The following is a 109,239-nucleotide window of genomic DNA, read 5'->3' on the forward strand; positions in this document are numbered from 1 at the left end:
CGATCTGCGCCTCGAGGTGGGTCTTCAGCCACGGGAACGCGGTGAACTGCAGCTGGTGGGTGACCTCGTGCAGGCACACCCAGAGCCGGAAGTCGCTCGGGTCGACGCCCAGCTTGCGCTCCGCGTCGACGATGTTCGGCGCCACGAGCAGCAGCCGGCCGCCGGTGCCGAAGACCTCGTACTGGCCGAGCACCCGCGAGGACAGGAACGCGAGGATGCCGCCGGCCTGCACGCCGGTGGCGCGCGAGCCGATGGCGGTGGCCAGCGGGCCCGGGCGGGTGCCCTGCTTCTCGGCCAGGGCGTCGACCAGCGGGTTCAGCAGCGCCGCCATGCCGCCGGCGTTGGCGTCGATCCAGCCGGGCCGGTCGACGACGGCCACCTCCGGCGCCGGGCCGCCCTCGGCCGGCTTCAGGCCGGTCAGCCCTTCGACGTGGGCGACCGCCCGCGCCGCGGCGTCGTGCAGCTCGCGGACGACGCTCTCTGCTTCTTCCCGGGTGGTCTCCGGGCCGGGACCGACCAGCTTGCGCGCGGTGCGACCGGCGAGGTCCCAGTCGACCATCGAGGACGGGCTGCTCATCGCCTCACCGTACGCGGACAGCCTGTCGAAGGGCTGTCGAAGGACCCCCCTGCCCCCCACCCCTCGCAGGCTCGCGGCGGGCCCCTGCAGGAGGGCCTACCGGCAGCCGCACTCCGCGAGGGCGGTCGCGACGTCGTCGAGGGCGGCCTCGGCGCTGTCGACGCTGCCGGCCGCCGCGTCGGCGAGGACGGCGAACACGAGCAGCCGGCCGTCCTCGGTGACGACGGTGCCGGCGAGGCCGTTGACGTTGAGCAGCGTGCCGGTCTTGGCCCGGACGGCGCCCGGCGCGGTGGCCGGGTCGTCGTCCCCGCGGTCGGCGAGCGTGCCGTCGTAGCCGGCGACGGCCAGCCCCGACAGGATCGGCGCGGCCTCGGGCAGCGAGCCGTCGGCGGCGTCGGTAAGCAGCCCGGTCAGCAGGTCCACCGGCACGCGGTCGTCGCGGGAGAGCCCGCTGCCGTCGGAGAGCTGCACGCCGCTGACGTCGACCCCGGCGTCCTCCAGGGCGCCGACGACCGCCTCAGCCGACCCCTCGAAGGAGGCGGGCAGGTCACGGGCGAGCGCGACCTGGCGGGCGAGGGCCTCGGCGAGCATGTTGTCCGACTGCGACAGGGCCTGCTCGACCAGCCGGGCGATCGAGGCGGAGTGCACGGTGCCGAGGGTCTGCGCGCCCTCCGGCGCCTCCCCGAGCGAGATGGCGGCGCCGGGCGCGCCGAGGGCGTCGGCCAGCGCGGTGCCGGCGTCGAGGCCGGGCTGGCCGCTGCGGGCGTCCGCGCCCGGGGCGACCCGCGCGCCGTCGACGGCCGTCGCGGTCACCGGAGCGGCGTAGCTGGACGGGGCGTCGCCGGGCGCCCAGCCCTCCGCCGTCAGCGGGCCGCTGTAGAGGGAGCTGTCGACGACGACGCTGGTGATCGGCGTCCCGGCGGGCACCGCGGCGAGAACCTGGGTGGCGAGGTCGGCCATCGTCGGGGCGCCCGGGTAGCTCTGCGACGGCGCGGTGCGCGAGAGGGTCGGGTCGCCCCCGCCGACGAGGACCACCTCGCCGGGCGAGGAGCCGGCGACGACCGTGGTCTCGAGGGTGTCGTCGGGGTCGAGGGTGGTCAGCGCGGCGACGCTGGTGAGCAGCTTCGCCGTCGAGGCCGGGGTGGACGGGGTGCTGCCCTCCTGGTCGAAGAGGGTCTCGCCGGTGGCCACGTCGACCACCTGGGCGGAGACGCCGGTGCCCAGCGCGACGGCGGACAACAGCGGGGTCAGCTCGCCCTCCAGCGCCGTGGGGTCCGGCGCGGGGGCGTCGGACGACAGCGCGGCCAGGACCGGGGTGGCGTCCCCCAGGTCGGGCAGCCGCGCCTCGGCGGCGGCCGCGGCCACGGGCGAGGTGGCGTCGTCGTCCCCCGCCGCGACCAGGACCGTCGCCACGATCGCGACGACCAGGACGAGCACGCCCAGACCCGCGACGATCAACCGGCGACGGAACCTCGAGTAGTTCGCTGTGACGACGGTCGAACCGCTCGACGTGATGGTGCCCACCCCCCAGAAGGCGACCTCCGCCGATTGCGCGGGGTCGCCGTGGGCCACACTACGTGCGTGCAGTTCGACGTGACGATCGAAATCCCGAAGGGCCAGCGAAACAAGTACGAGCTGGACCATGCCACCGGACGCATCCGGCTCGACCGGATGCTGTTCACCTCGACCCGCTACCCGGCCGACTACGGGTACATCGAGCACACCCTCGGCCAGGACGGCGACCCGCTCGACGCGCTGGTGATCCTCGACGAGCCGACGTTCCCCGGGTGCCTGATCACCTGCCGGGCCATCGGCATGTTCCGGATGACCGACGAGAAGGGCGGCGACGACAAGGTCCTCTGCGTGCCGGCGACCGACCCGCGGATGGCCCACCTCACCGAGATCACCGACGTCCCCGAGTTCGACCGGCTGGAGATCCAGCACTTCTTCGAGACCTACAAGGACCTCGAGCCCGGCAAGTCGGTCGAGGGCGCCGAGTGGGTCGACCAGAAGTCCGCCGAGGAGGAGATCCGCGCGTCCCTGGAGCGCGCGAAGGAGCAGAACTACCACACCTGACCGGCGCTCCCCCGGCCCTCGCCGACCGCGCCGAGCGCACGTACGCGACGGCGGCGCCCCTCTCCAGGGATGGCGCCGCCGTCGCGTGCGTTCAGGGCGCGGCGATCGGGTGCCCACCGTCCGGTGCGGGACCGGCCCCGGTGTCGCGGGGCACGCGGACGGGTACGCCGCGGCCCCGGTCCCGCGATACTCCGGGGACCGGTCGGGACGGCGCCCGGCACCGGTGGCGGACGGAGCCGCCACCCTTCGGGCGCGAGGTGGCCGAGGGTGGTCGGGAGGTGGCGGCCCGTGCCTGATGCGAGGCCTGCGTGGCAGCGCGAGCGCAAGGAGATCGGCGACGACGTGCTCGCCCTCCTGGAGGCGTTCACCCGCCTGCGCGAGTCGCCGTCGGGCAACGGCCCGCCGCGGACGACGCTGAACAAGGCCGCCGAGGAGGTCGCCCGCCGGCCGCGCCCCGACGTGGCCGCGGAGCGCCAGCAGCTGCGCGCGCTGGGCCGGTACCTGGCCCCGGACACCGAGACCCGCGAGCCGATCGAGCTGCACGGCAAGCCCGGGCGCCGCGGCACCTTCGCCACGCCCGAGGCCATCCGCATGGCCCAGGCGGTCCGCCTCATCCGGCGCGCCCGGGAGCGGGAGCTGGCGCGCCGGCGCGAGCTCGAGGACATCCAGCTGGTCAGCGCGGTCGACCAGCGGGTGCTGCGGATCGGCGGCCGCCAGTCGCACTACGAGCGCTTCCTCGGGGTGCTCGTGGGTCGTCTGCACACCCACTTCCCCTGGATCCGGCTGGAGCTGCGGCTCGTCGCTGGCGACGGGACCGACGCCGACCTGGGCCGGCTGTTCCGCGGCGAGCCGCCGGAGATCGACTACCTGCTGGTCGAGGACGACCACCCGGAGACCTGCTACGAGTACACGCTCCGGGTCGTCGGGACGGCGCCGGAGCTGGCGCGGCTCGGCGGGCGGGAGGGGCGACCGGCGGACTGCCCCGCGCACCTGCTCGACGGCGAACCGCTGCTCGCCGCCCCGCCCGGGCACGCCTCGCGCGACCGCCTCGACCGCATCCTGCGGCGGAACGGGGTGTCCCCGGCGCGGGTGGTCGAGGAGCCCAGCCCGCTGATGCGCTACGTCCGCGCGCTGGCCGGCGAGGGCTTCGCCGTCATGTCCGACGAGTACAGCGCCATCGGCGGGACCGGCGCGACGTTCCCCTCGCTGCTCGACTCCGGCCACCGGGCCACGCAGACCGTCCGCCTGCTGGGCCGCGAGGAGCTGCGCGGCGGGGTGCACACGGCCCTGCAGTGGGAGGTCGCCCAGTTGCGCGCCGAGGAGGCCGAGCAGGGCTGGGAGGGCCGCCCGGCCGCGCTGGGCTGAGCGGCGCTCGCGCTCGCCACCGGTGGCCCGTGAGGGACCGGTCCGGTCGGCCGATTTGGCCGTCCGCCGCCGTCCTGGAGCCGTTCCGGATCTGCCGGTGCGCGTGGTCAGGTGGTCGGGTGAGACGGAACCACCGCCCGGCGGCACCCGGGAGGAGGCTGGCTCTGGGGATGGCGGGCGCCGTGGTCCCGATGCTCGCGCTGACCGCCTGCGCCGACGAGGAGGCGCCGAGGCCCGCGGCGGCCTCGCAGGACTGCCCGCGCGTGGTCACCGCCCGGCTGGACGCCGATCAGCCGGCGAAGCGGCACGACGTCTACCTGCCCGACGTGAGCGACAGCGGGGGCGCGAGCCTGGAGTCGCTGCGGCCGCAGCTCGAGGGGATCGTCACCGACGCCGTCCAGGGGCAGGCCACCCTCACCGTGAACGTGATCGGCGACTCGGCGACCGACACCACGACGATCCTCGACTGCCCGGCCCTCGCTCCCCTGGTCAACGACGAGGACGCCCGGTCGCAGGTGACGAACAACCTGATCACCGCGGTCACCGACGCGGTCCTGGACGCGTATCCGGAGCGCGACCGGCGGCACGGGTCGGACCTCTACGGTGCGCTGATCGCCGAGAGCGACCGGCTGCCCGCCGACGGCGTGCCGGTGCGGATCATCAGCACGTCGGACGGCATGCAGGTCGGCTCGACCGACATCCCGCTCGAGCTGCCCGGCGTCACGGTCGAGCTGTACGGGCTCGGCCGGCTGGCCGACCAGGGCCTGGACAGCGTCGCCGCCACCCAGCTGCGCGACACCTGGACGCGGCTGCTGGAGCAGGCCGGCGCCACCCCGGTCATCCGGTTCACCGCCTACGTGCCCGGTCAGGTGGGCCGGTGACCGGGCCGCCGCGTCCGCGGGCGCTGCCGGGCGAGGGGCGGACGGCGGCCGAGAACGCCGCCGGGTCCGCCGCCGTCGAGGGCTCGCTGCGCGCCCTGACCGCGCGGCTGGTGCCGCTGAGCCGGCGGGGCCGCCGGCAGCGGGGCCGGGTGGCCGCCTGGACGACGCCGACCGTGCAGTTCTACGCGGCCCTGGACAGCTCGGTGGAGGCCGCCCGCCGCGCCGACGCCCACCGGGACGAGCTGCCGCCGCGGCCGACGCCGTGGTCCCTGCCCACGCTGCTGCTGGTCATGGCCGTGCTGACCGCCGGCGACTACCTCGGCGTCAACGCGATCCTGCGGGCGGCGAACCTGCCGGCCCGGGCCAGCTTCACGCTGCCCCTCGTGATCAGCGTGACCATCCTGGTCACCGCCAAGGTGCTGGCGCACTGGGACCTCGGGTCCGTCGTCCCCCGGCGGCAGGACGCCGAGGACCGGCCGCAGCCCGCGGAGGACGCCGGACTGCGGGTCGTGACGGCCCGCAGCACGGCGACGGGGGTCCGCGCCGGCGCCTACGAGGAGAACGAGCGCCGGCTGCAGGCGCTGGCCGGGCCGGTGGCGCGGCGCAAGCGGACGGTGCTGTACGCGGTCCTCGTTCTGACGCTGCTGGGCGTGATCGGGCTGATCGCGGGCCTGGGCGCGCTCGGTGGTCAGCTGTCGGGCAGCCTCGGCCTCAACGACGGCGAGCACGACACCCTGCTGCTGGTGTGCACGTTCGGCCTGACCGCCGGCATCGTGCTGCTCAACGTGTCCGCCGCCTTCGCGCTGGCCTACGGGCAGTACGTGCCCGGTTCGGCCGAGTACCGCGCCGCCGTCCGCAACGCGCTGGTCAAGCGGGCGTGGGTGCGGCTGCTCTGCCTGACCGCGCGCCCCGAGCGGGGTTCGCGCCGACTGGTCGAGCGGCTGCGCGCGGAGGGCGAGCGGGCCGATGTGCGGGCCGCGCTGGGCACCTCCGCGGGCCTGCAGGACGTCTTCGACCTGCAGCCGGCCCGTGAGTCGGTGGAGGCCGGCGAGCTGCTGGAGGACATGGTCGCGCGGTCGCGGGCGCAGACGCCGGCGGAGTTCGGCAGCGGCTACGACGAACGCGTCGACGGGCTCGGCGGGCACCTGCGGCGGGCCCCGGCGCAACCGCAGGACGCGGGCGTGGCATGACCCGCCGCGGGCGGCGGCGATGGGCGGCGAGCCTGTTCCGCCGCCTGGAGATGCACAGCCGCCACGGGGTGCCGACGGTGCGCCGGGTGCCGGTCAGGCGGGCCGCCCGCGTGCGCCGCGACCGCCGGGTCCCGGGCTGGCTGTTCCCGGTGCTCGCCGCGCTGCTCGCGCTGGGCACGCTCGCGGTCGTCTGGCCCTTCGACACCTCCCCGGAGGCGGCACCGGCCCGGCTCGGCGACGCCCAGCTCGGCGGCGACCGCGCGCTGACCGGCCGCGCCTGCGTCGTCCTGGCCTCCGACCTGTCCGGGTCGATGCGGCAGTTCGCCCAGGACCGGCGGGAGGCCCTGCACGACCTCCTCGACTTCTCCCGCCGCGTGCTGCGCCCGGACGACGTCGTGCTGGTCGTCACCTACGCCGACACGATGGCCGTCGCGCTGCCGCCCACGCAGGTGGGCGACCTGCCGGCCGGGGACCTCCCGGAGCCCGATCCCGGCACCGACGGCACCGCGCTGACCCCGGTCCTCCAGGGGACGGCGGAGCTGCTGGCCGGGCAGCACTGCGCGGCCACCGGGCTGGCCGGCGTCACCGACGGCCTGCTCCAGGACCACGCCGCCACGCTCGACGCCGCCGTCCGGGAGGCGGGGGTCGCCCAGGTGCACCTGCTGGTGCCCGGTGGCTCCGGACGCCCCGGACCGCTGAGCTCGCCGCTGCTCGACGACATCCAGGTCGGGCACTTCCGGCCGGGGGACACCGAGGAGCTGGGGCTGGCGTACGGCCGCCTGCTGGCCCTGCTGACCGGCCAGGAGCTCCGCGGGCGCTGACGCCTCACGCCCGGCGCGGCGGCCCCAGGGACTCGCGCAGCCGCAGGGGCATGGGCACCCGGTGCTCGTCGCCGCCCGGCGCGTTCCCGCCCAGCAGCAGGTCGACGGCGGTGGTGGCCAGCTCGCGGTGCGGCAGCGCGACGCTGGAGAGCGCCGGCCGCAGCCACACGGCGAGGTCGGAGTCGTCGAACGAGATGACCGAGACGTCGCTGGGCACGCGCAGCCCGCGCGCGGCGAGGGCCTGGTAGACGCCCAGGGCGATCCGGTCGTTGAAGGCGATCACCGCGGAGGGCCGCTCCCCCTGGTCCAGCAGCGTGCAGACGTGCTCGAAGGCCGACTCCGGCCGCCAGGTCGACGGCACGATCCCGGCCAGCCGCACGCCGGCGCCGCCGAGCACCTCCTCGATGCCGCGCAGCCGCTCGGCGGCGGCGATGACGTGCGGCGCGGGCTCGCCCACGAGCCAGATGCGGTCCCGGTGCCCGGCGGCGAGCAGCGCGCCCGCGGCGGAGCGGCCGGCGGCCACCTCGTCGGGGACGACGGAGGCCAGGCCGCTGCCGGGTGCCCGGCAGTTGAGCAGCACCACCCGCTCGCCGCGGAGCGCCTCGGGGAGCCGGACCTCGCGGGTGAAGAAGGTGGCGTAGAGAAAGGCGTCGACGTGGCGGGCGAGCAGCTCCTCGACCAGCCGCTGCTCGAGGTCGGGGTCCTCGGCGGTCTCGCACACGAACAGCAGGTGCCCGTGGGCGACGGCCGCGGCGAGCGATCCGTACACCAGCTCGCCGGCGTAGGCCTCGGTGGCCACGGAGTCGGTGACCAGCGCGATCGTCCGCGTCACCCGGGTGCGCAGTCCGCGGGCCATGAGGTCGGGCCGGTACCGCAGCTCGCCGGCGGCCCGCAGCACGCGGCGCCGGGTGTCCTCGCCGATGCGCATCTCGCGGTCGCGGCCGGTGAGGACGTAGTGCGCCGTCGTCCGCGACGTCCCGGCCAGGTCGGCGACGTCCTGGAGCGTCACCCGTGCCGCCACGCGCGGAGTGTGGCACGCGGGTCGGCAGCCGTTCCCGGCCGTTTCCCCGTGCCGGTTGACAGGGCTGGGTTGAGACCCTTCACTGAGCGCTGAATCCATCCAGCCCTGGGTGCATCGGCTCGATCCGAACGGACAGGCGAACCGACGATGAGCGAGCGGGTCACCTGGGAGACCTGTCCCCGCTGCGGGCGCAGCGCGGCCGTCGGCTGGGTCGACGGGCGTGCCGTGGAGGTCGACTGCCCGGGCGGGTGCGCCCTGCCCTCCGCGGAGTTCGCCCGGCAGAAGGCGAAGGCGGAGGGCACGACCTCCTCCGTCGAGCGCTGGACCGCGGCGATGGACCGGTGGCTGTAGGCCGCTGCCCGTCAGTGCATGACCAGGCCGGCGGAGACGTTGACGTCCTCGCCGGTGATCGACGCGGCCCGAGGTGAGGCCAGGAAGGCGACGACGTCGGCGATGTCGCCCGGCGCCACGACCTTGCCGAGCGGGGAGCCGGAGGTGAATTCCGCGCGCGCCTGCTCGACGGAGATGCCGCGGGCGGCGGCCTGCTGCTCGAGCACCCAGGCCAGCCGGTCGCCCTCGACGCCGCCGGGCGAGACCAGGTTGACCCGCACGCCGGCCGGGCCGAGCTCCCAGGCCAGCGTGCGGACCAGGCCGATGAGCGCGGTCTTCGACGCGGCGTAGGGCGTGCGGTTGACCAGCGGGCGCTTCCCGGTCATCGAGCCGATGACCACGATCGACCCCGTGCGCCGGGAGATCATCGCCGGCGCGAACGCCTTGCAGCAGAGGTAGGTGCCGGTCACGTTGACCCGGAAGGTGTCCTCCCACTCCTCGAGGTCGATCTCCCACAGCGGCCTGCTCGGCCCGCCCACGCCGCTGTTGCAGACCAGGACGTCGACCCGGCCGAACGTGCCGAGCGCCTCGGCGGCCGCCGCCCCGACCGAGGCGGGCTCCCGGAGGTCCAGGGGGACGACGAGGCTGCGGCGGCCCGCGGCGGAGACCTGCGCGGCGACCTCCTCCATGGCCGGCACCGAGCGGCCGGCGAGCACCACGTCGGCGCCGGCGGCCGCCAGGCCGAGGGTGATCGCCCGCCCGATGCCCGTCCCCGCTCCGGTCACCACCGCGACCGCGCCGTCCAGCATCGCCGGTCCCCTCCCCCGCCCCGGTCAGGCGCCGACGTAGGCCGCGAGGTGCTCGCCGGTGAGGGTGGCGCGGGCGGCGACGAGGTCGGCCGGCGTCCCCTCGAAGACGATCCGGCCGCCGTCGTGGCCGGCGCCGGGGCCGAGGTCGATGATCCAGTCGGCGTGCGCCATGACCGCCTGGTGGTGCTCGATGACCAGCACCGACTTGCCGGAGTCGACGAGCCGGTCGAGCAGGCCCAGCAGCTGCCGGACGTCGGCGAGGTGCAGGCCGGTGGTCGGCTCGTCCAGGACGTAGACCCCGCCCTTCTCGCCCATGCGGGTGGCCAGCTTGAGCCGCTGCCGCTCGCCGCCGGACAGCGTGGTGAGCGGCTGGCCGATGGCGAGGTAGCCGAGCCCGACGTCGGCGAGCCGGCCGAGGATCGTGTGCGCCGCCGGCGTCTTCGCCTCGCCGGCGGCGAAGAACTCCTCGGCCTCGGTGACCGGCATCGCGAGCACCTCGGCGATGTTCCGGCCGCCCAGCGTGTACTCCAGCACCGCCGCCTGGAACCGCTTGCCCTCGCACTCCTCGCACGGGGACTCGACGGTGGCCATGACGCCGAGCTCGGTGTAGATGACGCCGGCACCGTTGCAGGTGGGGCACGCGCCCTCCGAGTTCGAGCTGAAGAGCGCCGGCTTCACGCCGTTGGCCTTCGCGAACGCCTTGCGGATCGGATCGAGCAGGCCGGTGTAGGTCGCCGGGTTGCTCCGCCGCGATCCCTTGATGGCGCTCTGATCGACCGTCACGACGCCCTCCCGGCCGGCCACCGAGCCCTGGATCAGGGAGCTCTTCCCCGAGCCCGCCACGCCGGTGAGCACCACCAGCACGCCGAGCGGGATTTCGACGTCGACGTCCTGCAGGTTGTGCGTGCTGGCGCCGCGCACCTCCAGGACTCCCTTCGGCGTCCGCACCGACGGCTTGAGCGAGGCCCGGTCGTCCAGGTGTCGGCCGGTCAGCGTGCCGCTGGTCCGCAGCTCTTCGACGGTGCCCTCGAAGACGACCTCGCCACCGGCGGTGCCGGCGCCCGGACCGAGGTCGACGACGTGGTCGGCGATCGCGATCGCCTCCGGCTTGTGCTCGACGACGAGCACCGTGTTGCCCTTGTCCCGCAGCTGCAGGAGCAGTTCGTTCATGCGCGCGATGTCGTGGGGGTGCAGCCCGATGGTCGGCTCGTCGAAGACGTAGGTGACGTCGGTGAGCGACGACCCGAGGTGGCGGATCATCTTCGTGCGCTGGGCCTCGCCTCCGGACAGCGTCCCCGCCGGCCGGTCGAGCGACAGGTAGCCGAGCCCGATCTCGGTGAACGAGTCGAGCAGGTGCCGCAGCCCGCTCAGCAGCGGGGCGACGGACGGCTCGTCGAGCGCGCGGACCCACACGGCGAGGTCGCTGATCTGCATCGCGCAGAGGTCGGCGATGCTCTGGCCTTGGATCGTCGACGACCTGGCCTCCCGGGTGAGCCGCGTCCCGTCGCACTCGGGGCAGGTCTGGAACGTGATCGCGCGCTCCACGAACGCGCGGATGTGAGGCTGCATCGCGTCGACGTCCTTGGAGAGCATCGATTTCTGGATCCTCGGGATGACGCCCTCGTAGGTCAGGTTGATGCCCTCGACCTTGATCTTGGTCGGCTCCTTGTAGAGGAGGTCGTGCAGCTCCTTCTTGGTGAACTTGGCGATCGGCTTGTCCATGTCGAAGCCGGCGCCGCTGAAGATCCGGCCGTACCAGCCGTCCATGCTGTAGCCGGGGACGGTCAGCGCACCCTCCGCCAGCGACTTGGTCTCGTCGTACACCGCCGTGAGGTCGAAGTCGGAGACCGAGCCCATGCCCTCGCAGCGCGGGCACATGCCGCCTAGGTAGACGACGTCGCGCACCACGGCCTTCTCGACCCGGCCGCCGGCCTTCTCCGTGCTCATCACCCCGCTCGCCTTGCGCGTCGGGACGTTGAAGGAGAACGCCGTGGGGGGGCCGATGTGCGGCGTGCCGAGCCGGCTGAACAGGATGCGCAGCATCGCGTTGGCGTCGGTGGCGGTGCCGACGGTGGAGCGGGGGTTGGCGCCCATCCGCTCCTGGTCGACGAGGATCGCCGTCGTCAGGCCCTCGAGGAGGTCGACGTCCGGCCGCGACAGCGTCGGCATGAAGCCCTGCACGAAGGCGCTGTAGGTCTCGTTGATCAGCCGCTGGGACTCCGCGGCGATCGTGTCGAACACCAGGGAGCTCTTGCCCGAGCCGGAGACGCCCGTGAACACGGTCAGCCGGCGCTTCGGGATCGCGATGCTGACGTCCTTGAGGTTGTTCTCGCGGGCGCCGTGCACGCGGATCAGGTCGTGGCTGTCGGCGACGTGCCGCGCGGGCGAGTGCGGATCGGTCCTCGTGGCCGTGCTCATCGGGTCTCCCTCTCCTCGGGCAAACGCCTGTCGCTGTCTACCTCATCGGCGGCGCCGGCGGCGAGCCCCGGGAACGACGAAGCGGCCCCGCCCGGGAGGGCGAAGCCGCTGGTCACCTGCGAGCCGCCTGTCGGAATCGAACCGACGACCTTCTCATTACGAGTGAGATGCTCTACCGACTGAGCTAAGGCGGCGGACGTGCTCGGACAGCCTACGGCACCCGCGCGGCCGACCGGTGCAGGGGCGCCGGCTCAGCCGGCGGGCAGTCGCAGCGCGACGGTGAGGGCCTCGAGCGCGATCTGCGGCTTCACGTTCTGCTCGAGCGCCTCCCGGCAGGTCAGGATCGCGTCGATGCGGCGCAGCGCGCCCTCCGGCCCGAGCCGGCGGGCGAGCTCCTCGGCGTCGGCCCGCCGGTCGGGGTGGTTGAGCGCGGGCGCCTGCTCGCCGGCCGCTGCCAGCACCAGCGCGTCGCGGTAGAGGGCGGCCAGGTCGACCAGCGCGCGGTCGAGGGAGTCGCGGCCGATCCGGGTGGCCCGCGACTTCTGCCTGCGCTCGAGTTCCTTGAGCGCGCCGGCGCCACCGCGGGTGGCCGCGGTGACCCCCGGGCCCCGGGCCCCGACGCCCAGGCTGGCCTTCATGGCCTCGGTCTCGGCGCTGTCGAGGACCGCCGTGGCCGCCTCGGTCTCCTCCTTGGCGGAGCCGACCAGTTCGTCGGCGGCGTCCAGGCAGGCCGACAGCGAGACCAGCGACAGCGGGACGTCGAGCACCGCCTTGCGGGCCAGCCGGGCGTCGTCGTCGCGGGCCAGCCGGCGGGCGCGGCCGACGTGCCCCCCGGAGGCCGCGGCGGCCCAGGCGGCCAGCGCCGGGTCGACGCCGTCGCGGCGCACGAGGACGTCGGCGATGGCGTCCACCGGCGGCGTGCGCAGGCTGACCAGGCGGCACCGGGACCGGATGGTGACCATCACGTCGTCCGGGTGCAGGCTCGGGACGCAGAGCATCATCACCGTCCGCGCCGGCGGCTCCTCGATCATCTTGAGCACCGCGTTCGCCGCGTGCTCGGTCATCCGGTCGGCGTCCTCGACCAGCACGATCTGCCACCGGCCCTGCGACGGCGCCCGGCTCGCACCAACGACCATCTCGCGGGCCTCCTTGGCCCCGATCGACAGGCCGTCCGGAACGATGATCTTCACGTCGGCGTGCGTGCCGGCCAGCGCGGTGTGGCAGGCGTGGCAGGTGCCGTCGCCGCCGTTCGGGCACTGCAGGGCGGCCGCGAACGCCCGCGCGGCGACGCTGCGGCCCGAGCCCGGCGGGCCGGTGAACAGCCACGCGTGGGTCATCGCCGCCGGGTCGGCGACCGCGGCGCGCAGCTCGGCGACGACCGCGGGCTGGCCGATGACCCGCGACCAGACGTCCTCGGCGGCCTCGACGGTCGTCACGGGTGCAGCTGCGGGGTCGGGCCGGTCTGGGCGTGCGGGCGGTGCGGGACGGCGCCGGAGGCGTCGGCGTGCCCGTTGACGTCGGCCCTGGCCCGCCGCTGCCGGCCGCCGGGCAGGGTCTGCAGCGGCAGGCCGGAGAGCAGCTCGGTGACCCGCACCCGGATGGCCGCGGCGAGCTCGTCGGGCGGGGCCTGCGCGTCCAGCACCAGGTACCGGTCCGGCTCGGCCTCGGCCAGGGCGAGGAAGGTCTGCCGCACCCGCTGGTGGAAGTCCAGCGACTCCGACTCGAGCCGGTCCGCGGCCGCGCGCCCGCGCGCCCGGGCCAGACCCACCTCCGGCGGCAGGTCGAGCAGCACCGTCAGGTCGGGCACCAGGCCCTGGGTCGCCCAGCGGGACAGGCCGCGGACGTCCTCCATCGGGATGGTCCGCCCGGCGCCCTGGTAGGCCAGCGAGCTGTCGACGAAGCGGTCGGTGATCACGACCTCGCCCGCGTCCAGCGCGGGCCGCAGCACGTCGTGCACGTGCTGGGCGCGGTCGGCGGCGTAGAGCAGCGCCTCCGAGCGCGGGGAGATCCCGGCGTGCGCGCGGTCGAGCACGATCGAGCGGATGCCGGCGCCGGAGGCCGTGGCGCCCGGCTCGAACGTGGCCCGCGCGACCAGCCCCTCGTGGGTCAGCCATTCCTGCAGCCGCTTGACCTGGGTCGACTTTCCCGCGCCCTCGCCTCCCTCGAACGCGATGAGCACCCCGCCCTTGGCCAGCCGGCGGCGGGCGGTGGTGTCGCGGCGCAGCGCGGTGACGACGTCGGCGACCAGCGGCACCGGCCGGCCGTCGTCCATCTGCCGGTAGGCGACGATCCCCACGCCGGCGGCGAGCAGACCGGCGACGAACAGCATGATCCGGTCGCCGGTGATCTCGAACGCCACCGCGCCCAGGTCGACGCCGTGCTTGCCGAACAGCCCGACGCCGAACGGCACGACCGCCAGGCTGAGGATCAGCGCCGCCCGGACCAGGGACTGCACCAGGGCGAAGGTGCGGCCGCGGACGGCGTCGTCGATCTCGGTGCCGAGCAGCGTGAAGCCGGCCAGGTAGGCGATCCCGGCGAAGAAGCCCATCAGGACGACGAGCAGCAGCGAGATCCAGAGGGTGAACGACCAGGACAGCAGCAGCAGGGCGAGGCCGGCGCCGACGATGGCCACGCCGAAGAGCCGTTCCCGGGACAGGTCGCGGGCGATGCTGGGACCGACGCCGATGCCCAGCCCCAGGCCGATGAACACCGCGCCGAAGAGCAGGCCGTAGGCGGCGTCGCCGCCGCCCAGGGACGCCGCGTACGCCTGTGCTGTCGCGATGACGACGCCCGCGGCCATGAAGGCGCCGGTGATGCCGACGACCAGCCCGCGGACCAGCCGGGTGTGCCCGGCGAAGCTCAGACCGCTCTTCAGCGAGCCGAGGAAGCTCTCCGTCTTCACCTGCGCGCCCGCCTCCCGGCGGCCGCTGATCGAGGGCAGGTTCCAGATGACGACGGCGGCCACGAGGAACGTGAGCGCGTTGAGGTAGAGCGCGAGATCGATCTCGGACAGCCACGGCAGCGCGGCGTCCATCGACCCGCCGAGCGAGGTCAGGACGGCGAAGACGATCGCCGCCGCGACCGGCGTCAGGCCGTACGTAGTGACCAGCGAGAGCTGGTTCGCCGGCTCGATCTGGTCCTTGCGCAGCATGTTCGGGACGGCGGCGTCCTTCGCCGGGATCCAGAACAGGCTGATCGCCTCGATGAGGAACTGGGCGATGAACAGCCAGATGAGGTTGTCGACCAGCGGGATCGAGGCGAACAGCCCGAACCGGAGGACGTCGCAGACCACCATCGTCTTGCGCCGGTCGAACCGGTCGGCGAACGCGCCGGCCAGCGGGCCCAGCAGGATCGCCGGCAGCAGCCGGAAGGCGAGGACCGCGCCCAGCGCGAAGTTCTGCAGGGCGAAGGTGTCCACCAGCGAGGTGGCGGTCGCGGTGATCGCCAGCAGGCCCAGCCAGTCGCCGAAGCTCGAGAGCGCCATCGACTCCCAGAGCCGGCGGAAGTCACGGACCCGGAGGACGGCGCGGACCTTCGCGACCAGGCCGACCGCGCCGACGGAGTCCCCCGGGTGCAGCCCGTCGACCGCGTCCCCGTCGTCCCCGGTGTCCGCGCCGGGCATGGCGGCACCGGGCGCCGGCTCCCGGACGGACGTCTCGAGCCCGGCCACGGGGCTCGGGGAGTCCGCGGGCACGGGCGTGCCGCCGTGCGGCAGACCGTCCGCGGGTACGACGGTCCGCGCGTCCGGCTGCGGCGGCGGCCCGTCGGAGGGCTGCTGCGCCGGCGGGGGCGGGTCGGACCTGATCGGGGGCTCCCGGGGGTCGGGGTGGTGGGCGGAGCTGGCCCTCGGCTGCCTCACGGTACCGGGCGGAGGTGACCGTTCCCCGGACTTCGTCGCGCGACGGGGCGTCGGTCGGGACACACCGGACGACGTCGGACGACGGCGGGCGACTAGGGTCGCGGCCGGTGGACGCCTGGGACGCCTCGACCTATCTGCGCTTCGCCGACGAGCGGGCGCGGCCGTTCGCCGACCTGGTCGCCCGGGTGCGCGCGACCGATCCGCGGGTGGTGGTCGATCTCGGCTGCGGCGAGGGCGCGCTGACCGCCTCCCTGGCGCAGCGGTGGCCCGGCGCGCGGATCACCGGGATCGACTCCTCCCCCGAGATGCTCGCCGCGGCGGCCGCGCACGCGGTGCCCGGGCGGGTGGAGTTCGCCGCGGGTGACGTCCGGGAGTGGACGCCGGCCGAGCCGGTCGACGTGCTGCTCAGCAACGCCGTCCTGCACTGGGTGCCGGGGCACGACCGGCTGCTCTCCCGGTGGGCCGGTGCGCTGGCCCCCGGCGGCGAGCTGGCGGTGCAGGTGCCGGGCAACTTCCGGGCGCCGACGCACGCGCTGCTTGCGGAGCTCTGCGCTGCGCCGCGCTGGGCGGACCGGGTCGGCGACGCGGCGCCGCGGCCGGACGCCGTCCTGGACCCGGCCGGCTACCTCGACGTCCTGACCGCCGCGGGGCTGGCCGCCGACGTCTGGGAGACGACGTACCTGCACGTGCTGACCGGCGAGGACCCGGTGCTCGGCTGGGTGCGCGGCACCGTGCTGCGGCCGGTGCTGGCCCGGCTCGGGGACGACGACGCCGCCGAGCTCACCGCTGCCTACGCCGCGGCGCTGCGCGCGGCCTACCCGCGGCGGGGGGACGGGACGACGCTGCTGCCCTTCCGGCGGGTCTTCGTGGTGGGGCGGCGGATCGCCTGAGCCCGCGTCAGGCCGGCCGCAGGCGGTGCGCGGTGGTCACGTACGGCAGCTCGAGCACCGCGTGGTCCCGGGTGCCGGGATGGGTGGCGAGGAGGTCGCGGATGCGGCCGAGGAAGGCCTCGCGCGCGGGATCGGCCATCGTCGCGACGTAGCTGCGGGTGGCGATGCCCGCGACCACCTGCTCCGGCGTCACGATCTGCACGATGCCGGACTCGAAGTACTCGTCCCGGGCACCCAGCTCCTGGGCGAACCCCGCGACGACGGTCTGGTCGGCCTCGTGCCCGCGGGCCTCGTGGGCGAGCAGCTCGCCGAGCGCGCCGACCCACGGCACGCGCTCGTCGCGGGCGTTCCAGATCAGCCCGACGGCGCCGCCCGGCCGCAGCACCCGCCGCATCTCCCGGGCCGCGGGGCCGATGTCGAACCAGTGCGCCGCCTGACCGGCCACCACGGCCTCTACGTCGCCGGAGGGCAGCGGGATCTCCTCGGCCGAGCCGACCCGGACCACGACCTCGGGATGCCGCGCGGAGAGCTGGGCCAGCATCTCCGCCGACGGGTCGACGGCGACGACCTCGTGACCCGCCGCGACCAGCCGCTCGGTGAGCAGACCGGTGCCCGCGCCGAGGTCGAGCACCCGGCGCGGCACGTCGCCGAGGAGGAAGCGCACCGCGTCGTCCGGGTAGCTCGGCCGCAGCGCGGCGTACTCGGCGGCGACCGAGCCGAACGAGGTGCGGCGGCTGTCCCAGCCGGCCGGGTCGAGGGACCCGGTCCCCGTCGGCCCGCCGCCGCTCATCAGCCCGCGTTCACCGGCTCGGCGGCCTTCTTCGCCGCCGCCTTCTTGGCCCCCGTCGCCTTGGCCGCGGTCTTCTTCGCGGTCTTCTTGGCGGCCTTCTTCTTGGTCGCCGGACCGCGGGCGCGCCGGTCGGCCAGCAGCTCGGCGGCGCGCTCGATCGTGATCGACTCGACGTCGTCGCCCTTGCGCAGGCTGGCGTTGGTCTCGCCGTCGGTCACGTACGGGCCGAAGCGCCCCTCACGGACGGTGACCTGCCCCTGGGTGACCGGGTCGGGCCCGAGCTCCTTGAGCGGGGCCTTGGCCGCCGCCCGGCCGCGCTGCTTGGGCTGGGCGAAGATCGCCAGCGCCTCCTCCAGCGTGGTGGTGAACAGCGCGCCCTCGCTGGGCAGCGACCGCGAGTCGGTGCCCTTCTTGAGGTAGGGCCCGTAGCGGCCGTTGAGCGCCTGGATCTCCTCGCCGTCCGGCGCGGTGCCGACGGTGCGGGGGAGGGTGAGCAGCTGCAGCGCCTCGTCGAGGGTCACCGTCTCCGGCGACATCGAGGAGAACAGGCTCGCCGTCCGTGGGCTGTCCTTGCTGCCCTCGGGGACGACCGTCGTCACGTAGGGGCCGTACCGGCCGGCCTTCACGACGACGGGGTGCCCGCTCTCCGGGTCGGTGCCCAGCTCCCGGTCACCGGACGGCGCAGCCAGCAGCTCCGCCACCTTCTCGGTGGTCAGCTCGTCCGGCGGCAGGTCCTCGGGAATGCTGACCCGCGGCCCGTCCTCGCCGCCGGCCTGCAGGTACGGCCCGTACCGGCCGACCCGGACGACGACCGGCTCCCCCTGGGGGCCGGTGGCGCGCAGCGGGATCGAGTTGATGCCGCGGGCGTCGATCTCCTCCAGCCGCTCGCTGATGACCTGCTTGAGCCCACCCGAGGCGGCGATCCCGCCGGCGTGCCGGCCCTCGCCGCCGAAGTAGAACTCGGTCAGCCAGTCGACCCGGCCCAGGCTGCCGCTGGCGATCTCGTCGAGCTCGTTCTCCAGCAGCGCGGTGAACTCGTAGTCGACCAGGTCGGCGAAGTGCTGCTCCAGCAGGTTCACCACGGCGAACGCCACGAAGGAGGGCACCAGGGCTGCGCCCTTCTTCCACACGTACCCGCGGTCCTGGATGGTCTGCAGGATCGAGACGTAGGTCGACGGCCGCCCGATGCCGAGCTCCTCCAGCCGGGCGGTCAGGCTCGGCTCGGTGTAGCGGGCCGGCGGGGTGGTCGTGTGCCCCTTGGGCTCGAGCTCGCGGGTGTCCAGCCGCTGGCCGCGCTCGACGCGGGGCAGCCGGCGCTCGGCGTCGTCCCTGCCGGGCTCGTCGTCGCCGTTGGCCGCGCCCTCGTCGCGGGACTCGACGTAGGCACGGAGGAAGCCCGGGAAGGTGATGGTGCGGCCGCTGGCGGTGAACTCGACCGCCTCGTCGGTGCTGCTGCGGCCGGCCAGCCGGATGCTGACGGTCTGCCCGACGGCGTCGGCCATCTGCGAGGCGATGGTGCGCTGCCAGATCAGCTCATAGAGGCGGAACTCGTCGCGGGCCAGCTGGCCGGCGAGCTGGCCGGGCGTGCGGAAGTGGTCACCGGCCGGGCGGATCGCCTCGTGCGCCTCCTGGGCGCCCTTCGCCTTCTTCGCGTAGCGGCGGGCCTCGGCGGGCACGTAGGCGTCGCCGTAGAGCTCCCGGGCCTGAGTGCGGGCCGCGTTGATCGCCTCGTTCGACAGGTTGGTCGAGTCGGTCCGCATGTAGGTGATGTGGCCGTTCTCGTACAGCCGCTGGGCGACCCGCATCACCTGCGCCGAGGACCAGCCGAGCTTGCGCCCGGCCTCCATCTGCAGCGTGGAGGTGGTGAACGGCGCGTACGGGCGCCGGCGGTAGGGCTTCTCGTCGACCCGGCTGACGGTGACCTGACGGCCCTCGAGCCGGGCGGCCAGGCCGCGGGCACCGGCCTCGTCGAGGTGGACGACGTCGCCGGTGACCCGGCCGGTCGCCGGGTCGAAGTCGCGGCCGGTGGCCACGCGGCTGTCGTCCACACTCACCAGCCGGGCGCGGATGGTCGTCGGCTCGCCCTCGTCGGCGCCGCTGCGCTGCTCGGCGACGGCGAAGGTGCCCTCGAGCGACCAGTAGTCGGCGGAGTGGAAGTTCATCCGCTCCCGCTCCCGCTCGACCACGATGCGGGTCGCGACCGACTGGACGCGGCCGGCCGACAGCTTCGGCAGGACCTTTTTCCACAACACCGGCGAGACCTCGTAGCCGTAGAGCCGGTCGAGGATCCGCCGGGTCTCCTGGGCATCGACCAGGGCGGTGTCGAGGTCGCGCGGGTTGGCCACGGCGCGGGCGATCGCCTCGGGGGTGATCTCGTGGAACACCATCCGGCGGACCGGGACCCGCGGCTTGAGGGTGTCCACCAGGTGCCACGCGATGGCCTCGCCCTCGCGGTCCTCGTCCGTCGCGAGGTAGACCTCACTGGCGTCCTTCACCAGCGCCCGGAGCCGGCTGACCTGCTGCTTGCGGTCGGGGCTGACGACGTAGAGCGGCTCGAAGGCGTTGTCGACGTCGACGCCCAGCCGGGCCCACGAGGCGCCCTTGTGCTCGGCCGGCACGTCGGCGGCGTTGCGCGGCAGGTCGCGGATGTGCCCGACGCTGGCCTCGACCACGTAACCGTTGCCCAGGTAGCCGGCGATCTTGCCGGCCTTGGTCGGGGACTCCACGATGACCAGCGGCTTTCCCCCGGCCACGGCGGAGCGCCGCCGGGTGGGCGTGCTCGACCCGGTGGCGGTCCCGGTCGCGGGCTTGCTGCCGTTCTTCGCGGTCCTGCTGGGCACGGTGCTCCTGTCGGTGGTGCTGGGGTGCGGGCGCCGGGCATGCCGACGTCGCGGACGCCATCGCTGTACGCCCCTCGGCGGGCCACGGTAGGCCACGTCTCCGACGAACGGCCGGGTGCGGACACATCGTGGGCGTGCCGTCACCCTCAGAAGCGATCCCTCCGGCGACCTGTTCCCGAAAGGGGTGAGCCGGCGCGGACGACGCATCCGGCGGCTCACCGCGGCCCCGTGCCCGCCACGACCTCGCCCATGGCGCCGAGCGTGGGCCGGTCGCGGTCGAAGTAGTCCCAGTGCGCCGTCCCGGGATCCACCGGCAGCTCGCTCGCCCCGAACTCCTCGGCCCACGTGTTCTGCCCGTAGTAGCCCGACCACGAGATCGGATCGGCCGGGGAGGCGGCTCCATAGACCTGCGCCACCTCCAGGCGGCCGGCGTTGCGGCTGAGCCCCGGGCTGCCGAGCAGGACGACGGCGTCGGCCGCGAGCTCCCCCTCCGCCCCGGCGGCCTCGTCGACGACCACGGTGCCGTAGCTGTGCGCGACCACCGTCGTCCGCGGGTCGGCTGCCGCCAGCGCCTGCCGGGCCGCGTCGAGCCCGTCGAGCGCCCGGTCCAGGGCCGCGCCGCCGCGCCGGGCGTCGCCCCGCGTGAGGATCGAGGGCAGGCCCTGCGGCGTCCGGTAGCCGATCCACGCCATGGCCGCGACCGCCAGCCCCGGCGCCGCCGCCTCGGCCTCGGCGGCGAGGTCGCGGGCGTGCGCCACCTGCCCGGTGAGGTCGTCCTCGGGCGTGGTGCGGATGCCGGGCACCAGCACGCTGACCGCGCCGGCGGTGTCGAGATCGCCCACGGCCAGCGCCACCAGGTCCGCGTCCGGGTCGAAGGTCCACAGCTGGACGCTCCGGCCGGCCTGCTCCTGGCGCGCGATCTCGTCGGTGACCACGGTGGCCAGCGCGCTGCCGGCGTCGAGCGCGGAGGCGAGCAGGAGCCGGTTCGCCCGGTCCCGCGCCCAGGCGGGGACGCCGTCGAGGGCGCCCACGAGATCGGGTGCGGAGGCGATCGCGGCGCGCTGGTCTGCTGCCGAGAGCGCGGCCCACCAGCGCGCGACGTTTTCCGGCGCGCGCCCGACCGGCACCACCGGGACCACGACGGCGTCGGGGACGCGGCCCGCGAGGTCGGCGAAGTCGGCCGGCGGCCGGGCGTGGACGGCGCCGGCGGGCAGCAGAGCGCGATCGGCGTCCTCCGCCGCGACGGCCACGGCCGCCGCCGCCTCCATCGCCCGTGCGGCCAGTGCGCCCACGCGGGCCACGATCACCGCGCGCTGGGCCACGGCGGCGGCCTGGTCCGGCGCCATGGCCGGGGTGAGCTGCGGCGCCACGACAGTGCCGTCGTCGTCGAGCGGCACCTGCTCGGCGGCGGCCAGGGCGAGGGCGGTGGCCGCCGCGTCCTGGGCGGCCTCGGCGGCCCCGAGCACGAGCCCGAACGCCGCGAGGGACTCGCCCAGGGCCGAGGACACGGCCGTGGTGACCGCGGACAGCTCGAGCACCGCGCCGGCCGCGGTGCGGGCGGCCGGCCCGGACCAGACCCTCGCCGTCTCCAGGTCCCGGCCCACCGTCTCGACGTGGGCCCGCCAGGCGGGCAGCCGGTCCGCGACGCCGTCGAGCGTGCTGATCGCGCTGCGCAGGAGGGCGACGTCCCAGGCCGCCAGGGCGGACAGCGACGTGGCGGTCATCGGGCGATTGCGGTCGCGCCGACCGGGCCGGGACCGACGCGCTGGGCGAGCGCGGTGTCGGCCTCCCGGTAGGCGATCACGGCCCGGGACAGCGTGGTGGCGACCGCGTCGGTCCGCTCCGCCAGGACGCCGAGCAGCCCGGCCCAGCCGTGCCCGGCGTCGCCGATCCGCTCGCCGTCCCGGCCGCCCAGGGCCGCGGACAGCGAGCGGGCGGAGGACGTGCAGAGCGGCGCCTCCTCCGACAGGGTCACGGACAGGGCGGCGAGCTCGGCGGCGAGCGCCGCCACGTGGTCGAGCTGGACGGAGATGAGCGCGGACATCCATGCCTCCCGGCGTCGGTCGGCGGTCCTCGGCGGGACCGACGGCGGCGGACGCTAGGAGCGGGCGGGGACGGCGAGAGGGCCGCCGTCCACATCGGACGACGGCGTCCACAACCGACACCGGGACCCTCGGCCGGCGCGGTGCCGGCCGGAGGATCCCGGTGTGCGGATCAGCGGGTGGCGATCAGGGAGCGGAGGCGGTCAGCGACTCCTGGTTCGAGCTCGGGGCCCCGCCGACGACCACGGACCGCCGCTTGGAGACGACGACCGCGCCGATGATGACCGCCACCGCGACGAGGGCGATGACCGTCCGCACCGCGGTGTTGGCGTCGTCGCCCACCGACAAGCCCACGACCGCGGGCGCGATGAGCAGCGCCACCAGGTTCATGACCTTGATCAGCGGGTTGATCGCGGGGCCGGCGGTGTCCTTGAACGGGTCGCCGACGGTGTCGCCGATGACCGTGGCCGCGTGGGCCTCGCTGCCCTTCCCGCCGTGCGCGCCGTCCTCGACCATCTTCTTGGCGTTGTCCCAGGCGCCGCCGGAGTTGGCGAGGAACACCGCCATGAGCGTGCCGGCCGCGATGGCACCCACGAGGTAGGCCGCCAGCGGGCCGAAGCCGAGCCCGAAGCCGACCGCGACCGGCGCCATGACGGCCAGGAGGCCGGGGGTGGCCAGCTCGCGCAGCGAGTCCTTGGTGCAGATGTCGACCACCGCGGAGTAGTCCGGCCGCTCGCTGTAGTCCATGATCCCGGGCCGGGTCCGGAACTGCTCCCTCACCTCGAAGACCACCCGGCCCGCCGCGCGCGAGACGGCATTGATCGCCAGCCCGGAGAAGAGGAACACCACCGCGGCGCCGACGATCGCGCCCACCACGTTCTTCGGTGTGACGAGGCTGAAGGCGTCGCCGATCGAGCTGCCGGCCTCGGCCAGCGCGGTGCGGATCTGCGCGTTGTAGGAGCCGAAGAGCGCGGTGGCGGCGAGCACGGCCGTCGCGATCGCGATGCCCTTGGTGATCGCCTTGGTGGTGTTGCCCACCGCGTCGAGGTCGGTGAGCGTGCGCGCACCCTCCTCGTCGAGGTCGCCCGACATCTCGGCGATGCCCTGCGCGTTGTCGCTGACCGGCCCGAAGGTGTCCATCGAGACGATGACGCCGGCCGTGGTGAGCAGGCCGCAGCCGGCCAGTGCGACCGCGTAGAGCGCGGCGCCGCCGCCGATCAGGAAGGCGACGTAGACCGCGCCGCCGATGAGCAGCGCGGCGTAGACCGCCGACTCCAGGCCCAGCGAGATGCCCGAGAGGATCACCGTGGCCGGGCCGGTGAGGGAGCTCTGCGCGACGTCGCGGACCGGCTTGCGGCTGGTCTCGGTGAAGTAGCCGGTGAGCATCTGGATCGCGACGGCCAGGACGATGCCGGTGAGCACCGCGAGGAAGCCCAGGACCTGCGGGCTGACGGCGAGGTCCTGCGCCTCGGAGACGCTGGGCAGCACCGTGAAGGCGGCGGCCGCGACCAGCAGCAGGGAGACGACGGCGGAGGTGAAGAAGCCGCGGTTGATCGGCGCCAGGCCGTTGCGGTCGGCCTTGCCGGGGTTGCTGGCGAGGATGCCGACCACGGAGGCCACCACGCCGATGGCGGCGACGGTGAGCGGGAAGACCATGCCGACGGCGCCGAAGAAGACCTGGCCGAGGATCAGCGCGGCCACCAGGGTCACCGCGTAGGACTCGAACAGGTCGGCGGCCATGCCGGCGCAGTCGCCGACGTTGTCGCCCACGTTGTCGGCGATGGTCGCGGCGTTGCGCGGGTCGTCCTCGGGGATGCCGGCCTCGACCTTGCCGACGAGGTCGGCGCCGACGTCGGCGGCCTTGGTGAAGATGCCGCCGCCCACGCGCATGAACATCGCCAGCAGCGCGCCGCCGAAGCCGAAGCCCTCGAGGACGACAGGGGCGGTCTCGTCGAACAGCAGCAGCGCGAGCGCGGCGCCGAAGAGGCCGAGGCCGACGGTGATCATGCCGACGACGCCACCCGTGCGATAGGCGATGCGGAAGGCCGGGCGGTAGCCGCCGGAACGCGCGGCGGCCGCGACACGGACGTTGCCGCGGGTGGCCAGGGTCATGCCGATGAAGCCGACCATCGCGGAGAAGAGGGCACCGACCAGGAAGAAGACGGCCCGGCCGAGGCGGGTGCCCCAGCCGCCCTCGGACACGGGCAGGGCGATGAGCAGCAGGAAGACGATGACGGCGAAGACGCCCAGCGTCCTGAACTGCCGTCGCAGGTATGCCGCGGCGCCCTCCTGCACCGCCCGGGCGATGTCGCGCATCGTCTGCGTGCCCTGGTCGGCGGCGAGGACCGCCCGTACCAGGAAGCCGGCGAAGCCGAGCGCGGCCAGGGCGACGACGAGGACGACGGCGACCAGCACCATGTCCCCGCCGGACAGTGCACTGTCGGGCATGTGGTTCCTCCCAGCGGTCGGCAGCCGCCCGGCCCGCACGCCGGGACGGCGAGGTCACGCCCGGGGCGCGCCGGAGGGCTCCGTCGACCAAGGGACGCCGCGCGATTGTAAGCGAGGTCACAGGCTGTACCGGAACCTGCGACGATCTGTTGCCTTCATCACATCTGTGTCATCTGTGGGTGCCCGGATGTCGCATACGGGTGTGACAGTGGAGGCGTGACCACGCTCCACCCGGTCCGCCCGGCTCCCCCTCCCGGCGCGGACCCGGTTCTTCCCGGGGCGGACCTGCTGGCGAGCCTCCTGGCCGGCACCTCCGAGGACGAACGACCCGTCACGTACGTGCACCGGCTCCCCATGCGGCGGAGCGACTCCCGGCCCTGGCCCGACTGGGTGGACGCGGGCCTGCGCGCCCGGCTGGCCGAGCGTGGCGTCCCGTCCCCGTGGCGCCACCAGGTCGAGGCCGCCCAGCTGGCGTGGGAGGGCACCCACGTGGTGGTCGCCACCGGGACGGCGTCCGGCAAGTCGCTGGCCTACCAGCTGCCGGCTCTGGCCCGGCTGGCCGCCGACCCTCGCGCTTGCGTGCTGTACCTGGCGCCCACCAAGGCGCTGGCCCGCGACCAGCTGGGGTCGGTGGCCGCCTTGGCCGACCCGTCGGTGCGGCCGGCGGCCTACGACGGCGACACACCCGCCGAGGAGAGGGACTGGGTCCGGCGGCACTCGCGCTGGATCGTCACCAACCCGGACATGCTGCACCGCGGGATCCTGCCGGCCCACCAGAAGTGGTCGAGCACGCTGCGGCGGCTCGCCTACGTCGTCGTCGACGAGTGCCACGCCTACCGCGGCGTGTTCGGCTCGCACGTCGGCCATGTGCTGCGCCGGCTGCGGCGGGTCTGCCGCCGCTACGGCACCGAGCCGGTGTTCGTGCTCGCGTCGGCGACCGTGGCCGACCCGGCGCAGGCGGCGACCCGGCTGGTCGGCGCACCGGTCGCGGCGGTCACCGCCGACGGCTCGCCGCGGCCGGGCGCGACCTTCGCGCTGTGGGAGCCGCCGCTCACCGAGCGGACCGGCGAGCACGGAGCTCCGCTGCGCCGGTCCGCCGCCGCCGACGCCGCGACCCTGCTGGCCGACCTGGTGGAGCAGGGCGCCCGGACGCTGGCCTTCGTCCGCTCGCGGCGCGGCGCCGAGTCGGTGGCCGACCAGGCCCGCCGGCTGCTGGCCGACCGCGGCCGGGCCGACCTGGTCCGCCGGGTCGACTCCTACCGCGGCGGCTACCTGCCCGAGGAGCGGCGTGAGCTGGAGCGGCTGCTCTCCTCCGGCGAGCTGCTGGGCGTGGCCACGACCAATGCCCTCGAGCTCGGCATCGACATCGCCGGCCTGGACGCGGTGGTGCTCGCCGGCTATCCCGGCACGCTCGCGTCGATGTGGCAGCAGGCCGGGCGGGCGGGACGCGCGCAGCGGGAGTCGCTGGTCGTCTTCGTCGCCCGCGACGACCCGCTCGACCACTACCTGGCCCACCACCCGCGCGCGGTGTTCGGCCGGCCGATCGAGGCCACGGTCACCGATCCGAGCAACCCCTACGTGCTCGGGCCCCAGCTGTGCTGCGCCGCGGCGGAGCTGCCGCTGACTCCTGCGGACCTGGCCGACTTCGGCGGCCCCGCGGCCGAGGCGCAGCTCGAGGCGCTGGTGGCTGCGGGAGCGTTGCGGCGGCGGCCGACCGGCTGGTACTGGGCCGGCCGGGGACGACCCGACGTCGACATCCGCGGCAGCGGCCTGGAACCGGTGTCGATCATCGAGGCCGGCACGGGGCGCCTGCTGGGCACCGTGGACGGCGACGCGGCCCACTCGACCGTGCACACCGGCGCGCTCTACGTGCACCGCGGCGAGACCTACGTGGTGGACGAGCTCGACGTGGAGGAGGCAATCGCCGTCGTCCACGCCGAGAGCCCCGAGTGGACGACTGTGGCGCGCGACGTCACAGACCTGTCCGTGGTGAGCACCGAGCGCACCCGTGCGCTGGGCACGGTCACCGCGCACACCGGCGTGGTCGACGTGACCAACCAGGTCGTGGCCTACCAGCGCCGGCGGCTCGGGACCGGCGAGGTGCTGGCCGAGTTCCCGCTGGACCTGCCGCCGCGCCAGCTGCGCACCCGAGCCGTCTGGTTCACCCTCGACTCCCGCGCGGTGCAGCGGGCCGAGGTGGACGAGATCGCGCTGCCCGGCTCGCTGCACGCGGCCGAGCACGCGGCGATCGGCATCCTGCCGCTGCTGGCCACCTGCGACCGCTGGGACCTCGGCGGGCTGTCGACCGCGCTGCACCCGGACACCGGGGCGGCGACGATCTTCGTCTATGACGGGCATCCGGGCGGGGCCGGCTTCTCCGAGCGCGGATACGCCGTCCTGCGCGGCTGGCTGCAGGCCACGCGGGCGACGGTGGCCACCTGCGAGTGCGAGAGCGGCTGCCCCTCCTGCGTGCAGTCGCCCAAATGCGGCAACGGCAACGACCCGCTGGACAAGACCGGGGCGGTGCGGGTGCTCGACGTCGTCCTGGACGAGCTGGCGACCGCCGAGCGGCAGCCTCCGGACGACACCGGGACCGCGCCCGGCTCCCCCGGGGCCGGCTCCGACGTCGAGGACGAGGACGAACTGGTCTTCTGAGCCCGCGCCGCTCACCGCGCGCCCACCGGCCCGGCGCGAGCCCGCCCGGTCGCGCGGAACTGCCCGAGCGGCCCGAGGCGCACCGGCACGGCGACGGTGAGCTCGACGACGGCACCGCCGCCGACGGTGCAGGAGGTCAGTTCGGCACCGTTGGCCGCGGCGGCGCGGGCGGCGGCGGCGCAGGCGACCGGCTCGCCGCCGGCCGCCACCAGCGCCGCAGCGAGGGCCGCCAGGTCGGCCGCGGTCCCGGCCCGGTGGCGGGCGGTCACCGCGGCGCCGACGAGGACCGCGGCGAGGCCCACTGCGGCGAGCACGCCCGCCAGCGCGAGCACCCACACCGTCGCCGACCCCCGTTCGCTGTCACCGCGAGCCCTCATGGCCCCGACTCCGTGCCGGGTTCGCGCTGGGCCACCGCGTCGGCGCGCACGCCGATGCGCAGCGGGACCGGCCCGAGCGGCGCGACGTCGGCCGACACGGTGACCCGGACGGCGTCCCCGGTGCCGCCCACGTCGACGAGGGCGCCGTCGGGCGCCGCCTCGGCCACCAGTGACGCCACCACGGCGGCCGGCTCACCCCGCGCCGCGGCCCGCGCGGCCTCGCGCGCGGCGTCGACGCAGCGCAGCTGGGCCCCGACGACGGTCACCGCCGCGACCGCCCCGGCGAGCACGAGCAGCAGGACCGGGAGGACGACCGCGGTCTCCGCGGTCACCATTCCCCGCTCCCTGCGCAGCCGGGCCAGTCGACCGGCCACGGTCAGGACAGCGTGGCCAGCGCCGACTCGACCAGGCGGCCGAGCGCGTCGACGATCGAGCCACCGGTGACGACGCGGTACAGCACCGCCGCGAAGGCACAGGCGGCGACGGTGCCCACGGCGTACTCGGCGGTGCTCATGCCCGCCTCCCCGGTGGCACGGACGCGCGCCCACCGCCGGGCGAGCGCACGGCCGAACCTGCGGACGGGTGCGGATCGGGTCTGTTCCACGGCTGCTCCTCGGTCGGGGCCCGCCTTCCGGGCCGTGCTCCCGACCCTGGCGATCCGGGAGCCGCCGCCCCAGCGCCCGCGGGGATCTGTGGAGGGCGCCACCGGCTGTGGACGGCCGGGTCACCGGAACACCTGCCCGGCGATCCCGAGGACCAGGGGCACCACGCCGAGGCAGACGAACGCCGGCAGGAAGCACAGGCCCAGCGGCGCCAGCACCCACACGCCCGCCCTGCGGACGTCGGCCTCGATCCGGCCGCGGGCGACGGCCCGCCCGTCGGCCGCGAGAGCCCGCAGCGCGGACCCGACCGCCGACCCGGACTCCCCCGCCCGCACCAGCACCCTGCCGAGCGGCACCACCTCGGCCGGGACGCCGGACCAGGCACGTCGCGGCTCCGCACCCAGCCGGTAGAGCCCGGTGACACCGCGCAGCACCCCGGCCAGCGGCTCCCCGACGGCCTCGGCCACGGCGCCCACCGCTGCGGACACCGGCATCCCGGCGGCGAGGCAGACCGCGAGCAGGTCCGCGGCGGCGGGCAGCTCCCGCTCGAGCGCGGGCCCGCGGTTCCGGTCCTCGGCACGGTCCCCGCGCAGCACGCGCTCGCCGGCGAGCCCGACCACGACAGCGGCCACCGCACCGGCCGTCCCGCCGACCAGCAGGCCCACGGCGCAGCCCGCGGCACCCGCGAGCAGCCGGCGCTGCCAGGGCGCACCGGCCGCCGGCACACGGCCGGGCCTTCTCCCCCGCGGCGCCACCGCCGCCAGGGCCCGCACCCGCGCGGCGGTCCGCGCTCCGGCCGGCGACCACACGGCCACCGCGGCGGCCAGCGCGAGCAGCGCCGGCCAGCTCCCGCTCATCGGCCGGCCGGCGCGGCGCCCCGCGTCGCCCGCGCCACGAGCCGGCGCGACCACGTCACGCCGGCGATCTCCAGGCCCACGCCGGCGACGAGCAGGACCTGCCCCGTCGCGGTCGCCGTCAGCACGTGCCAGGGGTCGGCGCCGACACCGCTGCCCATGGCGAGGCCGACCACCGGTAGTCCCGCCAGCAGCGCGGCGCTCGCCCGCGGGGCCGCGACCGCCGAGCGCAGCTCGAGGCGGTGCCGCTGCCGGGCACGCAGGTCGTCCTCCACCGCCGTGACGACGTCGGCCAGCGAGGCACCGGTCCGTGCGCTGAGCCGGACGGCCGCCGCCAGCCGGTCCAGCGCCTCGTCCACCGGGCCGGCGCGGGGGCGGGCGGTCGGAGGGTCGGTCGCCCGCACCGTGCGCAGCAGCGCGCGGCCCAGCTCCTCGTCCCCGCCGGAGCGGGCGGCCGCCGCCGCGGCGATCTCCGGCGGCATCCCGCTGCGCAGCTCCGCAGCGAGCACCCCGAGCAACTCCGTCACCGCGCCCGCGCGGGCGTCCTCCCGGGCACCCCGCCGGCGGCCTCCCCAGGCTCGGGCCGCCAGTCCGGCGCAGCAGGCGGCCAGGACGGCGACCAGCGGGGTGCTCGCCGCGGCCGCGAGGGCCGCTGCGGCACCGGCCGCGAGCGCCGGCCCGCCCACGGGACCGAGCGCCGGCGGCGTGGGCAGACGGCGCCGGACCGGGGACAGCCGCGCCCGGCGCAGGGCCGCGGGCTCGGGCCACGCGAGGATCCCCGCGGCCAGGCAGAGCAGGGCGGCGGTCACCGGTCGCCGTCCTCGGACAGCAGGATGCGCAGCGCCTCCCCGGCAGGGCACGCGCTGCCGTCGGCGCGCCAGCCCGGCTCGACGACCACCCGGTCGCCGGCGCGGCGGACCAGGCCGATCTCGTCCACCCGCCGGCCGGCCGGCGTCCGCCGGACGTGCACGACGACCGACAGCCCGGCCGCGGCCTGGCTGTGCACGGCCGCCCGGTCCAGCCCCGCCGCCACGCCCAGGGCCTCCAGCCGGGCCGGGACCTCGGCCGGCCGGTTGGCGTGCAGCGTGCCGCAGCCGCCGTCGTGGCCGGTGTTCAGGGCGGCCAGCAGGTCGGTCACCTCCGCGCCCCTGACCTCACCGACCACCAGCCGGTCCGGGCGCATGCGCAGCGCCTGCCGGACCAGGTCGCGCAGCGTCACCAGGCCTGCGCCCTCGACGTTGGGCGGCCGGCTGAGCAGGCGGACGACGTGCGGATGGGCCGGGCTGAGCTCGGCCGCGTCCTCGCAGAGCACCATCCGCTCCGCCGGGTCCACCAGGCCGAGCAGCGCGGAGAGCAGGGTCGTCTTCCCGGCGCCGGTGCCCCCGGTGACCAGGAAGGCATGCCGCCGGGCGACCAGCGCGCGCAGCAGCCGCTCGCTCCCGGCCGGGAACGCCCCCGCCCCGGCGAGCGCGGCGAGGTCCGGCGTCGCCCGGCGGAGCACCCGCAGCGACAGGCAGGTGCCGCTGCCCGAGACCGGGGGCAGGACGGCGTGCAACCGCGTGCCGTCGGGCAGGCCGGCGTCCACCCACGGCGCCGCGTCGTCGAGCCGGCGCCCGGCCGCGGCCGCCAGCCGGACGGCGAGCCGGCGGACGGCGGCGTCGTCCGGGAACCGCAGCGGGGCGCGCTCCAGCCCGGCGCCGCGGTCGAGCCAGACCTCGTCGGGCCCGTTGACCAGCACGTCGGTGACCCCGGGCAGCCGGAGCAGCGGCTCCAGCGGCCCGGCGCCGGCCAGCTCGTCCACCGCGTCCCGGACCGCGCGCAGCACGTCGTCCTCACCGAGCAGGCCCGCGGCCTCCTCGTGCACCAGCGCGGCGACGGCGGCCCGCGTCGGGATCCCCGCCTCGGTCGCCAAGCGGGCCCGGACCCGCTCGAGCAGCGGCAGCCCCGTCACGCCACCACCTCCCCGCGGCGGGGCAGCTGCGCCAGCAGCCGCCGGGCCAGGACACCGAGCGGCGCGCGTGCCGACACCAGCGGCGGCTCACCCCGTTCCCCCCGCGGCACGGCCGCCCGGTCGTGGCCGAGCTCGGCGAGCACCGGGCGGCCGATGGCGTCGGCGACGTCCTCGCGGGACAGGCCGCCGGGCACCGGCCGCACCACCACGACCGCCGCGGACCACGGCGCCCTGGGCGCCAGCAGCAGCCGGGCGGCCGACGCCGCGCGCAGCCGCGCGGGGACGACGAGGACCGCGAGGTCGGCCTCGGCCAGCACCGCCTCGGCGAGGGCCGGATCGCCGCGCGGCAGGTCGACGACGACGGGCGCGCCGGCCGCACGGCCGGCGAGGGCGACCGCGGTCAGCGCCTCCGACGGCAGCGGAACCACCGTGTCCCGCGAGGCGGCGAGCACGTGCACGCCGTCCGTCTCCGGCAGTGACGCGAGCAGGGCGTCGCCGGCCACCCGCCCGCGCAGCCCGGTCAGCTCGGGCCAGCGCAGCCCTTCCGCGTGCTCCGCGCCCAGCAGCAGGTCGAGGCCACCGCCGCCCGCGTCGCCGTCGACGAGCAGGGACCCGGGCGCCGCGGCCAGGGCCAGAGCGGCCGCGACCGTGCTGGCGCCCGCGCCGCCGCAGCTGCCGCCCACGGCCACCAGCCAGCCGCGCTCCACTGGCGAGCGCACCGCCGCCGCGCACCGCGACAGCACCCACGCCTCGTCGGCCGGCAGCAGCGCCACCCGCTCCGCGCCGAGCTCCACCGCCGTCGCCCAGTCGGCGGTGGGCAGCTCGGCACGGGAGACGACCACCACTCCCGGTCGCCGCGGCAGCGCCTGCACGGCGGCGGTGGGGAGGACGTCGGCGCCGACCAGGACCAGCGGGGCGACGCGGTGCGCGCGGCGCAGCGCCGGCCCGCCGGTGGCGAGCTCGGCCTCGGCGCCGGCCGCGGCGAGCAGCCGCAGGAGGTCGTCGACGAGCGCCTCGTCGGCGCTCACGACGAGCGGCCGGGCGGAGCGGGACACGGGCGGGGACGGACGGGACGTGGCGAGGGGCACGGATCCACCCCACGGCGGTGCGGGCAACATCTGCCAGCGGCCGCCGGGATCTGTGGATGACTCGTTCGGGTGTGGACGGCGCGCGACCCACGTCACAATCTGCGGATCCACTTACAGTCGTGCCTTGTGACCCGCGCTGCGGCGTTCTTCGACCTCGACAAGACGGTCATCGCCAAGTCCAGCACCCTGGCCTTCGGACGACCGTTCTTCCACGGTGGGCTGATCAACCGCCGCGCCGTCCTCAAGGCTGCCTACGCGCAGTTCGTCTTCTCCCTGCAGGGCGCCGATGCCCAGCAGATGGAGCGCCTGCGGGCGCAGATCACCGCCCTCTGCACGGGCTGGGACGTCGCGACGGTGCACGACATCGTGGGCGAGACGCTGCACGACATCGTCGACCCGCTGATCTACGCCGAGGCCGCCGACCTGATCGAGGAGCACAAGGCGGCGGGCCGGGAGATCGTGATCGTCTCGAGCAGCGGCGCGGAGGTGGTCGAGCCGATCGGCGCGCTCCTCGGTGCCGACCGCGTCGTGGCGACCCGCATGGTGACCGTGGAGGGCCGCTACACCGGCGAGATCGACTTCTACGCCTACGGCGAGAACAAGGCGGCGGCGCTGCGGGACGTCGCGGCCGAGGGCGGCTACGACCTGGCCGACTGCTACGCCTACAGCGACTCGATCACCGATCTGCCGATGCTGTCGGCCGTCGGCCACCCGACCGCGGTCAACCCCGACAAGGGCCTGCGCCGGGCGGCGCTCGAGCGCGGCTGGCCGGTGCTGGAGTTCAGCCGGCCGGTGTCGATGCGGGCCCGGTTCTCGGTGCCCCCCGCGCCGGTCGTGACCGGCGCCGCGGTGGGCGTGGGGGCGGCCGTGGTCGGGTTGGCCTGGTACGCCCGGCACCGGGCGCTGCGGCACCTGGCGCCGACCGCGGAGCCGGGTCCCCTGCCCGGCCGCTGGCGCCGCCGCGGCGCCTGACGGCAGCGTTCAGCGCCGTGGCCGGCCCTCGCGCTCGCGGCGCAGACCGGCTACACGCTCATCCCACGCTGAGGTCAGACGCCCAGCCGCTCCCGGACGCCGTCGACGAGCGAGCGGACTCTCGAGACAGGCGAGAACGACCGCGCGGCCGCGGTCAGCGCGGCCTGCTCGTCGTCGGCCAGGGCGATGTCGGCCGCGGCCGCGTTGGACTCCATCTGCTCGACGCTCGACGCGCCGGGGATCACCACGACCCGCGGCAGGCCGAGCAGCCACGCCAGCGCGATCTGCGCGGGCTTGGCCGCGTGCGCCGCGGCCACCTCGCGCAGGACGTCGAGCAGCGGCTGCGCCCGGCGGAGGTTCTCGGTGCCGAAGAGCGGGTTGGCCGCCCGGACGCCGCCCGGCCGGTTGCCCGCGGAGTACCGGCCGCCGAGCAGTCCCTGCGCCAGCGGGCTGTAGGCGATGACGACGCGGCCCTCTCGCTCGGCGAAGGGCACCAGGTCGTCGAGCGGCCGCGCGGTGGCCAGCGAGAACTGGACCTGGTTGCTGATCACCGGCCTACCGAGCGCCGCGTCGGCCGCCCGCCAGCGCGCCAGCGAGTAGTTGGAGACGCCCGCGGCGCCGATGCGGCCGGCGTCGAGCAGGTCCCGCATGCCCGGCATGGTCACCGAGTCGCGGATCAGTGGATTGGGCTGGTGCACCTGGTAGAGCGGGATGCGGTCCAGGCCCAGCCGCCGGGCGCTGCCCGCCCACCGCTGCCGGACCACCGGTGGGAACGGCGCAACCGGGAAGATCTTGCTGGCGACGACGACCTCGCCGCGATCGTCGGCGAGGGCCTCCCCGAGGATCCGCTCGCTGCGGCCGAAGGCGTAGATCTCGGCGGTGTCGAACAGCGTCACGCCGAGTTCCCGGGCGCGGCGGACGATCTCCGTGGCGCCGCGCTCGGCGTAGCTGTCGCCGTAGCCCCACTCGCGGGAACCGAACTGCCAGGTGCCCAGCCCGATCCGGCTGACCGGGCCCAGCCCGTCGACCTCGAGGTACCGCATTCCTGCAGTGTGCCGGTCCCGAGGAGTGGCGGCCGGTGGCCGCGACGGCACCTGGCCGCGGTGTCGGCCGGAGGCCGACGATGGCATCCCTCAGCCGCGCAGGATCGCCTCGGCGATGGCCAGGCCCTCGACCGCGCCGTGCTCGGTCGCCCGGCAGCAGTGCACCAGCCAGCCGGCCAGCCCGTCGGGCTCACCCGACGCGTAGCCGGCGAGGGCCGCGGTGTAGGCCTCACGGCCGAGCTCGGCGAAGCCCACCTCCGGCGCCGACACCGCCTTGGGGTCCAGGCCTCGGGTGATACCGGTCAGCCGGGCGGCGGCCCGGGCGACGACGCCGTCGGCGGAACCGAACGGCGCCATCGCCGCCAGCTCGCCGTGCACGAGGGCGGCGACCAGCACCGCCGGAACCGTCGTCTGCACGGTGACCAGCCCGAAGAGCCCGGCCAGCCGCGGGCCGGCGTGCGCGGTGGGCCGGCCCAGGGCCGCACGGTCGACGAGGTCGGCGGCGGCGAGCACGTGCAGCCGCGCCAGCACCTGCCCCGGCGCCCGCGGCCACGTCTCGACCATCGAGCCCAGCGCGACCGAGACCCGCAGCGAGCCCTGCACGACCGGGTCGTCGACCGCACCGGCCCGCAGCTCCGCCAGCGGCACGTCCACACCGTCGAGCGCGGCCGAGGCGCGGGCGCCGCGCAGCGCCGACTCGGTGCTGACCTCGGCAGAGCGGTTGCGCATGAGCCGGTGCGCGAGCAGCCGGTCGATCGCGGTCCGCGCCGAGCCGGCGGCCTGCGTCACGCCAGGGAGCTCCAGCAGGTGGGCCAGCGGGTCCCGCCCGCTCGGTCGGTCGGCGGACCGGGCGGCACCGGGCCGGACGGGGATGGTCACGGGGACGACGGTACGAAACGCGGGCGCACGCCTGCACTGCGCCCTCGCCTACGCTCCGAGCACGATGACCGGCCCGCTGACCCTGCTGCTCGTCCGCCACGGGCAGAGCGAGTGGAACGCCGCCGGCCGGATGCAGGGGCAGACGGCGCACGTGCCGCTGACCGCGCTGGGGCACCAGCAGGCGGCGGCCGCCGCACGCGAGCTGGCGGCGCTGCGCCCCGGGGCCCTGATCTCCAGCGACCTGCACCGGGCCGTGCAGACCGCCGAGCACTGCGCCCGGGCCACCGGCCTGCCGGTGACCACCACGCCGGCGCTGCGCGAGCAGGGCTACGGCGTCCTCGAGGGCCGCCCGTCGCGGGAACTGTGGGACGTCGTCGACTGGACCGATCCGCACTGGTCGGCCGAGGGCGGCGAGAGCCTCGCCGCGCTGCACGCCCGCGTGGCGGACTACCTGCGCGATCTGCGGGAGCGGCCCCCCGCGGAGGTCGTCGCCCTGGTCACGCACGGCGACACCATCCGCGCGGCCCAGGCGGTCGCGGCCGGCCTCGGGCCGGAGGCGATGCCGGCGGTCACCCCGCACAACGGCACGGTCACCAGGCTGGGGTTGTGAGCAGGGTCCTGGTCCTCGGCGGCAGCCGGTCGGGCAAGTCGGCGCACGCCGAGTCGCTGCTCACCGGCGTGCCCGACGTCACCTACCTGGCCACCTCGGTCCGCGCGGACGACGACGCCGACTGGGCCGCGCGGGTCGCCGCGCACCGCGCCCGCCGTCCGGCCGGCTGGACGACGGTCGAGACGACCGCCCCCTCCGAGTTGCTGCGCGGCGGCACGATCCTGGTCGACAGCGTGACCACCTGGGTCGCGGCGCTGATGGACGAGACCGGGGTCTGGGCCGACGAGCCCGGCGCGCTCGACCGGCTGGCCGGCCGCTGCGACGCGCTGGTCAACGCGTGGGCGATGACACCGGCGCACGTGGTGGCGGTCAGCGACGAGGTGGGACTCGGCGTCGTGCCCGAGACGCGGTCGGGCCGGCTGTTCCGCGACACGCTGGGCGAGGTCAACCAGCGGCTGGCCGGCACCGCGGACGAGGTCTGGTTCGTCGTGGCCGGCCTGCCGCAGCGGCTGCGATGAGGTGGACCGGCCCGCTGGAGTCCGCCGCGCTGCTGACCGTGCTGCGGGTGCCGGCCGGAGCAGCGGCGAGCACCCGCGGCGTGCTGCCGTGGGCGCCCCTGGTGGGGCTGGTCCTCGGGGCGGTCGCCACGGGGATCGGCGTCCTCGGCGCACGGCTGGTCTCGCCCTTCGCCGGGGCGGTCCTGACCGTCGCCGTCCTCGCCGCTCTGACGCGCGGACTGCACCTGGACGGCCTCGCCGACACCGCCGACGGGCTGGGCCCGCTGCGCGGCCGGGAGCGCGCGCTGGAGGTGATGCGCCAGAGTGACATCGGCCCGTTCGGGGTGCTCACCGTGCTGCTCACGGTGCTGCTGCAGGTCGCCTGCCTGACCGTGCTGCTGCCCGGTCAGTGGGCGGCGCCGGTCACCGCCGTCGTCACGGCGCGGCTGGCCATGGCGCGCACCGGCCTGCCGGGAACGCCGACGGCCTCCGGCTCCTCGCTCGGCCGTGCGGTCGCCGGCACGGTCTCCCCCGGCTGGCTGGCCGGGTGCATCGCGGCGGCGGTCGCGCTGGCCGGCGCCGCCCAGTGGCTGGTCAGCGGGCCGGCCGACGCCGCGATGCTGATCGCCGCCGCCGTCGCCGGGCTGCTCGCCGCGGAGCTGCTGCGGGCACGCGCGACCACCCGACTCGGCGGGGTCACCGGCGACGTCATGGGGGCGATGGGTGAGGTGGCGGCGGCGGCCACGCTGCTGGTGGCCGCCGCCGTCCTCACCTGATCGGGTTCAGGAGGCCAGTTCCTCGCAGGTCCGGCAGCGCAGCACGCCGACGGTGGGCTCGGCCCAGTCCCTCTGCGGCAGCGCGATCACGTTCGTGCCGCAGAGGGCGACGTCCTCGTCCTTGCGGAACAGGCGGGTCACGGCGTGGGCCACGCCCGCGGGCTTGTCGTCACCGCGCACGCCCACGGCGGACGAGGCGCCGACCGCCACGATGCGCTTGGCGCCGGTCATGTACTTGCTTCTCACGATTACAGGGTGCCCCGATCGGGTGACAGACCGCTATGACGAGCGCCATGTACCGCCGAATCAGCGACGGCCGGTCACCGAGGAGATCAGCCGCTGCAGTCCGGACTTCGGGGGCTGGCGCTTGCTGCGCAGTCCCCAGCCGACGGACGGCGTGGAGCGGCCGGGCGGGACCTTGCCCCTGGTCGCGCGCGTGGTGCGGCCCCGGCCGGCACCCTTCATGCGCGGATCGGCAGACGTGCGGCGCCCGGTCGCGGGGTCGGCGGAACCGAGGATCTTCTGCATGAGTCCCATGGGCGTCCGGTGCCCAAGGAACGGGTCCGGACGCCACCCCGCCGACACTCTTCGGCGTGGCGGCACGCTCCGCACTCAGGCGCGAGCACCCGCGGGAGTCTCGCCGCCCTCCAGGTCGCCCTCGGTGTCCAGGTACGCCTGCTGCAGCTGGGCCAGGAGCGCCGGGTCCGGCGCGGCCCACATGCGACGGTCCGCCGCCTCGAGCAGCCGCTCGGCGATCCCGTGCAGCGCCCAGGGGTTGGCCCGCTCCAGGAACTCCCGGTTCTCCGGGTCGAGGACGTAGGTCTGCGTGAGCTTCTCGTACATCCAGTCGTCGACCACGCCGGTCGTCGCGTCGTAGCCGAACAGGTAGTCGACCGTCGCGGCGAGCTCGAAGGCGCCCTTGTAGCCGTGCCGGCGCATCGCGGCCAGCCACTTCGGGTTCACCACCCGCGCCCGGAAGACCCGCGACGTCTCCTCGGTCAGCGAGCGCGTGCGCACCGACTCCGGGCGGGTCGAGTCGCCGATGTAGGCGGCCGGCGCCGTCCCGGTGAGCGCGCGCACGGTCGCCACCATCCCGCCGTGGTACTGGAAGTAGTCGTCGGAGTCGGCGATGTCGTGCTCACGGGTGTCGACGTTCTTCGCCGCCACCGCGATCCGCCGGTAGGCCGCCTCCATGTCCGGGCGCGCCGCGACGCCGTCGAGGTCGCGGCCGTAGGCGTAGCCGCCCCACACCGCGTACACCTCGGCGAGGTCGGCGTCCCCGCGCCAGTTCCGCGAGTCGATCAGCGGCAGGATCCCCGCCCCGTACGCCCCCGGCTTGGAGCCGAACACGCGGGTGGTCGCCCGCCGCCGGTCGCCGTGGACGGCGAGGTCGGCGTCCACGTGAGCCCTCACGAGGTTGTCCGAAGCCGGCTCGTCGAGTTCCGCGATCAGGGTGACCGCGTCGTCCAGCATGGTCACCACGTGCGGGAACGCGTCGCGGAAGAAGCCGCTGATCCGCACGGTGACGTCGATCCGCGGCCGGCCGAGTTCGTCGAGCGGGATGGGCTCGAGCCCGGTCACCCGCCGCGAGGCGTCGTCCCACAGCGGGCGGACGCCGAGCAGCGCGAGCACCTCGGCGACGTCGTCGCCGGAGGTCCGCATCGCCGACGTCCCCCACACCGACAACCCCACGGACGCCGGATAGGCACCCGTGTCCGCGCGGTAGCGGTCGACCAGCGACTCGGCCATCGCCTGCCCGGTCTCCCACGCCAGCCGCGACGGGATCGCGCGCGGGTCGACCGAGTAGAAGTTCCGGCCGGTCGGCAGCACGTTGACCAGCCCGCGCAGCGGCGAGCCGGACGGCCCGGCCGGGATGTATCCCCCGGACAGGGCGTGCAGGACGGCGGAGAGCTCGTCGGTGGTCCGCTCCAGCCGCGGCACCACCTCGTCGACGGCGAAGCGCAGGACGGCGGCCACGGCGTCGTCGTCCCGGCCCAGCGCCTCGGCCATGACGGACGGCACGGCGGACGCCGTCCAGCCGGCCGACTCCATCCCCGCCACCAGCGCGTGCGCCGCCGCCTCGACGGCGTCGGTGGTGGCGCGATCCGCCCCCTCGGGCAGGCCCAGCGCCTCGCGCAGCCCCGGCAGCGCGACCGAGCCGCCCCAGATCTGCCGCGCCCGCAGCATGGCGAGCACCAGGTCGACCCGGTCGGAGCCGGTCGGTGGCACGCCGAGCACGTGCAGGCCGTCGCGGATCTGGGAGTCCTTGATCTCGCACAACCACCCGTCGACGTGCAGGACCATCTCGTCGAAGTGGTCGTCCTCCGGCCGCTCGTTGAGCCCCAGGTCGTGGTCGAGCTTGGCCGCCTGGATCAGCGTCCAGATCTGCGCCCGCACCGCGGGCAGCTTCGCCGGGTCCATCGCCGCGACGTTGGCGTGCTCGTCGAGCAGCTGCTCCAGCCGGGCGATGTCGCCGTAGGAGTCGGCGCGCGCCATCGGCGGCACCATGTGGTCGACCAGCGTGGCGTGCGCCCGCCGCTTGGCCTGCGAGCCCTCCCCCGGGTCGTTGACCAGGAACGGGTAGACCAGCGGCAGGTCGCCGATCGCCGCGTCGGGCGCGCAGGAGGCGGAGAGGCCGACCGTCTTGCCGGGCAGCCACTCCATGTTCCCGTGCTTGCCCACGTGCACGACCGCGTGCGCGCCGAACTCCGACCGCAGCCACCAGTAGGCGGCCAGGTAGTGGTGCGACGGCGGCAGGTCGGGGTCGTGGTAGATCGCGATCGGGTTCTCGCCGAAGCCGCGCGGCGGCTGCACCATCACCACGACGTTGCCCGCCCGGAGCGCGGCGAAGACGATCTCGTCGCCGTCCACGAACAGCGAGCCCGGCGGCTCGCCCCAGTGCTGCGTCATCGCGTCGCGCAGGTCGGCCGGCAGCGTGTCGAAGAAGGCGCGGTAGGAGGCCGCCGGTATCCGCACCGGGTTCCCGGCCAGCTGCTCGGACGTGAGCCAGTCGGCGTCCTGGCCCCCGGCGGCGATCAGCGCGTGCACCAGCGCGTCGCCGTCCAGGTCGGCGACGCCGGGCAGCGCGTCCGGGCCGGAGAACGGGCCGATGTCGTAGCCCTCGCCGTGCATCGCGGCCAGCAGCCGGACGACGGACGCCGGGGTGTCCAGGCCGACTGCGTTGCCGATCCGCGCGTGCTTGGTCGGGTAGGCCGACAGCATCACGACGATCCGCCGGTCCGCGGGCGGGGTGTGCCGGAGACGGGCGTGTGCCACCGCCGTCCCGGCCACCCGCACGGCCCGCTCGGCATCGGCGACGTAGGAGGTCAGCCCGTCGGCGTCGGTCTCCTTGAAGGAGAACGGCACGCTGATCAGCCGGCCGTCGAACTCCGGGATGGCGACCTGGTTGCCGACGTCGAGCGGCGAGAGCCCGTCGTCGTCGGCCAGCCACTCCTCGCGGGAGCGGGTCAGGCACAACCCCTGGATCACCGGGACGTCGAGCGACGCCAGCTGGCCGACGTCCCAGGCGCCGTCGTCCCCGCCGGCCTGCGCCGTGGCCGGCCGCGAGCCGCCGGCGGCGAGCACGGTCACCACGAGCGCGTCGGCGGTGCGCAGCGTGTCGAGCAGGTCGTCCGGAACGGACCGCAGCGAGCTCACGAACACCGGCAGCGGCGAGCCGCCGGCCTCCTCGATCGCCGCGCACAGCGCCTCGACGAAGGCGGTGTTCCCCGCCAGGTGGTGCGCCCGGTAGTAGAGGACGGCGATCCGCGGGCCGGCGCCGGCCGAAGCCCGGTCCAGCACGCCCCAGTCCGGCGCGACCGCCGGCGGCTCGAACCCCTCGCCGGTGAGCAGCACCGTGTCGGAGAGGAAGCGGTGCAGCTGCACCAGGTTCGTCGGGCCGCCCTGCGCCAGGTAGGCGTGCGCCTCGGTAGCGACGCCCATCGGGACCGTCGACAGCTCCATCAGCTCGGCGTCCGGCAGCTGCTCGCCCCCCAGGACGACGACCGGCGCCGGGCCGGCCAGCAGCGGCGCGAGCAGCTCCTCGAACTGCCGCCGCACGCCGAGCAGCCGGACGACGACCAGCGCCGCCCCCTCGACCAGCGCCGCGATGCCGGCCTCGTCGAGCCGGACCGGGTTGCCCAGCCGCCAGTCGGCGCCGCTCGCCCGCGCGGAGAGGAGGTCGGTGTCGCTGGTGGACAGCAGGGTGAAGGCGCTCATCGGGCGCCGACGCTACCGGCCCGGGCCGCCCGCCTCGGCTGCGGCTACGAGCCGTGGACCGTGCAGCCGCATCCACCGGAGCAGGTCCTCGAACACCGCCACCGCACCGATCCGCCCGTTCGCGGCATGGTCGGCCCGCGCGCGCCGGAAGCGGGCGGTGAGCTCCTCGATGGCCTCGCGCGGCGTCATCCCGGGATAGCCGGCGCACATCAGCCGCAGCCGGCGCGCCTGGTCGGCCACGGGGACGGCGGACTCGGTCAGGTCCGCGCAGCACCACACCGCATGGGCGAAGTCGACGATCCACGGCGCGGCGTGCACGGCGCCGTCCCAGTCGATGAGCCCGACCGCCTCGTCGCCGCGGAAGACGGTGTTGTGCGGCCCGAGGTCGCCGTGGCACATCACGTCGCCGTCCGCCAGCCCGGGAAAGCTCGCCGAGGCGTCGTGGAACGCGCGGACCAGGGCGGTGACGCTGATCAGCTGGGCGTCGGTCAGCAGCGCCGGCAGGTGGTGCGGTACGTGGCCGTCGATCCAGCTGACCACCTGGCGGCCCCGCTCGTCGTAGCCGAGCGGACGCGGTGCACCGGTGAACCCCGTGTCGGCCAGGTGCCGCAGCAGCGCCTGCACGACGTCCGACCGGCCGTGCCGCGGCCGCCGGACCGTCGCCCCCACCCGGACGATGCCGGTGCTCTGCGCGCCACCGGAGAGCGGGATCTCGACGACGTCGGCCACGTCAGGCGCGGGTGGCGTCGAGCAGCTGCAGCAGGTCGTGGGCGGCCAGCTCGATCTCCTTGTGCCCCCACTCCGCCGCGCGGTAGTGGCAGGCGATGATGCCCATCCGGTGCACGCGGCGGAAGTCGCCGTAGACGAAGCCGTAGCGCGCCTTGGTCTCGTCGTTGGCGCCCTCGGTGAGCGCGAGGTGCCAGGCCCCGTACTCCTCCCACGAGTGGTTGGCGAGGTAGGCGTTCTCGTCCTCGGCGGTGGGCTGCACCCGCCCCCACTCGCTGCGCAGCACGTACCGCCGGGCGGCGATGAGTTCGCGCGCGTGGGCGACGCCGGCCTCGTTGAGCAGGTACTTCGCCATGGGCTCAGTCCAGCAGCAAGCGGTCCACCGCGTCGACCAGGAAGTCGGCGTACTCCTCGAGGCTCCAGCCCCGCACGCCCATCAGGTTCTGCACCGGCTCGTGGGAGAACAGGCCCCAGAAGATCTCGGTGGCCCGCTCGACGTCGAGCCCCGGGCGCAGCCACGGCTCGAACGACCCGATCAGCACCCGGTTGTCCTGCAGGCGGCGGCGCTCGTACTCCGCCCACGCCTCGGCGATCTCGGCGTCGCCGGCCGCCGCGTCCGCGAACACCCGGATCATCGGCACGGTCAGCGGCACATAGCGCAGGGCCAGCTCCCGCGCCGCTGCCAGCTTGCCCGCGCGGTCCGGCGCCTCGACCAGACGGACGAACAGCGCACGCTGCGCCAGGGGCGCCTCCTCGTCGTCGCCCACGACCGCCCGGTCGACGCAGGCGAGCAGCAGCGACGCCTTGCTGCCCTGACCGAAGACCGTCTGCACCGACACCCCGGCCTCCGCGGCGACGTCCTTCATCGTCGTCGCCGCGTAGCCCTTGCCGAGGAAGCAGCGCCCCGCCGCGTCGAGCACGGCCGCCCGCGTCCGCTGCGCCTGCTCGGCCCGCAGCGGCGAGTTGTAGACCCTCTTGCCCGCCGTCACGGTTTCACTCTAGCATCGCGCCATTCGTTAGAGCACCGATCCACTCAAAGGAGAGTCGTCGTGACCGCCGCCACCGCCCACCCGACCCAGCTGATGCTCGAGGGTCAGCACGCCGCACCGGAGGGCCCGGTCGACCTGGCCGGCATGTACCTGATGCACCGCGCCTTCCGGCGGGACCTGAACCTCTTCGCCGAGGCCGCCCCCGCCGTGCCGGCGTCCGACCGCGACCGGTGGCGGCGGATCGAGCGCCGCTTCGCACTCTTCGCCACCGTGCTGCACAAGCACCACCACGGTGAGGACGTCGGCCTGTGGCCGCTGCTGGCCGAGCGGGGCGCCGACCGGACCGTGCTCGACGCCCTGGAGGCCGAGCACGCCGTCATCGACCCGCTGCTGGCGTCGGTCACCGCGGACCTGCGCACGCTGGCCGGCGGCGCCGGCGACGAGGCCACCCGCGACCGCCTGGCCCGCACCGCCGCCGAGCTGCGTGACGCCCTCCTGGCGCACCTGGCCCACGAGGAGAGCGACGGGATGACCCTGGTGCAGCAGCACCTCACGCCGGAGGACTGGACGCGGCTGGACGAGGAGGTCTTCTCCAAGGACTACACCGCGCGCGAGATCCCCGCCGTGATCGGCTGGGTCGCGTCGGGCTGCCCGACCGAGGCGCTGGGCCGCATGCCCGGGGCGAACCCGGCCCTCGTGCTGCTCGCCCGCGTCATGGCCCGCCGGTTCGGCCGCCGCGAGGCGCGGATCTTCGGGGGTGCCCGATGACACGGAAGGACCGGGTCCTCACGGTCGTCACCAAGTACGCCGCGAAGCTGCACGTCGCGATGCACCGGCGCTCCGGCGGACGGCTGGTCCGGACGTTCCGCGGCGGCGACGTCGTCCTGCTGACCCACACCGGGCGCAGCTCTGGCCGGACCTTCACCACCCCGCTGCTCTACGTCCGGGACGGCGAGGACCTCGTGGTGGCCGCCTCCAACGGCGGCATCGACCACGAGCCGCAGTGGTGGCTGAACCTGCAGGCCGACCCGCGTGGCGCCACGGAGATCGGCGGGCGGCGCACCGAGGTCGTCACGACCCGGGTGGCCGAGGCCGACCGGCAGCGGCTGTGGGACGCGCTCATGGCCAAGTGCCCGACCTACGACGACTACCAGGCCGGGGTGTCCCGGCGGATCTCGCTGGTCCGGCTGTCCCCGATCGCGGCGGAACAGGCCGCCTAGCAGGGCGCCTGCTTGCGCGTGACGGTGCGGTTCCGCATGGTGTCGCCGTGCGCGCGCAGGGGACGACGTCGAGGACCAGCCTCCGCGCCGTCTTCGCCGGCCGCCGCGGACGGCTGCTGGCCGCCCTCCTGCTGGCCGAGTTCGCCGCGGCCGTCCAGGGCATCGCGTACGCGACGGTGCTGCCGCTGGCGGCGCGCGAGCTCGACGGCGGGGCGCTCTACGGGGCGACGCTGTCCGCCGGTTTCCTGACCGGCATCGTCGTCCTGGCGGCCGGGCCCGGCGTGACGGCGCGGCTGCCACCGCGGCAGAACCTGGTGCTCGCGACGGTCCTCTACGTCGCCGGCGTCGCCGTGTCCGCGACGGCGCCGGCGATGGGCTGGCTGCTCGCCGGCGGCATCCTGCGGGGCCTCGCCGGCGGCCTGCTCGCCGCGTTCGGGCTCAGCGCGATCGGGGGGCTGTTCGAGGACGACGTCCGCCCCCGGGTGCTCTCCCTGTTCGCCCTGGTGTGGCTGCTGCCCTCGCTGGCCGGCCCGGCCGCGAACGCGGCGATCGCGGTGTGGGCCGGCTGGCGCTGGGCGATGGCCTGGCCGGTCCTGGTGGTCGTGGTGGCCCGGGTGCTCATCGGCCGGGACGCCGGGCTGATCCCCGCGCCGTCCGGCCGGCGGGAGACCTCCCTCGGCACGGGTCTGCTCGTCGCGGCCGGCCTGGCGGTGGCCTCGGCGGCGACCACGCGGGGCGGCTGGGGCGTGCCGCTGCTGGCCGGGGGCCTGCTGCTGGCCGCCGTCGCCGGCGTGCGCGTGCTCACCCGGGCCACCGCCGACAGCCGGCGGCGGACGGCCGTCGTCCTCTCCTTCGCCGGGCTCATCACGGCGTTCTTCGGCGGCGACGGCCTGATCCCGGTCGCCGTCGTCGAGGGGCTGGGGCGCGGCGTGGTCGCCGGCGCCGTCGCGCTCGGCGCGGGGCTCGTGGCGTGGTCGGTCACCGGTCTGCTGCCCCCGGCGCCGGCCGGCCGCCGGCCCGACCGGAGCACCGTGGGAACGCTCCTGGTGGTCCTGGGGCTGCTCGCCGAGGCGCTGGCGCAGACCGGGCTGCTCGGGCCGACGGCGGCGCTGGTCCTCGCCGTCGCGGCCTGGGGCGTCGCCGGCTTCGGCATCGGGCTCGCCTACGCGCAGATGTCGGCGCAGGCCTTCGACGACCTCGACCCCGAGCGGGTCGCCGCGGTCGCCGGGGCCGTCGCGTTCGCCGAGACGGCGGCGGTCGTCGTGGGCTCGCTGCTCGGCGCGGGCAGCTACTCGCTGGCGACCGGCCTGGACGCCGATCCGGGGACCGGCATCACGGTCGGCTTCCTGCTGGTCGCCGCGGTCGGTGCGGCCGCCACGGCCCTGGCGACCCGGAGGGGCTGAGCTCAGTCGGCGCCGAGGGCGTCGGCCATCCGGTGGTGGACGGCGGCCTCCTCGGCGCGGCTCTGCCGCTCGAGGGTGCGGGCCAGCGCCCGGCGGGCCCAGCCGTTGGCCGGCGCCAGCTCCACCAGCCGGGTGAGGGTCTCCTCGGCGCGGCCCAGCTGGGCGGATCCGAAGTAGGCCCGCGCCAGCAGCTCGAGGGCGGCCTGGTTCGCCGGCTCGGCCTCGACCACCGCGGTCAGGATGCGGGCGGCCTCGGTCGGCTGCCCCATCGCCAGGAACAGGTCGGCGCGCAGGTACTCGGAGTGCAGGTCCAGCTCGAAGGGCGTCGTCACGACGGTGGGAACAGCTCCGGCCGGCCGCGCCTTCCCACGGTGCATCCGGGGGGCCCGCCCCGGTGGAAGGAGGGGCAGACCGTCCTCGTCCAGGGAGCCCGCCCATGTCCCTCGCCCTCCGCCGCCACCTGACGCCCGTCGCACCCCGGGAGCGCGTCCTCGCCGTCCACCGGTTGGGCGCCGTCGTCGTGGCGCTGGTGATCCTCGTGTTCGGGCTGCTCGGCTTCGCCGGGGGCCTGGAGTACTTCTCGACCGAGGGGGAGCCGGTCCTCGGGCTGTCCTCCAACGGCCTGCTCTCGACGATCTCGGTGGTCACCGCGGTCGTGCTGATCGGGGCGGCGGTGCGCGGTCCGCGGATCGCCTCGACGGTGATGATCGTGGTCGGCGTCCTCTTCCTCGTCTCGGCGCTGGCCAACCTGGCCGTGCTGGACACCGGCCTGAACGTCCTGGCCTTCCGGCTGGCCAACGTCTTCTTCTCCATCGGCGCGGGGCTGGTCCTGCTGCTGCTCGGCACCTACGGCCGGGTCAGCGGCAACCTGCCGCCGGACAGCCCCTACGCCCGCCCGCGCGGGACGGACGACGCCGTCGACGGCACGGCCGACGAGCTGCCCCGGACCGCCGAGGAGCTGGCCGCGGAGCGGGCGATGCGCTGGGCGGAGATCGCGGTGGTGCAGCGCATCGCGACGGCCGACCAGCACCGTCGGGTGGCGGCGATGGCGCGGGTGCGCGGCCGTGCCGAGCGGCGCCGGGTCTGGATGTCGTTCGACGGCCGCTGATCCGCACGCCGTCGTAGCCTCGCGGTCGTCATGACTGCCGCCCCCCGCCTCCGCGCCGACACCTGCCCCGGCGCCCTGCAGACCCACGCCGCCGCCGACGGCGCGCTCGCCCGCGTGCGCGTACCCGGCGGCCGGGTCACCGCCGCGCAGCTGCGGGTGCTCGCGGCGGCGGCGCGCGAGCTCGGCGACGGCGCCCTGGAGCTGACCAGCCGCGGCAATCTGCAGCTGCGCGGCCTGGCCACCGGCACCGAGGTCGAGCTGGGCGACCGGCTCGCCGCGGCGGGCCTGCTGCCCAGCGCGACGCACGAGCGGGTCCGCAACGTGCTGGCCAGCACCCTGTCCGGCCGGGCCGGCGGGCGGGCCGACGTCCGCCCGTGGGTGGACGCGTTCGACGGGGGGCTGCGGGCCGACCCGGCGCTGGCCGACCTGCCCGGCCGGTTCCTCGCCACCCTCGACGACGGCCGCGGCGACGTCTCGGGCCTCGGCGGGGACGTCGGTCTGCTCGCGCTGGCCGACGGCTCGGTCGCGCTGCTGCTCGGCGGCGCCGACAGCGGCCTGCGCGCGCTGTCCGACGACGCGGTCGACCTGCTGCTCGCCGCCACCCGGGCCTTCCGCGCCGAACGCGCCGCCCAGGGCGGCACCGCCTGGCGGCTGGCCGAGCTGGACGACGGCCGGACCCGGGTGGCGGCACGGCTCCAGGCGCCGGACGGCGACCGCGTCGAGGTGCCGGCCGCACCGGTGGTGGGGCCGGTCGGGGCGGAGACGCAGGTGGACGGGCGGATCGCGCTGATCGGCGTCCTCCCGCTGGGCCGGCTCGGCGCCGATCTGGCCGAGCTCCTCGCCCGGCTCGCCCCCGAGGTGCAGGTGACCCCGTGGCGCAGCGTCGTCGTGCCGGACCTCGCCGAGGACGCGGTCGACGACGCCGCGGTCGACCTGCACCGCACCGGCATGGTCTTCGACGCCGGCAGCCCGTGGCTGCAGGTGAGCGCCTGCGCCGGCCGGCCGGGCTGCGCGAAGTCGCTCGCCGACGTCCGGGCCGACGCGACCGCCGCCGTGGCCACCGGCACCCTCCCGGCCGGTGGCGCGCGGCAGCACTGGGCGGGGTGCGAGCGCCGCTGCGGCCGCCCCCGCGGCGACGTCGTCGACGTGGTCGCGACCGGCGCCGGCTACCGCATCGGTTAGTCCCGCTCGGGGTCGGGGAAGCGCGCCCCGGCCTCGACCGTGGTCCCCGGGTCCAGGCGGGCGGCGCGGCCGACCAGGGTGATGTCGCCGTCCCCGCCGACGGCGCAGCCCTTCCCCACGTCGACGCCGTCGTCCAGCACCGCCCGGCTGACCGTCGCGCCCGACCGCACCCGCACCCCGGGCAGCAGCACCGAGTCGACGACGGTCGCGCCGGCCTCCACGACCACGCCCGGCGAGAGCACCGAGCCCCGCACCGCGCCGGCCACCCGGGTGCCGCCGGAGACCAGGCTGTGCTCGACCTCCGCCCCGCGCAGGACCCGCCCAGCGCTGTGCCGCCCACCGCGGGTGTGCACCGGCCAGCCCGGGTCGTCGAGGTCCAGCGGCGGCTCCTCGGCGAGGAAGTCCTGGTGCGCCGCCCAGTACGCCGACACGGTGCCGACGTCGCGCCAGTAGCCGTCGAGCGGGTACGCGCGGGCGGCGCCGTCCTCGGTCTGCCCCGGCAGCAGATGGCTGCCGAGGTCCTCGAGGCCCTCCTCGCCGACGTCGGCGGCGATCGCCTCGAGCCGGTCCAGCGTCGCCTCCGGCGAGAAGACGAACACCTCGTTGGTGGCCGTGGTCGTCGCCGGCTCGTCGGGCTTGTAGGCGTAGTCCACGACCCGGTCGCCGTCGACCCGCACGATGCCGTAGCGCGACGCGTCGTCGGCGGCGACCTCGGTGGTCACCATCGTCACCTCGGCGCCGGAGCCCAGGTGGGCCTCGGCGACCTCCCGGTAGTCGAGCTTGTAGACGGCGTCGGCACTCACCACCACCAGCGCGTCGGCGCCGAACCCGCGGATCAGCTCCGCCTGGCGCCACAGCGAGTCCGCCGTCCCCTCGTTCCAGCCGCCACGCTCGGTGCCCTGGTACGGCGGCAGCGTCATCAGCCCGCCGTAGGTGCGGTCGAGGTCCCACGGCCGGCCGTTGGCCAGGTGGTCGGACAGCGACGTGGGGTGGAACTGCACCGACACCCACACGTCGGCGACGCGTGCGTGCTGGCAGTTGCTCAGCGGGAAGTCGATCAGCCGGTAGACCCCGGCGAAGGGGACGGCGGGCTTGGCCCGGTGGTCGGTGAGCAGCTCCAGCCGGCCACCGGCGCCGCCGGCGAGGACGAGGACGAGGATCTTGGGAAGGGCCACGGGGGTCCGCTACCCGCGTCCGGTGCCACGTAGCCTCCCGTACCGATGTACGACTACGAGAAGGACGGCGCCGCGATCTACCGGCGCTCGTTCGCGACGATCCGCGCCGAGGCGGACCTCGCCGGCCTGCCCGAGGACGTCGCGCGCGTGGCGGTCCGCATGATCCACGCCTGCGGGCAGGTCGACCTCGTCGCCGACCTCGCCTTCTCCCCCTCCGTGGTCGCCCGGGCGCGTGAGGCCCTCGACGCCGGTGCGCCGGTGCTGTGCGACGCGGAGATGGTCGCCTCCGGCATCACCCGCCGCCGGCTGCCCAAGGACAACGACGTCGTCTGCACGCTGCACGACGAGCGGACGCCGGCGCTGGCCGCCGCGCTCGGCACCACCCGGACCGCGGCCGCGCTGGAGCTGTGGCGCGACCGGCTCGGCGGCGCCGTCGTCGCGATCGGCAACGCCCCCACCGCGCTGTTCCACCTGCTGGAGATGGTCGAGGCCGGCGCCCCACGGCCGGCCGCCGTCCTCGGCATCCCGGTCGGGTTCGTCGGCGCGGTCGAGTCCAAGGAGGCGCTGGCCGCCTCCGACCTGCCGTTCCTCGTCGTGCGCGGGCGGCGCGGCGGCAGCGCCATGACCGCCGCGGCCGTGAACGCGATCGCGAGCGACGTGGAGTGAGCGGACAGGGGCGTGAGCATCGCAGCGAGGAACGAGCGAGGAGCGGAGCGCCCCGCGGGAGCGGGGGGCATCGAATGACGACCGGCCGCCTCTACGGGGTGGGGCTCGGGCCGGGTGACCCGGAACTGGTCACGGTCAAGGCCGCCCGGCTGATCGGCGCCGCCGACGTCGTCGCCTTCCACGCCGCGCGGCACGGGCGGTCGGTGGCACGAGCGCTGGCAGCGCCCTACCTGCGCGAGGGGCAGATCGAGGAGCTGCTGGTCTACCCGGTCACCACCGAGACCACCGACCACCCCGGCGGCTACCAGGGCGCGATCGAGGAGTTCTACGCCGACGCCGCGGCCCGGCTGGCGGCACACCTGGACGCCGGCCGGGACGTCGTCGTCCTGGCCGAGGGGGATCCGTTCTTCTACGGGTCCTACATGCACATGCACAAGCGGCTGGCGCACCGGTACCCGACCGAGGTCGTGCCCGGGGTGACCAGCGTGAGCGGCGCGGCGGCGGTGCTCGGTCGGCCGCTGGTGGAGCGGGACGAGGTGCTCACCGTGCTGCCCGGCACGCTGCCCGCCGACGAGCTCGCCGAGTGGCTGGCGACGACGGATTCGGCGGCCGTGCTGAAGCTGGGCCGCACCTTTCCCGCGGTGCGCGAGGCGTTCGAGGCGGCCGGCGTGCTGGACCGGGCGTTCTACGTCGAGCGGGCGACGACGGAGCAGCAGCGGGTGGCCCCGCTGGCCGACGTCGACCCGGCGACCGTGCCGTACTTCTCGCTCGCCCTGCTGCCCAGCGAGCTGACCGGGCCGCTCCCGCAGGCCGAGGAGCACGCGCCCGAGGCGCACGCCGGCGAGGTGGTGGTGGTCGGGCTCGGGCCGGGCCAGCGGTCCTGGACGACGCCGGAGGCCGCCGACGCGCTCGCGGCCGCCGACGACCTGGTCGGCTACGGCCCGTACCTGGACCGGGTGCCGGCCAACCCGCGGCAGACCCGCCATCCCAGCGACAACCGGGTGGAGGCCGAGCGGGCGGCGCACGCGCTGACCCTCGCGCGGTCCGGACGCCGGGTCGCGGTCGTCTCCAGCGGGGACCCGGGCGTGTTCGCGATGGCCGCGGCGGTGCTCGAGGTCGCCGAGCGGCCGGAGTTCGCGGGTGTCCGCGTGCGGGTCCTGCCCGGGCTGACCGCCGCGCAGGCGGTGGCCTCGCGGGTCGGGGCGCCGCTGGGCCACGACTTCGCCGTCCTGTCGCTGTCCGACGTCCGCAAGCCGTGGCGGGTCGTCGTCGAGCGGCTGCGCGCCGCCGCGTCGGCCGACCTCGTGCTCGCGCTGTACAACCCGCGCTCGAAGGCCCGGCCGCACCAGCTCGGCGAGGCGCAGAAGGTGCTGCTGGAGAACCGGTCGCCGGACACCGTGGTCGTCGTCGGCCGCGACGTCGGCGGGCCGGAGGAGAAGGTCGTCGTCACCACCCTCGGTGACCTCGACCCCGAGACCGTCGACATGCGCTGCCTGGTGCTGGTCGGCTCCTCCCGGACCCGCGTCGGCCCGTCCGGCGCCGTCTGGACCCCGCGCACCCACGAACCCTGAGGGGCGCGCCGCCGGACGGGAATGCGAGCGCGCCGAGCGGGCTTGAGGGTTGTCGTGCCGACCCGCCGACTGTCCCGACCGGCCGCGTTCTGGTCGGTCGCCGTCCTGCTGGTGCTCATGCTCGCGGCGTCGGGTGTCCCCTCCCCGCTCTACCGCGTCTACCAGCAGGAGTTCGGCTTCAGCTCCGGCGTCCTGACGACGATCTTCGCGATCTACGCGTTCGCGCTGCTGGGCTCGCTGCTCGTGGTCGGCGGGCTGTCCGACCACGTGGGACGCCGCCCCGTCATCGCCGCCGCGTTCGCGCTCGAGGCGGCCGCGATGGCGCTGTTCCTCACCGCGGACGGCGTCGGCTGGCTGCTCGCCGCCCGCGTCGTGCAGGGCCTGGCCACCGGCGCGCTGACCAGCGCCCTCGGCGCCTGGCTGCTGGACCTGCAGCGACAGGAGCGGCCGCTCGGCCCGTTCATCAACAGCGCCTCCCCCGGCATCGGCCTGTCCCTGGGCGCGGTCGGGGCCGGGCTGCTCGTGCAACTGGTCCCCTCGCCGACCGACTGGGTGTTCGGCGCGCTCACCGCCGTCTGCGCGCTCGCCGTCCCCGGGGTCCTGCTCCTGCTCCCCGAGACCTCGCCGCGGGTGCCGGGCGCGGTGGCCTCGCTGCGCCCCCGCGTCGAGGTGCCGCCGCGGCACCGGCGCCCCTTCCTCGTCGCGCTGCCGGTCGTCGTCGCCGCGTGGGCGCTCGGCGGGCTCTACGCCTCGCTCGGGCCGTCGCTGGTGGCCGAGGTCTTCGGCGTGGACAACCACATCGTCGGCAGCCTGCTCATCCTGGCGCTCAACGGCACCGGCGTCTTCGGGTCGCTGGCCATGCGGCCGGTGGCGCCGGAGAAGGCGCTGGTCGCGGGCTCGCTGACCTTCGCCGTGGGTGTGGCCGGCACGGTCATCGCCGTCCTGGTGGGTTCCCTGGCGCTGCTGTTCGTCGCCGCCGTCGTCACCGGGTTCGGCTTCGGCGCCTCGTTCCTCGGCGCGATCGCGATGATCACGCACGGCGTCGAGCCCGGGCACCGGGCGGGCCTGCTGGCGGCCACCTTCGTCGTCGGCTACCTGGCGTTCAGCCTGCCGGCCATCGCCGCGGGCCTCGCGGTCAGCGGCATCGGGCTCGGGCGGACGACGGAGATCTACGGCGGCGTCGTCATCGTCCTGGCCCTGATCGCGGCGGCCAGCGTGACGGCGCGCCTGCGCCGGGCCGGGGCGTCCGCCGAGGAGTCCGCCCCGGAGACCGAGCCGCTCGCCGCCTGATCGTCTCCCGGGGACCCGCCGCCCGTTCTTGCGCGTTCCTTGCGGATCCGTCGAGGTGGCCCTGCGGCCGGGAGGTCACGGTCGTTGCTGTCGGCGGGAGACCCCGCCGGCGAGGCCCGACCTGGAGACGATGTTGACCCTCGCCCTCGACCGGTCCGACCAGCTCGATCATCCGGCCGTCCCGGCCGCGCCGCGCGTGCTGGTCGTCGACGATCACCGGGCCTTCGCCGAACTGCTCTGCGGCGCCCTGCAGGCCGCCGGGATGGACGTGCTGGGGACGGCGCACTCTGCCGTTCAGGCCGTCGCGATGGCCGAGGACCTGCGGCCGGACGTCGTGGTCATGGACATCCAGATGCCGCGGGAGGACGGGTTGTCCGCGACCCGTCGGCTGCGTGAGGTCGCACCGGACGCCGTCGTCGCGGTGGTCTCCGCTCACCGGGATCCGGAGTGGGTGGTCCGCGCGACGCAGGCGGGCGCGTCGGCCTTCATCCCGAAGGACGGCTCGCTGGCCGAGATGCTCGACATCATCTCCCGCGTCCGCGCCGGGCAGATGCTGGTCGCTCCCTCCACGTTCTCCGCCACGCCGACCGCCGGTTCCCCCGGGGCGCCGGTCGACGAGATCCGGCCGGAGCTGACCCGCCGGGAGCAGCAGGTGCTCGACTGTCTGGGCCGCGGGATGCAGGTCAAGGGCATCGCCCGGGTCCTGGGGATCACCCAGGAGACCTGCCGGGGCTACGTGAAGTCCTTGCACGCCAAGCTCGGCGCCCGCTCCCAGCTGGAAGCGGTCGTGAAGGCCCAGCAGCTCGGACTGCTGGGCTCCGCCGGGGCGTGACCGGCTCCGGCCCGCTCACGGCGGACCCCCGCTCGCCGACGCGGCCGACCCGGACGGCAGCCGTCAGCTGTAGGGGTGGGCCTTGAGCAGCCGGGCCAGGTGCGCGGCGTTCTCGGCGAGGGTCTGCGTGGCCTGGGCGACCGGCTCGGGCGTTTCCTCCAGGTCGAGGTAGTCGACGCCCTGCATGGCCTCGCCGTTCCAGTACGTGACGCCCTGCGCCGGGATGGTGAACCCGACGTCGTCGAGCGCCTGGAAGGCATCGGCGCTGATGTGGTGCGCGCCGTCCTCGTTGCCGACGACGGCCACCACCGCGACCTTGCCCGTGATCAGCGGCCGGCCGGAGTCGTCGGTCTCCGAGAGCTCGGCGTCCAGCCGCTCGAGCACGCCCTGGGCGATGCTGGTCATGTGCCCCATCCAGGTCGGCGTGGCGAAGACCAGGATGTCGGCGGCCAGCAGCTTCTCGCGGATCGCCGGCCACTCGTCGCCGTCGCCCATGTCGACCTCGACGCCGGGCTTCACGTCGTGGTCGACCACGCGGACCAGCTCGTGCGTCACCCCCCGCTTCCCGAGCGCGTCGAGCACCTCGCGCGCGAGCTTCTCGCTGCTGGACGGCGCCGGCGACGGCTTCAGGCTGCAGACGAGGGCGAGCGCGTGCAGGCCCGGGCTGTCTCCCATGCCGGACGCTTGCCCATCCGACCTGGGGTTTCACACATTCCGCCGGGCGGCTCTTCCGCCGCGACGCCGGGGCGACGACCATGGCCGCGCGCGGCTCCCCGGGTGGTGCGAGATGGCCGAACTCCCTGACCGGCCGCGGGGACGGTTCCTCCTCGCGGTGATCGACGCCGGTGGCACCCTTCCGCCCGCACTGGGCCTGGCCGCGGAACTGGTCCGCCGGGGCCATTCCGTCGAGGTCCTCGGGGACCCGATCACCGAACGGTCCGCCCGGGCCGCGGGCTGCGGCTTCCGCCCGTGGCGGACGGCGCCGCACATCGACTCGATCGCCGAGCAGACCGCGCTGATCGCCGAGATGGAGAGCGGCAACGGCCTGCACCAGCTCAGAGCCGCCCGCGACCACTTCATCGTCGGACCGGCCGCGGGATTCGCGGCCGACGTGGTCGCCGCCGTGCGGGACCACCCGGTGGACGTGATCGTCGCCGACTCCCTCCCCGGGATGCTGATCGGCGCCCAGGCCACCGGCCGGCCCACGGCCGCGCTGATGGCCAACATCTACGTGCGCCCGACCCCCGGGATGCCCGTGATGACCTCGGGCTGGCTGCCGCCCCGCGGCCCCCTCGGGCGGGCGCGGGACGCGGTCATCCGGGCCGCGATGCGGCGGGTGCTCCACCGGTTCGTGCGGGGGCTGAACCCGGTGCTCGCGGCCAACGGCCGGCCGCCGGTCCGCGACATGTTCGAGCTGTTCGACCGCTGCGCCGAGGTGCTCGTCCTCACCAGCCCGTCGTTCGACTTCTCCTCGCCGCACATCCCGGCGAACGTCCACTTCGTCGGCCCGCAGCTCGACGACCCCGACTGGGCCGCCGGCGGCGACTGGCGGCCGGCGGGTGACCAGCCGCTCGTCCTGGTGGCGACCAGCTCGGTGTTCCAGGACCAGGTCGACCTGCTGCGCCGCGTCGCCACCGCGCTCGGCGGGCTGCCGGTCCGGGCCGTGCTCACCACCGGCCGCGCGGTCGACCCGGCCGACGTCCCGGCCCCGGCCAACGTGCGGGTGGTCCGCGCCGCGCCGCACCGCGCCGTCCTCGCCGAGGCCGCCGCCGTCGTCACGCACGCCGGCCACGGCAGCGTGCTCAAGTCGCTGGCGGCCGGCGTGCCGCTGGTCTGCATCCCGATGGGCCGCGACCAGAAGGACAACACCGTGCGCGTGCTGCGCCTGGGCGCCGGGGTCCGGGTGGACAAGAAGGCGCCGCCCGAGCGGATCGCCGCGGCCGTGCGCCAGGTGCTCGACGACCCGGCCTACGCCGAGGCGGCCCGGCGGTTCGCCGACGTCCTCGCGGCCGAGGCCAAGACCCGGCCGAGCGCCGCCGACCGCGTCGAGGCGCTGCTGCCGCGCTGAGGTTCAGGAGGCCGCCCGGCTCACCGCGGCGCAGAAGCGGCGATGGGCCTCGCCGGTCCGCGCCAGCGGCTCGAGGACCTCCTCGCGCCCCACCTCGGCGATCCGGTCGGTCAGCCGCCGCCGTGCCTGCCGGGCGCGCCGCCGGGCGCGGAGCAGCACGAACGGCCGCGCCAGCAGCGCCACGAGGGCGCCGGCGAGGAGCCCGGCGCCGAGCAGCAGCGTCGGCAGGGGCAGACCCTGCACCCGGGGCAGCGGGACGACGTCGTCCAGCTGCAGCCAGCCGAGGACGACGAGCACCAGCAACCACAGCGCCCCGGCCAGCGCGGTCAGCGCCAGCAGCCACTGCAGCCCGCCGACCGCGCGCTGCCAGAGCGGCACCCGGTCGGGCCCGAGGTCGGTGCCGGCCACCGCGCGGTCGAGCCGGTCGGCCAGCCGGGCCTCGCTGACCTCGAGGGTGCGCCGCAGGTCGTCACGCCAGGCCTGCGGCAGGCCGTCGCCGGCCGCGGTCCGCTCCCGGCGCAGCGCCGCGGTCAGCGCCGCCTGCTGGACGGCGCCGGCCGGGGGCAGCGACGTCCGGGCGCGCTCGTCGCCCAGGTGCAGCCGCCGCAGGGGGTCGGGCCGCAGCCGGGCGGCCCAGCGCACGAGCGGCCAGCCGGTGCGCGCCGTCCCCTCGCGCCGCGCCGACCGCTCCACGGCGCCGACGACGGCGGGCACCCCGGCGGCGTCGGCGAGGGCGTCGGTCAACCCCTCGCCACCGTCCCGGCGGCCGCCGTCCGGGCGGTCGGGGGCGCAGTGCGCCGCCAGCTCGGCGGCCACCCCGCGGGCGTCGGCCGCCAGCCGGTCGGAGGCCGCCCGGCGGGCCGCCACCCGGCGGGCGAGCTCCGCCCGCAGCTCCGGCAGGCCGCTGCCGGTCCGTGCCGACGTGGGCAGCACCGGCGTCGCGGCCAGCCCCTCGGCGTCCAGCAGCCGGCGCAGGTCGGCCAGGCACGCCTGCACGGCGGGCGGATCCAGCCGGTCCACCTGGTTGAGCACCACGAGCAGCACCCCCGCGTGCCCGGCGAGCGGGGCCAGGTAGCGCTCGTGGACGGCGGCGTCGGCGTACTTCTGCGGGTCGAGCACCCACACCAGGACGTCGACGAGCTCGACCAGCCGGTCGACCTCGAGGCGGTGCTCCAGCCGGACGCTGTCGTGGTCGGGCAGGTCGAGCAGCACCAGCCCGTCGAGCGCCGGATCGGGATCGGCGACGCGGTGCCGCCGCGGGACCTGCAGCCAGTCCAGGAGCCGGTCGCTGCCGTGCTCGCCCCACACCGAGGCGTGGGCCACCCCCGTCGTCGGCCGGCGCACCCCGGGGCTGCTCACCTCGGCCCCGGAGAGCGCGTTGAACAGCGTCGACTTGCCGCTGCCGGTCGCGCCGGCCAGCGCGACCACGGTGGCGTCGCCCAGCGCCTCGCGCGCGCCGGCCTTCGCCAGCAGCCGGCGGGCGGCGCCGAGCTCGGGCAGCTCCAGCCGGCCGTCGGCGACCTCGACCGCCTCCCGCAGGGCGGCCAGCCGGTCGCCGAGCGACGTCTCCCGGCGGGCGAGGAGCCGGGTCACCGCTCCTCCCGCCGGGCGTCGGCCAGCGCGCGGGCCGCGGCGCGCAGCTCCTCGGCGCTGCCGGGCGGCGGGGCGGCGTCGTCCACGAGGACGTCGAACCGGTCCTGCTCGCCGCGCAGCAGCCGGTCGGTGCGGCGGTCGAGGTCCGTGCGGGCGCGCGCGGCCAGGCTGCGCACCGCCGCGTCGCCGAAGACGGCCTCGAGGACCCGCTGCCCGACCGCCGTCGTCCCGCCGGCGACCGCGACCTCCCCGCCGGTGAGCCCGCCGGTCTGGGCGAAGATGCCGACCATCACGACCGCGCCGGCCCCGTTCACCCCCCACGACAGCGCGCGGGCCTTCGACCGCTTGCCGGCGCCCTCGTCCCGCACCAGCTCGAGCACGTGCCCCTGCCATTCCCGGACCTCGTCGGCGGCCGCGGCGGCGAACCCCGGTGAGCTGCGGTCGAGCTCGCCCTCCCGGCCGGCAAGCAGGCCGGGTCCGCCCGGCAGGGTGCGCCAGCCGAGCACGGTGCGCTCGGCCGCCTCGTCGGCCTCGGCCCGCAGCAGCACCTCCACCCCCGACTCCAGCGCGTCCCGCAGCCCCGCCGCGGGCGTCGGCCGGCCGGTGAGCGCGGCGGTCGCCCGGTCCCGCAGGCGGCTCACCTGGCCCTGGAGGCTGCGCATCCACTCGCCGGTGCCCACGAACTCCTGCCAGCGGGCCAGCACCTCCCCGCGCAGCAGGCTGCCGTTCGCCACCCCCTCGGCCACCTCGGCGCGGGCCCGGTCGTAGGTGTCGGCCGCGGTGGCCCGCAGCGCGTCGGCGGCCGCGGCCTGCTCGTCCACGGCGGCGGCCACCCCGGCGACCCGCCCGTCCAGGCTCTCCAGCGCGCCGGCGAGGGTCTGGCGGACGACGGCGGCGCGCTGCTCCTGGTCGGCGGCCAGACCGTGCAGCCAGGACCGGAGCGGCCCGACCTGGTCCTCGGGCAGCAGTCCGTCGACCAGCGGCCGCTCCTCGACCACGAACAGGGTCGCGGCGGCCAGGCCCGCGCGGCGCAGCATGCCCGCCAGGTCGTCGGCGACCTCGCGCACCGCCTCGGGCGGCACCCGGTCCAGCACGACCGCCAGCGCGGTCCCGCGTTCCTGGGCGGTGCGGAGCAGCTCCCAGGGCACCGCGTCGGCGTAGCGGGCCGCGGTGGTCACGAAGATCCACAGGTCCGCCGCGGCGAGCAGCTGACCGGCGAGGTCGCGGTTGGCCTCGACGACGGAGTCCACGTCGGGGGCGTCGACCAGCGCCAGGCCGGTCGGCAGCGCGTCACTGGCGACCAGGCGCAGCCCGCTCGTGCCGTCGCCGTCGGCTCCGGTCGTGCGCGCGAGGTGCGGCAGCACGCGGTCCCCCGCGAAGGCGGCCTGGTCGGCGGGCGCGCACACGAGCACGGGGGCGCGGGTGGTCGGCCGCAGCACCCCGGCCGGGCTCACCGCCGTCCCCAGCAGGCTGTTCACCAGCGTGGACTTGCCCGCGCCGGTGGAGCCGCCGACGACGGTCAGCAGCGGCGCGTCCAGGTCGTGCAGCCGCGGGAGCAGGTAGTCGTCGATCTGGTCGACCACCGCCCGGGCGGCCCGGACCGCCGGATCCCGGCCGGCCGTGGCCAGCCGCAGGGGCGCCGCGGCGACACGGTCCCGCAGTGCCTCGAGCGCATCGGGCAGGCGCAGGGCGGCGGACACGGGTGCCTTCCTGCCCGTTCGCGGCCCGGCTCACCCCTGGCGCACCTCGGCCAGCGCGGCGGGGACCTCCGCGGGGGTGCCGACGACGAGCGCGCCGGCCTCCGCCAGCTCGCCCGGCGGGGCGGGTCCCCAGCCGGCGCCGATGCAGGGCAGCCCGTGCGCGGCGGCGCCCAGGACGTCGTGCGCCCGGTCGCCGACCAGCACCGGATCGCGGCCGCCGGGGTGGGCGGCCAGCGCCGTCCAGGGTCGCGCCGTGCACCGAGGCGAAGAACCGCAGCAGCCCGGTGTGCTCGAGCACGCGGACGGCGAAGGTCTCGGGCTTGCTGGTGGCGACGGCCAGCGTGGCGTCCGCGGACAGCCGGCCCAGCAGCTCGGGGACGCCGTCGTACACGCGCACGTCGAGCAGGGCCCCTGCCGAGTAGTGCGCCCGGTAGGCGGCCACCGCCCGCGGGACGTCGGGCAGCGGCACGCCGAGGACCAGCGCGAACCCGTCCTGCAGCGGCGGGCCGACCATCGCGGTGAGCTGCTGCTCCGTCGGCTCGGGCAGCCCGAGCCGCGCCGCCGCCACCCGCACCGACGCCCAGATGCCCGGGGTCGAGTCGACCAGCGTGCCGTCGAGGTCGAACAGCACCAACGGGACCCCTTCCGCATCCGGCTTGGAGCTGGTTGCATGAAACGTCAACGACCTGTTCCCTCCGGGAGGACCGACGAGATGACCCGCACCTCTGCCGCGCCGGTCAGCACGGCCTCCACCGTGCGCCCCCTGCAGCTCACGGCGGTCCTGGCCCTGCTCGCCCTCCTCTGGCAGTTCGCCACGGCCGGGCGGCTCCTCGGCGGCGCCGACGTCCTCGGGGCGCACGGCGCGGGGGCGATCGCGCTGCACGTGACCACGGGCCTCCTGCTGGCCGCGACCGCGCTGCACTGGCGTCGCTCCCGGGGCCCGCTGTGGCCGGTCGCGCTGGCCGGGCTGGTCTTCCTCGCGACCTTCGTGCAGGCGGCCCTCGGCTCGGCCGCCGTCATGGCGGCGCACGTGCCGGGGGCGATGGTGCTGACGGTCGGCACGGTGTGGCTCACGGTCTGGGCGTTCCGCTCGGCCTGACCCCGGCCCGTCCCAGCCAGGCCAGCGCCTCCTCGACCGACGCCACCACCGGCGTCCCGGGCGGGAGCGGCGGCCGGCGCACCACGACCACCGGGATGCCGAGTTCGCGCGCGGCGGTCAGCTTCGCCTCGGTGAGGTGCCCGCCGGAGTCCTTGGTGACGACGACGTCCACGGCGTGCTCGCGCATCAGGGCGAGCTCCTCCTCCACCGTGAACGGCCCCCGCTCGAGGACGACGGTGGTGCGTTCGGGCACCGGCGGCTCCGGCGGGTCGACCGAGCGGACCAGCACCTCCTGGTCGAGCCCCGCGAAGGCGCCCAGGCCGGTGCGGCCCGTCGTGAGGAAGACGTGCGCGAAGCCGGCCACGGCCTCGGCCGCCGCCTCGAGCGAGTCCACCCACCGCCAGTCGTCGCCCGGCTGCTCCCGCCAGCCGGGGCGCTGCAGCCGCACGTAGGGCGTGCGCGTGTCGGCCGCCGCCCGCGCCGCGTGCTGCGTGATCGCCGTGGCGAAGGGGTGGGTGGCGTCGACCAGCGCCCGCACGGGGTGTCCGCGCAGCCAGTCCGCCAGCCCCTCGGCGCCGCCGAACCCGCCGATGCGCACCTCGCCGGGGGGCAGCAGCGGGTCCGCCGTCCGGCCGGCCAGCGAGCTGAGGACGTCGCCGCCCTCGGCGGTGAGCGCCTCGGCCAGCCGCCGGGCCTCCCCCGTGCCCCCCAGCAGCAGCACCTTCCCGGTCACCATGCCTTCCTCCCGTGCATGCTGATCACGTGACCAGCGGGCTGCGGTACGGGTGGACGACGGGCGCGTGCGCGACCGCCGCCGCCACCGCCGCCTACACCGCGCTGCTCACCGGCGAGTTCCCCGATCCGGTGCCGATCGACCTGCCGCACGACAAGCACCCGTCGTTCGCGCTGGCCCGCGAGTCGCTGGGCGAGGGCACGGCCACCGCCGGCATCGTCAAGGACGCCGGCGACGACCCCGACGTCACCCACGGCGCGCTGGTGTCCGTGACCGTGACCCACGGCGCCCCGGGCAGCGGGGTGACCTTCCGCGCCGGCCCCGGCGTGGGCACGGTGACCAAGCCCGGCCTGCCGCTGGCCGTCGGGGAGCCGGCGATCAACCCGATGCCGCGGACGTTCATCCGCGAGCACCTCGCCGCGGTCGCCGCCCGGCACGGCGGCAGCGGGGACGTCGTCGTCACCGTCTCGGTGGAGAACGGCGAGGAGCTGGCACGCCGGACCTGGAACCCGCGGCTGGGCATCCTCGGCGGCCTGTCGATCCTCGGCACCACCGGCGTCGTCGTCCCGTACTCGTGCTCGTCGTGGATCGACTCGATCCGCCGCGGCATCGACGTCGCCCGCGCGGCGGGGCACACCCATGTCGCCGGGTGCACCGGCTCGACGTCGGAGCGCGTCGTCACCGAGCTCTACGGCCTGCCCGAGGACGCCCTGCTGGACATGGGCGACTTCGCCGGGGCCGTGCTCAAGTACCTGCGCCGCCACCCGGTGCCGCGGCTGACCGTCGCGGGCGGCATCGGCAAGCTGGCCAAGCTCGCCGACGGGCACCTCGACCTGCACTCCGGCCGCTCGCAGGTGTCCTTCGACTCGCTGGCCACGCGGGTGCGCGACGCCGGGGGCTCCCCGGAGCTGGTCGAGGGCGTGCGGACGGCGAACACCGCGCTCGACGCCCTGCGGCAGTGCACGGCCGCCGGCCTGCCGCTGGGCGACCTGGTGGCCGCCGGCGCTCGTGAGACCGCGCTCGGCGTGCTGCGCGGCGCGCCCGTCGAGGTCGACGTCGTGGTCATCGACCGCGGCGGCACGATCGTCGGCCGCGCGTAGGCCCCGGTGCAGGGACCCGTCGCGAGCGTGCGAGCGGTGGGGGGCAGCGGGGTCCTTCAACACCGCGGGACCTCGTAGCGGCCGCAGAGGAAGTTGCGGTTGCGCGCGACGTCGACCAGGACCAGGTCCAACCGCCTCGGCAGCAGCGGCGCGCCCGCGCCCAGGGTGACCGGGGCGTACTGCACCCACACCTCGTCGAGCAGGCCGCGGTCGGCGAACTGCCCGACCAGCTCGCCGCCTCCCACCAGCCACACGTCCTTGTCGCCGGCCGCGGCCACCAGCTCGGGGTGGACCTCGGCGACGTCGTCGCTGGTGAACCGCACACCCGCCGGAGGCGGCGGGAACTCGCGGTGGGTGAACACCCAGGTCGGCAGCGTGTAGGGCCACTCGGCGTGGTCGAGGAGCCACCGGTAGGTCGAGGCGCCCATCGCCAGGGCGCCGATCCGCTCGATGAACGGCTCGTAGCCCATCGGTCCGGCGGGATCGACGTCCTGACTGAGCAGCCAGTCGAGCGAGTGGTCGGCGGTCGCGAGGAAACCGTCGAGACTGGACGCGGTGAAGTAGTGCGTTCGCGTCATCGGGGCCTCGTCGTCGAGTAGAGGTGGCTGTCGGGGAACTGGGCCGCGGTGAGCACCGGGCCGACGATCACCACCGCCGTCCGCTTCACCCCGGCGTCCTCGACCCGCTCGGCGATGTCGGCGAGCGTGCCGCGCAGGACCAGCTCGTCGTCCCGGCTGGCGCGGGCGACGACGGCGACCGGGCCGTCCTCCCCGTAGTGCGGCACGAGTTCCGGCACCAGCTCGCGCAGACGCTGCACCGCCAGGTGCAGCACGAGCGTCGCGCCGGTCGCGGCGTAGGCGGCCAGCGACTCCCCCGGCGGCATCGGCGTCGAGCGGGCCGACGTCCGCGTGAGGACGACGGTCTGCCCCACGCCCGGCACGGTCAGCTCCCGCTTGAGCGAGGCCGCCGCGGCCGCGAACGCGGGCACCCCCGGGACGACGTCGTAGGGCACGCCGGCGGCGTCCAGCCGGCGCATCTGCTCGGCCATCGCGCTGTAGACCGACGGGTCGCCGGAGTGCAGCCGGGCGACGTCGAGGCCGGCCTCGTGCGCGGCGACCAGCTCGGCGGTGATCTGGTCCAGGTCGAGGTCGGCGGTGTCGACGAGGCGGGCGCCGGGCGGCGCGGTGTCGAGCAGCTCCCGGGGCACCAGCGCGCCGGCGTAGAGGCAGACCGGGGCGGTGGCGATGATCCGCGCCGCGCGCACGGTGACCAGGTCCGCCGCCCCGGGTCCGGCACCGATGAAGTGCACGGTCACGACGCCGTCCTCCGGGGCTTCAGCCCGAAAAACCACGGAGCTTCAGCCCGAAAAAGCGCTCTCACCGGGTCGCCGACCAGATCGTCACGGGCATGGCGGGCTTCCAGCCGGTGAAGCCGCCGATCGGCTCGGCGCGCTGCACGGCCACCCGCACCAGCTCGCCGCCGACCCGCGCGTGCCACGAGCCGAGCACCGCCTCGCTCTCCACGGTGACCGCGTTGGCGACCAGCCGGCCACCGGCCGGCAGCGCGTCCCAGCAGGCGTCGAGCAGCAGCGGCGTGGTGAGGCCGCCGCCGATGAACACCGCGTCGGGCGCCGGCAGCCGGGGCAGCACGTCGGGGGCGTGCCCGTGCACCACCCGCAGGTACGGCACGCCCAGCCGCGAGGCGTTGCGCACGATCCGCTCCGCCCGCTCGGCCGACGCCTCGACCGCGACGGCGCGGCAGGCCGGGTGCGCCCGCATCCACTCGATGCCGATCGAGCCCGCGCCCGCGCCGATGTCCCACAGCAGCTGCCCCGGCACCGCGGCCAGCCGGGCGAGGGTGATCGCGCGGACCTCGGACTTGGTCAGCTGCCCGTCGGACTCGTAGGCGCCGTCCGGCAGCCCCGGCGTGGTCGGCAGCGGCATGGTGCCGCGCTCGGCGCGGCACTCGACCGCGGTCACCACCAGGGACGGCGCCGGCTGCGACCAGGTGGCCGCGGTGCCGGTGCGCACCTCCTCGTCCGGCCCGCCCAGCCCGCCGAGGACGGTGAGCGTGCTCGGCCCGTAGCCGCGCGCGGCCAGCAGCGCGGCCACCTGGGCCGGGGTCCCGCCGTCCGAGCCGAGGACCAGCAGCCGGCGACCGGGCTGCACGTGCGGGTGCAGCAGCTCCAGCGGCCGGCCGACCAGGCTGACCACCTCGGTGTCCTCCACCGCCCAGCCCAGCCGGGCGCAGGCCAGCGACACCGACGACGGCGCCGGCAGCACCCGCACCCGCTCGTGGCCGAGCAGCCGGGTCAGCGTCGTGCCGATCCCCGAGAGCATCGGGTCCCCGCTGGCCAGGACGACGACGGCGCGGCCGGCGTGAACCTGGAACAGCCCGGGCAGCGCCTCGGTCATCGGCGAGGGCCACGGCACCCGCTGCGCGGTCACCGACGGCGGGACCAGGTCGAGCTGGCGGGTGCTGCCCATGAGCACCTCGGCCCGCTCCACCTCGGCACGGGACGTCGGCGCCAGCCCCTCCCAGCCGTCGGCACCGATGCCCACGACGACGACGGGCGTCCGGGAGACCGGGGTCTCGAGCACGTCGCTCATGCGGGCAGCTCCCCGTCCGGCCCCGCCGCCTCGGCCAGCAGCTGGTCGCGCTGCGCCTCGGGCAGCCGGTCGACGTAGACGGTTCCCTCGAGGTGGTCCACCTCGTGCTGCAGGCAGCGCGCGGCCATCCCGGTGGCCTCGATGGTCACCGGCTGGCCCGACACGTCGACGCCGTCCACCCGGGCCCGGAAGGCGCGCGCCAGCTCGGCGTACGGGCCGGGCACCGACAGGCAGCCCTCCTCGGTGACCTCCTCCGCGGGCTCGTCGCCGACCGGCCCGGGCAGCGTGAGCACGGGGTTGACGACGTAGCCGACGACGTCCTTCCCCTCGGCGTCCGGGCAGTCGATGACGAAGATCCGCGCGTCGACGCCGATCTGGTTGGCGGCCAGCCCCACCCCGTCGGCGGCGTGCATGCTCGCGAACATGTCGAGCACCAGCCGGCGCAGGTCGCGGTCGAAGTCGGTGACGGGTGCGCACGGCCGGTGCAGGACCGGATCGCTGCCGTAGGTCACGATCGGCCGGGCGGTGCCGTCGTAACGGCCGGGCAGGCGCATGCCCGCAGATCCTAGGGACGGCGCACCGGAGGGAAGTCGGCACGATGTCGGCCGTGCGCTCCCCCACCGCCGCCGGGCTCGTCCTCGGCGCCGCCGCCGACCTGCTGCTCGCCGACCCCCGGCGCGGCCACCCGGTCGCCGGCTTCGGCACCGCGGCCGCCGCACTCGAACGCCGGGTCTGGCGCGACTCCCGCGTCGTCGGCGCGGGCTACGCGGGCGGGCTGGTCACCGGCGCCGCCGTCCTCGGGCTCGCGCTCGACCGCGCCACGCGCCGCCGGCCGGCCGCGCGCCTGCTGGTCACAGCCGCCGCCACCTGGACCGTGCTCGGCGGCACCTCCCTGGGCCGTGCGGCCGGCACCCTGCAGGGCCACCTGGCGGACGGCGACCTGGCTGCCGCGCGCGCGGCGCTGCCCACCCTGGCCGGCCGCGACCCCCGCGGGCTGGGCGAGGGGGAGCTGGCCCGCGCGACCATCGAGTCGGTCGCCGAGAACACCGCCGACGCCGCGGTCGGCCCGCTGGTCTGGGGCGCCGTCGCGGGGCTGCCGGGCCTGCTCGCCTACCGGGCGGCCAACACGCTCGACGCGATGGTCGGCCACCGCTCCCCGCGCTACGCGCGTTTCGGCTGGGCGGCGGCCCGCACCGACGACGTCCTCGGGTGGCTGCCGGCCCGGCTCACCGCCGCGCTCACGGTGCTCTGCGCACCGCTCGCCGGCGGCTCGGCCCCCGCGGCGCTGCGCACCTGGCTGCGGGACGGCGCCGCGCATCCCAGCCCGAACGCCGGACGGTGCGAGGCCGCGACGGCGGGCGCGCTCGGCGTGCGGCTGGGCGGCCGCAACGTGTACGGCAGCCGCGTCGAGGAGCGCCCGCTGCTCGGCAGCGGGCGGACACCGGTAGCCGGCGACATCGGCCGCGCCGTCCGGCTCTCCCGCGCCGTGTGGGTGGCGGCGGCGATCGCCGCCGCGGCCGGACGGGTCGCCGCAGCGCACCGGACCACTGACTGTGCGTGATCGGACGGTGACGGCTCGCTCGGACGGGCCCGGCGCGCAACGTCCCGTTCCGCCCTCTCGTGCGCAACGGCGGGGGTGGACGTACGGTCTTCCGCATCGGAGCGACCGGCCCCGCGCGGGCCGGTGGATGCGCGGTGTCGAAGCAACGGCAGCGAGCTCCCGTCGTCCAGGGCCGACGCGCCTCTGACCAGGAGTTCCCCATGGTCTCACCGGCTCCTCCCCGCTCCCGCACCGCTCGCCGCCCGCGCTCGGGCCTGACCGGCATGACCGCAGCCGCACCACCCCGGCCGGACGCCGTACCGGCTGACCGCTCTGGACTCACCGGCCGGTACCGCCTCGATCCCCGCACGACCGCCTGGTGGTGGTCGCCGGAGATGTACGAGCTGTTCGGGCTCCTGCCCGAGGGCACGCACCCGTGCACCGAACTGCTGCTGCAGTGCCAGCACCGCGACGACCGGGCGCGCATGATGGCGGCGCTCGACCGCGCAATGACCGGCCGGCCGTTCGCCCTCGAGACCCGCGTGCTGCGCTCCGACGGCACGCTGCGCGTGATGGTGCTGCTCGGGGAGCCCCGGCCGGGGCCCGACGGATCGGTGGCCGCCGTCGAGGGGGCCTGCGTCGACATCACCGGCGGACGGCTCGTGCACGACGACGACATGGTCACCGCCCTGCAGACCGAGGTGAGCCAGCTGCGCACCGCCATGGCCAGCCGGGCGACGATCGAGCAGGCCAAGGGCATCCTCATGCTGCTGACCAACTGCAGCGACCAGGTCGCCTTCGAGCTGCTCACGCACATGTCCAGCCACACGCACCGCAAGGTGCGCGACGTCGCGCAGTCGATCACCGAATCGGCCGCGGGGCGGGCGGCGCTGCCCGACGACGTCCGCGCGATCCTGCGGGACGCCTGCCCTCCGTCGCCGCGGCTGCACTGACCCTCGGCCGACCGACGGACCGCGCGCCGCCGCGTCCTCGCCCCGCACCACCGTGGGAGGGCGCCGCGGCGGTTCGGGAGAATGCGCGCGCCGGGCGTTCCGGGGAGCTGCCGCTCCCGGCCGGACACCGCCGGCCCGAGGAGGAGAAGCGCCGCGTGTTCTACATCCTGGCCCGGTTCGTCATCCGGCCCCTGTTCTGGCTGCTCTTCCGCCCGCACGTCACCGGCCGCGAGCACGTGCCGCTGACCGGCCCCGTCATCTTCGCCAGCAACCACCTGTCGTTCATCGACAGCATCGCGATCCCGACCGTGGCGCCGCGGAAGGTCCACTACCTGGCGAAGGCGGAGTACTTCACCGGCACGGGGATCTCCGGCTGGTTCTCCCGCACGCTGTTCAGCGCTCTCGGCGCCCTGCCCGTCGAGCGGGAGACGCACCGGGCCGCGCAGGCGGCCCTGGACACGGCGCTCGCCGTGCTCAAGGACGGCGAGGGGTTCGGCATCTACCCCGAGGGCACGCGGTCCCGTGACGGCCGGCTGGCGCGGGGCAAGACCGGCGTCGCCTGGCTGGCCCTGACCGCCGACTGCCCCGTCGTCCCGGTCGCCGTGGCCGGCACGGACAAGGTGCAGCCGGTGGGGGCGCGGTGGCCGCGGCCGGCGCGGATCACGGTCACCTTCGGGGAGCCGCTCACCTTCCCCGAGCAGAAGGGCCAGGCCGGCAAGGGCAAGGCCCGCCGGGTCGTGACCGACCGGATCATGCACGCGATCGCGGACCTGTCGGGGCAGGAGAAGGCCGGGTGGGGCAGCCCGTCGGAACCAGCCGCGTGACGAGCGGCGTTTCCCCCGTGACCATCGGCAGGTGGCTGCTCCCGGTCGGCGTGTCGCCCGCCATCCGCCGATGATCGACTCCCGTTCCGGCGCGGTCCTGGTCGCGGGCACGACCTCCGATGCCGGCAAGTCGGTCGTCACCGCCGGCATCTGCCGGTGGCTGGTGCGCCAGGGCGTCTCGGTGGCGCCGTTCAAGGCGCAGAACATGAGCAACAACTCGATGGTCACGCCCGACGGCGCGGAGATCGGCCGGGCACAGGTCATGCAGGCCGCGGCGGCGCGGGTCGAGCCCGAGGCGGCGATGAACCCGGTGCTGCTCAAGCCGGGCGGCGAGAACTCCAGCCAGGTCGTCGTCCTCGGCCGGCCGGTCGCCGACGTGACCGCGCTGTCCTACCGGCCGATGAAGGCCGGGCTGCTGGAGACCGTGCTCGACTGCCTGGCGGACCTGCGCTCGCGGTTCGACGTCGTGGTCTGCGAGGGCGCCGGCTCCCCCACCGAGATCAACCTGCGCGACGACGACATCGCCAACATGGGCCTGGCCACGGCCGCGCGGCTGCCGGTGCTCGTGGTCGGCGACATCGACCGCGGCGGGCTGTTCCCGGCGCTCTACGGCACGGTCGCGCTGATGCCGCCGGCCGACCAGCGGCTGGTCGCCGGGTTCCTCGTCAACAAGTTCCGCGGCGACGTCCGACTGCTCTCCCCCGGCCTCTCCGCGCTCGCCGAGCTGACCGGCCGGCCGACGTTCGGCGTCCTCCCGTGGGTGCCGGGCCTGGACCTCGACGTCGAGGACTCCCTCGGGGTGGGGGCGGCGGCGCAGCCCGCGGGGCCGCCGCACGGCGAGGAGGTGCTGCGGGTCTCGGTGGCCCGGCTGCCGCGGCTGTCCAACTTCACCGACCTCGATGCGCTGGCCGCCGAACCCGGCGTGCTGGTCCGCTACGCCACCCGCCCGGAGGAGCTCGCCGACGCCGACCTCGTCGTCCTGCCCGGCACCCGCTCGACGGTGGCCGACCTGGCGTGGCTGCGCTCGTCCGGCCTCGCCGACGCGGTGCTGCGCCGGGCCGCCGTGGGCGCCCCGGTGCTCGGCATCTGCGGCGGCCACCAGATGCTGGCGCGCACGATCACCGACGACGTGGAGTCGCGCGCCGGCACGGTGCCCGGGCTCGGGCTGCTGCCCGCCGACGTCCGCTTCGCGCCGGAGAAGACCCTCGGCCGGCCGTCCGGCACGGCCCTCGGCGAGCCGGTGCACGGCTACGAGATCCACCACGGCGTCGTCACGGTCGACTGGGACTCCGACGACCCGCCCACCCAGCCGTTCCTCGACGGCGCCCGCTCGGGGGCGGTGTTCGGGACGACGTGGCACGGGGCGCTCGAGAACGACGGCTTCCGCCGCGCCTTCCTCACCGAGGTCGCACGGATCACCGGCCGCCGCTTCGTGCCCGCGCCGGACACCGCCTTCGCCGCCGTCCGCGAGGCCCGGCTGGACGCCCTCGGCGACCTGATCGCCGAGCACGCCGACACCGCGGCGCTCTGGCGGCTGATCGAGGACGGCGCCCCCGCCGACCTCCCGCTGCTCCCGCCCGGCGCCGGCCGTTAGGCCTCGAGCCGCTGGCGGACGTCGTCCGGCCAGGGCTCCGAGCGGTCCGCCGCCACGCAGACGTACGTCGTCCGGACGACGCAGCAGACCCGCTCGCCGACGCGGACGGTGAACCGCGCCGTGGCGCTGGTGCGGCCCACCTTCTCGGTCTCCGCGTCGACGGTCACCGTGTCCCCCCACCGGGCCGGCGAGCTCCACTCCAGCGTGCTGGCCTTGACCACCGGCTCGATGCGCCGCTCGGCCAGCTCGGCCCAGGTGATGCCGTGGGTCTGCCACCAGCCGTTGGAGGCCTCGTCGGCCCAGGTGAGGTAGTGGGCGTTGAAGACGATGCCCTGCTGGTCGCACTCGACGTAGCGGACGGGGGCGCTCCAGGTGACGGTCACGTCGGGCACGGTAGCTACCGTCGTCCCCATGGACGACGTCCTCGCCGGCTACCGGCCCCCGTCGCAGCTGGTGCGGGACAAGGTGATCGACCAAATCGACGCGCACTGCCGGGCGTTCATCGAGCTCTCGCCGTTCGCCGTGCTGTCGACCGCCGACGCCGACGGCTTCCCGGAGGTCTCCCCGCGCGGTGGCGACCCGGGCTTCGTGAAGGTGCTCGACGAGCACCGGCTGGCGCTGCCGGACCGGCAGGGTAACAACCGGGTCGACAGCCTGCGCAACCTCGCGGCCAACCCGCGCGCCGCGCTGCTGTTCTTCGTGCCCGGCTTCGAGGAGACGCTGAAGGTCTTCGGGACGACCGAGCTGCTGCCCGCCGACGCGCTGGACCTCGACCTCACCGAGTTCGGCAGGGCGCCGCGGTCGGTGCTGCTGCTCACCGTGCAGCGGGCCTACCTGCAGTGCGCCAAGGCGGTCATGCGCTCGGGCCTGTGGGACCCGTCGCGGCAGGTGCCGCGGTCGGCGTGGGCACCGTTCGGCGAGGTGCTCAAGGACCACTGCCGGCTGACCACCCCGCTGCCGGACGACGCCACGATGCGCGCGGAGCTGGCCACGGAGCTGTGAGAACCGTCGCCCGGCTGCTCTACGGTCCGGCCCCATGGCGACGGATTTCCAGGTGGTCATCGACTGCGCCGCCCCGCACGAGCTCGCCGACTGGTGGGCCGAGGCGCTCGGCTGGCAGGTGGAGGCGCAGGACGCGGCGTTCATCCGCCGGATGATCGAGGCTGGGTACGCGACCGAGGACCAGACGACGACGCACAAGGGCGCGCTGGTGTGGAAGGAGGGGGCGGCGATCAACTCGCCGGACCCCGGGCGGCCGCGCGTGCTCTTCCAGCAGGTGCCGGAGGGCAAGACGGTCAAGAACCGGATGCACCTGGACCTGCGCGTGGGCGCCGAGCGCCGCGAGGCCGAGGTGGCCCGGCTGGTGGCCGCGGGCGCGACCGAGCTCTGGCGCGCCTCGCAGGGGCCGCACGAGTGGGTGACGCTCGCCGACCCGGAGGGCAACGAGTTCTGCGTCGCCTAACTGGCGAGGAGGTCCCGGGCCAGCTTGCGATAGGCGACCGTGCGTTCGGTCACGAGCCGGACCCGTTCCCGCTGGGTGCGCCGCTCGCTACCCAGGTAGCGCGCGTCCTCCACGAGCTGGAAGGCGGCGAGGACGCTCGCCTTCACCTCGCGGGCCCGCGGGGCGGCCGGTCGCACCGGTTCGGCCGAGTTCATGGAGCCCCCCTCTCCCGGGGAGCCGCGTCAAGACCACCCCGTGACTAGATGGTGCCCTTGTATCGGCAACTCCAAAACATGTCGTGACCAATTGGTACCTGAGTGTCACGTGAGTCTTCTGGGACGTCTCCGTACGGTGGGGGGCATGGCGCGCGCGGGCTTCGGGGAGCGGCTCGGCCGGCTGGTGCGCACCCTCGTGCGCCCGTCCGCCCGCGGGGCACGCCCGGTCCGCTCGGTCGAGCGTGGCCCGGCCGCCGGGGACCGGATCGGCTACACGCCGCGGGCCGACGGCGCCCCCGATCCCGGCGAGGTGGTCTGGGCGTGGGTCCCGTTCGACGAGGACGACGGCCGGGGCAAGGACCGCCCGGTCCTGGTCATCGGCCGGCGCGGCGGCGACCTGCTCGCGCTGATGCTCACCAGCAAGGACCACGACCGGGACGCCGCCGACGAGGCCCGCTTCGGCCGCTACTGGACCGACATCGGCCGCGGCCCGTGGGACTCCCGCGGCCGGCCCAGCGAGGTGCGCCTCGACCGGCTGCTCGTGCTGGACCCCGCCGGCGTCCGCCGGGAGGGCGCGGCGCTCGACCGGGTGCGGTTCGACCGCGTCGTCGCCGACGCCCGGCGCGTCCAGGGCTGGTGACCCGCCTGCTCAGGTCGCCGCGGCCGGGGCGAAACCGGCCAGCATCTCCTCCAGCGCCCGCTGGTCCGGCCCCACGAACGGGTCGGCATCCGGAGCCTGCCGCAACGTCGTCAGCAGGTCCTCGGCGTCGCCGAGCACCGGCGGCAGGTGGGTGCTGAACACCGCGGACGGCGACATGGCCCGCAGCGGCTGGAAGCTGCGCTCGTAGGCGGCACGGTCCACCTGGTGCACCCACGGGCTGTCCACGGCGGCCCACAGCAGCTGGGCGGCCTTCAGGTCCTCCGGCGGGATCGCACGGACGTCGTCCCCTGCGGCCAGCTCCTCGCTCGGCAGGGGCGCGCCGAAGCAGTCGGAGCTGAACACCGCCCCGCCGGCCGACTCCTGGAACCCGACGGTCGCCGGGCTGTCGAACAGGGGCGGCCGGAACGCCCGCAGCTCCCGGTCGCCGACGTCCAGCGACTGGCCGGGGTTCAGCAGGTACACGCGGTCGACGGGCAGCGGGCGTTCGGTGGACATGATCCCCATGCCGAGGAACGTGGTGACGACCCGCGCCTGCGGTGCGGCGACCAGCAGGTCGAACAGGCCGCCGGTGTGGTCGCGGTCGGGATGGGTCAGCCAGATCCAGCGCACGTCGGCCGGATCGACGACCGCGGCCAGGTCCTCGACGAAGTGCCGGTCGGCGAGGCTCAGGCCGGTGTCGACGACCACCGGCTCGGCGGCGTGCAGGACGAAGGCGGAGACCGGGAGGTGGCCGATGCCCGGCACCTCCAGCGGGTCGGACAGGACGGTGACCCCGGGGACGGGGCGGTGGATGTGCACGAGAACCTCCTCGGAGAATCGGCCACCCTTCAGGGCCCCGCGCCGAGCGTGCGAGGCGTGGGGGGAAGGGTGGTCCTTTCAGAAGGGGACCTGCTCGGCGAGCAGGCCGGTCCCGGAGCCGCGCCCGGAGACGACGCGGCAGAACTCGACGGCGTCGAGCTCCAGTTCGGGCCCGCCCGTCCCGGTGGACCACTCGCCACCCGCGGGCCCGGTCAGGTGCAGCCGGTACGGCCTCCCGTGCCGCGCCGCCCACTCGGCCACGACGTCGGCGACGAGCCGTCCGTCGTGCTCCGGGGTGAGCTGCAGCTCGCGGCCGGTCGCGCGGCTGATGTCCACGCGGTGCATCCAGGGATCCCTGGTCAGCACGGTGGTGAACAGGTAGTCGAAGCGCCACGTCTCGCGCCGGCCGCCGACGACCTGCTTCTCCGGCATCGGCAGGCGGCCGATGACCGCGGCCAGGCGACGGCGCCCGCGGACCGCGCGCGGCCCTGCGGCGGCGAACCGCTCGACCAGCTCGTCGGTGCGCAGCTGCGCCCGCGTGCGGACCTGGTGCGCGGTCAGGTTGTCGATGCCCCCACCGGCCCGAGCGGCGGCCGCGTTCTGCACGACGAACTGACGGAGGGAGGCGGTCATCTCCGTCATGCCGAGGGTGTGGCCGGCCATGGCGCGCACGTCCCAGCCGGGGCAGTCGGTCGGCCTCGTCCAGTCGGCCGGCTCCAGCCGCGTCAGCAGCGCGCGGAACCGGTCGTACTCCGTCGCGGCCAGGCGCATCGCCGACTCCCGGTCCATGGCTGCGGAGCGGGGCGGCGTCCGGGTGACGGTGGCGCTCATCGGAGGTTCCTCTCAGGAGGAAGGGGCGGGTGGGTGCACGAGCGGCCCGCCGTGGTGGGCGAGCCACATGGCGATCACGTCGGGCAGCGCGCGGGTGAAGGCGCCGGTCTCGAACGGCTCCCCGGGCGCGTTGGACAACTGCTGGGTGATGACGCCGGAGGTGATCGCGGTGTAGGTGCGGAAGGCCAGGTCGAGGTCGGCGTCGGCCCGGAGCACTCCCCGGTCGCGCAGGCCGGCCACCCGGGCGCGCCCCCACGCCGTCACCTCCACGGCAGGTGCGTACGCCTGTTCCGAGGGGGTGAATCCGGGCACCGGCCGCCAGAACATCAGCGGGGTGTAGGCCGGGTGCTCGACGGCCCAGCGGACGAACGCCGCGCCGTACGCGTACACCTCTGCCACCGGATCGGCCCCGTCGAAGCCCTCGCGCACGCTGCGCATGGCGTCGCCGAGCAGCCGCCAGCCGCGCTCGAAGAGCGCGTCGTAGAGGGCGTTCTTCCCGTCGAAGTAGACGTAGAGCGAGGGCGGCCGGATGCCCATCCGGCGGGCGACCTCGCCGAGCGTCAGACCGGCCACGCCCTGGTCGGCCATCACCTCGACGGCGACGTCGAGCACCTGCTCGATCGTCTCCTGCCGCCGGACGTGCCGGCGGTCGATGCGGGCCGGGTGCGCCATGGCGGCAGTGTTCTCCTAACATCATTAGGAAGTCAACAGGGTCATAGGTAATCAGTCGCGCGGGCGCCCGGTGATCCGGCACAGTGGCCGCGATGAACGGCACCGACGTCTTCTGGGCCCTGCACTCGGACCTGCCGCGCGAGGGCGTCGGTTCCGACCCGACCACCCGCGCGCTGCTCGACCTCGCCCGGCCGCTGCCGGGCCGCCGCGCCCTGGACATCGCGTGCGGTCCGGGCCGCTCGGCGCTGGTGCTCGCCATGGAGGGCCTGCAGGTCACCGCCGTCGACCTGCACGAGCCGTTCCTCGATCGGCTGCGCGCCGCGGCCGCCGAGCGGCACCTGCCGATCGCCGTCGAGCGCGCGTCGATGCGCGAGCTGCCCTACGCCGACGGCTCGTTCGACCTGCTGTGGTGCGAGGGCGCGGCCTACATCATGGGCGTCGACGCGGCGCTGGCCGGCTGGCGGCGGCTGCTCGCGCCCGGCGGGGCGCTGGTGTTCACCGAGGTCGGATGGACGACGCCGGCGCCGTCCCCCGAGGCGCGCGCGTTCTGGGCGGCCTACCCCGCGATGCGCGACGCGGCGGCCACCGTCGCCGCGGCCGAGGCCGCCGGATACGAGGTGGTGGCCACCCGGCTGCTGCCGGACTCCGACTGGGAGGACGAGTACTACGGCCCGCTGTCCGCCCGCATCGCTGCCTGGCCGGACCCCGACCCGGAGACGGCGGCGGCACTCGCGCAGTACCGGGCGGAGATCGACCTGCGCCGCGCGCATCCGGGCGACTACGGCTACACCGGCTTCGTCCTCCGGCGGGACCGCTGAACCCTCACACGGCCACCGCGGGAGCACCCGCGGTCGAGGAGAGGCGGCGCTTGGCCACCGCGATCGGCAGCTGGCCCACCACCGCAGGCAGCACCCAGAAGACCGTGCTCCCCGTCTCGGCGACCAGCAGAGCCGTGACGAGGGCGATGTAGGAGCCCCCGAGCAGGTGCGGCTGGAGCGTCGGCCAGCGACGCCACCCCCGCCGGCGGGCGAGGGCACCGGTGACGGCGAGCGCCTGGATCAGGACGGCGACGGGCAACAGCCAGGCCAGCCCCGGGGCCGTGGCGGCGAGCCCGGCGCCGGTCGAGCTCGCCGTCCCCAGGGCGAGGTGGTAACCCGCGGCCGGAACCCGACCCCGGGTCCGGGTCAGGCGGGCCAGCAGCCAGGCAGGGCCGAGGACCAGGGCCACCGTGCCCGCGAGGACGTGCGCGGTGAGGACGGCCTCACGCATCGCCGGGCCTGCTCCCGGACGGTTGGTCGGTCATGACAGCGACCCTGGCGGCGCCCAGGGGCCACCGCCAGATGCCATCTGTCATCCACCGCGGGAAGAGCTCAGTCGGCGGCCGTCTGGTCGGGCACCACGCGGCGCTCCGGCGTCCGCAGGCGGTAGACGCCGGTCTGCTCGGTCAGCGACTCGAGGTCGTACCGGTGCACCACCTTCGGCCCGCCGTGCAGGTGCACGTGGGTGATCGTCGGCAGGGGCTCGCCGTGCCGCGCCGCCCGGATCTCCACGCGCCCGTCCAGCGGACCGCCGACGAAGAGCAGGACGGCGTCGTCGACGCCGACCTCGTCGGTTCCCCCTGCGTGCTCGGACAGCGCGGCCTCCTCGTGGACGAATCCGGACCAGCCAGGGTAGGCGCGTCCCGCACCGCGGTCACGCGGCCGCCGGCTACGCGCTCCTCCCGCCACGCAGCAGCCACCTCGCCAGCAGCGGCGCGGAGAGCAGCATCACGTACAACCGCAGCACCTGGACGGCGAGCACGAAGGTGGCGTCTGCGCCGCTGTCGCTGGCCGTCGCAAGGACGGCGAACAGGCCACCCGGCGTCGTCGCCAGGTAGGCGTCGAGCTGTCCCACCCCCGCGGCGGGCGCCAGCACCGCGCCCAGCCCGGCGCACGCCGCGATCAGCCCGGCGATGATCGCCAGCGCGAGCGGCAGCGCCCGCCCGACCGTGCGCAGGCTCTCCCGGGTGAAGCTGACCCCCACCTGCAGGCCGATGACGAGGAACGCCGCGTTCGCCACCAGGTCCGGCACCACGGCGCCGCGGGAGAGGCCGGACAGGTCCGCCACGGCGGCGACCAGCATCGGGCCGAGCAGGGCGCCGACGGGGACCCGCGTGAGCCGGCCCAGGACGATGCCCACGCCGGCGCAGACGACGGTGAACAGCAGCCCGGCCGGCCAGCCGGGGCCCGCGGTGGCGGCGGGACCGTCGCCGGAGACCGGCGCAGCGCCGTAGACCGCCGCCGCGGCCACCGGCATCAGGACGGCGATGAGCAGTACCCGCAGGTACTGCAGGACGGCGACCATCCGCTGGTCGGCGCCGAGGTCGCGGGCCATCGCGGTGATCCCGGAGGCGCCGCCGGCGATCATGCTGAACGCGCCGGTCACCGGGCTGATCCCGCGCTGCAGCCGCAGCAGCTGACCGGCGGCGACGCTGAGAAGAAGGGTGCCGACGGTCACCAGCAGGACCGGCAGCCAGTGCTCGCCGATCGCGGCCAGGGTGTCCAGGCGGACGAGCGCGCCGATGGTCACGCCGATCACCGCCTGCGCCCCGGTCAGCGCCGGCCGCGGTACCTCGAGCCGGCCGGGAACGGCCAGCGCGCGCACCAGCCCGGCGAGCAGGCCGCCGAAGAGGGCGGCCGACGGCACGTGCAGCAGATCCAGCAGCAGGCCGGCGAGTGCGCCGCCGGCGACGACGGCGGCCGCGTCGAGCAGCCGCCGTCGGTCCTTCACGCCGTCACTGTCCTCCTGCGACCCGCGTCACCCGCCGGTGATCCGGCGCAGCTCGGCCACGTGCGCGGCGAACGCCGCCCGCCCGGAAGGGGTCAGCACCAGGCTGGTGCGCTGCCGCGAGGCGATCGTCGCCTTGCGGACCTCGACGTAGCCGGCCTCCTCCAGCTGCTTGACGTGCTTGGAGAGCACCGAGTCGCTCACCCCCACCGCGTCGCGGACGGCGGCGAACTCCATCGTGTCGACGGCGGCCAGCAGACCGCAGATCTGCAGCCGCGGCGGCGCGTGGACGACCGCGTCGAACCGCGGCTCGACGGTGGTGCTCACAGCCCCTCGCGCAGCTCGGCGATGTAGATCCGCGACCACCAGTGGCTGATCAGGGCGATCCCGACCCCCAGCACGGCGCCGCCCACCACCATCGCGCCGTGCCACCCGAGCCCGAACTCGGCGCCGGCGGCCAGCGCCAGGACGACGCCGTAGAACACGAACCACAGGAGGATCAGCTTCCGGGTGCGGCCCGGGCGCAGCCCGCTGACCCAGAAGCCGGTGATCCGCTCGTAGGTCCGCTTCAGCACGAACAGGCCCGCGAAGAAGACCGGCAGCACCGCGACGGTCACCCACGGGTAGCCGAAGGAGTACGAGCCGAGGAAGGCGAAGACCAGCAGACCCAGGGCCGCGTCGTACCACCAGGGCTGCATCGCCCGGTCGGCGATCGCGGCGCGGTCGGCCCGCAGCGTCTCGAGCTGGGCGACCGCGGCGGCGACGTCATCTCTTTCCATGTCGGAAAGTCTGGCGACGACTTTCCATCTCGTCAAGTGAAGGGGGGCTGTCGGCGCGTCGGGTGCGCGTGGTCGAATGACCCCCGAACTGCGACGGCAGTGGAGGAAGCCGGTGGAACTCCGGCGCGGTCCCGCCACTGTGAGCCGGCCCCGCGCCGGTCAGCCAGGAACTCCCGCCGTCGCCTCCTGCCACCTCCGGGCGTGGACACCCGGGGAGAGGACGCGTGGTCGGCTTGACCTTCCCCTTCGGCGCCGTCGTCGGCATGGACGACATGCGGCTGGCCCTCCTGCTCAACGCCGTCTCCCCCGCCGTCGGCGGCGTGCTCGTCCGCGGCGAGAAGGGGACTGCGAAGTCGACGACGGTGCGCGCGCTCGCCGCCGTCCTGCCGCCGGTGGCCGTCGTCCCCGGGTGCCGCTTCGCCTGCGACCCGGCCGCGCCGGACCCCGCCTGTCCCGACGGACCGCACGACGCCGGCGTGCCGGGACCGACCCGGCCGGCCCGGCTGGTGGAGCTGCCGGTCGGCGCGTCGGAGGACCGCGTCGTCGGCTCGCTGGACCTCGAGCGGGCGCTGACCGAGGGGGTCAAGGCGTTCGAGCCGGGGCTGCTGGCGGCGGCGCACCGCGGCGTGCTCTACGTCGACGAGGTCAACCTGCTGCACGACCACCTGGTCGACCTGCTGCTCGACGCCGCCGCGCTGGGCACCGCCTACGTGGAGCGCGAGGGCGTGTCGGTGCGGCACGCGGCGCGGTTCCTGCTGGTCGGGACCATGAACCCGGAGGAGGGCGAGCTGCGCCCGCAGCTGCTCGACCGGTTCGGGCTGACCGTCGAGGTGGCCGCGCCGCGCGACGCCGACGTCCGCGCCGAGGTGGTGCGCCGCCGGTTCGCCTACGACGCCGACCCGGCCGGGTTCGCCGCCGCCTGGGCGGCCGAGGAAGCGGCACTGGCCGCGCGGATCGCCGAGGCCCGCGCCCGCCTGCCGCACGTCGTCCTCTCCGACGCCGCGCTGCGGCAGGTGACCGCCGTGTGCGCTGCGTTCGACGTCGACGGGCTGCGCGCCGACCTGGTGACCGCCCGCGCGGCGATCGCGCACGCCGCGTGGTCCGGCCGCGACGAGGTGACCGAGGACGACGTCCGGGTGGCCGCCCGCCTGGCGCTACCGCACCGGCGCCGGCGCAACCCCTTCGACGCGCCCGGTCTCGACGAGGACACCCTCGACCAGGCGCTCGAGGACTCCCGGCCCGAGGAGCCGGAACCGCCGGACGACGACGGCGGCGCCCCTCCCCCCGACGGCCAAAATGGCCATTTTGGCCCTTCCGACGGGTCGACCGAGGACCGACCCGACGGCCAAAATGGCCATTTTGGCCCCTCGGGGCCGGCGCCGGAGCGGGCGGCGGTGGCGCCGGGCGAGCCGTTCCGCGCCCGCCGGCTGGAGGTGCCGGGCATCGGCGCGGGCGCGGCCGGCCGGCGCAGCCGCGCCCGCTCGGAGCGCGGGCGGGTCGTCGGCTCCAGCCGTCCCACCGGCACGGTCACGCGGCTGCACCTGACCGACACCGTCCGTGCCGCGGCCCCGCACCAGGTGGCCCGCGGGCGCAGCGGCCCGGGGCTGCGGATCCGGCGCGAGGACCTGCGCCAGGCCGCGCTGGAGGGCCGCGAGGGAAATCTCGTGCTGTTCGTCGTGGACGCGAGCGGGTCGATGGGGTCACGATCCCGCATGGCCGCGGTCAAGGGCGCCGTCCTGTCGCTGCTGTTGGACGCCTACCAGCGGCGGGACAAGGTCGGGCTGATCACCTTCCGCGGCGCCGGTGCGGAGCTCGCGCTGCCGCCGACCTGGTCGGTGGAGGCGGCGGCCGCCCGGCTGGCCGAGCTGCCCACCGGCGGCAGGACCCCGCTGGCCGCCGGGCTGCTGCGGGCGCACGAGACCCTGCGCGTCGAGCGGGTGCGCGACCCGCAGCGCCGTCCGCTGCTGGTGGTGGTCACCGACGGGCGGGCGACCGGCGCCCGCGGCGGCAGCCACCTCGCCGACGCGCACGCCGCCGCCGGGCTGCTGGCCGCGGCCGGTACCGCGGCTGTCGTCGTCGACTGCGAGTCCGGGCCGGTCCGGCTCGGGCTGGCCGGCACGCTCGGCGCCGCCCTCGGGGCGCAGACGCTGCGGCTCGAGGAACTGGCGGCCGACGCGCTGGCGGCCACCGTGCGCACCGCGAGGGCGGCCTGATGCCCAAGGGACAGGTGCTGACCCCCCCGGACGACGGGCTCTCCACGCGGCAGCGGCGCAACCGGCCGATCCTCGCCGTCCACACCGGCGAGATGAAGGGCAAGTCCACCGCCGCCTTCGGCATGGCGATGCGCGCGTGGAACCAGGGCTGGCCGATCGCGGTCTACCAGTTCGTCAAGAGCGCGAAGTGGCGGGTCGGCGAGGAGAACGCGCTCACCGCGCTGGGCCGGCTGCACGAGCAGACCGGCGAGGGCGGTCCGGTCGTGTGGCACAAGATGGGCTCGGGTTGGTCGTGGTCGCGCCGGCAGGGCACCGAGGTCGACCACGCCGCCGACGCCGCGGAGGGCTGGGCGCAGATCAGGCGTGACCTCGCCGCCGAGACGCACCGCTTCTACGTGCTCGACGAGTTCACCTACCCGATGAAGTGGGGCTGGGTGGACGTCGACGACGTCGTCGAGACGCTGGTGCACCGCCCCGGCAACCAGCACGTCGTGATCACCGGCCGCGACGCGCACCCGAAGCTGGTCGAGGCGGCCGACCTCGTGGTCGAGATGACCAAGGTCAAGCACCCGATGGACGCCGGCCAGAAGGGCCAGCGGGGGATCGAGTGGTGACCCCCGCCCGCCGTGATCATCGGCATGCGGCTGCCCTCCACCGGCGTGTCGGCAGCCACCTGCCGATGATCAACGGGGGGAAGGGATGACCACCCTCCCGCGGGTCGTGCTCGCCGCGCCGTCCTCCGGCGCCGGCAAGACGTCGATCGCGACGGGCCTGGTCGCCGCGCTGACCGCGCGGGGGCACACGGTGTCCCCGCACAAGGTCGGCCCCGACTACATCGACCCCGGCTACGCCGGCCTCGCCGCAGGGCGGCCCGGCCGCAACCTCGACCCCTGGCTGGTCGGCGAGGAGCGCATCGCGCCCCTGTTCCTGCACGGCGCCCGGGGGGCCGACGTCGCGGTCGTCGAGGGCGTCATGGGCCTGTTCGACGGGGCGTCGCACCCGGGCGTCGAGCCCGGATTCGCCTCGACGGCGCACGTCGCGGCGCTGCTGCGGGCGCCGGTCGTGCTGGTCGTCGACGCGTCCTCCCAGGCCCGAAGCGTGGCCGCGCTGGTGCATGGCTTCGCCACCTTCGAGCCGGGCGTGCGGATCGGCGGCGTGATCCTCAACCGCGTCGGCAGCGACCGGCACGAGGAGATCCTGCGCGAGGCGCTGGATGCCGCCGGGGTGCCGGTGCTCGGCGCGGTCCGCCGGCTGGAGGCGCTGGCCACGCCGTCGCGTCACCTCGGCCTGGTCCCCGCGGCCGAGCGCACAACCGAGGCGGTGCGGACGGTCCGCGCCCTCGGCGAGGTGGTGGCCGCGTCGGTCGACCTGGACGGCGTCCTGCGGCTGGCCCGCTCCGCCCCGGACCTGACCGCCGCGCCGTGGGACCCGGCCGCCGAGGTGACCGCGACGGGCGCGCGCCCGCGGATCGCCGTCGCCGGCGGCGCCGCGTTCACCTTCGGCTACGCCGAGCACGCCGAGCTGCTCGAGGCCGCCGGCGCGGAGGTGGTGACCGTCGACCCGCTCGCCGACGAGGCGCTGCCCGAGGGCACCACCGGGCTGGTGCTCGGCGGCGGGTTCCCCGAGATCTACGCCGCGCAGCTGTCGGCCAACGAGTCGCTGCGCGCCGACGTCGCCGCGCTCGCCGCGCGGCGGGGCGCGATCGCCGCCGAGTGCGCCGGCCTGCTCTACCTGGCCCGCCGCCTGGACGAAGTCCCGATGTGCGGCGTACTCAACACCGAGGCCGCGATGACACCGCGGCTGACCCTGGGCTACCGCGCCGCCGTGGCCCCGGTCGACTCCGTCCTCGCCCCGCGCGGCACGCGGGTGCGGGGCCACGAGTTCCACCGCACCGCGTGCACGCCGCGGGCCGGGACCCACGCCGCGTGGCAGTGGTCCGCGACCGGTCCCGAGGGGTTCGTCACGGCGAGCGTGCACGCCTCCTACCTGCACCTGCACTGGGCCGGGAGCCCAGCGGTCGCCGAGCGGTTCGTCGCGGCCTGCGCCGCGGTCGGGAAGGAGGTCGAGCGTGCACATCGCTGAGGGGTTCCTGCCGCCCGCCCACGCGCTGGGCTGGACGATCGCCGCCGCACCGTTCGTCGCGCACGGGGCACGGGCCGTGGTCAAGGAGGTGCGCGAGCACCCCGAGTCGACGCTGCTGCTGGGCGCGGCCGGGGCGTTCACCTTCGTGCTCAGCGCGATCAAGCTGCCATCGGTGACCGGCAGCTCCAGCCACCCGACCGGCACCGGCGCCGGCGCCGTCCTGTTCCGACCACCGGTGATGGCCCTGCTCGGCACGATCGTGCTGCTCTTCCAGGCGCTGCTGCTGGCGCACGGCGGCATCACGACGCTGGGCGCGAACGCGTTCTCCATGGCGATCGTCGGGCCGTGGGCGGGCTACGGCGCCTACCGCCTGGTCCGCCGGCTCGGCGCGGGGCTGCTGCCCGGCGTCTTCGTGGCGTTCATGGTGGCCGACCTCGCCACCTACGTGACGACGGCGCTGCAGCTGGCCTGGGCGCACCCCGACGCCGGGACCGGCTTCCTCGGCGCGGCGGCGAAGTTCCTCGGCGTCTTCGCGATCACGCAGATCCCGCTCGCGGTCGGCGAAGGCCTGCTCGGCGTCCTGCTGTTCCGCGTGCTGCTCACCAACGCCCGGCCCGACCTGGAGCGCCTCGGCGTGGTCCCCGCGCAGCCGGAGGAGGTCCGGTGAACCGCCGCCGGCTGGTCACGGTCCTGCTGATCCTGGGCGTCGTGGCGCTGTTCGCCGTCCCGCTGGCGCTCGACCGCGGCCGCTCGGACTACTCGGGCACCGACAGCCAGGCCACCGAGGTCATCGAGCAGAACGACCCGGGTTACACGCCGTGGTTCTCGTCGCTGTTCTCGCCGTCGTCGAAGGAGGTCGAGTCCGGGTTGTTCGCGCTGCAGGCCGCCGTCGGCGGCGGCGTGCTGGGTTACGTGCTCGGCCGGCTGCGCGGCCGCCGTCTCGCCGAGAAGGCCGAGAAGAAGGCCGAGAAGAAGGCCGAGACGCTCGAGGACGCCGGACCGTGACCGGGCTGGCGATCGACGACGCCGCCTGGGCGAGCGCGTGGCGGCGGCGCTCCCCCGGCGACAAGTTGCTGCTCTGCCTCGGCCTGGTGATCTGCGCGCTGGTCCTGCCGGTGTGGCCGGGCAGCGCGCTGATCGGGGCGGCCGCGGTGGGGCTGGCCCTCGGTCCGGCCCGCGTGCCCGCCCGGACCTTCCTGCGCGCGGTCCGGCTGCCGCTCGCCTTCGTCGCGATCGGCGCGGTCACGACCGTCGTCCGGGTGGACGGCGACGGCGTCGGCTGGGCCCCGGACGCCGCGGCGCAGGCCGGCTCGCTGGTCGGGCACTCGCTCGCCGGCGGCGCCGCGGTGATGCTGCTGGCCACCACGACGCCGATGTCGGACCTGCTGCCGGCGCTGCGCCGGCTGCGGGTGCCGGCGGCCGTGATCGAGGTGGCGAGCCTGGTCTACCGGCTGCTGTTCGTGCTGCTGGAGAGCCTGCGCACGATCCGCGAGGCCCAGACGATGCGGATGGGCTACTCCTCGGTGCGCCGCTCGTACCGGTCCTCCGGGGCGCTGGCCGCGGCGGTGCTGACCCGCTCCTGGGACCGCGCCCGCCGGCTGCAGGAGGGGCTGGCCGGGCGGGGGCTGGAGACGGGGCTGCGCGTGCTGCCCGAGGCGCTGCCGTCGTCGCGGGCGTTCCTCGCCGCGACGGGCACCGGCCTGGCCGGGATCGTGGCCGTCAGCCTGGTGCTCGCATGAGCCATCGCACGCTGGCCGCGCACGGCCTGGTCGCCGGCTACGAGCGCGGCCGCCGGGTCCTGGACGGCGCGTCGCTGCACATCCCGGCCGGCCGCCGGCTGGCCATCCTCGGCGCGAACGGGTCCGGGAAGACGACGCTGCTGCGCTGCCTGTCGGGCGCGCTGCCGCCCACCGCCGGCGCGGTCACCGTCGACGACGTCCCGCTGGAGCACTCCCGCCGCGGGCTGCGCGCGCACCGGCAGGAGGTGCAGCTGGTCCTGCAGGACCCCGACGACCAGCTGTTCTCCGCGTCGGTGGCGCAGGACGTCTCGTTCGGCCCGCTCAACCTGGGCCTGCCCGAGGAGGAGGTGCGGGAACGGGTCGCCGAGGCGCTGCGTCTGCTCGCCGTCGACCACCTCGCCGGCCGCCCGACGCACCAGCTGTCCTACGGCGAGCGCAAGCGGGTGGCGATCGCCGGGGCGGTCGCCATGCGCCCGTGCGTGCTGCTGCTCGACGAGCCGACCGCCGGCCTGGACCCCTCGGCGGTGGCCGAGGCGCTGGCCGCGCTGCGCCGGCTGCAGGAGGCCGACTCGACCGTCGTCATGAGCACCCACGACGTCGACCTGGCGCTCGCCTGGGCCGACGAGGTCGCCGTCGTCGTCGACCGGCGGGTGGTCCAGGGGCCGCCGCAGGAGCTGCTCGGGGACGACGACCTGCTCGCCCGCGCCCGGCTGGACCGCCCGTGGGCGCTCACCGTGGGCGCGCGGCTGCGCGACCTGGGCCTGCTGCGCGAGGGCGCGCTCCCCCGCGACGCGGCCGGACTGCTGGCCGCCCTCCCGGAGCGGCCCGGGGTGACCGCGTGATCACCGTGGGCGTGGGTGCGTCGTCGGGGGTCACGGTGGACGAGGTGCTCGCGGCGATCGACGCCGTCCTGCCCGCCGGGCGGACGGACGTGCAGCTGTCGACGCTGACGAAGCGGGCCCTCGAGCCCGGGATCGCCGGGGCCGCCGCCGCGCGGGACTGGCCGCTGTTCGGCCACGACGCCGAGGAGCTGGCCGCGGTCGCCGTGCAGGACCCGTCGACCTTCGTGGCGGACGCCGTGGGTACCCGTTCGGTGGCCGAGGCGGCCGCCCTGCTGAGCGGCGACCGGCTGATCGTGGGCAAGACCGTCGTGGGCCGGGTCACCGTGGCGGTCGCCGAGTGAGCCTGCACCACCACGGGGACGACGAGCTGGCGCCCGGCCTGGTCGACCTCGCGGTGAACGTCCGCGCCGGGACGCCGCCGGAGTGGCTGCGCGCCGTGCTGCACGCCGCCGTCGACGCGGCCGCCGCCTATCCCGACGCCCGGCCTGCGCGGGCCGCCGTCGCGGCCGCGCACGGCCGCGACCCGGCCGAGGTGCTGCTCACCGCGGGCGCGGCCGAGGCGTTCGTGCTGCTCGCGCGCGCGGTCCGGCCGCGGCGCGCGGTCGTCGTCCACCCGTCGTTCACCGAGCCCGAGGCCGCGCTGCGGGCCGCCGGCCACCCGGTCGAGCGGCTGCTGCTGGAGCCGCCCGGGTACCGGCTGCGCGACGTCCCGGAGGACGCCGACCTGGTGGTGCTGGGCAACCCGACCAACCCCACGTCGGTGCTGCACCCCCACGACGACGTCGCCGCGCTGGCCCGCCCCGGCCGCGTGCTGCTGGTCGACGAGGCGTTCGCCGACACCGTGCCGGGCGAGCCCGAGTCGCTGGCCGCCCGCACCGACCTGCCCGGCCTGCTCGTCGTCCGCAGCCTGACCAAGACGTGGGGACTGGCGGGGCTGCGGGTCGGCTACGCGCTCGGACCGCCGGGGCTGATCGCCGCGCTGACCGCCCAGCAACCGCACTGGCCGGTGTCCACCCCCGCCCTGGCCGCGCTGGTCGCCTGCACGACGCCGGCCGCCCGCGCCGAGGCCGACGCCGCGGCGGTGGAGCTGGAGAGCGCGCGGAAGTCGCTGCTCGCCCTCCTGCCCGAGGGCGTCGAGGTCGTCGGCGAGCCCCGCTCGTCGTTCGTCCTGCTCCGGGTGCCGGACGGCGCGCGGGTGCGGGCCGCGCTGCGCGACGCCGGCTGGGCGGTCCGCCGCGGCGACACCTTCCCCGGCCTCTCGGCCGACCACCTGCGGGTCGCCGTCCGGGACCCGGAGACCTCGCGCGCGTTCGCCGCGGCGCTCACTGCGATCCTTGACCCTGCCCGCCGCCCCGAGGAGTTCCGCTGAGCACGCTGCTGGACCAGACGATCGCCGCTGTCCGCCCCCGGGACGCCGCGGCCGAGCGGGCCGCCCGCGAGCGCCTCGACCGGATGACCAAGCCACCGGGCTCGCTCGGCGTGCTGGAGGACGTCGCCGCGCAGCTGGCCGGCATCGCGGGCACCTGCCCGCCGCCGCTGCCGGAGCCCGCGACCGTCGCCGTGTTCGCCGGCGACCACGGGGTGCACGCCCAGGGCGTCACGCACTGGCCGCAGGAGGTGACCGCGCAGATGGTCGCCAACTTCGCGGCCGGCGGCGCGGTCGTGAACGCCTTCGCCGCGCAGCTGGGGGCCGAGGTCGTCGTCGTGGACGTGGGCGTGGGCGGCGTCCTCGACCCCGCGCCCGGGCTGCTCGACCGCAAGGTGCGCCCGGGCACCGCCGACCTCGCGATAGGCCCGGCCATGTCCCTCGACGAGGCGCGGCGGGCGGTCGAGGTGGGCATCGACGTCGCGACGACGCTGGCCGCCGGCTCCGGCTGCCTGATCACCGGCGACATGGGCATCACCAACACGACCGCGTCGGCGGCGCTGGTCTGCGCGTTCGCCGGCGCGACCCCCGCCGAGGCCACCGGCCGGGGCACCGGCGTCGACGACCCGACGCTGGCTCGCAAGGTCGACGTCGTCACCCGTGCGGTCGCGCGGGTGCCTGAGGGGACCGATCCGCTCGCCGTGCTCGCCGAGGTGGGCGGGCTGGAGCACGCGGCGATCGCCGGGTTCGTGCTGGGCGCGGCCGCGGCCCGGACGCCGGTGCTGCTGGACGGCGTCATCGCGGGCTCGGCCGCCCTGGTCGCGGGCGTGCTCTGCCCCGCAGCCCTTGACTACGCGCTGGCAGGACACACGTCGGCCGAGCCGGGGCACTCGATCGCGCTGCGCACCCTCGGCCTGCGCCCGCTGCTGGGGCTGGATCTGCGGCTGGGCGAGGGCACCGGCGCGCTGCTGGCCCTGCCGCTGGCGCAGAGCGCCGCCCGCGCGCTGCGCGACGTCGCCACCTTCGACTCCGCCGGCGTCACCGAGAAGAGCTGATGGCTGCTACTCCCGTCGACCCGGCGTCCGGCGTCGTCTACCCGGTCGGCCTGCGCCTGCTCGGCCGGCGCGTGGTCGTCGTCGGCGGCGGGCAGGTCGCGCACCGCCGGGTTGCCGGGCTGCTCGAGGCGCGGGCGCTGGTCACCGTCGTCGCGCCCGACGTGACGCCGGCGCTGGAGGCGCTGGTGGCCCCCGGGTCGATGACCTGGGTCCGCCGGCGCTACGAGCCGGGCGACCTCGACGGCGCCTGGTACGCGGTCGCCGCGACGAACGACCCGGCGGTGAACGCGGCGGTCGCCGTGGAGGCGGAGGCGCTGCGGATCTTCTGCGCCCGGGCCGACGACCGGTCGGCGTCGTCGGTGTGGACACCGGCGGTCGGTCGCCAGGGCGACCTCGTCGTCGGCGTGCACGGGGGCGGCGACCCGCAGCGGGCGGTCGGCGTGCGCGACGCCGTCGTCGCGGGGCTGACCGACGGGTCGATCGCCGACCGGGCCGGCCGGCCCGGGCCCGAGGGCGGGCCCGGCTCGGTGGTGCTCGTAGGGGGTGGGCCGGGCGATCCGGGGCTGATCACCGTGCGCGGGCAGCAGGCGGTGGCGCAGGCCGACGTCGTCCTCGCCGACCACCTGGCGCCGCAGTCGCTGCTGGCCTCCCTGCCCGCCGACGTGGAGGTCATCGACGCCTCGAAGCTGCCCCGCGGGCGCTCGATGGCGCAGGAGCAGATCAACGGGCTGCTGATCGAGCACGCCCGCGCCGGAAAGCGGGTGGTGCGGCTCAAGGGCGGCGACCCGTTCGTGTTCGGCCGCGGCATGGAGGAGCTCGAGGCCTGCGTCGCCGCGGGCATCCCGGTCGAGGTGGTGCCCGGCGTGACGAGCGCTATCGGCGTCCCCGGGCTGGCCGGCATCCCGGTCACCCACCGCGGGCTCACCCACGAGTTCGTGGTCGTGTCGGGGCACGTGCCGCCGGGGCATCCGCAGTCGCTGGTCGACTGGCCGGCCCTGGGCCGGCTGCGCGGGACGCTCGTCGTGCTGATGGGCGTCGACACCGCGCCGGCCATCGCCGCGGCGCTGATGGAGCACGGCCGGGCGCCCGACACCCCGGTCGCCGTCATCACCGACGGCTCGACGCCCACCCAGCGCACCGTGCGGACGACGCTCGACGGCCTGGCGAAGACGATGGCCGAGGAGGGCGTGCGACCGCCGGCGGTCTGGGTGGTCGGCGACGTGGTCGGGCTCTCCGGCGGCACGCGGGCGGTCCCGCCGTCCGACGACACCGAGGACGAGGGTTAGCTGCATCGAGATGCGCCTGAGTGCTGTTACCCGGGCCGGAAGGCGGCACTGAGGCGAATCTCGGCGCTCAGACGACGGTCGCGAAGACCACCTCGTTCTCCTCGCTGGCGCCTGCGGCGCGGTCGAACTCCCCGCCGCAGGTGACGAGGGCGACGTCGGCGTCCGGCGGACGGCCGTTGAGCGCGTCGGCCAGGGCGGACGTCGCCTTGTCCAGGCCGGTCAGCGGCTCGCCGAGCACCCGCAGCCGCAGGACGGCGCCGTACCGCACGGTCCCGCGCGGCTCGACGGTCGCGTCCACACCGATCGCGGGATCTGCAGGCGGACCGGGACGATCGGCCCGTTCGCGACCGAGGCGTCCGCCGGCAGCGGGGCCAACTGCGGCGCGCTCCCGGCCGCCGGCGCGGCGACCGTCTCGGGCCGCGCGGTCCACACGAGGACCAGCCCGACCCCCACCCCGAGGACGAGCAGGAAACGGCCAGCGGCCGGACGAGGTCAGCCGCGCGCCGCACGCGAGCTCACCCGGTAGCCCGCCGCACCGAGACCGCTGAGCACGACCAGGCAGGCGAGCACGCCGAGGGGGACGCCGGCGCCGGCGCGGGGGGCTGCGGCTGGTTCCCGCCGGAGGACGGCGGCGGCGTCACACCCGGCGCCGTCGGGACGCAGTCCTCCTGCAGCGTGGTGATCAGGTCCTGCAGGGCTGCGGCGAGGGCGTTGCCGGTCAGCGCCTCCGGCCCGAGGCCCTGCCCGCCGTTCTCGAGCGCGCCGACGAGCTCGGTCAGCAGGTTCGGCAGGTCCTCGCCCCCGGTCGCGAGCGCGTCGACCATGGTCTGGAAGTCCTCGTAGACGCCGTTCCCGCACTCCTCGGAGATGCCGAGCGGCGCCAGGAGCTCCGCGAGAGCCGCGGGGGGGCCGGCACCGGCCCGGCCTCGCCGTCCCCGCCTCGCCGGCGAGGAGGTCCTCCGCCGTCTGCGTGAGCGGGTCGAGCGGGGTGCCGTCGTCCGCGGCGGCCACGCCGGGCGCGAGGACGACGGCGGCGGTGAGGACGGCGGGTCGAGCAGGCGAAACGGCTTCCCGGACGACGCACGGCGCACGGACAACGAGAACCCGCAGGTCAGCGGCGATCGCTTTCCCGGCGGCAACGAGCGGGGACGAGAAGGATACGGACCCGTCCGGCCCTGCCCAGGGGGTCCCTCTCAGATGTTGGCGCCGTCCGGGGGCGGGCCGTCGGGCAGCGGCGCGGCGAAGCCGGCGCCGTCGGGCGCCGGCGCGTCCATCCCGACCGTGTACGCCGTCATCGACAGCGAGCCGTAGGCGTAGCCGTCGACCAGCACGTCGGCCGACGTGCCGGTCGCCCCGGCCACGCCCGCGACGTAGAGCAGCGGGATGAAGTGGTCGGGCGTCGGCACGGCCAGGTCGTAGTCGCGGTGCCCGTCGAGGCGGCCCAGCTCGGTCGGGTCGGTGAGCATGACCTCCTTGGCCGACTGGTCGAACCGCTGCGCCCAGTCGAAGCCGGCGTCGGGCAGCGCCCGCGAGACGCCGCCGAGGTTGTGCACCACGTTGCCGCTGCCGATCACCAGCACGCCGTCCTCCCGGAGCGGCGCCAGGGCCGCCCCGAGCTGCAGGTGGTAGTCGGTGGACTTGAGCGCGTTGATCGACAGCTGCACGACCGGGATGTCGGCGTCCGGGAAGGCGTGCATCAGCACCGACCAGGTGCCGTGGTCGATGCCCCAGCTGTCCAGGTCGGCGCCCACCCACGTCGGGTGCACGATGTCGGCGACCTCCTCGTAGAGCGAGGGCAGCCCCGGCGGCTCGTAGCGGACGTCGAACAGTTCGCGCGGGAAGCCGAAGAAGTCGTGGATGGTCCGCGGCCGCGGCATGGCCGTCACCGCCGTCGCATGCACGAACCAGTGCGCCGAGATCACCAGGATCGCCCGCGGGCGGGGCACGCTCTCGCCGAACGCGCGCCAGGCCTGCGTGTACCGGTTCTTCTCCAGCGCGTTCATCGGGTTGCCGTGCCCGAAGAACGCGGCAGGCATGACGGTCATCGGACCTCTCCCCCTGAACCTCGGTGCACTGCGGTCCCGTCGGATCATCACCCCGCGGTCGCCGATGCGCGAGACCCGGAAACGAAACTGTCCGGATCAGCCCGCGTCGCTCCTCCCGGGTCACCCCGCGTTGCTGGTGGGCGGCACCCGGCGCAGCAGCGGCGAGAGCCAGCGCGCCCCGGGCCCGGCCGACGCCGCGACGTCGCCAGGGTTGGACAGGGCGCACGTGCCCAGCGACAGGCAGCCGCAGCCGATGCAGGAGTCCAGCCCGTCGCGCAGCTGCACCAGTGCCGCGATCTGCTCGTCGAGCCGGTCCCGCCATCCGCTGGAGAGCCGCGCCCAGTCACGGGCCGTCGGCGGCCGGCCCTCCGGCAGCGTCGCCAACGCGTCGCGGATCTCGGCCAGCGACAGCCCCACGTTCTGCGCCGCGCGGACGAACGCCAGCCGGCGCAGCACCGACCGGGAGTAGCGGCGCGCGCCCCCGCCGGTGCGCGTCGAGGAGATCAGCCCCTGTTCCTCGTAGTAGCGCAGCGCGGAGGCGGCGACGCCGGACCGCGCCGACACCTGCCCGATGGTCAGCTCCATCGAGAACCCCTTGACCTCAAGTCAGCTTGAGGTTCCACGGTAACCCCATGACCTCCACCGCACTCGTCACCGGCGCTTCCCGTGGCCTCGGCCGGGCGCTCGCCACCGCGCTCGTCGACCGCGGCTGGCGGCTGGTCGTCGACGGCCGGGACGCCGACCGCCTCGCCGCCGCCGTCGCCGATCTGCCGCGGCCCGACCTCGTCACCGCGATCCCCGGCGACGTCGCCGACCCCGCCCACCGCGCCGCCCTGGCGCAGGCCGTGGGCGGGACGCTGGACCTGCTGGTCAACAACGCCAGCGACCTCGGCCCGAGCCCGCTGCCACCGCTCGCGCGGCTGCGGCCGGACGACCTCGCCCGCGTGCTCGCGGTCAACACCATCGCCCCGCTGGCGCTGACCCAGCTGGTCCTGCCCGCGCTGGAGCGGGCCGGCGGGCGGGTCCTCGACATCAGCTCCGACGCCGCCGTCGAGGCCTACGAGGGCTGGGGCGGCTACGGCGCCAGCAAGGCCGCGCTGGACCAGCTGTCCGCCGTCCTCGCCGTCGAGCACCCCGCCCTGCGGATCTACGCGGTCGACCCCGGCGACATGAACACCGACATGCACCAGGCCGCCGAACCCGGCGAGGACCTCAGCGGCCTGCCGGCGCCGGAGTCCGTCGTCCCGGCGCTGCTGCGGCTGGTGGACGACGACCTGCCCAGCGGCCGCTACCGCGCCGCCGACCTCTCACCGCTGGCCGCCCGATGATCACCTTCAGGCTGCCGCCCGACGCCGAGGCCACGGCCCCGCCGGAGTGGACGGGCACGCCGCGGGACGGCGTCCGGCTGATGGCGGTCCGCCCCAGCGGGATCACCTCCCACCTGTTCCGCGACCTGCCCGAGCTGCTCGAGCCCGGCGATCTGGTCGTCGTGAACACCTCGGCGACGCTGCCGGCGCGCCTGGACGCCACCCGGGCCGACGGCGTCGCCGTCCCGCTGCACGTGGCCGGCACGCTCGACGACGGCGACTGGGTGGTCGAGGTGCGCCGTCCGGACAACGACGGACCGGACCTGCGGGTCGAGCCCGGCGCAGTCCTCGCGCTGCCCGGCGCCGTCCGGCTCACCCTGCTCGCCGGTCATCCGGACCCGGGCCATCCGTCGCGCCTGTGGCGGGCCCGCCCGGAGCCGGCCGTCGGCGCCGTCGAGCTCCTGGCGCACCACGGGCAGCCGATCCGCTACGGCTACCTGTCCGGCAGCTTCCCGCTGGCGGCCTACCAGACCGTCTACGCCACCGAGCCGGGCAGCGCCGAGATGGCCAGCGCCGGCCGGCCGTTCAGCGAGGCGGTGCTCGTCCGGCTGATGGCGCGCGGCATCCCCGTGGTCCCGATCGTGCTGCACGCCGGCGTCTCCAGCCCCGAGCTGCACGAGCCACCCACCGCGGAGCGGTTCGCCGTCCCCGAGGTGACCGCACGCCTCGTGACGAGCACCCGGCAGGCCGGCCGGCGGGTGGTCGCGGTGGGCACGACCGTCACGCGGGCGCTGGAGACCGCCACGGACGACGACGGCGTCACCCGGCCGGCGCGCGGCTGGACCGACCTCGTGCTGGGCCCCGACCGCCCGGCCCGCGCGGTGACCGGGCTGATCACCGGCCTGCACGCGCCCGAGGCGAGCCACCTGCAGTTGCTGGAGGCCGTCGCCGGACCGGACGTGGTGGCCGCCGCCTACCGCGCCGCCGTCGCCGAGCACTACCTCTGGCACGAGTTCGGCGACTCGATGCTCTTCCTGCCGTAGTCGTCCGCCATGCTGGGCGGCGATGAGCAGCGACGAGGAGCCGCCCGGCGCCGAGTGGGTCCGCGAGCGGCTGCGGCTGCTGGCCGAGGCGGCCGGTCAGCCGGTCCCGCGGCTGGTGGTCGACCAGCCGCGCGCGCAGGAGCGGCCCCCCTCGGCCCGCGAGGCGAACGGCGAGCGGACCGTCGTCGTCCCGCCGTCCCTGCTCACGGCCGACCCGCCCCGCCAGCTGTGGCACCTCGCCGCGTGCCTGGGCCGCTGGACGTCGCCGGTCCCGAGGCAGCGGCACCGCCTCGGCGGGATCCTGCTCGCCGTCCTGCTGGTCGCGTACGTGGCCCTGCTGTTCCTGCTGGCCCCCACCGTGCCGTGGCTGTGGATCACCGTGCTGCTGCTCTACCCCGTGGGCGCGTGGACGCTGCGGTGGGAGCGGCAGGCGATGGAGGACGCCGGGCGCGGTGTCCTGGCCGCGGCGGGGCATCCACCCGTCGAGGTGGCGCGGGCGGCGTTCGGCGACGAGCCCGACCCGCCGTTCCTCAAGCGGCTGCTCTCCGGTGAGCCCGCGCCCAGCAGCCGGATCGCCGCCGCGGAGGCGGAAACGGCTTGAGCGGTCACATCCGCTCGGCGGCGTCCTCGAGCAGGATCTGCCGCTCGGCCGGCGGACGGTGCGGGCACGAGGTGCACATCGGCTCGTGCGGCACCCGGTACAGCAGGCAGCACGACGCCCGCCGGGTGAACCGGGCCCCGGCGACGTCGACGTAGCGCGGCGCCGGCAGCGGCGCCCCGATCCGCTCGGCCAGCGGTGCCGCCAGCGCGGTCGCGGAGGGCACGTCGGCGAGCGCGCGGCCCAGCGCGAGCAGCCGGTTGGCCAGCGAGTCGGTGGCGATCGCCCACAGCGGCCGCTCGCGCAGGCGGCCGGCCTCGGCCACGGCGGCGATCACGGCCGCCAGCGACTCCCGCAGCCCGTCGGCCGGTTCGCGGGCGGCCGCCGACGACACCGCCGCGACCGGCAGGCCGCCGGAGAGCGTGTACAGCGTGGTGTCGGCCAGCCGGGCCGACAGCGGGCAGCCGGTCACCAGCCCGGCCAGCGGCGGGGTGAGCAGCACCGACGACGCCGAGTACCACCACACCGTGGCCAGCACCCGCCGGTCCCCGATCCCCTGCGTGACCGCACGCCGGTCCAGCACCGCCGCCGTCCAGGCGGCGTCGGCCAGCAGCGTCGCCGGCAGGCCGGTCGTGCCCGGCGGCGCCACCAGGCCGAGCGCTGCCGCTCCCGGCAGCCGCGCGGCGACGGCCGCCTGAGGATCGCTCACGAGCAGACAGTGTCGCTGCACGGGAGGTGGCACGGGGAGGACGCCGGGCGGCCGGGGTCATACGGTGTGGTCAGTGTCATATGGCAGGCAGCCATGTCGAGGGAGGTAGCGCATGAGCGAGACGAGCGAGGCCGCGACCCGACGGTTCCCGCCGTCCGACGAGCTGGCCGCGCAGGCGAACGTGGGCCCGGACGTCTACGAGGACGCCGCCCGCGACCGGCTCGCGTTCTGGGAGAAGCAGGCCCGTCGCCTGACCTGGGACAAGGAGTGGGACCAGGTCCTCGACTGGAGCAATCCGCCGTTCGCCAAGTGGTTCGTCGGCGGCCGGCTCAACGTCGCCTACAACTGCGTCGACCGGCACGTCGAGGCCGGGCACGGCGACCAGGTCGCCTACCACTGGGAGGGCGAGCCGGGCGACACCCGGACGATCACCTACGCCGAGCTCAAGGACGAGGTCTGCAAGGCCGCCAACGCCCTGCTGGAGCTCGGCGTGCAGACCGGCGACCGGGTCGCGATCTACATGCCGATGATCCCGGAGACGATCATCGCGATGCTGGCCTGCGCCCGCATCGGCGCCGTCCACATGGTGGTGTTCGGCGGCTTCTCGGCCGACGCGCTGGCCAGCCGGATCACCGACGCCGGCGCCGTCCTGGTGATCACCTCCGACGGCGGCTACCGCCGCGGTGCGCCCAGCGCGCTCAAGCCCGCCGTCGACGAGGCGCTCAAGCGCACCGAGGGCGTGCGCAACGTCGTCGTGGTCAAGCGCACCGGCGAGGACGTCGAGTGGAACGAGGGCCGCGACCTCTGGTGGGACGACGTCGTCGAGCGGCAGTCGGCCGAGCACACGCCCGAGGCCTTCGACGCCGAGCACCCGCTCTACATCATGTACACGTCGGGGACGACGGCGAAGCCGAAGGGCATCCTGCACACCTCCGGTGGCTACCTGACCCAGGTCGCCTACACGCACTGGGCGACGTTCGACCTCAAGCCCGACACCGACGTCTACTGGACCGCCGCCGACGTCGGCTGGGTCACCGGCCACAGCTACATCGTCTACGGCCCGCTGGCCAACCGGGCGACGTCGGTCATGTACGAGGGGACGCCGGAGACGCCGCACCGCGGCCGCTGGTGGGAGATCATCGACCGCTACAAGGTGTCGATCCTCTACACGGCGCCGACGACGATCCGCACGTTCATGAAGTGGGGCGAGGACGTCCCCGCCGGCTTCGACCTGTCGTCGCTGCGGGTGCTCGGCTCGGTCGGTGAGCCGATCAACCCCGAGGCCTGGCTCTGGTACCACCAGAACATAGGCCACGGCCGCTGCCCGATCGTCGACACCTGGTGGCAGACCGAGACCGGCGCGCACATGATCACGCCGCTGCCCGGCGTCACGAACCTCAAGCCCGGGTCGGCGCAGACCCCGTTCCCCGGGATCTCCGCCAAGGTCGTCGACGACGAGGGCAACGAGCTCGGCGACGACACCACCGGCCTGCTGGTGCTCACCGAGCCGTGGCCGTCGATGCTGCGCACCATCTGGGGTGACGACGACCGCTACGTCGACACCTACTGGTCGCGGTTCGGGAACAACGTCTACTTCGCCGGGGACGGCGCGAAGAAGGACGCGGACGGCGACATCTGGCTGCTCGGCCGGGTGGACGACGTCATGAACGTCTCCGGCCACCGAATCTCCACCACCGAGGTGGAGTCGGCGCTGGTCAGCCACCACGCGGTGGCCGAGGCGGCGGTCGTGGGCGCCAGCGACCCGACGACCGGGCAGGGCATCGTCGCGTTCTGCATCCTGCGCCAGGACGCCGTCGACTCCGGTGAGGACCTGGTCAAGGAGCTGCGCCTGCACGTGCGCCGGGAGATCGGCCCGATCGCCAGCCCGCGCCAGATCATGGTCGTGCAGGAGCTGCCGAAGACGCGCTCGGGCAAGATCATGCGCCGCCTGCTGCGCGACATCGCCGAGAACCGGGAGCTCGGCGACGTCACCACGCTGACCGACTCCTCGGTCATGGACCTGATCAAGGAGAAGCTGCCCAGCTCGCCGTCCGAGGACTGAAGAACACCCCTCGCCCCCCGCCCCTCGCAAGCTCGCGGCGGGCCCCTGCGAGGGGCGGGGCGCGCGCGACCTGCGCGCATCCGGCACGATCATGTCCAGACCGTCGTCGAGGGAGGAGCCCGTCGTGGCCCACAGCGCAGCGTCCAGCCACACCACCGGGGCCTCGGAGCCCTCCATCGGCACGCTCGTCCAGAGCGCGATGGCCGACATGTCCACCCTCGTCCGCAGTGAGATCGAGCTGGCCAAGAGCGAGATGAGCCGGTCGGCGAAGAAGGCCGGCATCAGCGCCGGCGCCTTCGGTGCGGCCGGCGTGCTGCTCGCCTTCGCCGGGATCTACTTCTTCTTCGCGCTCGCCGAACTGCTCGCCGAGTGGCTGCCGCGCTGGGCGGCGTTCGGCATCGTCTTCCTGCTGCTGGCCATCGTCGCCGGGGTGGCCGCCCTGATCGGCATGCGCATGGTCAAGAGCATCGAGAAGCCCGAGCGGACCATGGAGTCGCTGCGCGAGCTGCCCGAGGTCCTGCACCGCGAGGAGCCCGGCCGGCGCCGCCGCGACCTGCCGGTCGTCGCGCACGGTCAGGTCACCAAGCGCGACCCCGACAGCTACCTGGTCTGACGGGCCGGTAGCCGCTGCCGGTGCCCACCCCGGACTCCTTCTCCGAGGACAAGGTCCTCCCCGACGCCACCAGCGTCCTGCTGCCCGGGCCGTGGACCCACCGCGACATCTCGGCCAACGGCGTGCGGCTGCACGCGGCGGAGGCCGGTGAGGGCCCGCTCGTCCTGCTGCTGCACGGCTTCCCGCAGTTCTGGTGGACCTGGCGCGCCCAGCTGGTCGGGCTCGCCGCGGCCGGGTTCCGCGTCGTCGCACCGGACCTGCGCGGCTACGGGGCCAGCGACAAGCCGCCTCGCGGCTACGACCTGCCCAGCCTCTCCGCCGACGTCGCCGCCCTGGTCCGCGCGCTCGGCGAGCAGGACGCCGTCGTCGTCGGTCACGACTGGGGCGGGCTGCTGGCCTGGACGACGGCGGCGTTGCACCCGCGCAGCGTCCGGCGGCTGGTGGTCTGCTCGATGGCGCACCCGCGGCGGCTGCGGGCGGCGGTGACCGACGGCGCCCAGCGCGCGGCCCTGCGCCACGCGCTGCGCTTCCAGCTGCCCCGGCTGCCGGAGCGGCGGCTCACCCGGGCCGACGACGACCCGGTCGCCGAGCTGATGCGCCGCTGGGCCGGCCGGGCGTGGACGTCCACCGCCGACTTCGCCGAGGCCGTCGGCCGCTACCGGTCGGCCGCCCGCATCCCGCAGGCCGCCTACGGCGCGATGGAGTACTACCGCTGGGCCGGCCGTTCCCAGCTGCGTCCCGACGGGCTGCGCTACGCCCGGCGGATGGCCGCCCCGATCTCGGCGCCCACGCTGCAACTGCACGGCGGCGACGACCGGTACATCCTGCCCACCACCGCCGAGGGCTCCGGCCGCTACGTCGCCGGCGCCTACGAGTGGCGCACCCTGCCCGGCATCGGCCACTTCCTCCCGGAGGAGGCCCCGGACGAGGTCACCGCGGCCGTCGCCGCCTGGGCGAGGTGACCTGAGGAACGGCCCCCGTGCACCGCCCCGCCGCGAGCCAGGTGACGTGCTGGAACGGCCACCCTTCAGGGGCCTGCGCCGAGCGTGCGAGGCGTGGGGGGAAGGGTGGTCCTTCTATTCGCAGGGGCCGGTGTCGGCGGGGCTCTGGTTCGTGGCGCCGCGGGTGGCGGCGTTGGCCACCTGGTCCGCGGTGAGGGCGTAGCCGGTGTTCGGGTCGTCGATCGCCGAGGCGAACACGACACCGAGCACGCGCCCGTCCGGGTCGAACAGCGGTCCGCCGGAGTTGCCCGCCCGCACCTGGCCGTTGAGCGCGTAGACGTCGCGCACGACGGTCTGCTGGTTGCGGAAGTCGGGCCCGCTGATGTCGACGCGGTCACGGACGCGGGCGGCGCCGACGTAGAGGCTGCCCCCACCCGGGTAGCCCATGATGATCGCGTCGTCGCCGGTGCCGACGTCCTCCGCGGCGAAGGACAGCGCCACCTGCGGCAGCCCGGGCACGGCGAGGACGGCGACGTCGGTCTCCGCGTCGACGTAGACCGGCACCGCGTCGTACTCCTCGCCCTCGGCCTCCACGACCGGGTCGGTCACCCCGGCCAGCACGTGCGCGTTGGTCATCACGCGGTCGTCGGCGTAGACGAACCCGGAGCCGTCGATCTGCCGCGAGCACGACGGTGCGACGCCGCTGATCTTCACCACCGACCCGGAGACCTGCCCGACGACGGGGCTGCTCTCCAGCGCCTCGTCGGGCGCCTCGACCTGGCGGGCCTGCGTCGGGGTCAGCGGGTCGAGGACGTCGGGCAGGCCCCGGCGGTCGATGGCCTCGCGCAGGTTGTCGTAGACCGCGCGGACGCTGTCGGGCACCGCCGCGTCCACCGCCTGCACCAGCGCCGACTGCCGCACCTGGCTGGCCACCTGCGGGAACGGCGAGGTGGCCAGCGGGGTGGCGACCATCCAGGCGACCAGCAGGACGGCGGCCGCGGACAGCACCGCCCCCGCCACCGCGTCGACCAGCTTGGCCGGCTCCCAGGTGACCCGCCGGCGCACCGCCCGGCCCACCGCGCCCGCGAGCAGCTGCCCGAGCAGGGCTCCGGCCAGCACCACGACCAGCGCGACGAACACCCGGGTCACGCTCGAGCCGTCGACCCGGTCGGCCACCGGCCCGGACAGCTGCGCCCCCAGCACCGCGCCGCCGAAGAAGCCGAGGAAGGAGGCGGCCGAGACGATGAGCCCCTGCCGGAAGCCGGAGAGGGCGAACAGCAGGGCCAGCGCGATGAGGATCAGGTCGACGATCGACATCGGCTCACCCACCGACCGTCATCGTGCCGACCTGACCGAGCTGGGTGTGGAAGCTGCACTCGAACGGATAGTCGCCGGGTGCGGTGACGGTGAACTCGATCGTCTGCCGGTCGCCGGGCGCGAGCAGCGGGATCTCCGCGGTGATCGGCTCGGGGAGCGCGTCCGGGGTGAACCGGAAGTTGTGGGTCAGCTGGGTGGCCACGTTGATCACCGTCAGCCGGACCGGGCCCGGGCGCACGGTGAAGCGGTCGGGCGTGAACACGTAGTCGTCCTGGGTCTGCAGCGTGAGCTCCTGGACGCCCTCGGCGTCCGTGGTCACCGTGCCGAGGTCCGGGGCCGCGGACGACGACGCGGCCGGTGAGTCCCCGCCGGCCGCGCCGCCGCAGCCGGACAGCGCCCCGGCCGCCAGCACGCATCCGACCACGAACGCTCCGCTCCGCCGGGCCGCCGGACCCGGTCCCCCCAGAACCGTCATCGCGGGCCGACCGTACGCGTCGGAGGGCCGTCGGGTGCGGGGTCGGCGACCGTCGGCGCGGCGTCGTCCTCGTCGCCGCCCTCACCGAGGGCGCCCGGCAGGGCGGCCGACCGGGCTCCGGGCTCGGGCAGCGGGCGGACGTCGTCCCGGTTCCAGGGCACGGCCAGCCCCGCCGCCTCGAGGATCGCGTCGAGCAGTCCGGCGGTGAAGCCCCAGACGACCATGTCGGCGACGCCGAAGGCGGGGCCGATGTACCCGGACGGGTGCGACACCCGGAACCGGTTGGCCGGGTCGACCAGGTCGGCGAGCGGCACGCGGGCCACCCGGGCGACCTCCCGCGGGTCCCCCACGGTCACGTCGCGCGGGTCGTCCCACCACGCGACCACCGGGACGACGAGGTTGTCCGACGGCATCAGGTAGAGCTCCTGCAGCGTGGCCAGCACGCGGACGCCGTCCGGGTCGATGCCGGCCTCCTCCTCCGCCTCGCGCAGCGCCGTCTCGATCGGGTAGTCGTCCTCGGGATCGGCGCCGCCCCCGGGGAACGCCGGCTGCCCGGCGTGCCGGCGCAGCGCGGTGGACTTCTCGATCAGCAGCACGTCCGGTCCGGCCGGGCCCTCGCCGAACAGGATGAGCACCGCCGAGCGCCGCGCGGTCGCGCTCGCCCGGGGCGCGGCGTGCCGCAGCGGCAGGTCCACCGTGGCGTCGACCAGCCGCTGCAGGTACTCCGGGACGCCGTCCCAGCCGTTCCCCCCGCTCACAGCCGCACCCCGAGGTGCTCGGCGACCAGCCCGCGCAGCTCGTCGAGGGAGTCCACCGGCCCCACCTGGGTGTAGGTGATCGCGCCGTCGGCGTCGAGGAAGTAGGTGTAGGGCAGCGCGTTGAGCCCGAGCCCGGTCATCAGCTCCCCCTCGCCGTCGAACGCGCTGGGGAAGCTCGCCCCGGCGTCGGCGGCGAACGAGGTGGCCTGCTCCGTGCCGTCCTTGCTCACGACGCCGAGCACGGCCACCTGCCCGCCGGCGGTGTCGGCGAGCTGCTGCATCAGCGGCAGCTCCTCCCGGCACGGGGCGCACCAGCTCGCCCAGAGGTTGACCACCGTCGGGACGCCCGGCGCGCGGCCCAGGTCCAGCGTGCCGCCGCCCAGGCAGTCGAAAGCCAGCGGCGGGAGCAGCTCGGCGCCCGCGGCGGCGGTGCCGGACTGCTCGGGGCAGGGCAGCAGGTTCTCGTCGGCGGCATCGGCCGGGTTGTCGCCCCGGCCGGCCACCGGCGAGGCGGTGTCGCCCGCGCCGCAGCCGGCCAGCAGCCCGGCCAGGAGGAGCGCCGCGAGCGCGGCCGATCGCAGCCGGCTCATTCGGTGTCCGACGCGGCCGGGGTCTTGACCAGCTTCAGCGCCAGCTCCGGGTCGGTGGGGCCGATGCCGTAGGAGGGGCACCACTGCGCGAGGCCGCAGGCGCCGCAGGCGGCCTTCTTGGCGTGGCAGACGCGCCGGCCGTGGAAGATCACGCGGTGGGAGAACATCGTCCACTCCCGCTTGGGGATCAGCTCGGCGATCTCCGACTCGACCTTGACCGGGTCCTCCTCGGCGGTCCAGCCGAACCGCCGGACCAGCCGGCCGAAGTGCGTGTCGACGGTCAGCCCCGGGACGTCGAAGGCGTTGCCCAGGACGACGTTGGCGGTCTTGCGCCCGACGCCGGGCAGCGTCACCAGGTCCGCCATGCGCCCGGGCACCTCGCCGTCGAACCGCTCGACCAGCGCCCGGGCGAGACCCTGCACCGAGTTGGCCTTGGCCCGGAAGAAGCCGGTGGGCTTGAGGATCGTCTCCAGGTCCTCGCGGTCGGCGCCGGCCAGGGCGAAGGCGTCCGGGTACTTGGCGAACAGGACCGGTGTGACCTTGTTCACCATCTTGTCCGTGGTCTGGGCGGAGAGCACGGTCGCGACCAGCAGCTCGAAGGCGTTGGTGAAGTCCAGCTCGCAGTGCGCGTCGGGGTGGATGACCGCGAGCTCGCGCGCCATCCGCCGCGCGCGGCGGGTGCGCGCCAGCGGCGTCTCGTCGGGATCGAACGGCGATCCGCCGGGCAGGGCACCGCGGCCGGGACGGCGGGCGGCTGCCGGGCGGCCCCGCTGAGGGCGCGCGTAGACGGGCGTGGACACGCGGTCGAGGGTAGGCGGACAGCCTGACATCGACCGGCATGTCATCATCGAGGACCGCTGGAGCCGCCGAGGCGTTCCCCGTCCGATGCGCGGGTATCCCTCCCCGCAGACGAACCGGCCGAGGAGGTTCGCATGGTCGCCCTCATCGTCATCCTCTTCCCCCCGCTGCTGATCGCGTTCCTGCTCGTGATGGAGCGCGTCGAGGAGCCGCTGCGCCGTCCGGCCACCGGCCGCGAGGTCGACGAGTTCCTGTCCACGGCCACCGCCGGCGAGGTGGACACCCTGGCGAAGTCGGGCATCCGGCGGGCGCTGAGCCGCTGGCGGCGGCGCCGCAGCAGCCGGGCGAGGCGATCCACCGCACCGCTCATCTGACCTGCGGTGTGACGGCGCACACTCGCCCGTCGGAGGCATGTTCTCGATCTCGAACGGGTGACCGTCGGCACAGCCCCCTAGACTCACCCGTCGGACACGGATGCCGGCAGGCGTCCGATCGGGAATCGGTGTGAGAGGACGCGTAGTGGACGAGGTGCTGGCCCAGTCCGGGCTCTTCCAGGGACTCGCGGAAGACGCGGTGGAGCCGGTCGCGAGCCGCCTGGAGACGCAGACCCTCCCGCGCGGCCGGGTGGTCTTCAACGAGGGCGAGCCGGGCGACAGCCTCTACATCGTCATCTCCGGCAAGATCAAGCTGTCCCGCCGCGCCCCCGACGGGCGGGAGAACGTGCTGGCGGTCATGGGCCCCTCCGACCAGTTCGGCGAGCTCTCGGTGTTCGACCCGGGCCCGCGGACGGCGACCGCCACCGCAGTGACCGACGTGAAGCTCGCGCGCATGCCGCAGTCGGTGCTGCGCCCGTGGATCGAGGCGCACCCCGAGGTCGGGGAGCGGCTGCTGCACGTGCTCGCCCGCCGGCTGCGCCGCACCAACGACTCGGTCGCCGACCTGATCTTCACCGACGTCCCGGGCCGCGTGGCCAAGGCGCTGCTGCAGATGGCCGACCGCTTCGGCAGCCGCGACGCCGAGGGCCTGCGGGTCCGCCACGACCTGACCCAGGAGGAGCTGGCCCAGCTGGTCGGCGCCTCCCGCGAGACGGTGAACAAGGCGCTGGCCGACTTCGTGCACCGCGGCTGGATCCAGCTGCAGGGCAAGTCGGTCGTCGTCCTCGACGAGGAGCGCCTGCGCCGCCGCGCCCGCTGACGCGCCGCCCAGGCAGAGGATCCTCTACCCCTCCCCCTCCGAGGGCTCAGGCGGGGAGGGGCATGACCAGCCGGATGCGTGTGCCGTCGGGCAGCACCGCCCAGCGGCCGTCGGGGGTCTCCTCGAAGGTCGGGCTGATCGGGTGCAGCGGCTCCGGCGGCGACCCGGCGAGCGCGGCCGCGACGTCGGCGAACGGCGCCAGCTGACCGAGGGTGTGCTGTGTCGGCGGCAGCATCGGCCGGGTCCCGGACTCCGCCTCGGCCAGCGCCGCGGCCGGCGTCAGCCAGCTCGCCTCGTCGGCCTCCCCGGACACGTGCCGGGCCTCCTGGCCGACCGGCAGCGCGGCCGCGAAGAACTTCGTGTCGTAGCGCCGTGGCTCCACCGGCGGGGTGATCCAGTGCGCGAAGGGGCGCAGCAGGTCGGAGCGCACCGCCAGCCCGCGCTCGGCCAGCAGCTCGGCGAGCGAGAGCTCCCGCGAGAGCAGCGCCTGGCGCCGCTCCTCCCAGTCGTCCCCGGAGACGTCCGGGACGACGTCGCCGCCGTCGGGCGAACCGGCCAGCAGCACGCCGGCCTCCTCGAACGTCTCCCGGACCGCCGCGCACACCAGCTCGCGGGCCATCGGCTCGTCGCAGCCGAACGCCCCCGCCCAGTCCGCCGGGGAGGGCCCCACCCAGGCGATCTCGGTGTCGGCGTCGCGGGGGTCGACACCCCCGCCGGGATAGGCGGTCATGCCGCCGGCGAACGGCATGCCCTTCGTGCGGCGGAGCAGGTAGACCTCGAGCCCCGGGACACCGTCGCGCAGCAACAGGACCGTGGCCGCCTGCCGCGGCTCGGCCGTCATGCCTTCAGCTCGACCGTCAGCTCGACCTCGACGGGGCTGTTCATCGGCAGCTCCGCGACGCCCACGGCGCTGCGGGCGTGCTCGCCGGCGGGGCCGAAGATCTTCCCGAGCAGCTCGCTGGCGCCGTTGACCACGCGGGGCTGACCGCTGAAGCCCTCGGCGCTGGCCACGTAGCCGACGACCCGCACGATCCGCGCGATCGAGTCCAGGCCGACGAGCTCGTCGATCGCGGCCAAGGCGTTGAGCGCGCACAGCTTGGCGTCGGCCGCGGCCTCCTCGACCTCGACCGAGCCGCCGACCTTGCCGGTGCGGCGCAGGCCGCCCTCGACGAAGGGCAGCTGGCCGCTGGTGAACACCAGCTGCCCGCTGCGCACGGCCGGCACGTACGACGCGACCGGGGCGGCCACCTCGGGCAGCCGGATGCCGAGCTCGGCGAGCCGGGCGCGCCAGCTCTGCGCGCCGGCGTCCGTGGGGGTGGGGGCACTCATCGGGGTGGTCCTCAGTCCGTCGGTCGCTTGAGGTAGGCGACCAGCTGCTCGGCGCCGCCGGGGCCGGGAAGCACGGTCACCAGCTCCCATCCGTCGACCCCCCAGGAGTCGAGGATCGCCTTGGTGTTGTGGATCAGGAGCGGGATCGTGGCGTACTCCCACTTGCGCCGAACCGGTTCGCTCATGGCCCAGGACGCTAGCGCCCGTACCAGGGAAGCGGCGCCTCCGGGTGCACCTACCGCGAGGGGCCGCGCACAGGAGCTGCTCCTAGGCTGGGCGGCGTGAGCAAGCTTGCGAGCTCACGGATGAGCACAGCAGCGCCGCGAACGCGGCCGACGAGCGCCAGCGAGGAGGGTGCGTGAGCTCCGATCCCCTGCCCGTGCGCTGCCACGTGGTCACGGGCAAGGGCGGGACCGGCAAGACCACCGTCGCCGCCGCCCTGGCCCTCGCGCTGGCCGCCGAGGGACGCACCGTGCTGCTCGTCGAGACGGAGGGGCGGCAGGGCATCGCGCAGCTGTTCGACACCCCGCCGCTGCCGTACGAGGAGCGGCGGGTCGCCCTCACCCGCGGGGGCGGCGAGGTCAGGGCGCTGGCCATCGACGTCGAGGAGGCCCTCCTCGAGTACCTCGACCTCTTCTACAACCTGCGGCGGGCGGGGCGGGCGCTGCGCAGGATGGGCGCGATCGACTTCGCGACGGCGATCGCGCCGGGCCTGCGCGACGTCCTGCTCACCGGCAAGATCAAGGAGGCGGTGACCCGCCGGCACGACGGCCGCCGGGTCTACGACGCCGTCGTCGTCGACGCGCCGCCCACCGGCCGGATCACCCGGTTCCTCAACGTGACCAACGAGATGGGCCAGCTGGCCCGCTCCGGCCCGATCAAGACGCAGAGCGACGGTGTCATGGCCGTGCTGAAGTCCCCGCAGACGGCGGTGCACCTGGTGACCCTGCTGGAGGACATGCCGGTGCAGGAGACCGCCGACGCCATCGAGGAGCTCACCGCCGCCGGCCTGCCCGTCGGCAACGTGATCGTGAACATGGCGACCGAGCCGCTGCTGCCCGAGGCCGGCCTCGCCCCCGCCGCGGAAGGCCGGCTCACCGGCGCGGAGCTCGTCCCCGCGCTCCAGGCGGTGCACCTGCCGGGCGCGCTCGCCGACGCGCTGGCCGCCGAGGCGATCGAGCACGCGCAGCGCTGGGCCGCCCAGGACGCCCTGCGCGGGGACGTCGAGGCGCTGGGCCGGCCGGTCATCGAGCTGCCGCTGATGCCCGGCCCGATGGACGTCGGCTGCCTGTTCGAGCTGGCCGGCCGGCTCGAGCCGCACTTCCGGGCGAGGGCCGCGGCATGACGCAGCCCGCGCCGATGGACCTCGACGCGCTGATCCGCGACCCCGCCACGCGCATCGTCGTGTGCTGCGGCGCCGGCGGCGTGGGCAAGACGACGACGTCGGCGGCGCTGGCGCTGGCCGCGGCGGAGGCCGGCCGCACCGTCGTCGTCCTCACCATCGACCCGGCCCGCCGGCTGGCCCAGTCGCTGGGCCTGGGCGAGCTGGACAACGAGCCGCGGCGCGTCGAGACACCGGGATTGGACGGCGAGCTGCACGCGATGATGCTGGACATGAAGCGGACGTTCGACGACGTCGTGTCCGCCCACACCAGCCCCGAGCGGGCCCAGCAGATCTTCGAGAACCCCTTCTACCAGGCGCTGTCCTCGTCCTTCGCCGGGACGCAGGAGTACATGGCGATGGAGAAGCTGGGCCAGCTGCGGGCCACCGACCAGTGGGACCTGATCATCGTCGACACGCCGCCGTCGCGGTCGGCGCTGGACTTCCTCGACGCCCCCAACCGGATGGGCCGCTTCCTCGACGGCACGATGATCCGGCTGCTGACCGCGCCGGCCCGCGCCGGCGGCCGGGCCGGGATGCGGCTGGTCGGCGCCGGCTTCATGGTGTTCAGCCGGATCATCTCCAAGATCCTCGGCGGCCAGCTCCTGCAGGACATCTCCGCGTTCGTCGCGGCGCTGGACACGATGTTCGGCGGCTTCCGCGAACGCGCCACGGCCACCTACGAGATGCTGCGCATGCCGGGGACGTCGTTCGTCGTCGTCGCCACCCCGGAGCCCGACGCGCTGCGCGAGGCCTCCTACTTCGTCGACCGGCTCTCCACGGAGGGCATGCCGCTGGCCGGTCTGGTGCTCAACCGCACGCACCCGCCGGCGACCACCGCGCTGTCGGCCACCCGTGCCGAGGCCGCCGCGGAGGAGGTGGTCGACGCCGGGGCTCCGGGCGCGAAGCTGGCCGCCGGTGCGCTGCGCGTGCACGCCGAGCGGATGACCCAGGCCGCGCGCGAGCAGCGGCTCGCCGACCGGTTCACCAGCGCCCACCCGGAGGTCGCCGTCCGGACCGTCCCGGCCGCCGCCGGCGACGTCCACGACCTCGACGGGCTGCGGGTGATGGGCGAGGAACTGACCGGTCCGGACGACGAGACCCCGACCGGCATCCCGAGGACGCGAATCCTGCCCGCGCGCCGTCCCTGAGCGCGACCGCGTCCGACCCGTCGGCCACGTACCCTGGCCTGCGATGTCGGAGAATGCGCGATTCCGGACCAGGCTGCTCGCCAAGCTCGCCGGAACCATCGTCCTGGCCGGTGCCCTGCTCGCCGGCGTCCTGTTCCCGTGGATCGGCGGAACGGGCCTGGTGGCCCGCAACTCCGCCTCGCTGCTCGACGCGCTGCCCAGCGAGCTGACCGACCGGACGCCGGCCGGACCCAGCAAGGTGCTCGCCGCGGACGGCTCGCTGATCACGAACTTCTACACGAACAACCGGACGCCGCTGCCCAGCGACCAGATCGCCGAGGTGATGAAGCAGGCGCTGGTCGACATCGAGGACTCGCGCTTCTACGAGCACAACGGCCTCGACGTCCAGGGCACCCTGCGCGCCCTGGTCACGAACGTGGCCGCCGGCTCGGTGCGGGAGGGCGGCTCGACGCTGACCCAGCAGCTGGTCAAGCAGACCCTGCTGCAGACCGCGGCGACGCCGGAGGAGCGGCGGGCGGCCACCGAGCAGACGCCGGGCCGCAAGCTGCGCGAGGCCCGGCTGGCCCTCGCCCTGGAGGAGAAGTACTCCAAGGAGGAGATCCTCACCCGCTACCTGAACATCGTGTACTTCGGCGAGGGCGCCTACGGCATCCAGGCCGCCGCGCAGCGCTACTTCAGCGTCAACGCCGCCGACCTGAACCTGCCGCAGGCGGCGATGCTGGCCGGCCTGGTGCAGAGCCCCACCAACGACGACCCGATCACCAACCCGGAGAACGCCAAGGCCCGCCGCGACCAGGTGCTGCAGCGGATGAACCGGCTCGGGCACATCGACGACAAGGAACTCGCCGACGCGATCGCCGCGCCGATCCAGGTGGTCGAGGGCCAGAGCCCGCCCAACGGCTGCATCGACGCCGCCGTCGGCGGCTTCTTCTGCGCCTACCTGAAGAGCTACCTGGTCAACACGCTCGGCCTGACCGACCAGCAGATCAACGACAGCGGTCTGACCATCCAGACCTCGCTGCGTCCCGACATGCAGGTCGCCGGCGACCAGGCGGTGCTCAACACGCTGCCGATGGGCGCCTCGCTGGCCGGCATGTACACCGCGGTCGAGCCCGGCACCGGGCACGTGCTGGCGATGAGCGTCAACCGCCGCTACGGCTGCGACGGGCCCGAGTGCGAGTCCGTCGTCCTCAACACCGCAGCCAGTCAGGGCGCCGGCTCGACCTACAAGGTGTTCACCGCCGCGGCCGCCCTCGAGGAGGGCTACTCGCAGTACTACACGCTGACCACGGGCAACCGGTACACGTCGCGGGTCTTCAAGAACGGCAGCGCGCCCTACACGATCGAGAACGCCGGCAGGTACCCGGGCACGCTGGACATGGTCAAGGCGCTGTACATGTCCTCCAACACCTACTTCGTGGCCCTGGAGGACGCCCTCGGCAGCGTGGAGAAGCCGGTGCGCATGGCCCAGCGGATGGGCCTGCACTCCATCGACGGGATCGCCGACCAGATCATCGAGGAGGAGCGCGGGTCGTTCACCCTCGGCCCGGAGCCGACCAGCCCGCTGGACCTCGCCAGCGCCTACTCGACGCTGGCGGCCAGTGGCACCCAGTGCGACCCCACGCCGGTGGTGCAGATCCTCGACCGGGCCGGCCAGCCGCTGACCGACGACGACGGCAACCCGGTGATCACCGACGACAACTGCCACGCCGAGGCGATCCCGAGCGGCGTGGCGACCACGCTGAACCAGATCCTGCGCAAGGACGTCGAGCCGGGGAACCCGGGCCAGACCGGTGCCCGCGCCTACGTGCCGGGGCACCAGATCGCCGGCAAGACCGGTACCTCGCAGAGCAACTTCTCGGCGGCCTTCGTCGGCTACACGCCCGAGTACGCGGCCAGCGTCATGGTGCTCAACCCCAAGGAGAACCAGAACGTCGGCGGCTTCGGCGGCAACAAGCCGGCGACCATCTGGAACGACGCGATGGAGCCCATCCTCAACGCCGCCCCGACGAAGGACTTCCCGCCGGCCGACCAGACCGTCGTGAACGGCAACACCCGGGTGGTGCCGAACTGCGGGTCGGTCAGCCGCTGCGAGTCGGCGCTGGAGTCGGCCGGGTTCCGCTACGACACCGCCGAGGTGGAGAGCGACGAGGAGGAGGGCACGTTCGTCGGCCTGAACCCGCCGTCAGGCTCGCGCGCCACCGAGGACCAGGTGATCACCATCCAGGTCAGCGACGGCTCCGGTTTCGTGGCCGAGCCGGCCAACCCGGCGCCGCCGGCCGAGGGGGACAACTCCCAGGACGGCGACCCCGGCAACGGTCCGGACAACGATGACGGCGGCGACAACTCCGGTCCCGGCGGGGGGAACGACGGCGGCGACGGGGACGGCGGCGGCGGGGACGGCGGCGACGGGAACGGCTGAGAGGGGACCGCTCAGCCGAAACCGAGCTGACGGCGGACCTCGGCCGCCACGCGCGCGCCCTCGGCCCGTCCGGCGACGGCGGCCTGGGCCGCGCCCATGACGCGGCCCATGTCCTTGATGCCGGTCGCACCGGTCTGCGTGATGACGTCGGCGACCAGCGCGGCGAGGTCGGCGTCCTCCATCTGCGCGGGCAGGTAGCCGGCGAGGACCTCCCCCTCGGCCCGCTCGCGGTCGGCCTGCTCGGCGCGGCCGGCCTCGGCGAAGGCGTCGGCCGCCTCGCGCCGCTTCTTGGCCTCCCGCCGCAGCACCGCCTGCACCTCGTCGTCGCTGAGCTCCCGGGCCTCCTTGCCGGCGACCTCCTCGGCGCTGACCGCGGCCAGGGCCATGCGCAGCGTCGCGGTGCGCAGCTCGTCGCGGCTCTTCATCGCGGTGGTCAGGTCGGCGCGCAGCTGGTCCTTGAGCTCGGTCACGCTGCCAGCCTGGCACGGCACCACCTGTGACGTAGCCCGTACCGTGGGCTCTCGTGCGCTGGTACACCGCCCTGCCCTCTGCCGCCGTCGCCGCCGGGACGGCGACGGTCGCCTACGCGAGCCTCTACGAGCGCACCCGCTGGACGCTGCGCCGCTTCGACGTCCCGGTCCTCCCGCCGGGGTCCCGGCCGCTGTCGGTGCTGCACCTGTCCGACCTGCACATGACCGCCGGTCAGCGGGACAAGCAGGCGTGGGTCGCCGGGCTGGCCGGGCTCGAGCCGGACCTGGTCATCGACACCGGCGACAACCTGGCCGGCTTCGACGCGGTGCAACCCACCCTGCGGGCACTGGACCCGCTGCTGGACCGGCCGGGCGCCTTCGTCACGTCGTCCAACGACTACTTCGCGCCCAAGCCGAAGAACCCGCTGAAGTACTT

At 75.5% G+C, this 109,239-nt stretch carries 117 protein-coding genes, 1 tRNA gene, 1 pseudogene and 1 riboswitch (2 of these 120 only partly in view); of the genes and pseudogenes, 55 read left to right on the top strand and 64 right to left on the bottom strand.

The window, feature by feature from the left end; genetic code table 11:
- Both ACWIYF_RS25590 and dacB read right to left on the bottom strand, forming a co-directional pair.
- Positions 1-577, bottom strand: partial view of a zinc-dependent metalloprotease gene (locus ACWIYF_RS25590; protein WP_448625637.1) — the 5' portion only. The gene continues 506 nt to the left of window position 1, outside the view; the window shows 577 of its 1,083 coding nt (coding positions 1-577); it begins with the start codon at positions 575-577; the stop codon falls past the left edge of the window.
- A 96-nt stretch (positions 578-673) separates the two neighbouring features.
- Complete coding sequence (gene dacB / locus ACWIYF_RS25595; protein WP_448625638.1) at positions 674-2,035, bottom strand: D-alanyl-D-alanine carboxypeptidase/D-alanyl-D-alanine endopeptidase; 1,362 nt, start codon at positions 2,033-2,035, stop codon at positions 674-676.
- A 123-nt stretch (positions 2,036-2,158) separates the two neighbouring features.
- Here dacB and ACWIYF_RS25600 point away from each other — a divergent pair, with 123 nt between their 5' ends.
- From ACWIYF_RS25600 to ACWIYF_RS25620, 5 genes are all read left to right on the top strand, one after another.
- Entirely contained in the window at positions 2,159-2,653 is a 495-nt protein-coding gene (locus ACWIYF_RS25600; RefSeq protein WP_448625639.1) for an inorganic diphosphatase, read from the top strand.
- A 288-nt stretch (positions 2,654-2,941) separates the two neighbouring features.
- A complete protein-coding gene (locus tag ACWIYF_RS25605; protein ID WP_448625640.1) occupies positions 2,942-4,018 on the top strand; it encodes a hypothetical protein in 1,077 nt (358 codons plus the stop codon).
- Between the two features lie 170 nt (positions 4,019-4,188).
- Entirely contained in the window at positions 4,189-4,899 is a 711-nt protein-coding gene (locus ACWIYF_RS25610) for a hypothetical protein (protein WP_448625641.1), read from the top strand.
- Positions 4,896-6,089 carry a hypothetical protein gene (locus ACWIYF_RS25615; RefSeq protein WP_448625642.1) on the top strand — a complete coding sequence of 398 codons (1,194 nt, stop codon included), beginning with the start codon at positions 4,896-4,898 and terminating at the stop codon, positions 6,087-6,089. The genes ACWIYF_RS25610 and ACWIYF_RS25615 overlap by 4 nt, the downstream gene beginning before the upstream one ends.
- Entirely contained in the window at positions 6,086-6,910 is an 825-nt protein-coding gene (locus ACWIYF_RS25620; RefSeq protein ID WP_448625643.1) for a vWA domain-containing protein, read from the top strand. The genes ACWIYF_RS25615 and ACWIYF_RS25620 overlap by 4 nt, the downstream gene beginning before the upstream one ends.
- Before the next feature lie 4 nt (positions 6,911-6,914).
- On the opposite strand, the gene ACWIYF_RS25625 is transcribed toward ACWIYF_RS25620, so the two are convergent.
- Complete coding sequence (locus ACWIYF_RS25625) at positions 6,915-7,931, bottom strand: LacI family DNA-binding transcriptional regulator (protein ID WP_448625644.1); 1,017 nt, start codon at positions 7,929-7,931, stop codon at positions 6,915-6,917.
- 147 nt (positions 7,932-8,078) lie between these two features.
- On the opposite strand from ACWIYF_RS25625, the gene ACWIYF_RS25630 reads away from it, so the two are divergent.
- On the top strand, positions 8,079-8,282 hold the full coding sequence (locus tag ACWIYF_RS25630) for a hypothetical protein (RefSeq protein ID WP_448625645.1): 204 nt from the start codon (positions 8,079-8,081) through the stop codon (positions 8,280-8,282).
- 11 nt (positions 8,283-8,293) lie between these two features.
- Here the strand turns inward: ACWIYF_RS25630 and ACWIYF_RS25635 are convergent, their stop codons facing one another.
- The 5 genes from ACWIYF_RS25635 to tmk all read right to left on the bottom strand — a co-directional run bounded on the left by ACWIYF_RS25635 (position 8,294) and on the right by tmk (position 15,110).
- Positions 8,294-9,070, bottom strand: coding sequence for an SDR family NAD(P)-dependent oxidoreductase (locus ACWIYF_RS25635; RefSeq protein ID WP_448625646.1), 777 nt, complete (start codon positions 9,068-9,070; stop codon positions 8,294-8,296).
- A 24-nt stretch (positions 9,071-9,094) separates the two neighbouring features.
- On the bottom strand, positions 9,095-11,488 hold the full coding sequence (locus ACWIYF_RS25640) for an ATP-binding cassette domain-containing protein (RefSeq protein WP_448625647.1): 2,394 nt from the start codon (positions 11,486-11,488) through the stop codon (positions 9,095-9,097).
- Positions 11,489-11,609: 121 nt separating this feature from the next.
- Positions 11,610-11,682, bottom strand: a tRNA-Thr gene (locus ACWIYF_RS25645).
- Between the two features lie 57 nt (positions 11,683-11,739).
- Positions 11,740-12,924, bottom strand: coding sequence for a DNA polymerase III subunit delta' (locus ACWIYF_RS25650; protein ID WP_448625648.1), 1,185 nt, complete (start codon positions 12,922-12,924; stop codon positions 11,740-11,742).
- Complete coding sequence (gene tmk, locus ACWIYF_RS25655; RefSeq protein WP_448625649.1) at positions 12,921-15,110, bottom strand: dTMP kinase; 2,190 nt, start codon at positions 15,108-15,110, stop codon at positions 12,921-12,923. The genes ACWIYF_RS25650 and tmk overlap by 4 nt, the downstream gene beginning before the upstream one ends.
- A 344-nt stretch (positions 15,111-15,454) precedes the next feature.
- On the opposite strand from tmk, the gene ACWIYF_RS25660 reads away from it, so the two are divergent.
- On the top strand, positions 15,455-16,237 hold the full coding sequence (locus ACWIYF_RS25660; RefSeq protein WP_448625650.1) for a trans-aconitate 2-methyltransferase: 783 nt from the start codon (positions 15,455-15,457) through the stop codon (positions 16,235-16,237).
- Between the two features lie 7 nt (positions 16,238-16,244).
- Here ACWIYF_RS25660 and ACWIYF_RS25665 read toward each other — a convergent pair whose 3' ends face one another.
- The 5 genes from ACWIYF_RS25665 to ACWIYF_RS25685 all read right to left on the bottom strand — a co-directional run bounded on the left by ACWIYF_RS25665 (position 16,245) and on the right by ACWIYF_RS25685 (position 24,357).
- The gene (locus ACWIYF_RS25665; protein WP_448625651.1) at positions 16,245-17,027 is read right to left on the bottom strand and encodes a class I SAM-dependent methyltransferase; all 783 of its coding nucleotides are present in this window, start codon (positions 17,025-17,027) and stop codon (positions 16,245-16,247) included.
- Positions 17,027-19,867 carry a type I DNA topoisomerase gene (gene topA, locus ACWIYF_RS25670; protein ID WP_448625652.1) on the bottom strand — a complete coding sequence of 947 codons (2,841 nt, stop codon included), beginning with the start codon at positions 19,865-19,867 and terminating at the stop codon, positions 17,027-17,029. Before topA ends, ACWIYF_RS25665 begins: the two co-directional genes overlap by 1 nt.
- A 215-nt stretch (positions 19,868-20,082) precedes the next feature.
- A complete protein-coding gene (locus ACWIYF_RS25675) occupies positions 20,083-21,591 on the bottom strand; it encodes an alpha/beta hydrolase (RefSeq protein ID WP_448625653.1) in 1,509 nt (502 codons plus the stop codon).
- Positions 21,588-21,911 (bottom strand): hypothetical protein, encoded by a 324-nt coding sequence (locus tag ACWIYF_RS25680; RefSeq protein WP_448625654.1) that lies wholly within the window; start codon positions 21,909-21,911, stop codon positions 21,588-21,590. Before ACWIYF_RS25680 ends, ACWIYF_RS25675 begins: the two co-directional genes overlap by 4 nt.
- Positions 21,912-22,095: 184 nt before the next feature.
- Positions 22,096-24,357: a sodium-translocating pyrophosphatase gene (locus tag ACWIYF_RS25685; RefSeq protein WP_448625655.1), complete on the bottom strand. Its 2,262-nt coding sequence runs from the start codon at positions 24,355-24,357 to the stop codon at positions 22,096-22,098.
- Between the two features lie 216 nt (positions 24,358-24,573).
- On the opposite strand from ACWIYF_RS25685, the gene ACWIYF_RS25690 reads away from it, so the two are divergent.
- A complete protein-coding gene (locus ACWIYF_RS25690; RefSeq protein WP_448625656.1) occupies positions 24,574-27,012 on the top strand; it encodes a DEAD/DEAH box helicase in 2,439 nt (812 codons plus the stop codon).
- Positions 27,013-27,023: 11 nt separating this feature from the next.
- Here the strand turns inward: ACWIYF_RS25690 and ACWIYF_RS25695 are convergent, their stop codons facing one another.
- From ACWIYF_RS25695 to ssd, 7 genes are read right to left on the bottom strand one after another with little or no spacing between them, the layout of a single operon-like run.
- Positions 27,024-27,389, bottom strand: coding sequence for an Rv3654c family TadE-like protein (locus tag ACWIYF_RS25695; RefSeq protein WP_448625657.1), 366 nt, complete (start codon positions 27,387-27,389; stop codon positions 27,024-27,026).
- On the bottom strand, positions 27,386-27,763 hold the full coding sequence (locus ACWIYF_RS25700; protein ID WP_448625658.1) for a TadE family type IV pilus minor pilin: 378 nt from the start codon (positions 27,761-27,763) through the stop codon (positions 27,386-27,388). The genes ACWIYF_RS25695 and ACWIYF_RS25700 overlap by 4 nt, the downstream gene beginning before the upstream one ends.
- A gap of 2 nt (positions 27,764-27,765) precedes the next feature.
- The gene (locus ACWIYF_RS25705) at positions 27,766-28,095 is read right to left on the bottom strand and encodes a DUF4244 domain-containing protein (protein WP_448625659.1); all 330 of its coding nucleotides are present in this window, start codon (positions 28,093-28,095) and stop codon (positions 27,766-27,768) included.
- A gap of 18 nt (positions 28,096-28,113) precedes the next feature.
- The gene (locus tag ACWIYF_RS25710; protein ID WP_448625660.1) at positions 28,114-28,848 is read right to left on the bottom strand and encodes a type II secretion system F family protein; all 735 of its coding nucleotides are present in this window, start codon (positions 28,846-28,848) and stop codon (positions 28,114-28,116) included.
- On the bottom strand, positions 28,845-29,654 hold the full coding sequence (locus ACWIYF_RS25715) for a type II secretion system F family protein (RefSeq protein ID WP_448625661.1): 810 nt from the start codon (positions 29,652-29,654) through the stop codon (positions 28,845-28,847). The genes ACWIYF_RS25710 and ACWIYF_RS25715 overlap by 4 nt, the downstream gene beginning before the upstream one ends.
- The gene (locus ACWIYF_RS25720; protein ID WP_448625662.1) at positions 29,651-30,796 is read right to left on the bottom strand and encodes a TadA family conjugal transfer-associated ATPase; all 1,146 of its coding nucleotides are present in this window, start codon (positions 30,794-30,796) and stop codon (positions 29,651-29,653) included. Before ACWIYF_RS25720 ends, ACWIYF_RS25715 begins: the two co-directional genes overlap by 4 nt.
- The gene (gene ssd / locus ACWIYF_RS25725) at positions 30,793-31,884 is read right to left on the bottom strand and encodes a septum site-determining protein Ssd (protein ID WP_448625663.1); all 1,092 of its coding nucleotides are present in this window, start codon (positions 31,882-31,884) and stop codon (positions 30,793-30,795) included. Before ssd ends, ACWIYF_RS25720 begins: the two co-directional genes overlap by 4 nt.
- A 126-nt stretch (positions 31,885-32,010) precedes the next feature.
- On the opposite strand from ssd, the gene ACWIYF_RS25730 reads away from it, so the two are divergent.
- A complete protein-coding gene (locus tag ACWIYF_RS25730; RefSeq protein ID WP_448625664.1) occupies positions 32,011-32,856 on the top strand; it encodes an HAD family hydrolase in 846 nt (281 codons plus the stop codon).
- Positions 32,857-32,930: 74 nt separating this feature from the next.
- Here ACWIYF_RS25730 and ACWIYF_RS25735 read toward each other — a convergent pair whose 3' ends face one another.
- Both ACWIYF_RS25735 and ACWIYF_RS25740 read right to left on the bottom strand, forming a co-directional pair.
- Positions 32,931-33,899, bottom strand: a complete 969-nt coding sequence (locus tag ACWIYF_RS25735) for an aldo/keto reductase (RefSeq protein ID WP_448625665.1) — start codon at positions 33,897-33,899, stop codon at positions 32,931-32,933.
- 90 nt (positions 33,900-33,989) lie between these two features.
- On the bottom strand, positions 33,990-34,778 hold the full coding sequence (locus ACWIYF_RS25740; RefSeq protein WP_448625666.1) for an oxidoreductase: 789 nt from the start codon (positions 34,776-34,778) through the stop codon (positions 33,990-33,992).
- Between the two features lie 64 nt (positions 34,779-34,842).
- Between ACWIYF_RS25740 and ACWIYF_RS25745 the strand changes: the two genes are divergently transcribed.
- Genes ACWIYF_RS25745 through ACWIYF_RS25755 form a run of 3 tightly spaced genes read left to right on the top strand, consistent with a single transcriptional unit; the run spans position 34,843 to position 36,661 of the window.
- Positions 34,843-35,388, top strand: a complete 546-nt coding sequence (locus ACWIYF_RS25745) for a histidine phosphatase family protein (RefSeq protein WP_448625667.1) — start codon at positions 34,843-34,845, stop codon at positions 35,386-35,388.
- Positions 35,385-35,906 carry a bifunctional adenosylcobinamide kinase/adenosylcobinamide-phosphate guanylyltransferase gene (cobU, locus tag ACWIYF_RS25750; protein ID WP_448625668.1) on the top strand — a complete coding sequence of 174 codons (522 nt, stop codon included), beginning with the start codon at positions 35,385-35,387 and terminating at the stop codon, positions 35,904-35,906. The genes ACWIYF_RS25745 and cobU overlap by 4 nt, the downstream gene beginning before the upstream one ends.
- Positions 35,903-36,661, top strand: coding sequence for an adenosylcobinamide-GDP ribazoletransferase (locus tag ACWIYF_RS25755; protein WP_448625669.1), 759 nt, complete (start codon positions 35,903-35,905; stop codon positions 36,659-36,661). Before cobU ends, ACWIYF_RS25755 begins: the two co-directional genes overlap by 4 nt.
- A gap of 6 nt (positions 36,662-36,667) precedes the next feature.
- On the opposite strand, the gene ACWIYF_RS25760 is transcribed toward ACWIYF_RS25755, so the two are convergent.
- The 6 genes from ACWIYF_RS25760 to ACWIYF_RS25785 all read right to left on the bottom strand — a co-directional run bounded on the left by ACWIYF_RS25760 (position 36,668) and on the right by ACWIYF_RS25785 (position 42,594).
- Positions 36,668-36,907 (bottom strand): hypothetical protein, encoded by a 240-nt coding sequence (locus ACWIYF_RS25760; protein WP_448625670.1) that lies wholly within the window; start codon positions 36,905-36,907, stop codon positions 36,668-36,670.
- A gap of 60 nt (positions 36,908-36,967) precedes the next feature.
- Positions 36,968-37,198, bottom strand: a complete 231-nt coding sequence (locus ACWIYF_RS25765) for a hypothetical protein (protein WP_448625671.1) — start codon at positions 37,196-37,198, stop codon at positions 36,968-36,970.
- A gap of 75 nt (positions 37,199-37,273) precedes the next feature.
- Positions 37,274-40,879: a cobaltochelatase subunit CobN gene (cobN, locus tag ACWIYF_RS25770; protein ID WP_448625672.1), complete on the bottom strand. Its 3,606-nt coding sequence runs from the start codon at positions 40,877-40,879 to the stop codon at positions 37,274-37,276.
- Between the two features lie 12 nt (positions 40,880-40,891).
- Positions 40,892-41,608: a phosphotransferase gene (locus ACWIYF_RS25775; RefSeq protein ID WP_448625673.1), complete on the bottom strand. Its 717-nt coding sequence runs from the start codon at positions 41,606-41,608 to the stop codon at positions 40,892-40,894.
- A 1-nt stretch (position 41,609) separates the two neighbouring features.
- The gene (locus ACWIYF_RS25780) at positions 41,610-41,960 is read right to left on the bottom strand and encodes a hypothetical protein (protein ID WP_448625674.1); all 351 of its coding nucleotides are present in this window, start codon (positions 41,958-41,960) and stop codon (positions 41,610-41,612) included.
- Positions 41,961-41,964: 4 nt separating this feature from the next.
- Positions 41,965-42,594: a TetR/AcrR family transcriptional regulator gene (locus ACWIYF_RS25785; RefSeq protein ID WP_448625675.1), complete on the bottom strand. Its 630-nt coding sequence runs from the start codon at positions 42,592-42,594 to the stop codon at positions 41,965-41,967.
- Positions 42,595-42,654: 60 nt separating this feature from the next.
- Between ACWIYF_RS25785 and ACWIYF_RS25790 the strand changes: the two genes are divergently transcribed.
- From ACWIYF_RS25790 to ACWIYF_RS25800, 3 genes are read left to right on the top strand one after another with little or no spacing between them, the layout of a single operon-like run.
- Entirely contained in the window at positions 42,655-43,362 is a 708-nt protein-coding gene (locus ACWIYF_RS25790; protein WP_448625676.1) for a hemerythrin domain-containing protein, read from the top strand.
- Entirely contained in the window at positions 43,359-43,814 is a 456-nt protein-coding gene (locus ACWIYF_RS25795) for a nitroreductase/quinone reductase family protein (RefSeq protein ID WP_448625677.1), read from the top strand. Before ACWIYF_RS25790 ends, ACWIYF_RS25795 begins: the two co-directional genes overlap by 4 nt.
- A 47-nt stretch (positions 43,815-43,861) precedes the next feature.
- On the top strand, positions 43,862-45,217 hold the full coding sequence (locus tag ACWIYF_RS25800; protein ID WP_448625678.1) for an MFS transporter: 1,356 nt from the start codon (positions 43,862-43,864) through the stop codon (positions 45,215-45,217).
- Positions 45,218-45,219: 2 nt separating this feature from the next.
- On the opposite strand, the gene ACWIYF_RS25805 is transcribed toward ACWIYF_RS25800, so the two are convergent.
- Positions 45,220-45,549: a tetratricopeptide repeat protein gene (locus ACWIYF_RS25805; protein ID WP_448625679.1), complete on the bottom strand. Its 330-nt coding sequence runs from the start codon at positions 45,547-45,549 to the stop codon at positions 45,220-45,222.
- A 104-nt stretch (positions 45,550-45,653) separates the two neighbouring features.
- On the opposite strand from ACWIYF_RS25805, the gene ACWIYF_RS25810 reads away from it, so the two are divergent.
- Both ACWIYF_RS25810 and ACWIYF_RS25815 read left to right on the top strand, forming a co-directional pair.
- Positions 45,654-46,325, top strand: coding sequence for a DUF4383 domain-containing protein (locus ACWIYF_RS25810; protein WP_448625680.1), 672 nt, complete (start codon positions 45,654-45,656; stop codon positions 46,323-46,325).
- A 30-nt stretch (positions 46,326-46,355) separates the two neighbouring features.
- Positions 46,356-47,507, top strand: a complete 1,152-nt coding sequence (locus ACWIYF_RS25815) for a precorrin-3B synthase (protein WP_448625681.1) — start codon at positions 46,356-46,358, stop codon at positions 47,505-47,507.
- On the opposite strand, the gene ACWIYF_RS25820 is transcribed toward ACWIYF_RS25815, so the two are convergent.
- Positions 47,504-48,682 (bottom strand): glucose-1-phosphate adenylyltransferase family protein, encoded by a 1,179-nt coding sequence (locus ACWIYF_RS25820; protein WP_448625682.1) that lies wholly within the window; start codon positions 48,680-48,682, stop codon positions 47,504-47,506. The two genes, ACWIYF_RS25815 and ACWIYF_RS25820, sit on opposite strands and share 4 nt — an antisense overlap.
- 45 nt (positions 48,683-48,727) lie before the next feature.
- Here ACWIYF_RS25820 and ACWIYF_RS25825 point away from each other — a divergent pair, with 45 nt between their 5' ends.
- The 4 genes from ACWIYF_RS25825 to ACWIYF_RS25840 all read left to right on the top strand — a co-directional run bounded on the left by ACWIYF_RS25825 (position 48,728) and on the right by ACWIYF_RS25840 (position 53,041).
- A complete protein-coding gene (locus tag ACWIYF_RS25825) occupies positions 48,728-49,348 on the top strand; it encodes a precorrin-8X methylmutase (protein ID WP_448625683.1) in 621 nt (206 codons plus the stop codon).
- 74 nt (positions 49,349-49,422) lie between these two features.
- Positions 49,423-50,919, top strand: coding sequence for a precorrin-2 C(20)-methyltransferase (locus ACWIYF_RS25830; protein WP_448625684.1), 1,497 nt, complete (start codon positions 49,423-49,425; stop codon positions 50,917-50,919).
- Between the two features lie 54 nt (positions 50,920-50,973).
- A complete protein-coding gene (locus tag ACWIYF_RS25835) occupies positions 50,974-52,209 on the top strand; it encodes an MFS transporter (protein WP_448625685.1) in 1,236 nt (411 codons plus the stop codon).
- A 130-nt stretch (positions 52,210-52,339) separates the two neighbouring features.
- Positions 52,340-53,041, top strand: a complete 702-nt coding sequence (locus ACWIYF_RS25840) for a response regulator transcription factor (RefSeq protein WP_448625686.1) — start codon at positions 52,340-52,342, stop codon at positions 53,039-53,041.
- 63 nt (positions 53,042-53,104) lie between these two features.
- On the opposite strand, the gene ACWIYF_RS25845 is transcribed toward ACWIYF_RS25840, so the two are convergent.
- The gene (locus ACWIYF_RS25845) at positions 53,105-53,716 is read right to left on the bottom strand and encodes a flavodoxin family protein (protein WP_448625687.1); all 612 of its coding nucleotides are present in this window, start codon (positions 53,714-53,716) and stop codon (positions 53,105-53,107) included.
- Positions 53,717-53,828: 112 nt separating this feature from the next.
- On the opposite strand from ACWIYF_RS25845, the gene ACWIYF_RS25850 reads away from it, so the two are divergent.
- Positions 53,829-55,109, top strand: a complete 1,281-nt coding sequence (locus tag ACWIYF_RS25850; RefSeq protein WP_448625688.1) for a nucleotide disphospho-sugar-binding domain-containing protein — start codon at positions 53,829-53,831, stop codon at positions 55,107-55,109.
- 3 nt (positions 55,110-55,112) lie between these two features.
- Here the strand turns inward: ACWIYF_RS25850 and ACWIYF_RS25855 are convergent, their stop codons facing one another.
- From ACWIYF_RS25855 to ACWIYF_RS25870, 4 genes and pseudogenes are all read right to left on the bottom strand, one after another.
- Positions 55,113-56,702: a GTPase gene (locus ACWIYF_RS25855; protein ID WP_448625689.1), complete on the bottom strand. Its 1,590-nt coding sequence runs from the start codon at positions 56,700-56,702 to the stop codon at positions 55,113-55,115.
- On the bottom strand, positions 56,699-58,402 hold the full coding sequence (locus ACWIYF_RS25860) for an ABC transporter (protein ID WP_448625690.1): 1,704 nt from the start codon (positions 58,400-58,402) through the stop codon (positions 56,699-56,701). The genes ACWIYF_RS25855 and ACWIYF_RS25860 overlap by 4 nt, the downstream gene beginning before the upstream one ends.
- A 30-nt stretch (positions 58,403-58,432) precedes the next feature.
- On the bottom strand, positions 58,433-58,606 hold the full coding sequence (locus ACWIYF_RS25865; RefSeq protein WP_448625691.1) for a hypothetical protein: 174 nt from the start codon (positions 58,604-58,606) through the stop codon (positions 58,433-58,435).
- 79 nt (positions 58,607-58,685) lie between these two features.
- Positions 58,686-59,033 (bottom strand): annotated as a pseudogene (locus tag ACWIYF_RS25870) (HAD hydrolase-like protein); the annotation flags it as partial.
- Positions 59,034-59,114: 81 nt separating this feature from the next.
- Between ACWIYF_RS25870 and ACWIYF_RS25875 the strand changes: the two are divergent.
- Positions 59,115-59,501 (top strand): hypothetical protein, encoded by a 387-nt coding sequence (locus ACWIYF_RS25875; protein ID WP_448625692.1) that lies wholly within the window; start codon positions 59,115-59,117, stop codon positions 59,499-59,501.
- On the opposite strand, the gene ACWIYF_RS25880 is transcribed toward ACWIYF_RS25875, so the two are convergent.
- Positions 59,473-60,237, bottom strand: a complete 765-nt coding sequence (locus ACWIYF_RS25880; RefSeq protein WP_448625693.1) for a cobalt-precorrin-6A reductase — start codon at positions 60,235-60,237, stop codon at positions 59,473-59,475. The genes ACWIYF_RS25875 and ACWIYF_RS25880 overlap by 29 nt on opposite strands.
- A 26-nt stretch (positions 60,238-60,263) precedes the next feature.
- Here ACWIYF_RS25880 and ACWIYF_RS25885 point away from each other — a divergent pair, with 26 nt between their 5' ends.
- Positions 60,264-61,334, top strand: coding sequence for a cobalt-precorrin-5B (C(1))-methyltransferase (locus ACWIYF_RS25885; RefSeq protein WP_448625694.1), 1,071 nt, complete (start codon positions 60,264-60,266; stop codon positions 61,332-61,334).
- 56 nt (positions 61,335-61,390) lie between these two features.
- Here ACWIYF_RS25885 and ACWIYF_RS25890 read toward each other — a convergent pair whose 3' ends face one another.
- The 4 genes from ACWIYF_RS25890 to def form a co-directional block, all read right to left on the bottom strand.
- Positions 61,391-61,912 (bottom strand): dihydrofolate reductase family protein, encoded by a 522-nt coding sequence (locus ACWIYF_RS25890; RefSeq protein ID WP_448625695.1) that lies wholly within the window; start codon positions 61,910-61,912, stop codon positions 61,391-61,393.
- Positions 61,909-62,649, bottom strand: coding sequence for a precorrin-4 C(11)-methyltransferase (gene cobM / locus ACWIYF_RS25895; RefSeq protein ID WP_448625696.1), 741 nt, complete (start codon positions 62,647-62,649; stop codon positions 61,909-61,911). The genes ACWIYF_RS25890 and cobM overlap by 4 nt, the downstream gene beginning before the upstream one ends.
- A 61-nt stretch (positions 62,650-62,710) precedes the next feature.
- On the bottom strand, positions 62,711-63,943 hold the full coding sequence (cbiE, locus tag ACWIYF_RS25900; protein WP_448625697.1) for a precorrin-6y C5,15-methyltransferase (decarboxylating) subunit CbiE: 1,233 nt from the start codon (positions 63,941-63,943) through the stop codon (positions 62,711-62,713).
- Positions 63,940-64,497 (bottom strand): peptide deformylase, encoded by a 558-nt coding sequence (gene def / locus ACWIYF_RS25905; RefSeq protein ID WP_448625698.1) that lies wholly within the window; start codon positions 64,495-64,497, stop codon positions 63,940-63,942. The genes cbiE and def overlap by 4 nt, the downstream gene beginning before the upstream one ends.
- 44 nt (positions 64,498-64,541) lie before the next feature.
- Here def and ACWIYF_RS25910 point away from each other — a divergent pair, with 44 nt between their 5' ends.
- From ACWIYF_RS25910 to ACWIYF_RS25925, 4 genes are all read left to right on the top strand, one after another.
- Positions 64,542-65,504, top strand: coding sequence for a cobalamin biosynthesis protein (locus ACWIYF_RS25910; RefSeq protein WP_448625699.1), 963 nt, complete (start codon positions 64,542-64,544; stop codon positions 65,502-65,504).
- 263 nt (positions 65,505-65,767) lie between these two features.
- A complete protein-coding gene (locus tag ACWIYF_RS25915) occupies positions 65,768-66,436 on the top strand; it encodes a PAS and ANTAR domain-containing protein (protein ID WP_448625700.1) in 669 nt (222 codons plus the stop codon).
- A 155-nt stretch (positions 66,437-66,591) separates the two neighbouring features.
- Positions 66,592-67,260, top strand: coding sequence for a lysophospholipid acyltransferase family protein (locus ACWIYF_RS25920; protein ID WP_448625701.1), 669 nt, complete (start codon positions 66,592-66,594; stop codon positions 67,258-67,260).
- Between the two features lie 70 nt (positions 67,261-67,330).
- Positions 67,331-68,854: a cobyric acid synthase gene (locus ACWIYF_RS25925; protein ID WP_448625702.1), complete on the top strand. Its 1,524-nt coding sequence runs from the start codon at positions 67,331-67,333 to the stop codon at positions 68,852-68,854.
- On the opposite strand, the gene ACWIYF_RS25930 is transcribed toward ACWIYF_RS25925, so the two are convergent.
- Positions 68,851-69,237 (bottom strand): acyl-CoA thioesterase, encoded by a 387-nt coding sequence (locus tag ACWIYF_RS25930; RefSeq protein WP_448625703.1) that lies wholly within the window; start codon positions 69,235-69,237, stop codon positions 68,851-68,853. The genes ACWIYF_RS25925 and ACWIYF_RS25930 overlap by 4 nt on opposite strands.
- 28 nt (positions 69,238-69,265) lie before the next feature.
- Here ACWIYF_RS25930 and ACWIYF_RS25935 point away from each other — a divergent pair, with 28 nt between their 5' ends.
- Both ACWIYF_RS25935 and ACWIYF_RS25940 read left to right on the top strand, forming a co-directional pair.
- Positions 69,266-69,856, top strand: coding sequence for an MSMEG_1061 family FMN-dependent PPOX-type flavoprotein (locus ACWIYF_RS25935; RefSeq protein WP_448625704.1), 591 nt, complete (start codon positions 69,266-69,268; stop codon positions 69,854-69,856).
- A gap of 34 nt (positions 69,857-69,890) precedes the next feature.
- Positions 69,891-70,316, top strand: coding sequence for a VOC family protein (locus ACWIYF_RS25940; RefSeq protein WP_448625705.1), 426 nt, complete (start codon positions 69,891-69,893; stop codon positions 70,314-70,316).
- Here the strand turns inward: ACWIYF_RS25940 and ACWIYF_RS25945 are convergent.
- Entirely contained in the window at positions 70,313-70,510 is a 198-nt protein-coding gene (locus ACWIYF_RS25945) for a hypothetical protein (RefSeq protein WP_448625706.1), read from the bottom strand. The two genes, ACWIYF_RS25940 and ACWIYF_RS25945, sit on opposite strands and share 4 nt — an antisense overlap.
- Positions 70,511-70,655: 145 nt before the next feature.
- On the opposite strand from ACWIYF_RS25945, the gene ACWIYF_RS25950 reads away from it, so the two are divergent.
- Positions 70,656-71,150, top strand: a complete 495-nt coding sequence (locus ACWIYF_RS25950; protein ID WP_448625707.1) for a type II toxin-antitoxin system PemK/MazF family toxin — start codon at positions 70,656-70,658, stop codon at positions 71,148-71,150.
- Between the two features lie 9 nt (positions 71,151-71,159).
- On the opposite strand, the gene ACWIYF_RS25955 is transcribed toward ACWIYF_RS25950, so the two are convergent.
- The 3 genes from ACWIYF_RS25955 to ACWIYF_RS25965 all read right to left on the bottom strand — a co-directional run bounded on the left by ACWIYF_RS25955 (position 71,160) and on the right by ACWIYF_RS25965 (position 73,472).
- Positions 71,160-71,969 (bottom strand): MBL fold metallo-hydrolase, encoded by an 810-nt coding sequence (locus ACWIYF_RS25955; RefSeq protein WP_448625708.1) that lies wholly within the window; start codon positions 71,967-71,969, stop codon positions 71,160-71,162.
- 78 nt (positions 71,970-72,047) lie between these two features.
- Complete coding sequence (locus ACWIYF_RS25960) at positions 72,048-72,800, bottom strand: maleylpyruvate isomerase family mycothiol-dependent enzyme (protein ID WP_448625709.1); 753 nt, start codon at positions 72,798-72,800, stop codon at positions 72,048-72,050.
- Between the two features lie 12 nt (positions 72,801-72,812).
- A complete protein-coding gene (locus ACWIYF_RS25965) occupies positions 72,813-73,472 on the bottom strand; it encodes a TetR/AcrR family transcriptional regulator (protein ID WP_448625710.1) in 660 nt (219 codons plus the stop codon).
- Positions 73,473-73,564: 92 nt separating this feature from the next.
- Here ACWIYF_RS25965 and ACWIYF_RS25970 point away from each other — a divergent pair, with 92 nt between their 5' ends.
- A complete protein-coding gene (locus ACWIYF_RS25970) occupies positions 73,565-74,290 on the top strand; it encodes a class I SAM-dependent methyltransferase (RefSeq protein ID WP_448625711.1) in 726 nt (241 codons plus the stop codon).
- 4 nt (positions 74,291-74,294) lie between these two features.
- On the opposite strand, the gene ACWIYF_RS25975 is transcribed toward ACWIYF_RS25970, so the two are convergent.
- The 5 genes from ACWIYF_RS25975 to ACWIYF_RS25995 all read right to left on the bottom strand — a co-directional run bounded on the left by ACWIYF_RS25975 (position 74,295) and on the right by ACWIYF_RS25995 (position 77,017).
- On the bottom strand, positions 74,295-74,741 hold the full coding sequence (locus tag ACWIYF_RS25975; RefSeq protein WP_448625712.1) for a hypothetical protein: 447 nt from the start codon (positions 74,739-74,741) through the stop codon (positions 74,295-74,297).
- A 101-nt stretch (positions 74,742-74,842) separates the two neighbouring features.
- Complete coding sequence (locus ACWIYF_RS25980) at positions 74,843-75,199, bottom strand: hypothetical protein (RefSeq protein ID WP_448625713.1); 357 nt, start codon at positions 75,197-75,199, stop codon at positions 74,843-74,845.
- Positions 75,180-76,241 carry an AbrB family transcriptional regulator gene (locus tag ACWIYF_RS25985; protein ID WP_448625714.1) on the bottom strand — a complete coding sequence of 354 codons (1,062 nt, stop codon included), beginning with the start codon at positions 76,239-76,241 and terminating at the stop codon, positions 75,180-75,182. Before ACWIYF_RS25985 ends, ACWIYF_RS25980 begins: the two co-directional genes overlap by 20 nt.
- A 27-nt stretch (positions 76,242-76,268) precedes the next feature.
- Positions 76,269-76,565 (bottom strand): transcriptional regulator, encoded by a 297-nt coding sequence (locus ACWIYF_RS25990; protein WP_448625715.1) that lies wholly within the window; start codon positions 76,563-76,565, stop codon positions 76,269-76,271.
- A complete protein-coding gene (locus ACWIYF_RS25995) occupies positions 76,562-77,017 on the bottom strand; it encodes a hypothetical protein (protein ID WP_448625716.1) in 456 nt (151 codons plus the stop codon). The genes ACWIYF_RS25990 and ACWIYF_RS25995 overlap by 4 nt, the downstream gene beginning before the upstream one ends.
- Before the next feature lie 102 nt (positions 77,018-77,119).
- Positions 77,120-77,190, top strand: a riboswitch (cobalamin riboswitch).
- 51 nt (positions 77,191-77,241) lie between these two features.
- Between ACWIYF_RS25995 and ACWIYF_RS26000 the strand changes: the two genes are divergently transcribed.
- From ACWIYF_RS26000 to cobA, 11 genes are all read left to right on the top strand, one after another.
- Complete coding sequence (locus ACWIYF_RS26000) at positions 77,242-79,230, top strand: putative cobaltochelatase (RefSeq protein WP_448625717.1); 1,989 nt, start codon at positions 77,242-77,244, stop codon at positions 79,228-79,230.
- Positions 79,230-79,844: a cob(I)yrinic acid a,c-diamide adenosyltransferase gene (gene cobO, locus ACWIYF_RS26005; RefSeq protein ID WP_448625718.1), complete on the top strand. Its 615-nt coding sequence runs from the start codon at positions 79,230-79,232 to the stop codon at positions 79,842-79,844. The genes ACWIYF_RS26000 and cobO overlap by 1 nt, the downstream gene beginning before the upstream one ends.
- 85 nt (positions 79,845-79,929) lie before the next feature.
- A complete protein-coding gene (locus ACWIYF_RS26010) occupies positions 79,930-81,312 on the top strand; it encodes a cobyrinate a,c-diamide synthase (protein WP_448625719.1) in 1,383 nt (460 codons plus the stop codon).
- Complete coding sequence (locus ACWIYF_RS26015) at positions 81,299-81,979, top strand: energy-coupling factor ABC transporter permease (RefSeq protein ID WP_448625720.1); 681 nt, start codon at positions 81,299-81,301, stop codon at positions 81,977-81,979. Before ACWIYF_RS26010 ends, ACWIYF_RS26015 begins: the two co-directional genes overlap by 14 nt.
- Positions 81,976-82,317 carry an energy-coupling factor ABC transporter substrate-binding protein gene (locus ACWIYF_RS26020; protein WP_448625721.1) on the top strand — a complete coding sequence of 114 codons (342 nt, stop codon included), beginning with the start codon at positions 81,976-81,978 and terminating at the stop codon, positions 82,315-82,317. Before ACWIYF_RS26015 ends, ACWIYF_RS26020 begins: the two co-directional genes overlap by 4 nt.
- A complete protein-coding gene (gene cbiQ / locus ACWIYF_RS26025; protein WP_448625722.1) occupies positions 82,314-83,051 on the top strand; it encodes a cobalt ECF transporter T component CbiQ in 738 nt (245 codons plus the stop codon). Before ACWIYF_RS26020 ends, cbiQ begins: the two co-directional genes overlap by 4 nt.
- Positions 83,048-83,893 carry an energy-coupling factor ABC transporter ATP-binding protein gene (locus tag ACWIYF_RS26030; RefSeq protein ID WP_448625723.1) on the top strand — a complete coding sequence of 282 codons (846 nt, stop codon included), beginning with the start codon at positions 83,048-83,050 and terminating at the stop codon, positions 83,891-83,893. The genes cbiQ and ACWIYF_RS26030 overlap by 4 nt, the downstream gene beginning before the upstream one ends.
- Positions 83,890-84,234, top strand: coding sequence for a cobalamin biosynthesis protein (locus ACWIYF_RS26035; protein WP_448625724.1), 345 nt, complete (start codon positions 83,890-83,892; stop codon positions 84,232-84,234). Before ACWIYF_RS26030 ends, ACWIYF_RS26035 begins: the two co-directional genes overlap by 4 nt.
- Positions 84,231-85,262: an Rv2231c family pyridoxal phosphate-dependent protein CobC gene (gene cobC / locus ACWIYF_RS26040; protein ID WP_448625725.1), complete on the top strand. Its 1,032-nt coding sequence runs from the start codon at positions 84,231-84,233 to the stop codon at positions 85,260-85,262. The genes ACWIYF_RS26035 and cobC overlap by 4 nt, the downstream gene beginning before the upstream one ends.
- Before the next feature lie 20 nt (positions 85,263-85,282).
- Entirely contained in the window at positions 85,283-86,314 is a 1,032-nt protein-coding gene (gene cobT, locus ACWIYF_RS26045) for a nicotinate-nucleotide--dimethylbenzimidazole phosphoribosyltransferase (protein WP_448628801.1), read from the top strand.
- A complete protein-coding gene (cobA, locus tag ACWIYF_RS26050) occupies positions 86,314-87,600 on the top strand; it encodes a uroporphyrinogen-III C-methyltransferase (protein ID WP_448625726.1) in 1,287 nt (428 codons plus the stop codon). The genes cobT and cobA overlap by 1 nt, the downstream gene beginning before the upstream one ends.
- 67 nt (positions 87,601-87,667) lie before the next feature.
- Here the strand turns inward: cobA and ACWIYF_RS26055 are convergent, their stop codons facing one another.
- The 4 genes from ACWIYF_RS26055 to soxR form a co-directional block, all read right to left on the bottom strand.
- The gene (locus tag ACWIYF_RS26055; RefSeq protein ID WP_448625727.1) at positions 87,668-87,898 is read right to left on the bottom strand and encodes a hypothetical protein; all 231 of its coding nucleotides are present in this window, start codon (positions 87,896-87,898) and stop codon (positions 87,668-87,670) included.
- 217 nt (positions 87,899-88,115) lie between these two features.
- The gene (locus ACWIYF_RS26060; protein WP_448625728.1) at positions 88,116-88,424 is read right to left on the bottom strand and encodes a hypothetical protein; all 309 of its coding nucleotides are present in this window, start codon (positions 88,422-88,424) and stop codon (positions 88,116-88,118) included.
- A gap of 369 nt (positions 88,425-88,793) precedes the next feature.
- Positions 88,794-89,645 (bottom strand): 4,5-DOPA-extradiol-dioxygenase, encoded by an 852-nt coding sequence (gene ygiD, locus ACWIYF_RS26065; protein ID WP_448625729.1) that lies wholly within the window; start codon positions 89,643-89,645, stop codon positions 88,794-88,796.
- A gap of 120 nt (positions 89,646-89,765) precedes the next feature.
- The gene (soxR, locus tag ACWIYF_RS26070; RefSeq protein WP_448625730.1) at positions 89,766-90,230 is read right to left on the bottom strand and encodes a redox-sensitive transcriptional activator SoxR; all 465 of its coding nucleotides are present in this window, start codon (positions 90,228-90,230) and stop codon (positions 89,766-89,768) included.
- A gap of 47 nt (positions 90,231-90,277) precedes the next feature.
- Between soxR and ACWIYF_RS26075 the strand changes: the two genes are divergently transcribed.
- The 3 genes from ACWIYF_RS26075 to ACWIYF_RS26085 are packed head-to-tail and all read left to right on the top strand — an operon-like array spanning position 90,278 to position 92,596.
- Positions 90,278-90,973 carry an SDR family NAD(P)-dependent oxidoreductase gene (locus tag ACWIYF_RS26075; protein WP_448625731.1) on the top strand — a complete coding sequence of 232 codons (696 nt, stop codon included), beginning with the start codon at positions 90,278-90,280 and terminating at the stop codon, positions 90,971-90,973.
- Positions 90,970-91,995, top strand: a complete 1,026-nt coding sequence (locus ACWIYF_RS26080) for an S-adenosylmethionine:tRNA ribosyltransferase-isomerase (protein ID WP_448625732.1) — start codon at positions 90,970-90,972, stop codon at positions 91,993-91,995. The genes ACWIYF_RS26075 and ACWIYF_RS26080 overlap by 4 nt, the downstream gene beginning before the upstream one ends.
- Positions 91,996-92,017: 22 nt before the next feature.
- Positions 92,018-92,596 (top strand): hypothetical protein, encoded by a 579-nt coding sequence (locus tag ACWIYF_RS26085; RefSeq protein WP_448625733.1) that lies wholly within the window; start codon positions 92,018-92,020, stop codon positions 92,594-92,596.
- A 4-nt stretch (positions 92,597-92,600) separates the two neighbouring features.
- Here the strand turns inward: ACWIYF_RS26085 and ACWIYF_RS26090 are convergent, their stop codons facing one another.
- Positions 92,601-93,302 carry a (2Fe-2S)-binding protein gene (locus ACWIYF_RS26090; protein ID WP_448625734.1) on the bottom strand — a complete coding sequence of 234 codons (702 nt, stop codon included), beginning with the start codon at positions 93,300-93,302 and terminating at the stop codon, positions 92,601-92,603.
- A gap of 112 nt (positions 93,303-93,414) precedes the next feature.
- Here ACWIYF_RS26090 and acs point away from each other — a divergent pair, with 112 nt between their 5' ends.
- The 3 genes from acs to ACWIYF_RS26105 all read left to right on the top strand — a co-directional run bounded on the left by acs (position 93,415) and on the right by ACWIYF_RS26105 (position 96,939).
- Complete coding sequence (gene acs / locus ACWIYF_RS26095) at positions 93,415-95,364, top strand: acetate--CoA ligase (RefSeq protein WP_448625735.1); 1,950 nt, start codon at positions 93,415-93,417, stop codon at positions 95,362-95,364.
- Between the two features lie 124 nt (positions 95,365-95,488).
- Entirely contained in the window at positions 95,489-95,977 is a 489-nt protein-coding gene (locus tag ACWIYF_RS26100; protein ID WP_448625736.1) for a phage holin family protein, read from the top strand.
- A 20-nt stretch (positions 95,978-95,997) separates the two neighbouring features.
- Complete coding sequence (locus ACWIYF_RS26105) at positions 95,998-96,939, top strand: alpha/beta fold hydrolase (protein ID WP_448625737.1); 942 nt, start codon at positions 95,998-96,000, stop codon at positions 96,937-96,939.
- A 114-nt stretch (positions 96,940-97,053) separates the two neighbouring features.
- Here the strand turns inward: ACWIYF_RS26105 and ACWIYF_RS26110 are convergent, their stop codons facing one another.
- The 5 genes from ACWIYF_RS26110 to nth are packed head-to-tail and all read right to left on the bottom strand — an operon-like array spanning position 97,054 to position 100,858.
- Positions 97,054-98,247: a MarP family serine protease gene (locus ACWIYF_RS26110; RefSeq protein ID WP_448625738.1), complete on the bottom strand. Its 1,194-nt coding sequence runs from the start codon at positions 98,245-98,247 to the stop codon at positions 97,054-97,056.
- Complete coding sequence (locus tag ACWIYF_RS26115) at positions 98,240-98,659, bottom strand: cupredoxin domain-containing protein (RefSeq protein ID WP_448625739.1); 420 nt, start codon at positions 98,657-98,659, stop codon at positions 98,240-98,242. Before ACWIYF_RS26115 ends, ACWIYF_RS26110 begins: the two co-directional genes overlap by 8 nt.
- Before the next feature lie 47 nt (positions 98,660-98,706).
- Positions 98,707-99,468: an NUDIX hydrolase gene (locus tag ACWIYF_RS26120; protein WP_448625740.1), complete on the bottom strand. Its 762-nt coding sequence runs from the start codon at positions 99,466-99,468 to the stop codon at positions 98,707-98,709.
- The gene (locus ACWIYF_RS26125; RefSeq protein ID WP_448625741.1) at positions 99,465-100,058 is read right to left on the bottom strand and encodes a TlpA family protein disulfide reductase; all 594 of its coding nucleotides are present in this window, start codon (positions 100,056-100,058) and stop codon (positions 99,465-99,467) included. The genes ACWIYF_RS26120 and ACWIYF_RS26125 overlap by 4 nt, the downstream gene beginning before the upstream one ends.
- Positions 100,055-100,858, bottom strand: coding sequence for an endonuclease III (gene nth / locus ACWIYF_RS26130; protein WP_448625742.1), 804 nt, complete (start codon positions 100,856-100,858; stop codon positions 100,055-100,057). Before nth ends, ACWIYF_RS26125 begins: the two co-directional genes overlap by 4 nt.
- Before the next feature lie 132 nt (positions 100,859-100,990).
- On the opposite strand from nth, the gene ACWIYF_RS26135 reads away from it, so the two are divergent.
- Together ACWIYF_RS26135 and ACWIYF_RS26140 are read left to right on the top strand one after the other, a co-directional pair.
- Positions 100,991-101,230: a hypothetical protein gene (locus tag ACWIYF_RS26135; RefSeq protein WP_448625743.1), complete on the top strand. Its 240-nt coding sequence runs from the start codon at positions 100,991-100,993 to the stop codon at positions 101,228-101,230.
- 145 nt (positions 101,231-101,375) lie between these two features.
- The gene (locus ACWIYF_RS26140) at positions 101,376-102,050 is read left to right on the top strand and encodes a Crp/Fnr family transcriptional regulator (RefSeq protein ID WP_448625744.1); all 675 of its coding nucleotides are present in this window, start codon (positions 101,376-101,378) and stop codon (positions 102,048-102,050) included.
- Between the two features lie 46 nt (positions 102,051-102,096).
- Here the strand turns inward: ACWIYF_RS26140 and ACWIYF_RS26145 are convergent, their stop codons facing one another.
- The 3 genes from ACWIYF_RS26145 to ACWIYF_RS26155 are packed head-to-tail and all read right to left on the bottom strand — an operon-like array spanning position 102,097 to position 103,564.
- Positions 102,097-102,891 carry an NUDIX hydrolase gene (locus ACWIYF_RS26145; RefSeq protein ID WP_448625745.1) on the bottom strand — a complete coding sequence of 265 codons (795 nt, stop codon included), beginning with the start codon at positions 102,889-102,891 and terminating at the stop codon, positions 102,097-102,099.
- The gene (locus ACWIYF_RS26150) at positions 102,888-103,379 is read right to left on the bottom strand and encodes a RidA family protein (protein ID WP_448625746.1); all 492 of its coding nucleotides are present in this window, start codon (positions 103,377-103,379) and stop codon (positions 102,888-102,890) included. Before ACWIYF_RS26150 ends, ACWIYF_RS26145 begins: the two co-directional genes overlap by 4 nt.
- 11 nt (positions 103,380-103,390) lie before the next feature.
- Positions 103,391-103,564 (bottom strand): hypothetical protein, encoded by a 174-nt coding sequence (locus ACWIYF_RS26155; RefSeq protein WP_448625747.1) that lies wholly within the window; start codon positions 103,562-103,564, stop codon positions 103,391-103,393.
- A gap of 173 nt (positions 103,565-103,737) precedes the next feature.
- On the opposite strand from ACWIYF_RS26155, the gene ACWIYF_RS26160 reads away from it, so the two are divergent.
- From ACWIYF_RS26160 to ACWIYF_RS26170, 3 genes are read left to right on the top strand one after another with little or no spacing between them, the layout of a single operon-like run.
- Positions 103,738-104,724: an ArsA-related P-loop ATPase gene (locus ACWIYF_RS26160; protein WP_448625748.1), complete on the top strand. Its 987-nt coding sequence runs from the start codon at positions 103,738-103,740 to the stop codon at positions 104,722-104,724.
- The gene (locus ACWIYF_RS26165; RefSeq protein WP_448625749.1) at positions 104,721-105,911 is read left to right on the top strand and encodes an ArsA family ATPase; all 1,191 of its coding nucleotides are present in this window, start codon (positions 104,721-104,723) and stop codon (positions 105,909-105,911) included. The genes ACWIYF_RS26160 and ACWIYF_RS26165 overlap by 4 nt, the downstream gene beginning before the upstream one ends.
- 43 nt (positions 105,912-105,954) lie before the next feature.
- The gene (locus ACWIYF_RS26170; protein WP_448625750.1) at positions 105,955-108,333 is read left to right on the top strand and encodes a transglycosylase domain-containing protein; all 2,379 of its coding nucleotides are present in this window, start codon (positions 105,955-105,957) and stop codon (positions 108,331-108,333) included.
- Between the two features lie 11 nt (positions 108,334-108,344).
- Here ACWIYF_RS26170 and ACWIYF_RS26175 read toward each other — a convergent pair whose 3' ends face one another.
- Positions 108,345-108,803, bottom strand: a complete 459-nt coding sequence (locus tag ACWIYF_RS26175; protein ID WP_448625751.1) for a GatB/YqeY domain-containing protein — start codon at positions 108,801-108,803, stop codon at positions 108,345-108,347.
- Positions 108,804-108,856: 53 nt separating this feature from the next.
- On the opposite strand from ACWIYF_RS26175, the gene ACWIYF_RS26180 reads away from it, so the two are divergent.
- On the top strand, positions 108,857-109,239 hold the beginning of the coding sequence (locus ACWIYF_RS26180; RefSeq protein ID WP_448625752.1) for a metallophosphoesterase. The gene runs 529 nt beyond the window's last position; 383 of the gene's 912 nt are visible here — the first part of the coding sequence; its start codon is at positions 108,857-108,859; the stop codon falls past the right edge of the window.

Source organism: Geodermatophilus sp. URMC 64 (genome assembly GCF_053502555.1).

What these genes read in the sequence shown, in the direction of transcription:
- ACWIYF_RS26060 (WP_448625728.1), bottom strand. Translation starts at nt 88,424, where the DNA reads ATGGTCGACGCGCTCGCGACCGGGGGCGAGGACCTGCCGAACCTGCTG.
- ACWIYF_RS26145 (WP_448625745.1), bottom strand. Translation starts at nt 102,891, where the DNA reads ATGACGGCCGAGCCGCGGCAGGCGGCCACGGTCCTGTTGCTGCGCGAC.
- ACWIYF_RS25950 (WP_448625707.1), top strand. Translation starts at nt 70,656, where the DNA reads ATGGCGCGCGCGGGCTTCGGGGAGCGGCTCGGCCGGCTGGTGCGCACC.
- ACWIYF_RS25830 (WP_448625684.1), top strand. Translation starts at nt 49,423, where the DNA reads ATGACGACCGGCCGCCTCTACGGGGTGGGGCTCGGGCCGGGTGACCCG.
- ACWIYF_RS25840 (WP_448625686.1), top strand. Translation starts at nt 52,340, where the DNA reads ATGTTGACCCTCGCCCTCGACCGGTCCGACCAGCTCGATCATCCGGCC.
- ACWIYF_RS26155 (WP_448625747.1), bottom strand. Translation starts at nt 103,564, where the DNA reads ATGAGCGAACCGGTTCGGCGCAAGTGGGAGTACGCCACGATCCCGCTC.
- ACWIYF_RS26150 (WP_448625746.1), bottom strand. Translation starts at nt 103,379, where the DNA reads ATGAGTGCCCCCACCCCCACGGACGCCGGCGCGCAGAGCTGGCGCGCC.
- ACWIYF_RS26170 (WP_448625750.1), top strand. Translation starts at nt 105,955, where the DNA reads ATGTCGGAGAATGCGCGATTCCGGACCAGGCTGCTCGCCAAGCTCGCC.
- ACWIYF_RS25680 (WP_448625654.1), bottom strand. Translation starts at nt 21,911, where the DNA reads ATGTCCGCGCTCATCTCCGTCCAGCTCGACCACGTGGCGGCGCTCGCC.
- ACWIYF_RS25810 (WP_448625680.1), top strand. Translation starts at nt 45,654, where the DNA reads ATGTCCCTCGCCCTCCGCCGCCACCTGACGCCCGTCGCACCCCGGGAG.
- ACWIYF_RS25910 (WP_448625699.1), top strand. Translation starts at nt 64,542, where the DNA reads ATGTCGGCCGTGCGCTCCCCCACCGCCGCCGGGCTCGTCCTCGGCGCC.
- ACWIYF_RS25850 (WP_448625688.1), top strand. Translation starts at nt 53,829, where the DNA reads ATGGCCGAACTCCCTGACCGGCCGCGGGGACGGTTCCTCCTCGCGGTG.
- ACWIYF_RS25880 (WP_448625693.1), bottom strand. Translation starts at nt 60,237, where the DNA reads ATGGTGACCGGGAAGGTGCTGCTGCTGGGGGGCACGGGGGAGGCCCGG.
- ACWIYF_RS25825 (WP_448625683.1), top strand. Translation starts at nt 48,728, where the DNA reads ATGTACGACTACGAGAAGGACGGCGCCGCGATCTACCGGCGCTCGTTC.
- ACWIYF_RS26085 (WP_448625733.1), top strand. Translation starts at nt 92,018, where the DNA reads ATGAGCAGCGACGAGGAGCCGCCCGGCGCCGAGTGGGTCCGCGAGCGG.
- ACWIYF_RS26075 (WP_448625731.1), top strand. Translation starts at nt 90,278, where the DNA reads ATGACCTCCACCGCACTCGTCACCGGCGCTTCCCGTGGCCTCGGCCGG.
- ACWIYF_RS25960 (WP_448625709.1), bottom strand. Translation starts at nt 72,800, where the DNA reads ATGAGCGCCACCGTCACCCGGACGCCGCCCCGCTCCGCAGCCATGGAC.
- ACWIYF_RS25735 (WP_448625665.1), bottom strand. Translation starts at nt 33,899, where the DNA reads ATGCGGTACCTCGAGGTCGACGGGCTGGGCCCGGTCAGCCGGATCGGG.
- ACWIYF_RS26165 (WP_448625749.1), top strand. Translation starts at nt 104,721, where the DNA reads ATGACGCAGCCCGCGCCGATGGACCTCGACGCGCTGATCCGCGACCCC.
- ACWIYF_RS26125 (WP_448625741.1), bottom strand. Translation starts at nt 100,058, where the DNA reads ATGAGCCGGCTGCGATCGGCCGCGCTCGCGGCGCTCCTCCTGGCCGGG.
- tmk (WP_448625649.1), bottom strand. Translation starts at nt 15,110, where the DNA reads ATGCCCGGCGCGGACACCGGGGACGACGGGGACGCGGTCGACGGGCTG.
- acs (WP_448625735.1), top strand. Translation starts at nt 93,415, where the DNA reads ATGAGCGAGACGAGCGAGGCCGCGACCCGACGGTTCCCGCCGTCCGAC.
- ACWIYF_RS25795 (WP_448625677.1), top strand. Translation starts at nt 43,359, where the DNA reads ATGACACGGAAGGACCGGGTCCTCACGGTCGTCACCAAGTACGCCGCG.
- ACWIYF_RS25965 (WP_448625710.1), bottom strand. Translation starts at nt 73,472, where the DNA reads ATGGCGCACCCGGCCCGCATCGACCGCCGGCACGTCCGGCGGCAGGAG.
- ACWIYF_RS25940 (WP_448625705.1), top strand. Translation starts at nt 69,891, where the DNA reads ATGGCGACGGATTTCCAGGTGGTCATCGACTGCGCCGCCCCGCACGAG.
- ACWIYF_RS25675 (WP_448625653.1), bottom strand. Translation starts at nt 21,591, where the DNA reads ATGACCGCCACGTCGCTGTCCGCCCTGGCGGCCTGGGACGTCGCCCTC.
- ACWIYF_RS25630 (WP_448625645.1), top strand. Translation starts at nt 8,079, where the DNA reads ATGAGCGAGCGGGTCACCTGGGAGACCTGTCCCCGCTGCGGGCGCAGC.
- ACWIYF_RS25685 (WP_448625655.1), bottom strand. Translation starts at nt 24,357, where the DNA reads ATGCCCGACAGTGCACTGTCCGGCGGGGACATGGTGCTGGTCGCCGTC.
- cbiE (WP_448625697.1), bottom strand. Translation starts at nt 63,943, where the DNA reads ATGAGCGACGTGCTCGAGACCCCGGTCTCCCGGACGCCCGTCGTCGTC.
- ACWIYF_RS25610 (WP_448625641.1), top strand. Translation starts at nt 4,189, where the DNA reads ATGGCGGGCGCCGTGGTCCCGATGCTCGCGCTGACCGCCTGCGCCGAC.
- ACWIYF_RS25875 (WP_448625692.1), top strand. Translation starts at nt 59,115, where the DNA reads ATGACCCGCACCTCTGCCGCGCCGGTCAGCACGGCCTCCACCGTGCGC.
- ACWIYF_RS26030 (WP_448625723.1), top strand. Translation starts at nt 83,048, where the DNA reads ATGAGCCATCGCACGCTGGCCGCGCACGGCCTGGTCGCCGGCTACGAG.
- ACWIYF_RS25640 (WP_448625647.1), bottom strand. Translation starts at nt 11,488, where the DNA reads ATGAGCACGGCCACGAGGACCGATCCGCACTCGCCCGCGCGGCACGTC.
- ACWIYF_RS25745 (WP_448625667.1), top strand. Translation starts at nt 34,843, where the DNA reads ATGACCGGCCCGCTGACCCTGCTGCTCGTCCGCCACGGGCAGAGCGAG.
- ACWIYF_RS25925 (WP_448625702.1), top strand. Translation starts at nt 67,331, where the DNA reads ATGATCGACTCCCGTTCCGGCGCGGTCCTGGTCGCGGGCACGACCTCC.
- cobN (WP_448625672.1), bottom strand. Translation starts at nt 40,879, where the DNA reads ATGAGCGCCTTCACCCTGCTGTCCACCAGCGACACCGACCTCCTCTCC.
- ACWIYF_RS25815 (WP_448625681.1), top strand. Translation starts at nt 46,356, where the DNA reads ATGACTGCCGCCCCCCGCCTCCGCGCCGACACCTGCCCCGGCGCCCTG.
- ygiD (WP_448625729.1), bottom strand. Translation starts at nt 89,645, where the DNA reads ATGACCGTCATGCCTGCCGCGTTCTTCGGGCACGGCAACCCGATGAAC.
- ACWIYF_RS26135 (WP_448625743.1), top strand. Translation starts at nt 100,991, where the DNA reads ATGGTCGCCCTCATCGTCATCCTCTTCCCCCCGCTGCTGATCGCGTTC.
- soxR (WP_448625730.1), bottom strand. Translation starts at nt 90,230, where the DNA reads ATGGAGCTGACCATCGGGCAGGTGTCGGCGCGGTCCGGCGTCGCCGCC.
- ACWIYF_RS25635 (WP_448625646.1), bottom strand. Translation starts at nt 9,070, where the DNA reads ATGCTGGACGGCGCGGTCGCGGTGGTGACCGGAGCGGGGACGGGCATC.
- ACWIYF_RS25845 (WP_448625687.1), bottom strand. Translation starts at nt 53,716, where the DNA reads ATGGGAGACAGCCCGGGCCTGCACGCGCTCGCCCTCGTCTGCAGCCTG.
- def (WP_448625698.1), bottom strand. Translation starts at nt 64,497, where the DNA reads ATGCGCCTGCCCGGCCGTTACGACGGCACCGCCCGGCCGATCGTGACC.
- ACWIYF_RS25665 (WP_448625651.1), bottom strand. Translation starts at nt 17,027, where the DNA reads ATGAGCGGCGGCGGGCCGACGGGGACCGGGTCCCTCGACCCGGCCGGC.
- ACWIYF_RS25970 (WP_448625711.1), top strand. Translation starts at nt 73,565, where the DNA reads ATGAACGGCACCGACGTCTTCTGGGCCCTGCACTCGGACCTGCCGCGC.
- ACWIYF_RS25695 (WP_448625657.1), bottom strand. Translation starts at nt 27,389, where the DNA reads ATGAGGGCTCGCGGTGACAGCGAACGGGGGTCGGCGACGGTGTGGGTG.
- ACWIYF_RS25890 (WP_448625695.1), bottom strand. Translation starts at nt 61,912, where the DNA reads ATGACGCGAACGCACTACTTCACCGCGTCCAGTCTCGACGGTTTCCTC.
- ACWIYF_RS25710 (WP_448625660.1), bottom strand. Translation starts at nt 28,848, where the DNA reads ATGAGCGGGAGCTGGCCGGCGCTGCTCGCGCTGGCCGCCGCGGTGGCC.
- ACWIYF_RS25945 (WP_448625706.1), bottom strand. Translation starts at nt 70,510, where the DNA reads ATGAACTCGGCCGAACCGGTGCGACCGGCCGCCCCGCGGGCCCGCGAG.
- ACWIYF_RS25755 (WP_448625669.1), top strand. Translation starts at nt 35,903, where the DNA reads ATGAGGTGGACCGGCCCGCTGGAGTCCGCCGCGCTGCTGACCGTGCTG.
- ACWIYF_RS26010 (WP_448625719.1), top strand. Translation starts at nt 79,930, where the DNA reads ATGACCACCCTCCCGCGGGTCGTGCTCGCCGCGCCGTCCTCCGGCGCC.
- ACWIYF_RS25935 (WP_448625704.1), top strand. Translation starts at nt 69,266, where the DNA reads ATGGACGACGTCCTCGCCGGCTACCGGCCCCCGTCGCAGCTGGTGCGG.
- ACWIYF_RS25780 (WP_448625674.1), bottom strand. Translation starts at nt 41,960, where the DNA reads ATGGCGAAGTACCTGCTCAACGAGGCCGGCGTCGCCCACGCGCGCGAA.
- ACWIYF_RS26080 (WP_448625732.1), top strand. Translation starts at nt 90,970, where the DNA reads ATGATCACCTTCAGGCTGCCGCCCGACGCCGAGGCCACGGCCCCGCCG.
- ACWIYF_RS25995 (WP_448625716.1), bottom strand. Translation starts at nt 77,017, where the DNA reads ATGGAAAGAGATGACGTCGCCGCCGCGGTCGCCCAGCTCGAGACGCTG.
- ACWIYF_RS25620 (WP_448625643.1), top strand. Translation starts at nt 6,086, where the DNA reads ATGACCCGCCGCGGGCGGCGGCGATGGGCGGCGAGCCTGTTCCGCCGC.
- ACWIYF_RS25765 (WP_448625671.1), bottom strand. Translation starts at nt 37,198, where the DNA reads ATGGGACTCATGCAGAAGATCCTCGGTTCCGCCGACCCCGCGACCGGG.
- ACWIYF_RS25915 (WP_448625700.1), top strand. Translation starts at nt 65,768, where the DNA reads ATGACCGCAGCCGCACCACCCCGGCCGGACGCCGTACCGGCTGACCGC.
- ACWIYF_RS25975 (WP_448625712.1), bottom strand. Translation starts at nt 74,741, where the DNA reads ATGCGTGAGGCCGTCCTCACCGCGCACGTCCTCGCGGGCACGGTGGCC.
- cobA (WP_448625726.1), top strand. Translation starts at nt 86,314, where the DNA reads ATGGCTGCTACTCCCGTCGACCCGGCGTCCGGCGTCGTCTACCCGGTC.
- cobO (WP_448625718.1), top strand. Translation starts at nt 79,230, where the DNA reads ATGCCCAAGGGACAGGTGCTGACCCCCCCGGACGACGGGCTCTCCACG.